We start from the raw sequence: 115,343 nt of genomic DNA on the forward strand, positions 1-115,343 counted from the left end.
GACATTATCATGGTGATTTTGTTAAAATCAAAGACACATGGTTTATAAAAAAACTCATACAAACCAGATTAAAATTAGATTTCACATATTAAAAAAAGAAAAATGAATACAGACTTAAAACCTTTCGAAATTAATGTATCCGGGGAAATCCTTAACGACCTGGAAACCAGATTAAAAACAACACGTTGGTCAGAGGATTTAAATAATGAAGATTCTTATTATGGCATCAGTACTGCATACCTCAAAGATATTGTTCATCATTGGATTAATAGTTATGACTGGGAAGCAGCACAAAAGGAACTAAATTCTTTTAACCAGCATAAAATAGAAATTGATGGCCAGGCTATCCATTTTATTTACGAAAAAGGTAAAGGACCAAATCCTACACCGATTATCCTATCTCATGGCTGGCCTTGGACTTATTGGCATTGGAGTAAAGTCATTCGCCAGCTTACCGATCCGGCTTCCTACGGTAGAGATCCTGAACAGTCATTTGATGTGATTGTCCCATCGCTTCCTGGGTTTGGTTTTTCTACGCCTGTAAAAGATGGAGAAATGAATTTTTCGAAGATGGCAGAACTTTGGCATAAACTGATGACAGAAACTTTGGGTTATAAAAAATATGCTGCTTCAGGAAGTGATTATGGAATGCTGGTAACCGCTCAATTGGGACATAAATATGCAGAAGAGCTTATCGGTATCCATTTGGGACAGGAAATGCCATTAACAATTTTCCAAAGCGAAAGACCATGGGACTTAACAGAAGGACAGATGATACCTAAGGAAGCCTCTCCCGAGCTACGTGAAGGCATCATCAAGTTCCAGCGTACCTATGCTTCCCATGTTGCAGTCCATATGCTTGATGCTCAGACCATCACACATGGATTAAATGACTCTCCTGTTGGAATGTTGGCATGGATACTACAACGTTGGAAAAAATGGAGCGACATCCTTGGAAATTTTGAAGATGTTTTTTCGAAAGATGATATCATTACATTTGCCATGATCTACTGGGTAAATCAGGCTATTGGTTCTTCTATACGTGTTTATTCGAATGCTAACAGATATCCCTGGAAGCCATCACATAATAGAACTCCAATAGTAGAAGCTCCAGCGGGATTTACTTTCCTTACAGGAGACGCTTACCCGCCTCTGGGTACTGAGGAAAACCGTGTTGGTATTTTCGAAAACGGTCCTATGGCATCACAATTTAACACAATCTATGCTAAAGCATTTAAAAAGGGTGGACACTTTGGTCCATGGGAAAATCCAGAGGCCTTTATTGAAGGTATAACAGATACTTTTAGATTACTTAAAAATTAAACGTACACGCAAGGCCTACTTATTCCAAATCCTTGTAAATACCCAAAATTCTTAACCCCAATATGTGTTGGAATCAATTCATAAGGGGTTATTTTTTATTATCATGACTAAACGCCATGAAAGATGCCTGTAATTCTTCTTCTGTTTCAGGTAACTGAACTTTTAAACCCCATTTAATGCGAGACTGAATGCTTTCCGCAAAAGGTTTGAAGGTTTCATTGTATTTTTTGAAAGCAGTTTTATAATCATCATTTGCATCAAGCTCCTTTGCTAACAAAGTTGCGCCTTGCAATGCGAGGCTTGTCCCCATTCCCGTAAAAAAACTTGGCGCGTGCGCAGCATCACCAACCAGGGCTACACGTCCTTTAATCCAGGTCGGCATATGGATCTGATTCGCTTCATCAAAATATAAATCGTCGGAATGAAGCATGGAATCTAAAATTTCAGGAATTTTCCAATTCGTATTGTTCCCAAAATATTCTTTCAGAATTTGTTTTTGTTGTTCTGTATTTCTGTAATTCCAATCCAGTTCCGGAGCTCTGAACATCAGTATTGCATTAGCTCCATCTTTGAAATGGTATATTACTGCCTGCTTGCCCAGCTCCCGATATACGATTCCCGTATTTCCTGACCTGCCTGTTTGTATATGATCTGCTTTGGTAAAAGCAAAGTAAACACCGAAAAATTTTTTGAAATTTTCTTCAGCACCAAATACCAGTTTTCTTACTATTGAGTGGGTGCCATCTGCCCCAAATACAAAATCAAAACTTCTGTTATCCCCTTTTTCAAAGGATACCTCAACACGATCTTCATGTTGGACTAATGTCTTTATGCTGTTTCCGAAAATAAATTCTACCTCATTCTTAGGGACAATATCAAAAATAAGTTCTACCAGGTCACTGCGGTGGATTTCAATATCACCAAGATATTCTTCCATTGCATTTATTGAAAAACGACTCAATGTGTCGCCTTTAGCATCCACGATTTCATCGGTATGGATAAACTCACGGTCCTTAATTTTTTGTAATATTCCCATTTCTTGTACCACATCCAGTGCTTTACCCCGGACATCGATGGGTGAACCTCCTTTCCGAAGACCTTTACCTATTTCTACGACAGTTACCTCATAACCATATTTATTTAACCAATAAGCCAAAGTTAATCCGGCGAAACTTGCACCTGATATCAAAACTTGTTTTTTCATAACTTAAGAATTTAATTGTTCTATAACATTTGTTATATCAAAATTACCGGTAACTTTACGATTAAAATACCTCAATAACAACTAAAAATAGTCGTAAAAATATGAAAGACGAAGATCATAAAGCTATAGACAGCAGAATTCTTGAGTATGCAAGCAAGGTAGGACTGACGACAAAAGATGAGCTACAGCATTTCGAGGTCAAACTTTTTAAAGCTTTTATTTTTTTACCCGATATGGCGCTGCACTTTGGTTCAATGATCGCTAAAAAGAATTTTACACGACAAACTGCAACATCCGTGATTAAAGACAGTATTGGTTTTTTATTTTACAACATCTTTGAAGATCATAATCAAAATACGTCCGGTACAATCAAACCGCCTTCAGATGCCACATTTGTACGTATATTTCCATTTACGATACCACAAAAAATTCAGTTCATAGAAAATACACAGGCTACCTATGTTTCAATTAGCATCAGTGCCGAGTATTTGAAGAGTTTTTTAAAAGAGGAATCCGAATATTTTCAGTTTCTTTTCGATAATACCAACAGCTTTCTGATTGAAGAATTGATGACCGATGATATTTTGCGCACCGTAAATGATATTGTAAAAAAAGAAACTCCGGCAACAATGAGAAGCTATTACTATAAAATCAAGGCTATGGAGTTGCTTTTTTATTTATTTGAGAGTTTACGAAAGCGGGAAAATTCTACCCATCAAAAACTAAGTCGGAAGGAAATACAATCTATTTATCAGGTACGCGACAAAATTGTTTCCTCATTAAGCCAGCCAACCAGTATTGCAGAACTGAAACAAATGGCCGGAATGAACGAACTTAAGCTCCGCCGGATATTCAAGCAGGTCTTTGGTATGGGAATTTACGATTACTATCAGCACCTACGTATGAAAGAAGCTGCACGGCTTTTGCGGGATGAAAAACTGTCGGTATCAGAAACAGGCTATCAAATGGGGTTTGAAAACCTAAGTCACTTTTCAAGGGTATTTGAAAAGCATCTGGGTAAAAAACCGAAAAAATATAGTCATGATATGAAATAGAGGAAGATGTTAGTAGTTTGAGATTGTGACCAATATATATATGTGTGTAAATAAAAAATATTAATCAAACAAACTAATTGTTTATACACATTTCGAGAAAAGTAGTATCATGATTAGTGAATGATTTTGTTATATTTTAGCAAATAAGAGATTTCCAAGTGATCACAAAAAAACAGGAAGGAAAAATTCCCTCCTGATTATAAATAATGTAAAGTTCAAAATTAAAGGCAGAGCATTTATTGTAATATTCTGTAATTAGCCACTTGTTAAATTACATCTTAAATATCAAATTTTTATTTACTTTTTTTTGTCATAGAATATCTCCTTACAAGAGAATTAATCATATTTTCTTAAACTATAATAACCAACATAATCATTTAAAGTTATTATGAATTCATCTTCAAACATTCTGTACAATATTGTATATCTCTCAGATGAATTTAAATTTGTTAAAAACAATAAAAACTGTCCATTTTTCGCTTTTAAATACTCTTTTTGGATATCCTCAATGTTTTTCAAATTAATATTATTATCAATTTCACTAAAATTGATTAGATAATCTGCTCCTTTATATTTAGTTAAATTATTAACTTTTATAACCTCATTATGGAGAAAAAGAGCTTTTAAAAAATCTTTCAAACTTGAATACTTATTCGAATACTCATCTTTATAAAGCTCAAACAATAAATCAATATTAGTTTCTAAAATTTTATTATTATCAATTGCAAAATATAGCCTATAATTAAAATATGGGGACGGTAATCCATTTTCAATAGAAGATAATTTATCAACTAAAATTTCTTTTTTAAATTCACTCTTACATGAAGAAAACACTAGTAAAAGTAATAGCAGTAAATTTTTTAGAAATATTTTCATAATTATCTGCGTTTTTTATCTTGATTAGCAGGTATTATATAATTTTGAGGATTTGGATTAATCTGCACTTCTCCATAGGTAGTTCCTCCGTGGCTCGAGCGTCACGCTCGTTGCCATTCACATCACAAATTTAAATCTATTTCCAGAATTTTCTGATCATCATTACAGTAGTTTATTACACTACCATATTTCCATTTGTATATTTCTGCTACAAAGCTACTTTCAGGTCCATTAATCTTAAATACTAAAAATAAAAATCCAAGAAAGTGTACCTTCTCGGATTTATATATAGATTGTTAATCTTTATTCGGGCACGAGCGTGACACTCGCTCGAGCAGTTGGCTCTAATATTACAGTAAACTTTTATGGTTATTACCGAACAACCATAAATTAACTATCGGGTTGTTATTTTTTTCAATTCAATAAAAGTTATTTCCCAATACAAAACTTAGAAAAAATATTCCCCAGCACTTCATCATTCGTAACCTCTCCGGAGATCTCTCCTAAATGTTCCAATGCATTACGAAGTTCATACGCCAATAGCTCTGTGGAAATCCGGAAAGTGATTGCTTCATTTACTTTGTGTACTGCACTCAAAGATTTGTGTAACGATTCGAAGTGACGCTGGTTGGTGATCACCACATTATTTTCGAGGGATTTCAATTGTTCAACATAGGATGACAATTCATTTTTCAGGTCCTGGATATTCTGATTCTCTACTGCTGAGATTTTGATGAAATCAAATTCGTGGTCGATTTCCTTTCTGAAAACATTTTCCACATTCTCATATTTTGTAGGTATAACCTCATCAATTTTAGTGGCACAAATAATCAGCTTTAGATCTTCTCTTATCAAAGACCGGATCATTTCAATATCTTCTGTGAAATCTTCTGTAGCGGCGTCTGCCAGATAAACGAGAATATTGGCATTTTCAACTTTCTCTTTGGCTTTTTTAACGCCTATTGCTTCAATTTCGTCCGCTGTTTCACGCAATCCTGCGGTATCGATCAGGCGGAATGCATGTCCTTTAATATGTAAAACCTCCTCGATCGTATCTCTGGTGGTTCCTGCAATACTGCTGACAATCGCTCTTTCTTCTTTCAGGAGGGCATTCAATAATGTGGATTTACCTGCATTCGGCTTACCAATGATAGCAACAGCAGTCCCGTTTTTAATTGCATTACCGTATTGAAAGCTTTCAATAAGTGAATTTAATTTTAATTCAATTTTGCTTAAGAGCTGATTGAGGGCTGACCGGTCTGCAAATTCCACATCTTCTTCTGCGAAATCCAATTCCAGCTCGATCAATGAAACGAAATTCAGCAAATCAGTTCTAAGAATTGATATCTCGTTGGTAATTCCTCCCTTTAGCTGGTTGATGGCTACTTTCCGGGATGCTTCATTCTCAGAAGCGATGACATCTGCAATAGCTTCTGCCTGGGAAAGATCGATTCTTCCGTTGATAAAAGCACGAAGTGTAAATTCTCCCGCCTTTGCCATTCTTGCTCCGTTTTTGGTAAGGGTTTCAAGAATACGTTTTCCAATATGCGGAGATCCGTGGAATGCTATTTCCACAGAGTTTTCAGTTGTAAAACTTTTGGGTGCCAGGAAAATAGATAACATCACCTCATCAATAGCCTCTTCCCCATCCATAAAATACCCGTAATGAATGGTATGCGATTTTTGCTTCCCAAGATTTTTCCCGGGAAAAGACTTCTGTACCACAGATAAAGCATCGTTACCCGAAACTCTGATAATGCCTAAAGCTCCTACTCCATTGGCCGTAGCCAACGCACAAATGGTATCGTTATTCATGCTGCAAATTTACGTTTTTTAATGGAAATCTTTATGCTAAATGCTTATACGGATTGTCTATAATAACGATTTGAAACCACGGCCATAAACAGTAAAGATTTTATTTGTTTTTGGATTTAAAAATATGATCCAGATGTTTAACATAGGAAAGCTGCATGGTAATGGCAGTAAGACTTAGCTCTTCTTTTTTTACGGGATAGACGGTTTTATTGTTAATGAGGATCGCAAAAGAAATACCCCAGTTATTTTTATGATAATTTCCGGCAATCCGGGCAAATGCAGTAGGATATACTTCAACCCTGCCTTTTTTCAATGATTTCAGAGCATTCCCAAAATTAGCCCCTGCCTGAATAGTTCCTGTCATCATCCAACGCTCACTCATGACCCAGGAATAAGCATATCCTCCATTAATTCCCAATTGAAAATTTTCTAATCCGTACGTTCCTTCAGAGCCGCTTCTTTCCATTCCCTTCAACTGATAATAATAACCACCGCCTCCTACCAGCCAGCTTCCGGCAGAATGCCGCTGTATTTCGTCCAGATCAAAAGCAGCCTTGGATGAGAAGCGTTTCCCATTAAAAAGGTAGGTCGCTTCCATACCGATCTGCTTCACCGACATTTGCTGATAGATATCCGGATTCTGGTCTTTATCTTTCTCCACATAAAATCCCCTGTAGTCCTGGAAGAATATATCGAATATCATCTTCCTGCCATAGTGATGGATCTGGAAATCACGCGTTTTCGTTTTTCCGTATTTCTTTTTATCCGTTAAAGGAATAAAACCATATCCCAGCTGAATTCCCACGATCGTATTTTTAATCGCGAATCCAACACCTGTATTCAAAGGGTAATTGGGAGTATAATGCCTATCCGTATCGTCTACCTCTAAAGAACTGGTAGAAAGATATCCGGATATCCTGTATTTCTGTGGATAGGACTTGATGTACGATGAATCGATCTCCTGGGCATGGATATATGAAACGGAAAAAATAGCTGTTAATCCGGTTAAAAACTTCTTAAGACGCATACATTAAATGATTCCATTATATTCTACTGTTTTTGCTATCATTTTTCTTTAATGGACAGCAATTTAAGTATAATTTTCAGTTTTTAACCTATCAGAATCATTTAAGCTTTATTATGAATATTTAATATACATCCTACTTTTGCCTTTGTCCTGCCTTTTGTATTTTTTTCAGCCATTGGACACGCTGCTTTTCATCAGAGGTCTTGATGATTCCGACATAGCTCACTTTGTGTGCCGTCTTTCCTTTCAAAAGTTGATCCCACCACAGCGAATTTTCTCTGTATTTAAAAGCCATACCCGGAAGAAAAAGCCGATCAATGAACCCTTTTGTAATAGCTGGCAGACCTCCCCACCAGACAGGATGAATCCAAACCAGATGATCCGCCCATTGTATCGCCTCCCATGCTTTCAACAGATCCGGTTCCAGTTCCATTCTTTTCTGATAACCGAATGTAAGATTAGGATTAAACTCCAGATCTGAAATAACAATTTCTTTAATTGCTGCTCCGGAATTAACAGCTCCTTTTTTATAAGCACTTGAAAGTGCAAAACAAAATGAACTCTTGTGAGGATGCCCGTTGATAATTACTATTTTTTTCATCCGATTGTTTGTATATGGATACTTTCGTAAGCATTTAATGAGCTCATTAAATCATGGGGTTCATGCAGCTGGTGACTAAAGTAAATCCTGTTATCATGTTTTTCACTTCCAAGCAATTTTTCAGCATGGAGAACAGCAGATAATGCCGTTAATTCTGCCTGGCCGTTTGTACTTTTCAGGCTGATTGTTTTATTATCCGTATGGCCTGAGATTACGATATCGAAAACAGATTGATCTCCCTTTCCGCTTGATCCAAAGATCATCCTGCGTTCTTTCAACGATAAAATACTGAAGATCCTCATAGATTGAAAAGCGCCCAGCAGCCAGGTAACAAATTTTGAGTTATAGGTCATTTTAACCGTTACATCCGGTATTTTCTCAATTTTATTTAAAATATATAAATCCGGCACGTCAAAATTGTAGGCAGTTCTTTTCCCTATTCCAAAGGAATACTCAAACAATTCGGAGTTTAAGAAATGTTTGACAGAAAAAGGTTGATTATTTTTATACATAAAGAAAGGTTTAGCCACATTTTCAGCCATAAAATGGGCTGAACTCTCTCCGGCAAGATCTTTTATAGAGTAATAAACGAAAAGCTGCACCTTGTTTATCTGGCCCGGCAATGTATTGGTTAATCCACTGACTATACCTCCCATCCAGCCTGAACTAAAAACAATCCTGCTGTTGATCTTTTGTTTTTTCGCCAGTTCATAGGCATTCATAAGGTCCGGTGTAGGTTTGGTAATATCCAGGTAATCAATTTTATTTTCTATGGCAAACCGGAGAATATAATCCTCCTTGTCATTCACGGAAAGAATGATCAAATGGATCTGATGATCCAGAATCGTTTGAAAAGTATCGGGTTTGGTAACATCCACCAATAAATCATTTGCGGATTTTCCTGTTCTTCGGCCTCCTATAAAAACTTGATGGTGAGGATTTCTCGATTTGAAAATACGGGCAATGGTTTTCCCTACTGTTCCATTCCCGCCGATAATTAAAATATTTGACTGCATCTCTGATTTTTTTGACAAAACTAGAGAGCTGGAGGATCATTTAACAGGACAAATGTCTAAAAAGAAATTTCTTTTCGGATACGGCTTAAATGTCTTTGTGTAATTCCAAGATAAGAAGATAAATATTGAAGAGGAATATCCTGGATATAATTAGGATAGTTCTTCAGCAGAGAAAGATACCTTTGTTTAGCATTATCCCTTTGCAGTTCAAAAAAACGTTTTTCCAGCTCCAGGTACTCCTGTTCAGCAATCATTTTTAGGAATAAGACCCATTTCGGATTCCCGTTAACTAATTTTTCTATCTTCTCTTTTTTCAAAACTAAAAGATGAGCTTCTGAAATAGCCTGCATACTTTCAACGCCCGGATTTCCCGAAATAAATGAAGAATAAGAAGCGATCCACACATTAGGAAACCTGAAGCAGTATGTATTATCTTTTCCCTCACTTGAAGTATAATAAGACCTGAAAATACCGGATTCTATAAAAGCTATTTCCTTGCATTGATCTCCCTCATGAACAAAATAATCATTTTTATTGAGTCTTCTCACTTCAAAAAGCTGCAAAATGCCTTCAATTTCAAGCTCGGTAAATAAATTAAAGCTTCGAAAATATTCCTGTATCATTTTTGATTATCTGGTCATTACAATTACAGCTCAAAGGTAATGAAAACCTGATTATTCCTATACTCAACAAAAAAAATCATCTCATGACTGAGATGATTTACCGTTTAAATTTATTAAATGTATATATGAAGATATGAAAATGGTGTCTCTTTTTGTTATTTCAAAGATAGTTTCCATCATTTCGAAAATCATCAGGGGAATCCCTAGAAATATATCCGTAAAAATACGGTGGTGTAATTCAGATATTATTTTATATTTCCGGAAAACCCTTGAAAAGCAAAATTGATACATGGGAAATATCCGGCCATTGACGGGTTATTTGGCTACGATTGCTGTTGGCGGAAGGATTTTTAAATCTCAACGGGCATAAAAAAATCATCTCAGGAACGAGATGATTCAACTGTTTGTGTTCTGAAAATATATAAAATGAAGTGGTGTCTGGTTTTAATTGATACAAAAATAGACGGGATGGCATTTCTAATTTTCAGGGTAATCCCTAGAAATGCACCCGTAAAAATACGGAGAAGCTTTTTGAGATTACTGACAGGATTTACAACGGGAGGTAATAAGACCGGGATAAATAATTATAAAAAAGCCCCGTAAATAATATTCACAGGGCTTTTCAGTTGATCTAACAATTTTTAAAGCGGGCTTACCAATTGTAAAAACCACTCTTTAACGTCACCTTCTAAATAAGGAGACAGTTTCTGTTCACATGTGCTGTGATATTGATTAAGCCATTCAATCTCTTTTTCAGAAAGAATTTCTTTTACGATCGTATCTTTGAAGAAAGGACAGAATGTAAGGGTTTCAAAATCATAGAAAGTTCCTGATCCCGTCTTTTCAGCTTCTTTTACTGCAATAAGGTTTTCGTGACGGATTCCGTACTCTCCTTCCAGATAATATCCCGGTTCATTAGAGCAAACCATCCCCGGAAGAAGTTCCTGCGGATTAAGGTCCTTTCTGATATTTTGCGGTCCTTCGTGTACATTCATAAAACTTCCAACCCCATGTCCGGTTCCATGATTAAAATCTTTTCCCTCCATCCATAGCGGAAGTCTTGCAATGGCATCCAGCTGTACGCCTTTAGTTCCCTTTGGAAACTTTACCATGGATAAACGGATCATTCCCTGTAGTACTAAAGTTGAATTTCTCTTAAATTCCTCAGAAACATTTCCTAAGGCAAAAGTTCTTGTAATATCAGTTGTTCCTTCAAGGTACTGACCTCCGGAATCAACCAGGATACTGGCATCATTCGTTACTTCTTTACTCCCTTCACTTTTTGCAGAATAGTGCATGATGGCTCCATTATCTTTGTACCCGACAATGCTTCCGAAACTTTCTCCAACAAAATTTTCTCCTTCTGCACGGAACCCTAGGAGTTTTTCACCGATAGAATATTCTGTCATTGCTTCTTTTCCTGCGTTATGAGTGAGCCAGTAAAGGAATTTCACCATTGCGACTCCATCTCTTACCATCACCTTTCTGAAACCTTCCAGTTCGGTTTCATTTTTCTGAGCCTTCATTAAATTACCCGGAACAGGAGCTTTTACAAACTGATTATCTGCTTTTAATGTTTCAAAAATAGACTGGTTGCTGTTTGGAGATACCAGGATTTTTTCGTTCTTAACTGTTGTAAGGTAGTTATAAAACTCTTCATAAGGCATCATTTTTACGAAAGAATCGTCCAGTTGTTTTCTCGCTTCTACCTCCAATTTTTCAAGATCGGTAAACAGGATCGCATCATTTTTTGTAATGATGATATAGCCTAAAAATACCGGATTGCTTTGTACATCACTTCCTCTCAGATTAAGCGTCCATGCTACGTCATCAAGGCTGGAAATGATATGATAGGTAACTTCCTGTTCTTCCATTTTCTGACGGATGGCGGAAAGCTTATCAGTCACGGATTTTCCGGATCTTTCTACCGGTTGAGTATAAATCGGATTTTTTGAAGGTGTTCCCCTGTCCTTCCATACTTCCTTCAGTAAAGGAGCGTCTGCAAGAACGATATTTTTATTTTTTAATTTTTGAGAAAGGAGTTCCCAATTGGCGTTGGATGTGGCTACTGCATTAACAGCTACTTTCCCGCCAGCAGGAATTTCGGAAATAATCCAGTCGATATAGTTAGGCGTCCCTTCAATTCCATCTTTAAAAAGATCAATCCCCGAGTCCTGAAGTTCTATTGCAGCCTGGGTAAAATACCGTCCGTCCGTCCAAAGTCCGGCTTTGTTTTGGGTAACCACCACAAAACCTGCTGACCCGAGAAATCCTGAGAGCCATGCTCTCTCCTGCCATTCTTCCGGTAAATATTCACTCATATGCGGATCTGCAGAATATACTATAAATGCATCAACATTATTTTTCTGCATTTCTTCACGAAGCGCAGCTACTTTTTCCCTTGAAGTCATTTTTTAATTTTTTAAAACCGAAAGTTACAAAAAATTTGAGCTTCCGGATTCAAATTATTAACCGTTTTTTCCCGAATTAAAGGTTATTTTTTATTTTTTCACTGATCATAAAACTGAGAGATTCTCATTCGTTTGACATAAAAGTTCAATGTCCCGTCTACATCTGAATGATTCACAGCTAAAAAAATTTATGTAAGAAAAAAAGAATTTAATGAATACATAAAAAATAAATCATTTAAGCCAAAAACAAATACTTTAAAGCATGAAAACAACAATTATTATTAAAAATATTCTATTTTGGAAAGATTCTTGCTACATCATATCCTATGGGAAAGCAGAATTATAAAAACCACAGAAAATTTTATCCTCCACATCACTTCATTTATCTTCCTCTGCTGTTTATATTGGAATGCGTAGGAATTTATAATATCTGGAATGATGGTGAGAACAAACTTACCTGGATCCTATTTTCTATAATCATTTTTCTGATTCTCTATTTAGCCATTATGCTGCGGCAGCACTATGCACTCGGCAATCAAAACCGTATTGTAAGATTTGAATTCAGACAACGGTACTTTGAAATTTTTAATAAAAGATCCGATGAGGCTTATGAAAAATTAAGTTTCGACCAGATCGCCGCTTTGAGGTTTGCTGATGACGATGAATTTAAAGAGCTTTTGTATAAGGCTCTGAATGAAAATATTTCCGGAGATCAGATCAAGAAGTCTATCAAAAACTGGAGACCTGATCACCATAGAATTTAAATCAAACACTAAAAAAATCAATATGAAAAAATTACCCTTATACAGTATTGCAATATTCAGTTTATTGTTACTAACAAGTTGTGAAGCCGTCGAGACTATCTTTAAGGCTGGAATGTGGTGGGGAATTTTGCTCGTTGTAGCGGTTGTCGTTATTCTATTATTAATTTTTTCGAAGGGTAAAAACTCTTAACCATGCTTTATTATGGATAATGACGACTTTGAATTGATCTCCCACCTTAAACCTTCTAAGATTGTTAAGATCATGAAAGATCCGGTGGCTTCTGCAAAGGCAGTAAATCTTATTTACACCTCCGATACAGAAACCGCCGGAATTATTCGTAAAAGAAGGGGAAAAAAGTATTCGTACTTTAAAGACGGTGAACGCATTAAAGACAAAGATGAGATCACCAGGATCAATAAACTGGTAATTCCTCCTGCATGGGAAAATGTTTGGATCTGTGCCTTGGACAATGGACATCTGCAGGCTACAGGATTTGATATTAAGAAACGAAAACAGTATAAATACCATTCTTTATGGAGTGCCTTAAGAAATCACACCAAATTTTACAGGATGCTTCAGTTTGGATATGCCCTACCTGAAATCCGCCTGCATGTGGAAAAAGATCTGGCACTGAGAAATTTTGAAAAAAGAAAAATCCTGGCTCTGATCGTAAGCCTTATGCAACGTACGAACATCAGGATTGGTAATAACGCGTATGAGAAACTATATGGCTCATTCGGTTTAACCACCTTAAAAGATAAACACGTAAAGATCAACGGACAGAAAATGACCTTTTCTTTCAAAGGAAAAAAAGGGGTGATGCACAATGTCGATCTGAAAAGTAAAAGGCTGGCAAGACTTGTTCAGAAATGTAAAGATATTCCGGGGAAAGAGCTTTTCCAGTATTATGATGATGAGGGCAACAGACATTCCATTGATTCCGGAATGGTGAATGATTATATTAAAGAGATCAGCGGCGAAGATTTTACGGCTAAGGACTTCAGAACCTGGTCGGGGACCGTCAGTGCTTTAATCGCATTCAAAGAAATCGGCTATGCGGAAAGCAATACGGAATACAAAAGAAAAGTAAAGGAGGCATTGGATATTGTAGCTTCACACCTGGGCAACACCAGCACGGTGTGCAGAAAATACTATGTTCATCCGCTGGTGATCAACCTTTACGAAAATAATACGATTAAAAAATACCTTGACGAGCTGGAAGACATTGAAGTAAATGATGGCAAGGCAGATTTAACACAAGAAGAAAAATTAGTGCTGAAAATTCTTGAGAACGAAAAAATGTAATCCGCTATTGAGAAACAGAAGTACTCGGCGGGTAATCATACTCTTTAATTTCAATAACGGACTCTTTTTCATCATATAGAACATCCAGATTACTTTCTAAGAAGGTGATCAGGCTTTCCATGCATTTCTGATTTGTTTGGGAATTTACTACAAACGGGCGATGACCAAAAGTGACTGCAATCTCTTCAGTTTTCCTGAGAATCTGATAAGTCCCTTTTACGATGCTTTTACAGTCTTTCTGATTGATATTCATTTGGAAATTCTTAGCATCAACAAAGTATAAAACATCAGGCTTCATCTTATCTTTATCCAACAGGATGTGAGAATTATCAAGATCCTTTAAATCAAAATTCCATTTTGACTTTTTAAGAACATTATTCAGAAGTTCGTCTGTTGAAGATGAACTGCCAGACTGTTTTACATTTTTCTTGGTATGCTGAGCAAAAACGACCTGGGAAAAGCATAAAACGATAAAGAATATTATTTTCATAAGTTACTGTTTTAAAACACATTAAATATACTTATTCTTTCTAGTATACAGGTTTATCTTTTTGTAAAAACTGAATTCGATCATAGGATTCTGCATTATTTCAAACTGGTATAAGCTGTGTCCGGGCAATATTAATTAATATTCAAATGAGATACAGATCCTTCACTCATTATAAAATCGAAACAAAAACACCACAAAACGATTTATTTTCGCTGGTAAAATACCGTATTTATTATAGAGTATATGAATGTAAAGGATAATTTATAAAAACTATGGTTTATTTTTTCTTTGTCTGAATTATCGTAAATTTGTAGTACAGACTTAATTAAAACAATTAAAATATATGTCAAAAGCAATTTCGCAAGTTCCACTTGCAGTAAATGAGCCTGTAAACTCTTATGTACCAGGTTCAGCTGAAGTAAAAAGCCTTATTGCCACATACAAAAAAATGTGGGCTGAAAAGATAGAAATCCCAATGGTCATCAATGGAAAGGAAGTAAAAACCGACGAGAAGGTTCAGCTTCAGTCTCCACAGGATCATGCTCACGATTTTGGATTTTACTACAAAGGAACAATGCAACATGTGGATGATGCGATCAATGCTGCATTAGCTGCAAAAAAAGAATGGAACGAGCTTGGATGGGAGCAGCGTGCTGCAATCTTCTTAAAGGCTGCTGATCTGTTGGCAGGACCATACAGAGACGTGATCAATGCAGCAACCATGATCGGACAATCTAAAAATGTACACCAGGCTGAAATTGACTCAGCTTGTGAATTCATAGATTTCTTAAGATTCAATGTTGAATTTATGACGGAAATGTATTCTGAGCAGCCTATCTCTGATAGTGGGATCTGGAACCGTGTAGAGTACAGACCATTAGAAGGATTCTGCTTTGCAGTAACTCCGTTCAACTTTACTGCAATCTCAGGAAACCTTCCTACCTGTATGGCTATGCTTGGAAACGTAGTGGTTTGGAAACCTTCAGATAAGCAGGTGTATTCTGCAAAAGTAATCATGGATGTATTAACGGAGGCAGGTCTTCCTGCAGGGGTAATCAACATGATCTTTACAGACGGTAAAGAAACTGCTGAGAAAGTATTGGCACACCGTGATTTTGCAGGACTTCATTTTACAGGTTCTACAAAAGTTTTCCAGGGAATGTGGAAAATGATCGGAGATAATATCCATAACTACAGAACCTATCCAAGAATCGTTGGAGAAACTGGAGGTAAAGACTTTGTTATCGCTCACCCATCTGCTAACGTTGAAGCAGTAGCTACAGCTTTAGTAAGAGGAGCTTTCGAATACCAGGGACAGAAATGTTCTGCGGCTTCAAGAGCATATATTCCAAAATCTCTTTGGGCAGATGTAAAAAAAGTAATGGAAGCTCAGATGAGCACAATTAAGATCGGTTCTCCGGAAGATCCTTCAAACTTTGTCAATGCTGTTATCGATAAAAATTCTTTCGAAAAATGTAAAGGATACATCGAGAGAGCTCAAAACTCTAATGAAGCCAATGTAGTGATCGGAGGAAAATGTGATGATTCAAAAGGATGGTTTGTAAATCCAACCGTTATTGAAACTACAAATCCTCAATACGAAAGTATGGTTGAAGAAATCTTTGGCCCTATCTTAAGTATCTATGTTTACGAAGATAAAGACTGGAAAGAAACTTTACAGCTGGTGGATTCTTCATCTCCATATTCATTAACAGGTTCTGTTTTTGCTCAAGACCGTTATGCGGTAAATGAAGCTTTCAAAGCTTTAGAAAATGCTTCAGGTAACTTCTACATCAATGATAAACCAACAGGAGCTGTAGTAGGACAACAGCCTTTCGGAGGAGGTAGAGCTTCAGGAACCAATGATAAAGCAGGTTCTAAAATGAATCTTCTGAGATGGACTTCCGTAAGAAGTATCAAAGAAACTTTTGTTTCTCCTAAAGATTACAAATATCCATATTTAGGATAAAAAAATGAGTAATCATTAATATATAAAAAATGCCCGAAAGTTTTACTTCCGGGCATTTTTTGTATGATATATTTTAAAACTTCATCACATCTTTTACCACTCCGTTCTTTTGGGTATGTGGCAATAGTTCAGATTCAATAAAGGTCTTGATCTTTTCTTCAGCACCATTATTCGGAAATAACAGATGAACATTTGCTCCCGCGTCCAAAGTAAAAAATAAAGGTAACCCCGTCTCCTTTCTGAAATCCCATATTTTATTGATGACTTCCAGAGTTCCTGTTTTCATCAAGATAAATGCAGGATCGCTCATCATCATCATTGCATGAAGGGTAAGGGCCTCATGTTCAACCAATGTAATAAACCTTTCCATATCCCCGTTTTTAAGAATCTCTTTCATCGGAATAAAGTTTTCTCTTGCTTCCTGAAATCTTCTTTCTGCATAAGGATTTGTATTCATCAAACCATGACCTACTGTAGAAGAAACACTTTTCTGTCCTTCATGGATCAGCAGGACCCAGTCATTAAAATCTTTGAAAATAGCATGAATATCTTCATCCGGGTATCGGACTGCAAACAAATCGGAACTTCCCTCAACCACATCAGAACTTCCCCATACGACCAATCCGTTATATAGACTTCTGCATGCACTTCCACTTCCCAGTCTGGCCAGAAATGACGCTTTCCCTAAAGATTCTTCTTCCGATCCTTTCCCTGAAAAAAGTTCATCGAGCGCCATAAGACATTTTGCAATGGCTCCAAAACCCGAAGCCGAGCTTGCAATCCCTGAACTGTGCGGAAAAGTATTTTCTGTTTTAATAATATACCTTCCTCTTAAAATCCAAGGTAAGTACTGTTCTATATTTTTAAAATATTTTTCTATTTTTTCTTCGAATTTTACCTCTTCATTTCCTGACAGAAAAGTTTGAACTGAAAAGGGCTGATCCGCTAAGAACTCTAATATTGTATTTGTTTTACAATGGTTAAGGGTATAGCTGATACTTGGGTTGGCTGGAATCTGATCTGCATATTTCCCCCAATATTTAATCAAAGCAATATTTGACGGACAGCTTTCCGAAACCGTTTGTGAAGTAACTGTATAATTTTCTTTTCCTAGAAATTCCTGTGTTGTCATAATTTAATTCAAAATGATGAAGCCTGATTTATTCCCTACGAAAAAGTTCTAAGATCAATTTGAGTATTAAAACTTCATAGGATCAAATTTCATCTAGTACATTTTTTCAATAATATCCTCGTATTTCTTTAAAACCACATTCCTTTTAATTTTCAATGTCGGAGTAATTTCACCGGTATTGATATCGAATTCAGACGGCATTAAAGTAAACTTTTTCACTTTCTCAAAGTCCGCAAGCGGCTCCTGTAATTCTTTAATTTTATCTTTATAGAGACTGATAATTTCTTCTCTTTTTACAATGTCCTCCCAGCTGGTAAAAGGAATATTGTTTTTCTTGATATAATCTTCCAAAAATTCGAAGTTTGGAACAATTAAAGCGGAGACAAACTGTCTTCCCTCAGCAATTAATATAATCTGCTGGATATAATTGTTATTGGTCAGAAGATTTTCAATTTGCTGCGGGGCAATATATTTTCCGTTTGAGGTTTTCATCAGATCCTTGATTCTGTCGGTAATGATCAGATTTCCTTTATCATCAATCTTTCCGGCATCTCCTGTTTTGAACCATCCATCTGATGTAAATACAGCTCTGGTTTCATCCGGTTTATTGTAATACCCTTTCATAATTCCGTTTCCTGTTGCCTGGATCTCATCATTTTCCCCAATGCGGATCTGAACACCTGGTAAAGGTCTTCCGCTTGTTGCGTGCTCAAAATGCGTTAAAGGAAACAGCGTCAGAGTAGCAGTCGTTTCAGTAAGCCCGTAACCAACCGTTACATGAATTCCTACAGACTCAAAAAAGCGTGTTACTTCCGGAGAAAGCGAGGCTCCTCCACAAGGTAAAAACCATAGTCTGCCACCCATCTTCTCTTTGATTTTACTAAAAACAAGCATATTGGCAATAGATTCTTTTATTTTAAGTCCTAATGGTGCAGGCTGATCATTTCTCCTTAATTCGGCAGTCTGCTTACCGGTTTCCAAAGCCCAGTTAAAGATCTTTTTCTTTAGTGAAGAGCTTTCTGTCACCATATCATTCACTCCCGCATAGATCTTCTGAAAAAACCTTGGGACCGCACACATCATAGTCGGCTTTACTTCAATCAAGGCTTTTGCTATATTTTTCGGATCCTCCAGAAAATATACTCTGGCGCCGCCATATAATGAGAGTAAGCTCCAGCTTCTTTCAAAAACATGACTCAACGGCAAAAAGGCTAATGACAATTCCTCTTCAAAGTTTTTAAACCTGAAAAACTCAAAATGGGCATCAAAAGCTTTTATAAAATTCCCGTGGGTAAGCATAACTCCTTTGGGCGTTCCCGTTGTTCCCGAAGTGTAGATCAGTGTGGCAACATCTTCATATTCTTTTTTACAGAACTCCGGCTTTGCAGTAGCTTTCGCAATAAAATCTTCCAGATAAGAGGCATCTTCTTTTTTAATCCACACCGACTTTTTAGAAACCACAATACCCTGAAGGCTACTGCTCTCTTTTTTTAGAAGTTCAAAACATGCATCATATTGAGCCTGATTCCCTACTAAAACAATTTTAGACTGAGAATCATTGATGATGTATTCTGCCTGCTCAGCATTATTGGTAGAATAAATAGGAACTGTAACAGCTCCGATTGACAGGGAGGCAAGATCAAAGACCATCCATTCTGCAGAATTATCGGAATAAATAGCGACCCTGTCACCCTCCTGAATTCCCACCTCTTTGAGTGCATTTGCTGTTTTAAAGATCATCTCACTGAATTTCTTCCAGCTCAACTCTTTCCAAACCTCTTTCGTTTTAAAACCAATCGCTGACTTTAACGGGTGTTTTTCTATATTTTTACTGATAATAGCCTCTGCAAGATTCATTTATTTATTCCCCTTTTTGTCGTTAATATAATTATTGAGATGAAAATCAATACTTTCCTCAATAGGAATGAACTGATAATTCAGCTTTTGCTTAATTTTTTCGTTGGAAATGGTATTAAAGGATGTGATGGATTCAATATTAGATTTTGTAACCAGCTTTAATTGTGGAATCAGCCACCCAAAAAGGATATTGGCTATTCTTCCCGCATTAAGTTCTGCTTTAGACAATATTCTGGCATTTTTCAATCCCAGTTTTTTACGAATATAATTCCCTGTTTCGGCATATCGTTTATTCTCCGAGACCAGAATAAAGCGTTCTCCAAAAATATTATTTTCCATCAGCTCTACAGAAATCCGGGCAACATCCCGGACATCCACGTAAGACGATCCCCCGGAAAAGGTAAAATTATTTTTTTCAAAAGTCGAAAAAAGTTCACCACTGCTTTGGTTCCAGTTTCCACTTCCTATGATAATTGCAGGATTGATGATGATGGTTTTCAGGCCCTCGGCTGAAGCTCTCCATACTTCCATTTCAGATAAATGTTTTGAAATGGCATAGGCAGGATGGTCAACCTTCGGATTAAAATCAGATTCTTCGTCAAGTTCCCCTTTTTCATTATAACCGTCCAAAACAGCCACAGAACTCACATGAAGAAATTTAGTAACAGACGAACCTTCACAAGCAAATAAAAGATTTTCTGTACCCTTGATATTCGTATGGTACATTTCTTTCTCATCTTGTGGATGAAAGCTTACTTTTGCAGCACAATGATACACTTCTTCTACGCCTTTCAGGGCATCTTCTAAAGAGTTCATATCATCAAAATCTACATCTACCCATTCAATTTTATTAAAAAAATCATCAGAGTTTTCTGTATAAAACTGATATGAATGCTTTACTTCGTTTAAATTACTTGTTCTCCTTTTGGCAGCGCGTACTTTTTTTCCTCTTTTTAAAAGTTCCAAAATAATTACACGACCCAAAATTCCGGTTGCTCCCGTTACAAAAACCATCAATTATATTCCTACTTGGTTGTTGACTAAATTATAATAATATTTTTGATTCAGCAATTCTTCAATGTATTGAAAAATCATGTAAAATCATATATGCAAATTTGCGATTTTTAAAGGACAATTTTACTTTAGTTTGTTATTTAATTACACTCAAACATAATAAGATCATTGAAAAATACTCTTTTTCAGGTTTTGGTTAAAGCCAAGTGTTTGATTAAAATGATAAAAACGGGCTAAAGCCCGTTTTTTATATAATGAATTAACATGTGATGACAAATTAATAAATAGTGGTTACATATAATAATCATATTCTAAGCTAAGACCATATTATTTCTTCGTGGTGCTTTATCACATAAAAGATCAGCAATGCTCTTCGAAATAAGATTTTCTTCCGTAAGATTATCCAGCCAGAAAAATTCTCCGGCACCATTAATTTCAATAAAATAATATTCATCTTCAGGAGAAACAATGATATCCATTGCTCCATAATCAACATTATATACATCCAGAAGCTCTAAAACTTTAGCTTCAATATCTTTGGGAAGATCTGTTCTTACCCATTTATCGATCAGGTTTACACCATCCTTTCTCCAGTCTACTTTTGCATCTTCAAACTGTTGCGAATCAATTTCGAACGCATATACATCCTGCCCTACTGCGGTTACTCTTAGCTCTCTTTTCTTTTCAATTTTCTTTTGGAATTGCATAGGGCAATACAACAGCGAATCCAGATCATCCAGCTTGTCCTCTTTAATCACGTTGGTAAATACAACACTTTCCACCCCATCTTCATAAATAGCAAAACCCGACTGCATCTTTCCGATAACATTCTGATGTTTCAGGATAAAATTTCTGGCTTCTTCAGGATTATTGGTAATACAGGTTTCCGGAATTTTAAATCCTATCTTATCCGCAATTTTTAACTGCTCCTCTTTACTGTCTAATCTTCTGTAAACACTTGGCTTACCCAGAGCATACACATCTATGGATTCTAAAAATCCAAAAAGGGTTGTTCGTATTTCACCCATCGCAGCACCATAGAATTTGGCATCTAACTCTTCCTTTAGCCCATCGCCCATATTGTAAGCTCTTCTGTACCACACCGCAGCAATATCATCTAAACGATGTTTAGCATCCGGAGTTTCGAGAATACTGATCCATTTTCCATCTTGGAAAGTAGTCGACAGTTTATTTTGTAAGGGATATAAATCGACATCAAAGCGGATGACCTCAAAGTTATTTTTAATAATATACTCCGTTACTTTTTGTATTGAAAAATTGTCCCCGGTATGGGTGATGATTAAAATTTTGTTATTCATTGGTTTTCATTCTTTTGATAAGGTTATCGGCAATTCTTTCCGCAATGGGAAAGTTAAGTTCTTTTTGTAACATTCCCCACTCTCCTTGTGGATTAACTTCAAGAAAATAGTAATTTTCATCTCTTCCTTTGATCATATCGATCGCTCCCATGTAGAGCCCCATTTCTTTCATCATTGAGGTAAGAGAAGACTTAATATCTTCCGGCAATTCGTAAGCTGACCAAATATAATTCCCTTGATTAACACGCCAATCGGCATGTTCACTATTATTAATTTTACCCGTAAAAAACTCACCATCAACATACATGATCCTTAGTTCATATTCTTTTTCTATATACGGCTGAAAAATCATAGGACAATACGCAATATCTGCCAGTGATTCTAAATTATCTTCTCTTATAATCGTTGTGGATAGCATATTTTCACCTCCCATAGATTTGGCAATAACTCCATGCAGCTTTGCCACAGCTTTCCCATTACAATATGTATGAAAGAAGGCTGTAATCTCTTCTTCATCGTTTGAGAAAAGTGTTTTCGGTATCGTTAATTTATTTTTTTTAGCAATTTTCAGTTGATATAATTTGTTTCCATCCGTTTTCTTTTCAGCTTCAAAAGGATTGATCCAGGGAACATCTTCAAGAGCCGTGTAGAGATTATAACGAAGATTTCCATATTCATTGATGAAAATTTTCACATAGTCATCATCAAGCTCTTCAGGAATACTGATACGCCATCCTTTTCTATGCCACACTGCCTTGATATCGCTGGAACGGAACGTATTTCCAAACTCGTCAGTCAATTCAAACGAATGGTAAGTAATACTAATTTTCTGAAGGTAATTCAGGTGGTCTGAATTTAACCTGAAGTAGGGAATATTTTTAGAAGTAAGATATTCAAAGAAAATATCTATAGTATAAAAGTCATTGGAGTGCGTGATACAAAGAATCATTTTTTGCTTTTTATTAAAAAAGGAAACTTAGAGTGTAAGTTTCCTTTCTTATGATTGTTATGTTTTATTTTTCTTTAAAACAATTCACTATAATGGCACTGTTGGTGAATCATCATCTCCATCTGATGGATATTTCAATGTATGAGCCATATCCAAAGTTGGCTTAGTAACAACATCTCTTTCAGGAATTGTGATATCTGGTCCACCTCCTGTTACAGATTGAGGATCTTTCAGTTGTTTTTCAAGGAATGCTGCGAAAAATGGTTTTTTCTTTGAACTCTTGTTTTTCATAATGTTTTAATTTGGTTTAACTTAGTATTTTGTTGAAATTATTAAAAAATGATCGATTGATACAAATGGATCTGATCTATAATTCTATATGATCTAAAGGTCCACCCTCATCACTATCAGAAGGATATTTCAAGGTTACATTATCATTTCTTACCGTGGTAACATTGTCAACCAAAACGGAAGTGATATTATCCTTGGAAGGAATCGTAATATTGTCTGAATTAGGTGAAGTAATAATTTCCCCACCTCCGGTTACTTTCTCAGGCTCTTGAATTTGCTTCTCCAAAAAAGAAGCAAAGAATGGTTTTTTTAGTTTTTTTGGTTTCATAAGTAAATATTTTTAACTTTTTTGATAAATCTAAAGTACAAAATTTCCATTATGCAAAAAAATATATCACTCTTTTAAGAAAATTTTAACAATACAACAAACAGAGAATCAAATCAATCCAAACCCAAAAAATTCTTTACTACATGACTAAACTCTGTAGGGTTGTCAGCCTGTACCCAATGAGCTGCATTTTTAACAACGACAATTTTAGCCTTAGGAAACTGTTGTTTAATGGCAAATTCATCCTGTGGGAGAATATAATTGGATTTTTCCCCGGAAATAAATAAAGTTTCACCCTCAAACACTCCAAATTTTATTGCATTGGATACAAACTCATTATATTTTTCGGATAAAGTCTTAAGGTTAAACCTCCAGTTTAGTTTTTTGTTATCGTCCCAATATAAGTTCTTTGTTAAAAACTGAATGGTCGATTTCTCAGGAATATACTGACTAAGAACTGCTTCCACCTCATTTCTCGAGCCTACATTATTGAAATCCACCGTTTCCAATGCTTTAATAATTCCCTGATGGTGCGGAGGATATGCTTTTGGAGAAATGTCAACTACAATAAGCTTTTCTACCTTTTCCGGATACCTTATCGCAAATTGCATTACTGCTTTTCCGCCTAAAGAATGTCCCAGAACATGAGCTTTCTCTATTCCGTAATGATCCATATAATGCGCAATATCATCAGCCAGATCATCATGTGACATACTCTCCGAATGAAAACTTCTTCCATGATTTCTGAGGTCCAGTAAATGAACAGGAAGATATTCCCCTAAATCTTTTCCAAAGCTTCCCCAGTTGTCAAGCATTCCGAACAATCCGTGAAAGACCAATAAAGGAGTAGACGATTTATCCTCGCCAAATATTTTTGAATGTAAAATTTCCATAATTTTTATATTAGATATTAGGTGGTAATTGCAATGTGAAATGATGAATATTCTATTAATTCCCAAAACACAGGAAATCTTACCACTTAGCCAATCTCTTCAAATAAGCCTGAATCGTATTTTCCATACCCATATACAAAGCTTCCGAAACTAATGCATGTCCTATGGAAACTTCCAGCAAATTTGGTATCGTATCCGCAAAGTATTTTAAATTATCAAGACTAAGATCATGCCCCGCGTTAACTCCCAGGCCGAATTCGCCGGCAGCTAAAGCCGTTTCAAGATATGGCTTTATTGCCTGTTCTTTATTCGCGACATAATCCTTTGCATAAGCTTCCGTATACAATTCTATCCTGTCAGTTCCGGTTTTTGCAGCGTATTCTACTAATCCAGGATTAGGATCAAGAAAGATTGAAGTACGGATTCCTGCATTTTTAAATTCGGCAATAACATCAGTAAGAAAATCTAAGTGTTTTTTTGTATCCCAGCCGGCATTAGAAGTAATGGCATCATCTGCATCAGGAACCAATGTTACCTGCTCGGGTTTCACTTCAAGGACCATATCGATGAAGGCACGGTGTGGATTCCCTTCAATATTGAACTCCGTAGTTACCAAAGGTTTCAGATCATAAACATCTTTTCTGGTAATGTGTCTTTCATCAGGTCGAGGATGGATGGTAATCCCCTGTCCTCCGAATTCCTGAATTTTAATTGCAGCTTCTGTTACACTTGGCAATTCGCCTCCTCTTGCATTTCTTAAAGTTGCAATTTTATTAATGTTTACACTTAGTTTTGTCATTTTTATAAGTAGATATTAGAGCTTAGATCCTATATGTCAGATAAAATCCATTGAATATCCAACATGTAAGGTCTAATCTCTTATTTATTAAACTTTCACTGCAACCTGCATTACCTGCAGGTCAAATTCTTTTGAAGCAACCAACAGATGGTCAAAAATATCTGCCTGGATTTGCTCAAAACGCTCCCATTTGGAGTCGTTGGCAAAGCAGTATATTTCCAAGGGCAGCCCATGCGGAGTAATATCCAGCTGACGAACCATCACCACTCCTTTTTGATCAATATCCGGGTCATTTTCTATATATTTCTGGGCGTAATACCTGAAGACTCCAATATTGGTCAGTTGTCGTCCGTTCACAATTTTATCATTATGAGCCAATGATTCTTTTTCCTTTCTGATTTCTATACTTTTTCCTTCCAGGTATTCGGAGATGAGATTGATATCCTTTAGACGAGTGATTTCTTCATCGTTTAAAAACTTAAAAGAATTGATATTAAAATAAATTGATTTTTTTATCCTTCTGGTATTCGATTCGGACATGATCTGAAGATTTTTGATCTCGGTAGTTAACAGATCGTAAGTAGGAATCGTAGAAACCGTTTTATCAAAATTGGTGATTTTGGTCGTTAACAGACTGATATCTGCTATATTACCTTCGATATTGTATTTGGGAATACCAATCCAGTCTCCCACTTTCATGTTTTTAGAAGTGGCAACATGAAGCCCTGTTACAAATCCTAAAATAGTATCTCTGAAAACAAGTACAAGTACAGCAGTGATAGCCCCCAAACTTCCCAAAATTGTTCCTCCTTTGATTCCGAAAATCACACAAATACCAACTACAGTAAGAATAAAAATTCCAAATATCTTGACCGATTCTGAAATAGCATTTAAAGCCATTATCTTATAAAAATCCTGTTTGATAACAAAATAATTCCTCAATGCTGTTAATGCCCTGAATAACATCCCGGCAATAACAAAAATGATCGCTACACTAACAATTAACCCCAATAATTCAAAACTTTTCGGATGTCTCCAAAAGACTGATTTAAGAGCATATTCAGCAAAATTCAATGCACCTAGATGAACTATTGAGTTTGTAATTCTTGACTGATAGATTGATTTTAGAACAGGATATTTTTCTTTATCAAAAAAGAATTTGAATATTGTATTGACAAGAATTTTAAAAATAAAATCTATTACATAGACAAATCCTGCCAAAAATAAAAATTTAAGGATAATCTGACAGGTAAGTACCAAGTCATTGGGCACATTTGCGCTTACAAAATAATGGATCTGATCACTTATATCCTGTAAAAAGTCTTTGGTGTCTTGTAACTCGTCTTTCATTATCGCAAATTTATGAAATTTAAGGATCATTTTAATTAAAACCTATCCATCAATTTTTATCCCAAAATGGATTTCATTTCCATTTTTAATAAAATTTTAAAATCATTATTTTAAAATTTTATTAATTTACTTAAAACATCAATAAATAGGTAAAAAATTAATTAAAAAACATTATTTAAAATAAATAATACTCAAAATTTATCATATTATATTATTTTATATTTAATTATTTATTAAATTTGGTTCAAACTAACCCCATAAAAATCAATCAGATATGAGAAAACACTACTTATTTATTTTATTGTGTGTATTCACACTGTTTATCAACTGCTCCGGAGGAGATGATTCTGCAACACCTTCCGAAAACGTTGGACCAACTGCTATAAAGACAGGAAAACTTACCGGTAAAGTGATGTCACAAAATGGCACTAAACCTATTGGAGGTGCTTCAGTTTTTACATTTGACGACCAGTATAAAATTTATTATACCACTTCAGATGCCAACGGTAACTTTACATTGGATGCTCCGGCTGGAAATCGGACTATCCATATTCAGACGGGTAATGGTAGTAATTTCCGTACGGAAATTTCAGCAACTGTAAAAGATCATGAAACCTTAAATCTCGATGTCAGCCAAACCAAGCTCAATCAGGTTGCAAAAATAGCTTATGTAAAGGGAACGTATGATAAAATTGAGGATATCATTCAGACTTTAGGCTATAATGCCACCGAAATTACTAATGCCGATCTTGCCAACTTAACTGCTATTGCACAATATGACATTATATTTCTCAACTGTGGTTCAAGAAATAATTACTCTTCAAATCCGGGACTTTATACTGTAATTGATGCTAATCTAGCCACTTTTGTTGCTAATGGCGGGAGTATCTATGCTTCGGATTGGGATGTTTCCTATCTGGTAGGTGGGACAAGCAATACGAGTAACTGTTCAATGACCGGAGGGTTTGTTCCTGATACCAAGTTATGTTCTAAAAACATCGGAAGCACAGGTACCCTGGATGCTACGGTAAACAATGCGGGACTTACAACGGCTTTAGGATTTAATACACTTAATATCAACTATGATTTAGGGGCATGGCAAAAAATAATTAATTACGACCCTACTTACTGGGAAGTGTTGGTTAAAGAAACCTCATCAAATGATGCCCTGATGATCAGAACCAATCATTTCACTGCAACAGGCATTCCTACCACTCCAATAGGAAACGCTCCCAATTCAACATTTGTAACGGTTTGTATTACTTTACCAGGCAACATTCAGATCAGTATTTCAGTTCCTCAGGTACTGGTTCCTTATTTGGTAGCGTTAGGGGCCACAGTAGGGCCTTGCTCGGGATCTTCAACCAGTGGGTATATTTATTATACCACTTTCCATAATCATGCTTCAGGAAACATTGGCAACGCAGGTGTAATTCTGCAATATGTAATCTTAAACTTATAGAAAATTCTCAACTTATATGAAAAGGTGGCTTTTTTAAGGCCACTTTTTTTATATTGCATTATATTTTTAAAGAATGGATACTACATTAATTAATACTCTTTGTCTTATTTTACTTGTCCTGGGTATACTGGGCACCTTTCTCCCGGTTCTGCCTGGACTGCTACTCAGCCTTTGCGGATTGTTGATTTACAAATTCGGTACAGATGCGGATCTACCGATGTTGTATATCTGGGTTTTCGGGATTCTTACCGCAGCTTCTGCTGTTCTAAATTATGTGATCCCGGCCAGAACCAATAAAAAATATGGCGGCACAAAATGGGGAAGCATCGGTTCAGTAGTCGGAACTATTGCAGGTATGTTTATTCCCATCCCTTTAGGATTTCTGATCGGTATGTTTGCAGGAGTATTTATTGGAGAACTTCTTCACGACAGTAAGGACATGGATAAAGCCCTGAAATCCACAAAAGGAGCCTTTATTGGATTCATATACGGTACGGGATTCGGTTTTGTGGTAGGTGTGGCAATGTTTTTGGTAGTAATATTGAATATGCTTGATTATATTTAAAAAAGAAATACCATGATATACAAAACCATTGTACTCAGTTTAGGAATGCTTGTGCTTACCAATTGTAATGCACAAAAGGGGTCTAAGCCATCCGCAGCAACTAACACAAAAGAAAAAACAATGAATAAGGAAGGAGACATTATTTACTTCAATGAGGGAGAAAACAGATTCCTCAAAGAATATCAGATGAATGTTACTTTTACCAATATTTCCGAAGACAGCCGTTGTCCGGAAGGCGTTAATTGCATTTGGGCAGGTGTCGCGGTGGCCAATGTACTGGTTATGGGGACTACAACGAGACCTGTAACGTTAACATTAGCCACAATGGATAATCCGGGAAGAAACTATGTACAATCTGCAGAATTTAATGGATATACCATCTCATTAAAAGATGTTACCCCCTATCCGACTGCACAAGAAGGAACAAAAGGACTTCCGGGAAAATACAAAATTGGAATTACCATCAAAAAAACAGGCGAAAAAACTACCACGAAATAGGTTTCTTCCCTTTTGAGATAAGATATTCATTAATTTTTGAGAAAGGCTTGCTTCCAAAAAACCCCCTGTATACGGAAAAAGGTGAAGGATGCGCCGATTTCAAAATAAAGTGCTTGGCCGGATCAATAAGTTCGGCTTTTTTTTGTGCAAAAGCTCCCCAAAGCACAAAGACTACATTTTCTTTTTTATCTGAAATCTCCTTAATGATAAAGTCTGTAAATTTTTCCCATCCCAAATCTTTATGGGAATTGGGAGAATGAGCACGTACTGTTAATGTTGCATTTAGCAACAGTACTCCCTGTTTTCCCCAATCATCCAGCTCTTTAGAAGTCCTTACTACTCCAAGGTCATCTTTCAATTCAATAAAAATGTTCTTTAGAGAAGGTGGAGCCGCCACCTGCTCTGAAACAGAAAAGCACAATCCGTTAGCCTGGTAATCATTATGATAAGGGTCCTGGCCAATAATCACCACTTCAATATCATCAAAAGGTGTAATTTCCAGTGCCCTGAAAATTTGATTTTTCGGGGGAAATACTTTGGTGGTTGCATATTCTTGTTTTACCTTCTCCCAAAGGTTTTTAAAATATTCAGTACTTTTTATAGGTGCTAAAACTTCTGTCCAGGTCATTGTTTCAATTCAATAATTTGAAAATGGGTTAATTTATTGATTAAATGCCTATTGGCTAATTACTCCGCTACAGGTCAATTATTTCTTTAAGCTAAAAATAATTCCCTCAGGAAAATCTTCATCTTTTTTATCCTGTTCTAAAACAAAATTATATTTTAAAAGCAGGGTTTTTGAACTATTATTATCTTGATGGGTAGTAGCTATAATCTCCTGCAAATTTAATTCATTAAAACCAAAATGTAAAACAGCATCCAATGCTTCAGACATAATTCCCTGTCTGTGATAGTCCGGCAAGAGCTCATAGCCTACTTCTGCTATCTTTCTGTCTTCAGAAAAATTCCACAAACATATCGTTCCGATAAGGTTGGGTTGATCTTTATATGAAATACCCAGATATACAGTTTCGTTATTTTGGGTATTTCTTTTTATCGTTAAAATAAAATCCAGTGCATCATAATTCGTTTTTGGTGAATTACGCAAGATGTATCTGTTGATTTCTTCATTGCTACGGATCCTAAGAATGTCTTCAACATCGGTTTCTTCAATATTTCTTAAAATCAAACGATTGGTTTCTATTCTCATATTTCAAATGTACTAAAACATTCATTTAAAAAAGATCAGGACCATAAAATTTTCAAAATATCTCATTTTCAAATTATCATCTCATCAAATTCACAATTTCTCACTAAATTTGCATTGTGTATATAAATAAAGAAGATTTAGACGAATTAGAATTTCCGCAATTGCTCGCGGAAATTTCTCCTTTTGCGTATTCTCCGAAAACGAGAGAAAAAATTCTTCAACTTCGTCCTATGGAAATCGACGAAGCAGAGCTTTCTTTGAAAAAAACTTCGGAATATCTTTCAAGTTTTGAAAGTTCAAATGCTATCCCATTTGATGAATATGAAGATATTGAAGCGGAACTGAAATTAATGCTGATTGAGAACTATCGACTGGAAAACAGCGCATTCATCAAGATAAAAACACTCACGGAACAAATCGGAAAGCTACAAAAGTTCTTTCCCACCATGCCGGATACTTTTCCCAATCTTCTGGAAAATGTTTCAGTTCTTGAATTTAAAAAAGAGATCATTGATAAGGTTGATAAAGTCTTCAACCGTTTTGGAGAGGTAAAAAGCGAAGCTTCACCCGTTCTAAAAACATTACGGACAGAAATTCAGCATGCCAAAAAAGCAATTCAGGAAAATTTCAACCGGGCCTTGTTCAATTATGGGCAAAGTGATTTTCTGGATGACATCCGTGAGAGTATTATAGAGGACCAAAGAGTTTTAGCAGTAAAATCTGCGTATAAAAAAAGGGTTTCCGGAAGAGTCTTGGGACTTTCAAAAACCGGATCCATTACCTATATACAGCCGGACAGCGTAGTCAGCCACTATTTTAAATTGAAGGAAGCTGAAGAGGAGGAAAAGAAAGAAATTGATAAGATCCTGAGGAAACTTACAGCTGAATTAGCCGAATTTCAACCTCAGCTCTGGAGGTATCAAAAATACATTTTTGATCTTGATTTAACGAGGGCAAAAGCCAAATTTGCAGAATTAATCCATGGAGTACTGCCTAAAATCAACCGCCATAAAACCCTGAGATTAAGAGAAGCTTTTCATCCATTGTTATGGCTAAGGAATAAAGCAGAGAACAAAACGATCCACCCACAAACATTGAGTCTGACGGAACATAACAGGATCATCTGTATCTCCGGTCCCAATGCAGGGGGAAAATCAATAACCTTAAAAACGGTAGGATTACTACAGCTGATGATCCAAAGTGGAATCCTCGTTCCCACTCACCCGAAATCCGAAATGTTTTTCTTTGACAAAATCATGACTGATATTGGAGACAATCAGTCTATAGAAAACCATCTTTCGACATATTCTTCGAGATTAAAGAAAATGTCCGGAATCATCAGGGAATCAGACGCCAATACGCTCCTGTTAATTGATGAGTTTGGAACAGGTTCCGATCCGGAACTGGGAGGTGCCCTGGCAGAAAGTTTCCTTGAATTTTTCTACGACAAAAAAAGTTTCGCGATTATCACCACACACTATACCAATATCAAACTGGTGATAGAACAACTCCCTAATGCTGAAAATGCGGCGATGCTATTCAATGAAGAAACTCTGGAACCGATGTACAAACTGGAGGTAGGCCAGGCAGGAAGTTCCTTTACTTTTGAAGTTGCCGAAAAGAATAAAATTCCCAGATTCATTATCCATTCTGCAAAGAAAAAGGTAGAACACGATATTGTAAACCTTGATAAAACCATTGTTAAGCTACAGCAGGAAAAATTTGAAGTTGAAAAGCTTAAAACAGATCTGGCTGAAAGAAAGGAATCGGTAGAAGATAAACGGGATAACCTTCAAAAGCTGAATGAACAACTTCAGCAAAAATTATTCAATTTTCAAAAGCTGTATGAAGAAGAACATCGGAAGCTTCAGTTCGGGAACAAAATCGAATCTTTTATCGAAAGCTACGTTAAGGGAAAATCCAGGAAGGATGTGGTAAAAGATTTCGTGAAGATTTTAGAACAGGAAAAATTCAGAAAAATAGGTGCTGATAAAGATGAAACCAAACGTCTTCAGATTGTAAAAAGAAAGATCACCCAGCAGCTGAAAAAAGAAGAGGTTATTGAAAAAATCGCAGAAACCAACGAAAAAATAGAGGAAAAACGCAAAACCGATCGTGAGATCTGGATGAAAGTGGGACAACGGGTGCGTATTACAGGAAGTACCAGTGTCGGCACGATTGAAAAAATTTCAAGAAATAAAGTGATTGTCAATTATGGAACCTTTAAAACAACCATTGATGCCGATGAGCTTGAAAGAATTTAAAAATTGATTTAATAATAAATGAGAGTGCTTTTAGCACTCTCTTATTCTTTACTCTTTACTCTTTACTCTTCCTTCTTCCCAAAAAATTTCGCCTTACCGAATTTCTATCCTCCTCCAACCTAACAGAATAAATTCCTTTTGTAAAACTTTCTTTAGCAAATAAAGAAGATTTAGGAAGCTATAATTATGTTCCGAAATGCTTTTAATTTATATATTTGAAGTATCAAAAATTTTTCATGATGATTTCCGTAAACAAAGCATTCTATTTATCTGCCTTCAGTTTATTTTCATTAGCCTTCCTAAAAGGGCAGCAAAAAATTCCTTTTGGAGTTGTAAAAGCAGAAGAAGGCTATGCCAATGTACGGGTGGCAAAGGATAATTACAGAAAAATTGTAGACAAAATCAGAATGCGTAAAGGGGATGTTTTTCTTTATGTAAAACCGGCTCCCGGAGAAACAGAATGGCTATGGATCAAATATCCCGATAAGCAGGATACTGAAAAGCCTTTTGTGAGATATGAAAATCTTGATAAGGAAGGTATGGTGAATAAAGACCGTGTAGCCTTTATTGATCAGTTGCCTCAATACACACCTTCCAAATCCAAAAACGGAAGATCCCTCATTTTCACAGATAATAACAACCCCAAAATACCTACCGCTCAAAGGAGTAAAGTAATCATCGATATTTATCCTTCTAATGCCAGCTACCGTAAACAGGAAAAAGATACGGATGGAACGATATTAACCATTGATAAAGTTAAACCCTGGGGAATAAGCAAAGAACTTCCGGAAGGGATGACCGAAATCAAATCGATCCGGGTACAGCAGGTGGGGCGTGGCTCTGTCTTTGTGAGAGAAGCCATCAAAAATATGTTCCAGCCTACTATGGATTTCAATAACATCAGTGTAGCTGCTATTGATAATGATAATATTTTCCTTTATATGGTGAACGGATCAGGTGAAAACAGGTATACCACACTCTGGACAATCAAACAGGGCCGGGTGGCTCATCAGATTATTTTTAAAAATCCGGAATAATTCACCTTACTTCTCTGTATTATCCTTATTTTTGCACCTGAAAAAGTCTTACCACTTATTCATCACAGGAATGGGTTCTGCCTAACGCAGATTAAAAGGGAATCGTGTGAAAATCACGAGCTGTCGCGCAACTGTAAGTAACAAAATGTAGGATCCACTGTGCCATGCATGGGAAGGGATTAAAGATGTTACAAGTCAGGAGACCTGCCTTTTCTTTGAACAAGAAACTTTCGCGGCCTGAAGTTTATTGATCTGATGGATGTTTTCAGGAATATACTAATTCCTAGATTATTCTGTTTATTTCAATAATTTCATCCCGCTTTAATTTAATAATGAAATATGACTACAGAAGAAAGAATTCAAGCATCTGAAACCAGAATCTTTAAAGCGGTTTTCCCCAACACAACCAATCATTACGATACCCTTTTTGGTGGTACAGCGATGCAATTGATGGATGAAGTGGCATTTATTACCGCTACCCGCTTTGCAAGAAAACGAGTGGTAACTGTAAGCAGCGACAAAATTGATTTTAAAAAGCCTATTCCTGCAGGAACTATTGTAGAATTGATAGGAACAGTTTCCCATGTCGGGACTACCAGTATGAAGGTAAACGTAGAAATTTATACAGAACAGATGTATTCGTATGAAAGAGAAAGAGCTATTGTTGGAGATTTCACTTTCGTAGCTATAGACGAATTTAAAAAGCCTGTACAGATACTATAATCAGAAAAAAACGCAAGCCTTCGGCTTGCGTTTTATTTATCTTAAAACTTTTTCTGTTTCTAAACTTTTACTAAGTAAAAACTGGAATGCTTCTCCCATTTCATCAGAAGCCCGGCTGATGGCATTTTCCAGCATATTCCTGATCTGGCTTTCTGTTACCTTAGCTTCTGTCCAGCTTTTTCCTGAAGTATGCGAATTCAGGATAAACGGCATGATCCTGTCTATTGCACAGGCAAAAATAGCATCAGGGGTCTGTTCTTCTTCAAATTCCAGCCACAAATTAAAGAATTCCGAACGCAAAGGTTCATCAAGAATCCCGAAAATTTTCTGGGCAGACAATTTTTCTCTTTCAAATTTGCCCACCATGGCTTTTTCGTCAAATAAAAATGTATCTCCAGCTTCTATTTCTACCAGATCGTGGATAGAAAGAATCCGTATCACCCTTAACAGATCGATATCAGCCCTGTTTTTAGCATAGGGGAAAAGTACCTGTGCTAAAATAATGATCTGCCATGAGTGTTCAGCAGTATTTTCTCTTCTTGAATCATCGGCATTATAATTCCTTCTCTGTACATTTTTTAATGCATCTACAGCAAGAATAAAATCAATTTCCTTTTGTATTTTCATGTTTCCTATTCTTTATAATATTCTTTGATTGGATATCTCTTTGTTTTTATGATCCATTTATTTTTAATCTTTTCGCGTCGGGTTACTTTTACAGATTCATCATTCATGGCATCTTCTTCCAGTTCAAAGACCTTATCAAGTCCTTTTCCGGGCAGCACTCTGTATTCTGTGGTTAAATGCCAGCAACAACCGGATTTAGAAAATGTTATGAGTCTTTTCCTTTTTGGATCTGTCTGAAACATTCCCAGATTTTCGCGGGCAAGATCAGTTAATTCCTCACTGATCACGAATTGCTTTCTTGTCGTATTATAGACATATACGTCATAGGAAGGACCACCATAGCTGCTTTCATTACCATTTCGGATAGCAATATCTTCAAAACCGTCAAAGTTAAAATCTTTAAATATCAGCGGGCTCTGTTCATCATAAAGCTGAATAACATTAACACTAGGTTGTTGATCCTTACCAAGGTAAAAATAAAGATCATCAGAAGTGAACTCCTGTAAAGTCCGCGAGGTCCTTTTATCTTTCAGTATAATTGTACCATTTCCACTACATTTATCAGCATCACAATCCTGAACAGTGATCTCCGCATTATACAATAAGGATCCATCTTTAATTTCAAAATGCTGCTGACCGGAGCAAAAAGATCCTAAAATAATAAAGATGATCAAGATTACAGAACTATTCAAAATTAACTTTTTTGCTCAGTATACAGATGACTGAAAATTTCCATAACAAAAATAAGAATAGCGTTAAGAATGACCATCATTTATCTTCTATTTTAATTGATTTTAGTTTTCTTAAAAAAATAGATAAAATTTATTTAATTGAAAATCAGTTAATTAAATAAAAGTAAATAAAAATTTCACTACTTTGTATTGCATAATACCATTTTAATTACATATCTTTGTAATGTAAAATAAGAATAGGTTCAACTAGCTAGGAACCGGATTCTAAATATAACTAATTAAAACCTTATTAAGATGAATACTGAAAATACCAAAGCGCAAATGCGAAAAGGGATTCTGGAATTCTGTATTTTAAGTCTTATCAATCATCGTGAAATGTATGTTTCCGACCTTATAGATGAACTAAAAAAAGGAAAACTGGATGTAGTAGAAGGCACACTCTACCCTCTTTTAACAAGATTAAAAAATGGTGAGTTTCTCTCTTACAGATGGGAAGAATCAACAGGAGGCCCACCGAGAAAATACTACCAGATTACAGAAAAAGGAAAGTTGTTTTTAGGTGAACTTCTCAATACCTGGAACGAATTAACAGATTCAGTAAACCAAATCACTCAAAAAAATTAAAAAACAAAGCTATGAACAAGACACTCTCAATAGGACTCGCAGGTTTTTCTTTTACAATAGAGGAACACGCATACATAAAGCTAAGCGATTACCTTAATGCACTAAGAAGCTCTCTGGATGCTTCAGAAGCAGATGAGGTAATGCATGACATAGAAATAAGAATGGTTGAAATCTTCAGAGATTCATTAGGAAAAAGAGAAGTTATCAACGATACTGATGTAGAAGGAGTAATTGCACAAATCGGAACACCGGAAAAAATCGAAGAACAGGAAGAAGCATATTATTCAGAGAAAAACTCTAAAAGAACAAGCCACTCAGGCGCAGAATATTCAGACAAAAGACAATTATTCCGTGATCCTGAAAGACAAAAGATCGCCGGTGTGTGTGCAGGTCTGGCCCATTATGTAGGAATGGATATTACTGCCATGAGAGCAATCTGGCTTGGAGTATTTATCCTGGGAATATTTACAGCTGCTATATCCTCTTCACTTATTGCATTACTTTATATTATTCTGTGGATCGTACTTCCCAAAGCAGAAACTGCTGCAGATTTTTTGAAAATGAAGGGAAAGCCTATGAACTTCGACAATCTTAAAAATGAATCGAATAAGCTGGTACAATTTGCCAACGAATCTACTCAGAGAGTCGGAGAAATATACATCGAAAACAAACCTTACATTAATAATGCAGGAAGCGGGATATGGAACGTAGTGAGATATGTTCTTGGAGGAATCTTCGCACTGATCTCTTTTTCTTGTCTGATCGGAGTATTTGTAGTCTTCGGATTTATGGGAACTAATGATTTCCCTCCTATTAACGAAATGAATTTCTATTTCGACAATGACGGAATGAAGTATACCATTATGGCCATGATCATTTTAGGAAGTTTAATTCCTGCCCTGTTATTTGCCTTATTAAGTATCAAATTAATTTCGCCTAAAACAAAATTAAGAAATACGGGTTGGGTTTTGGGAGCATTATTCCTTGGATTGATCGCATTATCTACTTATTTTGGAGTGAGTATGGCAAGAAAAGACATGTTTCTAAAAGGCCACAAAGAAGACACCGAAGAGGTATCTATCAATACAACATCAGATAGTGTTTATGTAGACCTTAAACAAATTGTTATTCCACAAAACTTCCTTGGATATGACGATGACCTTTACTCAGATAAAGTAAACGTTTTCAAAAAGAACTGGATCCATGTTGACGTAACAAGAAAAGCCGATATAAAAACCCCTTACTTAATCATTAAAAAAGAAGCAAGAGGATATAATATCCCGTTAAACGTAAGTGTTCCTGTAGAAGTTGTAAATAACAAGGTGATACTTCCTAATTACATCAAATATCCATATGAACATCGTTTCAGAGATTACAGTATAGAATATGAGCTTGTAGTTCCACAGAATGTAGTGGTACTTCCAATCAAAAAAGACGGAATTAATTTCGACGGGGACCTGAACGGTGACGGAATAGATGACGATGATGAAAATTCTGATGATGATCAGGCAAATATCAGAATCGAGAAAAATAAGATCTCCGTTAATGGTTCTACTATAGAGTACAACTCCAATGATAAGGATAGCATCATTATCAACGGAAAAAAAGTTCCAAACTCTAAAGCAGAAAAGATAATGGATTCCGTAAAGTCTGACATCAAGAAAAAAGGTAAAGTAGACATCCAGATCAAGGATGGAAAAGACGAAATTTCCATAAAAACCAAATAATAAACTGCAGAGAGTGGCAGAAGGTGTGAATGGAAGACAACAGTTTGAAATTCACACTCTTCTTCTCTCAAAAGTGACAAAAAATATTATTTATTAGTTCTTTATGTTAAAAAATTGTCATACCTTCGTATAGTTATTTAATTCATAACCAAATCAATTAAAAAAACCTCAACCATGGTACAAGTAGCATTAGAAATTATAATGAAAATCGTAGATTTAATCAGCGGTTTATTTTAAGAGCGATAATATTTCAATATATTTGTAAAGTATAACCTTTTGGTTATACTTTTTCTGTTTTAATACGAAATCTATGAAAAAACTAATCGGCAAAATAATGTTGAAACTGATGGGTTGGAAAGTCGTGCTTCAGGGCGACGTCAACAGCCTTAACAGGTGTATTCTTGTAGTAGCACCTCATACCCATAACATGGAATACATTTTAGGGAATTTTGCTTATTGGTCTTTGGAAAAGCCATTGAAGATAATCATTAAAGATGCTCATACCAAAGGATGGTATGGCGGAATCGTGAAAGGTCTGGGAGGAATTGGTATCGACAGAAGTCAGAAAAATGATCTTGTTAATTTTGTTGCCAAGCAATTTGCAAAGGAAGATTTCAGTTTGGTTATTACTCCCGAGGGAACCAGAAGTTGGGTTCCGAAATGGAGAAAAGGTTTTTACCATATGGCTTTAGCTGCAAAAGTTCCTATTGTTCTGGCTGCCGGGGATTTTAAAAGGAAGATTATTTATCTCGGATATACGATCCCTTATGAAAGAATTGCTTCGGCTCCTTTTTCAGAAATTATGGATGAGATCCAGAATTATTATATAAAAAATGATATTGTCCCGAAAGTTCCTGCCAACTGGAATCCCAATATCATGGGAACAGAAAATGGAGCACAATCATAAAATAATTACCGCTATATGAAAGATATGACCAAAGAGGAGTTATTGAACTTTCTTAACAACTGGGGTGAAGAAACCTTAGCAAAAGCACTTGAAATAAAATTTATCGATATTGATCAGGAAAACGAAGTCCTTACGGCAACAATGCCGGTTTTACCCAGAGTACATCAGCCATTTGGAATTCTCCACGGCGGAGCAAGTTGTGTATTAGCGGAAACGTTGGGTTCAAGCCTGTCCAATATTTTTATCGATGGTGAGAAATACTATGGTGTCGGTACCAACATCAACTCCAACCACTTAAGAAGCAAAAAAGATGGAATTATTACCGGCACGGCACGTTTCATAAGAAAAGGAAAAACAATGCATGTTTCTGAAATTGAGATCCGTGACGAAAAAGGACAACTCATCAACCACACCACAATGACCAATAACATCATCAACCGGTAATTTCATTACTAATAAAAATACAAAGGCTCAAGTATATTTGAGTCTTTTTTATGATATAGCGCAAGAATTTCAAAAAACAATCCAATTGATTTTGACGTTTCTAAGACTAACAATACCTTTGCATAACGGAAAAGCAGCTTAACATTTTTATTTTTCCTAGGCATTTTTCTAAAAGCAGCAGACTCATGATTTACTTCAAATTTCCTTTCAACGAAAAGCTATATACCACCAATAAAGAATCTTTAAAGAATTCAGTAACCGTTTATCCATTTCATAACTCAGGCCATCTCCGTTTCAAAGGTGATATCATCGAAGTCAAAGCAGAAGATTTTCATAATCGTACAATCACAGAATTTTCTTTACCCCGCGATCCCGATGGTTATACCGGCGAAACTAAAGATGAGTATCTGGATAAACTGGACAAAGTCATTAAAGTAATCAGAGAAAACAATCTCCCAAAAATTGTTCTTTCGAGAAGAAAAATTATTAAAAACTTTTCTGAAATCAATGTAAAAGAAAGTTTTAAAAATCTATGCAATGCTTATCCCAATGCTTTCAGATATGTTTTTGTGAATGGAGATAATTCCTGGATGGGAGCTTTTTCAGAGGTATTAGGAAAGTTTGATAAAACTACCCATACTTTTGAAACGATGAGTCTGGCAGGCACACTACCGGTGTCTGAAACCTGGTCCGAAAAAGAAATTGAGGAACAAAAACCGGTTTCAAACTATATTCAGGATATTTTTGAGAAGTATGCCATATTGGGTCATATAGAAAGATCTGCAACATATGATCATATTTCAGGAAATATTAAACATCTCAGAACGGATTTTAAAGCAAAGATCAAACCTGAAGATGTAGACCATATCATTAAAGAGCTGCATCCTACTCCTGCCGTTTGTGGAATCCCTAAAGACTTCTGCAGGGAAAAGATCGAAGAATATGAAAAATTCCCCCGTGAATTTTATGCCGGGTATATCAAAATCGAGACTGAAGAAACCATACAGTATTTTGTGAATTTAAGATGTGCAAAACTTTATAGTAACTCAGTACATTTATTTGTAGGGGGTGGAATTACGGCACAAAGCAATCCTGAAAAAGAATGGCAGGAAACAGAATTAAAATCTGAAGCTGTTTTAAAAAATCTGATGATTTCTTAAATCCGAACCTTCACACAAATAAGAATATGGCGCTCTTTGTTGTTGCTTATAACAAGAACAACAGTTCGTATAAAACCAAGACGAAAGCCACCCTATCCTGAAGGCTACTACCAGATACTTTTCTTTAGGACCTACCCATAAATCCTATGTTGATCAAGGGTTAAAAACGAATACATTAAGTAATCGCTTACTAAGAGATCAAAAGTTTTTGAAAATTAAATAAATTATTGTGTAATTGCTAGGTTAAATTAAAAACTAATATTCAATTATATGATTTATTGGAAATTTTCCTAATAAAACATCTACAAACAACAATATAAACATTTGATAATCAACAAATAAAATACGATTCATTTATTTTTTTGTAATTTTGCATAAAACAAATGAATGAAAAAATCTATCTATTATCATAGGAGGAAGATCCCTGATGCTCTTATTTCATTAATATCCTTCCTCACTTTCGCAAATTTTACTGAAATTCAAAAAATGTAGTTCAAACTATATCCATAACTGATTGAACTAACATATGTACTTAAGATAAGGCTTTGCTATTATCCTGAGATCTGATGTGACTAATAAAACAAAAAAACAAAATGATGTTAAAAAGAAGTAATAAAATTACAAAAGCTATTGTATTTCTAATGATCGTATTATTAGCTGGTTATGCAATACAGTATTCACCTTTAATTTTAAAGCCCATATTTACTTTAGTAAATCAGGAAAAATAGGCTTCAGCACAATCCATAAAATATAGGAAATAAAAAACCACTTTCGAATTTTATTGAAAGTGGTTTTTATATTTATTTAAAAAAGATTATTTCTTTACTCCTATCTTACTCCAGGTATTCAATACGAAAAGTAAAATGAGACCGATCACCGCGGAAGCAATTGAAAAAACAAACTTTAGGTTATCTTCAGATAAAACTTCTGACTGCCAGTCCAACGCGTAAAGATTAATTGCGATGAAAACGATAAATAGTATTAAAAATACTTTATAAAACTTCTGCATAATTCTTAAAAATTAAAATAGTTTTGCACCAATTGGGCAAAGTTAGCGGTAAATAATTTAATTGAAATAGCTAAAAGGATAATACCGAAAACTTTCTGTAGAACAGCTAATGTAGCTTCTCCCATTTTCTTCTCCAGCCACTTAGCTGATTTCAGCACCAAATATACGAAAATTGTATTGAGAATTATTCCACAGATAATATTAATATCATGAAATTCAGCTCTCAAGGATAAAGTCGTCGTTAATGTTCCTGCTCCTGCAACAAGAGGAAAAGCGATAGGAACAATAGATGCTGACTTGGCCTCCGTTGTTTTATTGATTTCAATTCCCAAGATCATTTCTATAGCAATAATGAAAATGACAAATGCCCCGGCAATGGCAAAGGAATTAACATCCACTCCAATGAATTTGAGGATTTTATTTCCTACAAATAAAAAAACCATCATGATAATCCCTGCTGTAATTGATGCCCTTCCCGCTTCAATCTGTCCGAATTTCTGTTGAAGACTTACAACAATAGGAACCGACCCGATAATATCAATAACAGCAAAAAGAACCATAAAACAGGTTAGAACTTCTTTCAAAGAAAACTGATCAAAAATTTCCATCTTTCGTATTTAATAATTTCGCAAAAATATGAAAAATAAATAACTATTTGCTAATCTTTGAATACAAATTAACAATAGCGATCAACAGCTCATCCATTCCTTCTGATGATTTCACAGGAGAGAACTTTTCTATCTGGATCTTTTGTGATAAAGTTCTGTATTCTTCAGCAACAGCCACCCCTTTATAGCTTTCAAGGAAACTCACAAAATCTTTTGAAGAGCCCTGGAAATACTCTTTCCTTACTTCTGCATCCAGTTCATCAACCGTCTGAAAGAATTTCTGGTAATCCTCACTGTCTTTAAGATTTTCCAGATAACTGAAATAATCATTAACATCAGTTTTAAGCCTTTGTCGTATCTCCTTTTCTGTTTCCGCTACAGATCCCAGAGGTTTTACAGCTACAGTTTCTTTAATCAATTTACGCTTTTTTTGCCAAGTCTTGAATAACAGATATAGAACAAACAAAGTAAGAAGAATAGCAATGTTCGTTAAAAGAATATTCCAGTGAAACTTATTCTTTTCTTTAACTTTAAACGTTGTCGTCTTAAGAACTGGTGTATTTACCGTTTCTAAAAGACTGTTTGTGTACTCATTTACTCTTTCAACCGTAGATCGGGCTTCCATGATCTGGTCATGGGAGAAAGCGTTTACCGATAATGTTTCCTGTCCCAGGTCTACATATTCTTTACTTGTCGGATTAAAGAATGCAAACTGTTCCGTTTTAATTGAGATGGGTCCTGCTTTCTTAGGAATAACAACATAATTTGCCAGAATTTCACCTTTAATCCCTGCTAATCCGGGAACTACCTTAGTTGTAATCTTAGGCTTAAAAACTTCATAGTCCGGAGATTCCGCAATCGTAGGTAAACTCATATCCGTTAAATTCCCTTCTCCTGAAACCTTTATGGTCACATTCAACGGTTTTTTAACTTCAACTTTTTCTTTAGTCGCATTAAAAACACTCACGTTAAAGTTTCCTACTGCATTTTTAAAGCATTCCGGTGAGCCTTCAGGCAATCTTTTTACATTAAGTTTTACTTTATTGGAAAGTATTTTATTTTTATTGGCATAGCTGCTTAATGAGGCTGAAACAGAAGGAACTTCCACATATCCTGCTTCATTAGGGAATATCATAAACATGGCTAAAACCTGTGAAGCCATATTTCCATAGTCAGAAGGATCAATTTCAGATCTGTTGAAATTAATTGCGTGAACATTGATGTTTCCCTGGTTGGGAAGACGAATATTTTTTACCCTTCTGAAATTATCAATATTTCTGGAATAAACCTTTAATACAGCAATGGTGGGCTGATCCTGATATACTTCCCTGTCTTCAATTTCCATATTAAGATATACATCATTTGAAGCGCTGGCTACGGACTTTTTCTCCACATCCCTTACAAAAATATCGAACGGTTCGGTTTTATAGATTTTATTGTTGATGGTAACCAGTACGGAACCGATTTTTACTTTCCCTTTTTGTTTAGGCTCCAAAGCTACCCGGGTCACGTATTGTGTAATAACCGTATTGGTTTCGGGATCCATATAGCCACTGCTAACAGATCCGCTCCCAACCATATTGAATTTGGATAAGTCGGGTAAACGCAGTGGAGTCTGCTGGTTATATTCACTCCCGTTCAATTCAAGAACGATGGTGAGATTTACAATATCCTTGCTGCTATAATCCGTTTTATCAGGAGTTACGGAAATATTAACCTGTCCGTAAGAAATTACGGAAGTCAATAGAAGTATTATGTAAATCAGTTTATGTTGCATCACCAATCTTTCTCGTTGCTTTCGGGCATCGAATAAGAATCTTTATTTAAAATTCTTCTGGCGGTTTCTTTTTCTTTTTCGCTTACTTTATTTAATATTGCGTTTTCAAGATTTTTGGGCATTTTGCCTTCATTATTCTTCTTCTGGTCAGGGTTATTTCCCTGCTGGCTTTCTCCCTGATTTTGCTGGCCTTTACCTTGGTCTTGCTTTTGATCTTTTGGATTACCTTTCTGATCATCATTTTGTTGTTGGTCTTTGCCGCCACCGCCTTTTCCAGATTTATTCTGTTGATTCTTCTTTTCCTGGCTTTCTTTTTCCTTCAACTTCGCAATTTCATAATTTTTTCGAGTAGCTTCGTTATAGGGGTCCTGTTTTAAGGATTGCTTATACAATTCTGCTGCCTTATCCGGCTGGTTTGTCTGCATATAAGTGTTCCCTAAATTATAAAGAGCCGCTGCTTTATCCGGCAGGGTTTGAGAGAGCTTTTGTGCTTTTTCAAATTCAACCCTTGCCTCTTCATATTTTTTACTTTTATACAACGCATTGCCTAAATTATAATGGGCCGTAAAATCTTTATCATTGGATTTTATAGCCTCCATGTATTTAGAAGATGCTCCATCATAATTTTTACCGTTGAATTTCTGATTGCCCTCATACACCAATGTTCTGTAATTTTCCTGAGCAAACAGGGAATTTGATGTGAGAAAAGCAATTATAAACGATAAAAAAATGATTTTAGTATTCATCATATGCAAAATTATTCCTTTATATGTTAATAAACAGGCTTTTATTTGTTAAAATTCGGTTAAAGTATCTTTTAAAAATACTGGAAAAAATGGAGAAAATTAAACATTAAAATCTCTCTTTGGATTAAAAATGTAAATTAAGAAAAAAAACAATATAGATACCCCTAAAAAGTACTGATAGTAGTGATTGGCGTTTTGCGATTTCACAAGGGTTTCTGATGATGACATTTTTTTATTCAGCGCATCAATAATCCTGTCCGGAGCTTCATTAACGTTATTTCCGTCAATATATGATCCACCGGTAGATTCAGCCATTTTTTTCAAAGCGCCGGTCTGTCTTTTTGAAATAACAGTTTCTCCGGTCCTGTCGGATTTATATCCCATCAATTGTCCGAAAACATATTCCGGAACAGGAGCGCCTTCGTCGGATCCGATCCCCACGGATGTTACCATAATCCCTTCCTTATTGGCAAGCTTTATCGCAGCGTTATCATTTCCTTCGTTGTCTTCACCGTCACTTAGTAAAACAATCTTACGGGCTCCCTTACTTACATTTTTAAACTTATTCACGGCTGCCTGCATGGCTTTCAGGAAATCCGTTCCCTGGATTTGCATAGAACTCGTTTCAATAGCGTTAATATAGGTTTCAGCAGAAGTATAATCTGTGGTTAGAGGCATAATGGAAGTAGCTTCGCCTGCAAAAATTACAATCCCCACTTTATCGCTTCTCATTTTTTGCATGGTATTGATCATGAGGTTCTTTGCTTCAGTCAAGCGGTTAGGATTAATGTCTTCCGCATTCATCGAATTGGAAACATCCAAAACAAAAATGACATTATTCAATTTCTGATTGGTCTTGATTTCCTCAGAACCATTTAATAAATCGATGATCGCAAAGATTAAAAATAATGTTCCTAATAGATACAGCGTCGGGAAAATCTTTGTAAAGCCTGATTTTTTTTCGAAAAGCTCCTCATGAAACTTATGATCTGCAAAGATGATTTTCCTTTTATTCTTCCATTTAAGATAGCGAACCAATAAAAATCCGAGCAGCGGCAAAAGCAACAGCAACAACAAAAACCAATAATTTCCTAAATACCAATCCATCAGCTCAAAAATTTATAAAACATCCATCTTAACAATGCATCCATAACAAGCATTCCCAAAGCGATCCAAAGAAATATTTTAAAATACTCCTGGTAATTATACAGCTTGGAAACCTTTACATCAGATTTTTCCAATTGGTTGATTTCATCATACACTTCTTCAAGACTGCTGTTTGATGTAGCCCTGAAATATTTTCCTCCCGTAGTCTGAGCAATTTCCCTTAAAACAGGTTCATCTATCTTCACCTCAGTTTCGGTAAATACAAGATCTCCGAAAATATCGGTTTGGGTAGGCATCAGTGCATATCCATTCGTTCCAATTCCTATACAATAGACTTTGATGTTATTATTCTTAGCCAGTTCAGCACCAACTTGTGTAGGCATAGCATTTTCGATCGTATTCACACCATCTGTCATAAGAATAATAATCTTACTCTTTGCCTTACTGTTTTTTAAGTGATTCACCGCTACGGAAAGCCCTTCACCGATAGCAGTTCCGGGTTGAAGCTCCAATGGATTGAGATTTTTCAATTCATCGATGACCACCTGATGATCAGAAGTTACAGGAACCTTAGTAAATGCCTCTCCCGAATAGGTAACCAGCCCTAATCTGTCATTAGGCCTTTTTTCAACAAATTTTACAGCAATATCTTTAAGTGCCGTTAGACGGTCGGGAGTCAAATCTTTAGCAAGCATACTTAAAGACACATCTACGGACATCATAATATCAATTCCCTTTGTATCATCTCTATCCTGTGAAATCGTAAAGGTCCTTGGCCTTGCCATCGCAATAATAAGTGCCGAAAGTATGATATATTTTGAAATCTTAAGTAAAAAAAGCACAGCAAGAATACCACCGCTGTTATCCATATTTTTTACAGTAGGTACTTTTATACCTTTTTTCTTCTGTTTGCTCACATCCCTGAATAAAAGGGGAATAAACAACAGGAAAAGCAGCAAAAACCACGGACTATAAAACTCGAAATTAAACATCCTTTCTTAAGTTTTCAAATTCAAGATCTTTGGAAGATCTTTTTACAAATTCTCTGATATCTGCAAGATCCCTTTCCATGGTCTTCTGATCGGGGAATGTTTTAGCAAATTTCACCAGATCTCCTCTGAAAAATACCTCTTCCACTATCTTTTCATTTTCCAGAGATATGGTATTATTCTGTTTCATAAGATTCACCAGATCATCCGTAAGTAATACATCAGCTGGTAAATGATATTGTTTGGTAATAAACTTCCTGGAAATATCAATAAGTTCTACATAAAAAGAACGGTAATTGCCTTCTTCTATATATTTTTTCTTTTTAAGTGAATCCAGCTCTTTCAACGTTTGGTTTGTTGCTACAACCGGCTCACTTTTTGACTTCCTGCCCCATTTAAGGTACATAATAATCGCAATAATCAATGCAATTAATGCCAAAGCAGCCAGTATATACCATTTATAGAGCTCCCAGTAATCCCTGGTTTCCAGTTTTACTTCCTTATTCTTCATGATATCATTAATCTGATCTCCTTTTTGAGCCGTATTAATAACATCTATTTCATAGGGAATGGTCTTTAGGATTTTATCTCCCACTTTAAATTCCAATACCGGAATAGTAAATTTTCCCTCTTCAAAAACCGCAAATTCTATCTTTCTTTCATAAGTATTTGCATTCGTTCCGATGCTGTCCTTCACCTCTTCAAAATGAAAAGGCAGGAGCTCATTTTTAGGAGCTGCACCCACCGGCTGATTATTGAGATTATCAATTTTGATCACAAAGTGATTAACCTCTCCCAAAGCCAGTGTCTGTTTTTCGAGGTGCGAAGAAAGTATCTGTGAAAAAGCATTAACACAGATGAGAGAACATAATATAAAAAGTATTTTTTTCAATTTCAATTCAATTTTGGCTGTAAGCCCCTTTAATTCAATTATTTCTTCTGAAAATAATTATACAATAGTTTTGAATAATCCTCACCTGCAGCTACATTCATAAAACTGGCAGAACTATTGGCAAAATCCTCTTCTATGGCCCTTACTTTCTGTTTCTGGGCTTCAGCAAAAGTATATCTCCATCTTGCATTTGAAGTATTGGCCCAAACCTGCTTCCCTGTTTCAGAATCATAAAATAATGCATAGCCTACATCCGGAATCTCGTTATCTTTTTCATCATAAATCCTCATTCCTAACAACTGGTGTTTTTTAGAGGTCACCCTAAGCATTTTAGAATCATAAGCATCTTCAAAATCAGAAAAAAGAAACACTAAGGATTTCCTCTTGAAAATGCCCATCATATATTCCAGAGCTTTATCTATTTTCGAAACAGCAGGAACATAATCTGCGGTTAAAATATTACTGATAATAGAAAGGATATGCTTTCTTCCTTTTTGCGGCGGAATGACTTTGTATACTTTATCAGCAAACAGGATTAGGCCAACTTTATCATTATTTCCAGCCGCTGAGAAACCCAGACTGGCAGCGATTTCCGCCACATATTCTCTCTTTAACTGGGTTTTTGTCCCATAATCCATGGAAGCTGAAATATCGACCAAAATCATCATAGTAAGTTCCCGCTCCTCTTCCATCACTTTTACAAAAGGCTCACGGAAACGGGCTGTTTTATTCCAGTCAATTCTTCTGATCTCATCTCCAAACTGATAAGGCCGGACTTCTGAAAAGGTCATCCCCTGCCCTTTAAAAGCACTGTGATATTGTCCCATCAAAGTAGCTTCCGTCTTCTTTCGGGTACGGATCTCTATTTGTTTTACTTTTTTTACAATATCTTTTATCTGCATACAATACTAGAAAATTTAACGTTCATGGCCTGGAAGAAAATGTAAAATTTCAAGCATTTAATTTTCAACTTCCTGTTCCTTATTCCAGCTTCCGTCTTTGAAATCAATCGAGACATTCAGCCACTCATTATCAAATTTAGGATGGTATTTTTTATAGAAATTAATTGCAGGCTCATTCCAATACAATACCTGAAACATCATTCCACTGTAATTATTGGATTTTCCAAATTCCACGGTTGCATCAAATAATTTTTTACCGATCTGTTTACCTCTCATCCTTTCTGTAACCACAAGATCTTCCAGATACAACCTTCTTCCCTTCCATGTTGAATATCTGTTATAGTATAAGGATATTCCGACAATTTCAGCATTTACCTCTGCTACAAAAGCTCCCCAAACAGGTGCATCTCCAAATCCGGCATCAATAAATTCTTCCAGAGTTACCGTAACTTCATGCAAAGCCTTTTCATATTCGGCAAGTTCCCTGATCAGCTCCAACATAGGAACACAATCTTCAAGGACAGCTTTTCTAATCACAACATCATTCATAAATATTAAGGTGCCTGGATTTTTGCTAAGATCCTGTGAACAATTTCTTCCGATGATATCTCTTCTGCTTCTGCTTCGAATGTTAAACCAATTCTATGTCTTAAAACATCTTTGGCCAATTCTTTTACATCTTCAGGAATCACAAAAGCCCTTCCTTTAAGAAAAGCATATGCTCTGGAAGCAATTGCTAAGTTAATGGAAGCCCTTGGAGAGGCTCCGAAGCTAATATAGTTTTTAAGATCCGCAAGACCGTAATTTTCAGGATAACGGGTGGCAAAAACCATATCAAGAATATATTTTTCGATTTTTTCATCCAGATAAATCTGGTTGATCAGTTCTTTAGCATCTACAATATCCTGCAGTGAAATGACAGGCTGAACAGATGGTTGATGAGAGGTGGAAACCATTCTCATCACCTTTCTTTCATCTTCAAATTCAGGATAATCAATTTTACATTTCAGCATAAAACGGTCGCTCTGTGCTTCAGGTAATAAATAAGTTCCCTCCTGGTCAATAGGGTTCTGGGTAGCCAATACCAAAAACGGCTTCGGAAGCTTCATCGTTTCATCTCCTATCGTCACCTGCTTCTCCTGCATTACCTCCAAAAGAGCTGACTGCACCTTGGCCGGAGCTCGATTGATCTCATCCGCAAGCACAAAGTTGGCGAATACCGGACCTTTTTTTATAGAAAAGTCATTGTCTTTGATATTAAAAATCATGGTTCCTACCACATCCGCAGGAAGCAGATCCGGAGTAAACTGAATCCTTGAAAAATCACCGTGAACGGCATCAGCCAAAGTTTTTATCGCTAAAGTTTTAGCCAATCCAGGAACACCTTCCAACAAGACATGCCCATTTCCTAAAAGACCCACCAAAAGCCGGTCTATCATATATCCCTGTCCAATAATAACTTTATTGATTTCCTGTCTCAGAAGCGTAAACAAATAATTCTTTTCCTTTACTTTCTCCGTGAGCTGGCGAATATCTTCTGCCTGGTATGTATCTGACATAGCTTAATTTAAAATAGTTGGTAAATTTCTAATAAATACTTGCATTAATCAACATAATGAATGCCATTTTTGAGTTAAAGTTTGTTAAATATTTTCGGGATTTAACAGAATATCTAGAAAATCTATCTCAGTCTAATTTTTAAATCAATTAAGCAGATAATAAAAAAATAAAGTATTTTATATTGATATTTTAATATTAATTAGTATTAAAAACACTCATAATGATCCACCCAGGTTTTAGAATCTTTAATATTATTTTCTTTATCAAAAACAAGAAGGTATTTATGAACACTTCCACAATATTTTAATCCATTAGGTGAGTTAGAAATAACGTCTATTCTTAAAGAATCATTTATTGATTTTGTGAACACTGCAATATGAGAGGGACCTTTGAATTTTTCTTGTTTGAAAGCTTCTGGATTTTTATAATAATCCGATGATTGCCAAGATTTTTGCCAGTATAGTTTACTTATTTTCGACAAACATTTATCTTTCTTTAGAACTTTGTCACTACTTTTATCAATGTTTAACCACTTTCTATAATCTTGAGTTGTATTAATAGGATATAATCTACTGTAGACCGTTATTCCATAAGCTTTAGCAAGGAGTATTTCATTATAAGACTTTTCGACTCCCTTATCTTTAAAGTCTTGTTTTATAAATTCATACCCCTTCTTATATTGATCACAATTACATTGCCCCAACAAAATATTAAAACACAATGTTAATAATACAATTATATATTTCATTTTCTTAATTTCTTGGAGTTAATATGTATAAATTTTTCTTACGATCAATCTTTTTAAAATCTCCGTCCATAATTCCGGATTCAAAGGGACTAAAATTATATTTCTTACTATTTAGAAGAATACTTGCAGGACTATAAGATTTTCTTTGACCAAATGGTAGTTTAAAAATTTTTGTTGCATCTAATTCTGTCCTAATAGTATTTATAACTTTTTCATTTGCCCCAGGCAAACCATAAATTACATTTTGATCCTCAAGACCATTATACATATGACTTACTTCATGTAAAGTTGTCATTCCATATCCCATTGTTAAGGGATTTAAAGCTGAACTTGCACCACTAATAAAATTATCAACTTGATTTGTATTGATGTTCAGGTCGAAAACTTGTGTATATCCTGCTTTTCCATCAATAGTTTCACCTCTTCCCTGTATTTCTTGTATTGAGGAACCTCTCGTATTATCTGAATTAATTTGGTAATCTGTCCTATGATTATCAATAGCTCCTTTTAACATATCACGAGCTGTTTTACTTCCTTCTGCATCAGCAGACTCTTTATAACTTAGCTTTCCGTCCTCACTAACTGATAATTTTAATCCTGTTTGTTGTTCTAGATCACTTACAATTTTATTTCTTGTTTCTTCTGAAATATTTTTACCAAATGTAATATCCTTATTTTGCATACCATCCGGATCAATAAATCTAATCGGGTTATTGTAAGCATAAACATATGTTGACCATCTTCTTGAAGTTTCCGCCAGCGGATCTACTACACCCCATCTACCTAAATCAGGCATATACATCCTTGCTCCATAGTCATACATTCCTGTTTCAGTCTGTAACTCTTTACCGTTGTACTTATATTGATACGCTGGATTTCCGGCTAAGCCATTATATCCTTCATGTTTCAATCCAAACGGATAATAATTATTTTCTTCAATAATCTCTATTCCTGATATCCCTTTCTTATAGCCCAATCTAACATTTCCTAAGTGATCTGTATAATTGTAAATATAAGAATTATTTGTAAAATCATAATAACCTTCAGCAGTAGGAACAAACTTCAAATCTAATGTTGGCTTTGGACACTTTGGACAGTTTACTCCCGGAATAGATTCCATAGAATATTGAAATCCATCGAAGTATTCTATTGAAGATTCGGAAACATCAAAACCACCAGTTGGATTTTTTTGTTGATAATTGTACTGTTTTCTTAATTTACTTCCATCTGCCCTATACAAATATGTACTTGTACTGGTAAATATTCCTGATCCTTTATCTATTTTTATATTAGTGGGTAAATTTAGAAAGTTATAGGTTATATTTTGAATACCTTTATCCTTATGACTTGTCATATTTCCATTATTATCATAAGTAATTTCATTTGGAGTTGCAAAATAAGGATATCCTGATGAATTCTGAGAAGCTTCTGCGACTTTTGATAATCTGTTTCCAGTGTATGAATACGTAAGATTATCTATCTGCATGGCAAGGCCATTGGTTGTATTTTTTGTATTTCTGTATAATCTTGTAATATTTCCATTTAAATCATATTCCGAAGATTCCCCGAAATGATTTTCCTGTGGTACTGTACTATTAGGTTCAGAATAATGTCCGTAATTAAGTCTGTTTAAAGTATCATAGGAATAAGAATATCTTCTTAATACGCTATCTACAGAAGTTTTCCAGTCTACTTCTGCAATATTCCCATTGTATCTTGAAATAGCAAATAACGTATTAACTGGATTATTATACCTAACCTCGTACCCAAAAAGTTTTCCATTGAGATTTGAAGGATCGTTAATTTTAGTCATCCAACCTCTAATGTTGTATTTATAATCCACTTGCTGCAATGGAGTTGTAGTACTTACTCCTCCTACTTTTTTAGATTCTAACTGGGAAATTTCATTGTATTTGTTTTGAGCCAGATATTCAATAACACCACCATTAACCTGATGGGTGTGGGTTAATAACCTATTTTGCGGGTCATAAGTGAAATTCTCGACAATAACCTTTTCAGTATCTGCGGCTAATCTTTTATGCCTTGTTATAAGCTGTTTAACTGTGCCGGCAAAGTCCAGTTCAGTTTCTGTTTTAGTGTATCCTCCCAGGTGATTAACGGAGTGAGTTCCTACCACTCTTCCTTTGCTATCATAATAGGTATAATTACTGGTCCAGTTATCATCTTCTATATTTTTAACCACACTCATCACAGGAAGACTTTTGGTACTCACTGGATTTGATGTGGAACTATCTGTTATGACAGGTGTCCCTAAAATATTGGTTGGAAAGGTTGGATTAAAGCTGTATACAGGATAGGTATCATAATAGTTGATACTTAAAAGAGTGGTAATGGTATTAGGATAACTTGAAGCATTATTCGTGTAATAAGCTCCCCGGCCTCCCACAATAAATCCTACGGAAGTAGTTCTTGTTACGTTGTTACTTCCCACAGCATCGGCCTTTACTTGCTCAGCAGCCCTCCCTATTGTTCCGGAGGTTTCTGTGGAGGTGTAGATTCCTGTATAAGCAACTCTTCCAAACTGATCATACTTGGTAAAAAGCCACTGTTTATTAGCTCCCATTACAGCATCCTGGGTCATGATCAGCCGATCCTGCTTATCATACACCATAAACTCATAATCCTTACCCGGAAGTTTCTTAAGAATAAGCCTGTTTCTTCCATCATACCGGTAAATATAACACAAACTTCCCAGCACCGTATTAACGTCAGCAACCACAGCCGCTTTAGGAGGAATGATAAAGGCTAACTGATCAAATTCGTTATAAACATAATAAGTATCTGCATTTTCAGTAGGGCTAATAACTTTTCTAACCAGAATAGTCTGACCTTTTCCATTCTTAAACTCTATGGTCTTATTGCCATCTTCATCTGTGATTGTATTTTTATACAATTGACTCGCGCCATAGTTTACTGATTGGCTGATGGCAGAAGACGTGGTTCCACTGGCCCAACTTGTTACTGTTACGTATTTTTTAACTTCTGTTGCGGTGTTGGTTCCATATTCAAACCTTACAGGTTTATCATTCCACGCTGTTCCTACTTGTTTTTGTTCTAGTAGCCTATCCAAAGGAGAATTTTCCAATGTCTTTTCAGCATAGATCTTCTCCTGTCCGTAAGGAGTATTTATGACATTGGCTAAAGGGTTTGAAACAATACCTCCGTTTAAGGTCTGTCCCTGAGGAATAGGTAAATAATCTTTTATCTGCCTTCCAAAGCCATCATATTCAATAGGGGTAACCACATCTTTTCCCTGGGGAGATGCTTTTATATTCACAACCTGCTTAGGTCTACCAAGACCATCAAAATACTGAACGGTTTCTGAAGTTTTAATCGGCTGATTATTGGCATCATAATCAAGAATGGTCTTTGAATATACATAGTTTTCCGTTGGAGAAAGCTGGGCTTGAAGCATTCCTGTCACAAGCACTCCAATAGGAATTATTATTTTTTTCATCGTGTGTTAGTTTTTGTAATTGTACTTGAATTCTTTAATCAGGTTTCCTGTTTTAGAATCCTGTCTTATTTCCTTTAATCTATTGGCCGTATCATAGATATATACTTCCCGGATCCCTGATGGAGGAGTAATACTGGTTACTCCGATTAAAGGATCATAAGTATACGTGGAAATCTGATATGCAGACAAACCAGAATTCTTTCTGAAATTATCCAAGGCTGTAATTAGTGCCGGTTCATTAGCTGGATTAGCTGCATCCTGATCTGAAGCATCTACTATCGCTGTAATCAAACCTAAACTTACCAATTGAGCATAAGTGGCACCTTGTACTTTGGCAATAGGTTGTGTATTATTATATCCCCAAACGACAGATGTCGGAATTCCGTCTTTGGTGGTGTACTGTTGGATATTTCCTTTAGAATCGTATTTATTATAAGTAACTTCTGTAGATGGGGTATTGTTTTGGATGTCATACGATAAGCTAGATAGGGGAAGTATTAAACTTCCTGTTGCTACAGTGGGTAGTGATAGAGGATACAATACTTCTATTTTAGAAATTGTTTTATCATTCAGCTTATTGTCTATGCTAATAGGAATGCCTACCATATAAGCATTCATCATTGCTTGATTACTAATATCAAATGCGTATTTATAATTAGTCTTATAAACATTTCCATCACTCTGTGTTGTCCAGGTTAATGTAGGAACATTATAAATATAATTATAAAAATTTTGCTCGGTTGTTTCTACATTTTCAAAAATTGTTTTTTTTTGATTTAGGAAACTGGTATTAAAATTCACATAATGTGCGTCTAAAAGAGAACCATATGTAATACCATCTAAAAGGACAAACGGAGGATTACTAAATTGTTGACCAAATTGTTTATAACTAAAGGTATATGATTTTATATAATCAATATGCTTTAAATAAGAGTATGTCGTTTCAGAGATTTTCTTAGTAGATGAATATAAAATTTCTCTACTAGGCTTTCCTCTCATGAGGGAGAATGAAGTATAAGGTAATTGTTTGTACATACCTATATTATTCCATCCAAAATAAGCTATTCCTGCAGTATCATTAAAATCCGAATTATCAAAATTAGTAAAATAGGTTTCTTTTTTTCCACCATTATCGTCTATCTCAGTCACTTTACTATAACCTATAGAATTGTCTTCGTCTTTTAGCCTCTGATAGGAATGAGAAGACCATTCCCAAAAAGACAAATTAGGTGATACTTCACTACCTTCAATAATATAAAGAGGTTTGTATGGTAATATACCGCTCGATCTTCCGTCGTCATTAAGATATGAGTAATTTTTTTGAAAACAATTATTGTTTTCATTACAGGATTTAATTTTTTGAATTCTAAGTCCCCCTGCAAATTCATCATTAGCAGTTGAACTTATTTTGAGAGGACTTTGTGTTATTTCTTTTTCTCCATATTTTGAATAAGTGTTCAGCTCATAAGTAAAATATGTACTCCCACCAGTAGGATAAATTACCTGTTCTAAAGTACTTGCTCTAGAAAATGATAAACTCGGCGCTTTAGATTGAGGATAATTATTTTTAAGAAAATCCCTTAATTGTTCAGGGGATAAATTAGATGTGTTAGATGATAAAAGTGTATTTCCATTGTAGTATCCCCATTCATCTGTAGAAGTACTTAGATAATCAGGAAGTTTTTGTGCATTGTACAAAAATTTATATTTCTCTATTCCATTTATTATCAATTCATTTAAGAGTAAACGATCGCTTGGAATATTATTATAATTAAACAGAATACTTTTAACTACATGCCCCATCTTGTCTTCTATGCTTATATTATCTAATTTATACCAATGTTTAAAATTACGATAGCTGCTCATATGATGAGTATAAAATCCACCCCAAGTCCCAATGGCATAATCAAAATCTCCATATTCTTTTTGATTGGAAAGACTTTTATTAAATCGGATTATAAAATCTTCACCCTCAATTTTATCTAAATAGGTGTTATGAAGCCTATTCGTTCCAATCTGATTAAGGTTTCCACCTGATGAAGAATTGTTTGTCCAAGGACCAGCATCTTTTTTATTGTAGAATACGTATCCCCCTTTATTATTTAAAAACACAGCTCTTTCATCTCTGACATATGAAAATAATATTTTTTTATTATCAGTAAATTTTATTTCTTTTAAATACCAATTACTTACAAATACTTGAGGATTAAATGTATCAATATTTTCATCAGTTGATGTAAATTCTAAAGCATTATCATCATTTCCAAATACAGCTTCAGTCCCATCATCAAAAATGATAGTAAAACCATATAAAATTCTTTTTATTGTAGTTGTTTTGGGAGCAATATAATCTCCTCCTAATATAGCTTTCTCATTGAGTTTAAAATCATATTTATAACCATATGTAATTTTAAATGTTCTACCGTCTCGTGTTCTACCAATCCATTGACCTTTTTCATTTAAATAAAAGCTACCCGTAATTCCACAAAAATTTAAAATAAATTCATCTGGACCTGGAACTACTCCCCACTCATTACTTGCAATATATTGAAGATTGTTTTGACTATAAGTTTGTAAAGCCTGCTGACTAGCCCAAGAAGGATTGTCTAAGGTTGAATAATTATCTAAATAAGAAAATTTGTTATAAGGTGGAATATTATTTTGATAAACTTCGTCCACTCCGCCGTTCACAATTCTTGAAATAGTCCCTCCAACTTCTAGATTCCATCCTAACCCTGTCCAAGTAGGTATTATTTCTGGCTTTACAGATTTAACATTATAATTTAGTGATATTTCAAAAGGTTTTCCACCTATTGAATTACTAAATAATGGAATACTAAGCGACGGTGTCCCCTTATACATGTTTACGGGGATCTTACCATTTATTGCGAAAGCAGTGGAATTAGGACTCTGAGGAAAAAAATTTGTTATTTGTGAAACTTGTGAATAAACTAATATAAGGTTTGATAATATTAGAAATACAATAATAAAATATTTTCTCATGGTTACTTTTTAATAATTTTATAATTAACTTTTTTACCTGTATCTGCCTTAATCACCACCAGGTAAGCACCTTGTATCAACGGCTGTGTGTTAATCTTGGTAACCTTATTCTTGGTTTTTAGATTCTGAAGCTGTCTTCCGCCCATATCATACAAAGTAATATCAGCTTCCCTGAAATCAAAGCCTATTTCTACATAAGCATATTCTGATACCGGATTCGGATAGATTTTGATATCCTGTTTTTCAATTAATTGATCCAGTTGTTTATCTCCCAGCTTCACAATCTTCCAGTTCTCCTTCCCTAATTCTTCTGCACTGGTTCCTGCTAAAACGATGGAACCATCTCTGTTGAGCTTAATATCTGATAACCTTTCCTCTCTCTTTCTGGATTCTCCTCTTACATGCTTTCTCCACTGTTCATTTCCATTATGGTCCAGATACAGCATCCAGAATGTTTCATCGTCTCTATCTATTTTTCCTTCTGCCTGAGTATATCCACCCAATAAAATTCCTTTAGTAGCCTCTTGATTCCTGGCTCTTGATTCCTGGCTCTGTATCACACTCATACCCATCAAAACATCCCTGTTTTTGAAGTTGTAGGATTTCTGCCACTGTTCATCTCCTCTTTCATTTAAAGAAACCAACCATAAATCTGTTCCTTCTTCTATTCCTACTGTTTTGTTTCCGGATCTCTCACTTCTGGATTCTCCTCCGATGATATACCCGTTTGAGGTTAAAGCCAGTGTTCTTAGATGATCATCTCCTTTTCCTCCCAGGTTCTTTTCCCACTCTACTTTTCCTTCTTTGTTTAATTTTACGATCCAGTAATCTCCTTCACCAAAGTTTTCAGTTGTTTTTGCGTAACGGGACATGGAATTTGAGGTTCCTGTAGCTGAGTTTTGATTTCCGGAATCGGAAACACGAAACTCTGAACTTCTTGAATAGATTCCCAGAAGTGCTCCTCCGTCTCTTGTGGGGATCATCTTTTCCACTTCGTCTAATCCTCTTCCCCCTAAAATAAGTTGTGAGAGTTCTTTTCCGTTTTTATCGAGTCTGATAATGAGGATATCTTTTGAACCGTAACCTTTGGATGCATTCTGAACATTTCCGGCTACAACAAATCCTAAATCCGTGGTTTGGATAACCGATCTGGCTTCTTCATCAGCACTTGTTCCTAAAGTTTTCTGCCACAATTCATCGCCAAATTCATTAATCCTGATGAGCCAGATATCAGATCCTCCTTTCGAATCATCTTTTTTATCTGATCCCTTTCCTGAATATGAGGTTCCTGAAATTAAAAAGCCTCCTTCCTGGGTAGCTACGGTAGAAGACAAATAATCATGATTGTTTCCTGAGAAATATTTTTCCCAAACCTGGTCTCCCTGTTGGTTCAGCTTTACCAGATGAAAGTCGTAACCATTATTTTGCTGGGTATTGTTGCCTGCATCTTTCTTCTGGTTTCCTGCCTGTATAACACTTCCTGTTATCAAATACTGCTGATCGATTGTTGTGGTTACCTGGCTCAGGAAATCCTGGGTAGAAGATTTGATATCTTTTTGCCAAACCACTTCCTGGGCTGATAGCCCGGAAATAATGCACATAGAAAGTACACTGAAGTAGAGTTTTTTCATGCCTTGTGTTTAATTGTTAATTGATTTTTATAATTGCCATAAAAGTAATCTTTTTTATCTCACAACGAAAAGACTTATCTATAATATTTAGTATTAATTATTTATTATAAATACAAACCTAATGCTTCAAAGCGCCAGAACTTGTCGTCTTATAATAACATTAATAACAAGTTATAGGTTGGAAAAAATTTATGACCATGTATTAATAAAAAGGTTGCTTGTCTGAATTTAATAACTTTTATCTTAATCCTCCGACCAAAAAATTGTCATTTCCAGTTTATTAAACTATTTTTGGAGATTAAAATTTTTGTAAAATGAATTATCATTTTCAGGCTCACAGACAGGTAAGGAGAAACCTTTTGGATATACTGCAAAACACCTCTCATGAAGATCTTTTGCTGATTCCGGACGGTTTCAACAATAATATGTATTGGAATATTGCACATACCGTTGCTACCCAGCAGCTTTTGCATTATTATCTGAGTGGCAACCCTTTCAGGATTGATAAATACTGGATTGAAACATATAAAAAAGGAACGCTGCCTAACCTGAACGTTCAAAAGTCGGAAGTTGAAGATTTAGAGTTTCTATTAACTGAAACTTCAAAGATTTTAATGAAGGATTATGACAGTGATTTCTTTTCGGATTATACACCTTATACCACAAGTTTTGGAATGGATCTGAAGAGCATTCAGGATGCAATTATTTTTAATAATATGCATGAAAGCCTGCATTATGGTTACCTTTTGGCACAAAAAAGAGCAATTTTAGGAGAAAAATATTAAAATGACAGATAAGAAAGACGATTTTATTTTCGGACTGCGTCCGGTAATTGAAGCTATTGAAGCGGGAAAAACTATTGACAAAATCTTTTTGCAGAATGCATTGCAAGGTCCTATTTATGCTGAACTGAAAACAATTTTAGCTCAAAATAAAATACGTCCCAATTACGTTCCGATTGAAAAGCTTAACCGCTTTACAAGAAAAAACCACCAGGGTGTTGTCGCTTTTATTTCAGATGTTCCGTTCCATAAAGTAGAAGACATAGTACCCCAATTATTTGAAGAGGGAAAAACTCCTTTTCTATTAATCCTGGATCGATTAACTGATGTAAGAAATTTTGGTGCTATATGCAGAACAGCAGAATGCGTAGGAATTGACGCTGTGATCATTCCGGAAAAAGGTGCATCCCCTATTAATTCTGATGCCATTAAAACTTCAGCAGGTGCTATTTATAATGTGAAGATTTGTAAAGAGGCCAATCTTGCTCATACTGTAGACTTTCTTCAGCAAAGCGGAATTGCTGTATATTCAGCAACAGAAAAGGCACAAAAGCTTATCTATGATGTAAGCTTTACAGAGCCTTGTGCTATTGTAATGGGTAACGAGGAAACTGGAATTTCCAAGGAAGTTTTACACCATTCCGATGAAAAAATAAAATTACCTATCGAAGGAAAAACCCAATCTTTAAATGTTTCTGTTGCCTGTGGTGCGATTTTATATGAAGCGGTAAGACAGAAAATGGCTGTCTCTCCAAATCTTTAATCCATGAAAACAATTCCGGAAACAGCGTACAGATAATCTAATGCGAGGGAAACAATTTGTCGGCAATATTCCTGAAAAGATTTACCGTAAAAACTATGAAAATCTTTTTTCAAAATATATTACCGGTCCGTTAAATATAAAGCAAATGATAGTTGGCACGAACTCTGCTGACTTATTAACCGGCTATAACGAAAAATGGATGATAATATCTATACCAGGAGTAACTGTAAGGATATTGCAGACAAAATAAATAAAAACAGTAGTAAAAAATTAAAATAAATTAAATGAAAAACATAGCAGCAATAGCGCTAATATCCATAGCATTGGTTTCGTGTAAAAAGGAAACAACAAAAATTACAAAAGTAGATCCCAAAACAGGAAAGACCGTTACAGTGGAAGTTCCGGCTGATTCACTTGCAAAAGTTGCAGAAAATGCTGCAATTAAAGATTCTGCAGGAATTTATACCCAGACTTTTAAACTTGAAAAAGGAAAAACCTATCCTTTAACAACATATCAGAGGGATGTAAAAACAATGACAGATCCTCAGGGGAAAACATTGAACGGAACAAGTGAATCCACAGATGAGATGAGTTTTACTGTAAATGACGTTAAAAACAATATTTACGACATTACACTTAATCTTATTTCCAAAAGAAATTCTCAGACTGCAGAAGGAAAAACTATTGTAGTAGATACTAAACAGCCTATTCCTAAAGAAGATGACCTTAAAATGATCTGGAACATCAACAGGGCATTGACAAGCAATAAACTGAACATGAAAATGGATACAAAAGGAAATGTAATTTCCATTACCGGTTTTGAACCAGTTTATACAAAAGTTTCCAATGCAGTAGGTACTATCGTAAAGGATGCCAATCAGAAAGCTAGTGTTGTAGCAAGTCTGAAGGAAAGTTTTAACGAAAAAGTATTGAAAGACCAGTTCAGCAAAAACCTTACAATTATACCTAAAAAAGGTGTTAAAATAGGTGAAAAATGGACCAATACCGAAAATGCTGATCCTAACGGTAAGATTAAAGTGACTTCAAATTATGTATTAAAAAGTGTTGGAAATGGGATTGCTGAGATTGGCGTAACAGGTGGAATTCCTAAAAAGACCGATAAACAGGCCCAGGGAGCAATGACTCACAGCATCAGCAGTGAGCTGGTACAGAACGGTACTATAAAGTTTGATGAAAATACAGGATGGATCAACAACCAGAATATTACAGTAAAAACAACTCAGATAGAAACCATTTCGGATGGGAAACAATCTCAATCCATGAAAAGCGTTTCCAATTCTTCTGTAATGGTAAATCCATCTGCTAAATAATTGAGGCTTATAAAATAAAAAAATATGAAGTGGATTCTTGAGCTAGTACTTACAGCTATTATTCTTTTCTTTGTCTGGAATATCCTTAGAAGGCTTTTTTTTAAGACTTTTTACAGTTACCGTTTCAACAATAACAATGATAAACAGCAGCAGGATATACAAAACTCAAAAAAGAATGCAAAGATCAATTGGGACGCAGAAACTGTGGACTACGAGGAAGTAAAAGAAACGAAGGATAAAAGGTAAAAATTCCAAGAAAATAAAAGATAATAACCAGCATGGCGAAAAATAAAAACTTAATTTATATTGCAATTTCATTAGTTGTATTTATAGTTTTAGCATTTTTATATTCCACTCCTGTTTTTACGGGAAAGCAACTTTTCCAGCATGACATTGTTCAGTACCGGGGAGGAGCAAAAGAACTTCTTGATTACAGAGCTAATAATGATAAAGAAACTTACTGGAGTGATTCCATGTTTGGGGGAATGCCTACCTACCAGATGGGTAGCCAGTTTAAGGGGGATATCATAAAAAAAATAGACAGTAATCTGAATTTCCTGCCAAGACCTGTTAATTATCTTTTTTTACTTTTTGCAGGATTTTTCCTTTTGGGAATGGTGGTGGTGAGAAACTGGAAGTACGCTCTGCTGGGGGCTACCTTCTTTGGTCTCTCAACTTATTTTTATATTATCATTGCAGCAGGACATAATGGTAAAGTAAATACGATTGAGTATTTTGCGCCTCTTTTAGCAGGTATATTACTGGTGTACATCAGAAAAAAATATATTACCGGATTTATCGTAACCACCCTGTTTATGGGACTTCAGATTGCTGCCAACCATCCACAGATGACCTACTATCTGTTCCTTGCATTAGGATTCCTCTTTATATCTGAATTGGTACGGGTTATCAAAAAGAAAACCCCGATGAAGCACTTTATTGTTTCTTCGGCTATTATAGCAGTATCATGTATCATCGGTGTCGGAATGAATTCGCAAAGGATCATGGCCAATTCCGAGTATATTAAAGAAACTGTACGCGGTAAACAAATCTTAAATACAGAAAGTCATACTGCCGGAAAATCCGGAATGGATAAAGAGAGTATGCTAATGTGGAGTTACGGAAGACTGGAAACACTAAACCTTTTTATTCCAAGATTAATGGGTGGAGGAAGCCAGGAACCTGAAGCCAAAGAGGTAATGAACCACATTCAGGAGATGATTCAGGAAAATGTTTCTTCTCAGGCAGAAATGGACAGGATTTCCAAAGGATTTGCAAGTGTTACCTACTGGGGTGACCAGCCGGGAACTTCGGGACCTGCCTATCAGGGAGCTATTGTTTGTTTTTTAGCTATTTTAGGATTCTTTTTTGCCGGAAAAAAATACCGCTACTGGATTTTAGGGGCTTCTATACTGACTATTCTGCTGGCATGGGGAAGCAACTTTATGCCATTGTCGGACTTCTTTATAGACTACGTTCCGTTTTACAATAAATTCAGAGCACCCTCTTCCATTCTTGTTATTGTTGAGCTCTTATTCCCGTTAATTGCAATTATTGGTTTGTATAAATTCTTTACAGATGAAAAATTGACAGAAGAATATAAAAAGAAAATTCTTTTTTATGTGAGTGGCGGGACACTAGGTTTGCTATTAATTCTTTTAATTTTTGGAAAGAGCATTCTTGGCTTTGCTACGGACAATGAAAAATTGTATTTCCCTCCTTTCCTATTAGACTATCTGGTAGATGAAAGATTCAAATTATTTAAAGTTGACGCATTAAAAGCATTTATCTATGTAGCAATAGCTGCTGTGGCTTTATTCCTCACGATGAAGAAAAAGCTAAATCAGAATATCGCATTGGTCATTATAGGTGTTGTAAGCTTATTTGATCTATGGACTGTAAACAAACGCTATCTGAATGACGACAATTATGTAGATAAAGTATTTGCAGAAAATCCTTTTCAGACGGAAAGCTCGGATCTTCTTGCTGAAAAAGTACAGGCAAATCCAAATCTTGGTTCTATTCTGGCCAATGTGAATGTCAACAAAACATTGGAAACCATTGCTGAAAAAGACAAAACACACTACAGGATTTTCAATAATATTCTTGGAACTTTCAGTGAAACGAATACTTCTTATTTCAAATCTTCAATTGGTGGTTATCATGCGGTAAAACTAAGAAGATATGATGATGTGATCAATGAATATTTCCAGATTATGGATTCTGTAAAAGTTCCTAATATGCTCAACCTTTTAAATGCAAAATACTGGGTTGTAGGGGGACCGGAAAAACCTCAGGTCATTCCTAATACAAAAGCTAATGGAAATGCATGGTTCGTATCAGAAGTTAAAGTGGCCAATACTCCGAACGAAGAACTAAAGCTGATCGGAGAGGTTGACACCAAAAAAATTGCAATTGTAGGAAAAGAAGACGGTAAACCTTTTTTAGAAAGAGATAAATTTATCCTACCCGATTCTACAGCATTCATTAATCTAACCAAATATCAGCCTAACGAATTAGAGTTTAAATCTAAATCTAAAACACCACAATTGGCGGTATTCTCAGAAATTTACTATCCTCACGGATGGAAAATGTTTATCGACGAAAAAGAAGTCCCTTATATCAAGGCAGATTATCTTCTTCGTGCGGTTCAGATTCCTGCAGGGGAACATCATATCAGAATGGTCTTTGAACCTGAAGTGATCGAAAAAGGAAAATGGATTTCTTTATTTTGCTTCGGATTATTTATCGCATTAAGTGCCTTTGGGATTTTCTGGATGAATAAAAAGAAGAAGGAAGCCTTAACCGAGGAAAAAGTTTAAATTATTTTTATACCCGATCATCTTAATTGCTGGTTAAAAAACATATTAAGATGACCGGCATTTATCTCTGCAATATTTCCATCCATGGAAGAGAAGAAAGTCCTTATTATTACTTATTACTGGCCTCCCGCAGGAGGTCCTGGTGTTCAGAGGTGGTTGAAGTTCGCAAAATATTTACCTGATTTTGGGTGGAAACCTATTATTTACACTCCGGAAAATCCGAGTTACCCGTTATTGGATGAAAGCTTGCTGAAAGAAGTTCCAAGAGACCTGAAAATTGTAAAAACAACAATCTGGGAACCTTACCAGCTTGCTGAAAAACTAAATAAAAGTAATAAGAAGTTTAAGGCCGGCCAATTTGATGTAGGCAAAAACCAAAGCTTGAAATCTAAGCTTTCCATTTGGGTAAGGGGAAACTTTTTCATTCCTGATGCAAGAGTTTTTTGGGTAAAACCATCGGTTAAATTCCTGGAACATTATATAAAAGAAAACAAAATTGATTTCATTGTAACTTCAGGTCCTCCCCACTCTTTACATCTTATAGGCTTACAACTTAAAAAGAAGTTTTCCACACTAAAATGGATTGCAGATTTCAGGGATCCGTGGACAGAAATCTCCTATTATAAGCATCTCAAACTTACCAAAAGATCTGATCAGAAACACAGAAAACTGGAAAGTGAAGTTTTCAGAAATGCAGACATTACCCTTGCAACCAGTTATACAGATGCTGAAAATTTCCGAAAAAAGGGTGCTAATGCAGTTTGCATTACAAATGGATTCGATGAAAGTGATGCTGTATCTATTGAACAAAATCTCGAAATTCCACAATTACAGAATACTAAGACCGAGGATAATCAAACACATTTCACCTTGAGCTACATTGGTGTTCTGGAACAGCTTCGTAACCCTGAAAATTTATGGACGGTCCTGGATCATCTTATAGAAACAGATTCATCATTTGCCCAACATTTTATATTAAAATTCGCAGGAAGAATCGATGACAGGATTCTTGAAACCTTAAACAATTCCAGTTTAAAAAAACACATTCATGATTTGGGATACCTTTCTCATGAAAAAGCCATTGAAGAAATGAAATCTTCAGACATGCTTTTAATCACGAATTTTCCTAACGAATCTTCTAAAGGAATTATTCCCGGAAAAATATTTGAATACCTGGCTACCGGCAAACAGATCATTTCGTTTGGTCCTGCCGATGCTGATGTATCAAAAATATTGGATGATACAAATGCAGGAAAGCACTTCAGTTATCAGGATTCGGATAACATAAAAGACTTTATACTTGAAAAATACACGTTGTGGAAAAAAGGAAATCTTCTCGAAAACACTCAAAATATTGAAAAGTTCTCAAGAAGAAATCTTGCTAAAAATTTATCTGAAATATTGGATCAGACAGTCCACTGATCATTAATTACAGCTATTATATAATATTTTCCTTCAAACTCTTCATATACAAAACGAAGAGTCTTCCAGTCCATTTCCCCGTATTTTTCTGTTCCTTTAATATAATTCTCTGTGAAATCATGGCCGGGGTAAATTTCTTTTAAATTATTAAGAGAATTTCCTCCTCCCTGAAATTCATTAAAAGAATAAGTGGAACGTGTAAAATCTTTTGAGAAAACCCATTTTTCAAGATAATCCTTTATAGTCTCTTTATACAGTTCTCCTGATCCATCATGAGATCCCCAGGTAAACTGCGTTTTCGTTTGAACATACTTTTCAAAGTCTGCTTTGGAAAAATGTTTATCATCTTTGAGATCTACAAAAGCATACATAGAAAAACGAATACCTTTCTGGGGATGGATGAACTCTGAAAATTTCTGATAATCCTTGTTTTTTAAGGCTTGCAGAATTTCATCATTTGTTTTCTTTATGATATCTTTCTTTTCTGCCTCACTCATTTTCGGAACAGCAACAGTGTCAGTTTTCACGTGGCCAGCAGAGTCTGTTGTATTTATGGTAGGATTTGCTGTATTCTTTTTACAAGCTACAAGGCTTATGATCAATAATAGTGGAATGAATAACTTCTTCATCTTTTTTAATGTTAATTACAGAAAATCACCAAAACTAATGCCAGAAAAATAAGTAAATTTGTTATATGGAAGTTTTAGATATCCTCATTATCGGAGGAGGACCTATCGGATTGAATTGTGCCTTAGAGGCGCAAAAAAACAATCTCTCTTACATCATTATCGAAAAAGGAACAATTGTCAACTCCCTGTACAATTATCCTTTGTATATGCGTTTTTTTTCTACAGCTGAAAAACTGGAAATTGCCGAAATTCCGTTTATATCAGCGGCCCCTAAACCAGGCAGGCAGGAAGCTCTGGAATATTACCAGGGAATCACGAGACAGAAGAACCTCAACATTCGTCTTTATGAAAAAGTAATCAGAGTTTCTAAAAAAAATGAGATTTTTGAGATTGAATCTTCCAAATCCATATACTATGCAAAGAATGTGATCATTTCAACCGGATTTTACGACATCCCTAACCTGATGAATATTCCCGGGGAAGACTTACAGAAAGTCAGACATTACTATTCCGAACCTTATCCGTATGCCAAGCAAAAGATTGTTGTTGTAGGTTCAAGCAATTCAGCTGTAGATGCCGCGCTGGAAACATACCGCAAGGGCGCGGAGGTTACCATGATCGTACGCCAATCCGAAATATCGAAAAGTGTAAAATATTGGGTAAAACCCGATATTGAAAACAGGATTGCAGAAGGAAGTATTACCGCTCATTTTAATTCTGAATTGATAGAAATCAAAGAACATAGCGTTGTATTTAAAGATAAAAACGGAGAGATCAATGAAATTCAAAATGATTTTGTTCTCGCTATGACCGGATATCTGCCGGACTTTGGTTTCCTGATCAATGCAGGAATTGAGCTACAGGGAGAATGTCTCAATCCTGTATACGACCCTGAAACCATGGAAACAAATATTCAAAACCTCTATCTTGCAGGCGTGGTTTGTGGTGGAAAAGACACGCATTTATGGTTTATTGAAAACTCAAGGATCCACGCTGATATGATTATAAAGAATATCCTAAAAACAAGGGAAAATTAATAGCTTAAATTTTCGGCAATATTTCAAAAGTCAGCCTTTACACCCAAAATAAAATTCCGTCGGGCAGCAGGATTATAAAAACGATTTCCAAAAGCATTGGTATCAAATCCTAAAACATAATCTGTATTGTAAAGATTTTGAATCTGAAGGTATACGTTCAGCTTAGTCTTTTCAAAATAGACGGGAATTCCCAGTTGTATATTTCCAACGATACTAGATTCAGACCAGACAGAATTGGGGTCATTTAAAGGAATCTTCGAAGTATAGAAATGAGAGTAATCTACAGAAACTTTCCTTAACACAATAAAATTAAATAAACTGCTTATCGTAGTTGACGGAACACCCGTTACATCATTTCCGGAAAAATTCTGATTTCCCTGCGCATAATTTTCAAACCTGAACCGGTAAAAACTACCTGAAAATCTGAACTTAAACCTGTTAAAAGTAGTATTATTTACATTAAAGCCTTTTGATTCTATCAAGACTTCTACCCCTCTTTGCTTGATATTTCCCTGATTAATAAAAAACTCCTCGCCTTTCTCATTCTGTCTCCTTACAATAGCATCCATCATCCGAAAATCGAAATAGTTTCCTTCCAGAAATAAAAAATTACCGAACTGCTTACGGATCCCAATTTCCTTATTCCATCCATATTCAGGAACAAGGTCCAGATTAAATTCCTGATTAGAAGAACGGATTTCTTCATTAGTAGGTGCTGAATTTCCTTTCCCGATCTTAGCTCTTACTGAAAGTCCTTTTCCCAAAACATAAGTAAGCCCGATATTGGGAAGCCATTGTTTTCTGAAATGTACTTTTCCACTGCTTGTTCCTGGATAAAGCCTTTCCCATTCATAAGAATTGGCGTTCAGGCTAACAGATATATCCGTATATAATCTCTCATTAAAATTTAGTTTCTGGGACAGAAAATAAAATCCGGAAGTACTCTTAAGGTTATCAAAATTTTGAAAGTCTTTTTTTATTCCCTTAATATTGTCATAGTTTCTGACCATTATCGAATTGCTACCTCCTTCAAATCCTAAGCGCCATTCTGCTGTAATCTTGTTCCAGTGTTCTTCATAATTGAGGTGTGTCCTTATGGCAAAGTTTTTTTCAAACCTCCTTTCATAATTGGTAATAAAAGGATTTGAAAAATCTACATAAGAGCCCTGCACCATTATAAAATGGGAAAATTTAGGACTCAAGCTGAATTGATTTGAAACACCTGCCAGTAACATTTTATTCCGTATGCCCGCGTCTTGTTCCACGGCACCGGGAAGTGTGGATGTTGCCGGCCTTGCCTGTTTCCTATCTCTTTGCATCTGCTCTAAAGTAAGTCCTCCGGGAGTTTGGTAGTCCAGATCTGAAAACAGAACCATCGCATTCATAGTCGCTTTCTCACTATATTGAAAACGGTCTTTTAAAAAAAATTGTTTTCTTTCGATAGCTGATTGCTCACGGTAAGAATCACTCCGATAATAATTTTGAAAAACTTCGAGAAAATGTTTTCCAAGCTGTTTTGAAAAATTAAAGCTTTGATTCAATGTTCCGTAACTGCCTATTGAAATATTTGCTGATGTATTTTCCGAAGACCTCGTTTTAAGAAGAAGGGTTCCTCCTGTAGCTGCACCATAATCTCCACCCTCCGGTCCTTTGTAGATCTCCATCCTATTAATAAGTTCAGGAGAAATAATATTAAAATAAGTATTTCCCGATGCGTCAGAAAGGATAAAATCATCAAGATATACTTTAATATTACGTACCCCAAATGGAGACCTCAGCGTACTGCCACGAACAGAAATCCTGTAACTTCCCGGGGAACGCTCTTCCATTCTTGCTCCGGCAATTTGATTAACCGATTCCAGAAGCCGTTCCGGTGTATTCTGGCTCAAAAGATCTTGAGTAATGACAGCAACAGATTTTGTCGAACGTAAGTATGAAGATGGTTTTTTATAGGCATCAATTTTGATTTCCGAAATCAATTCAGCAGAATCTCTTATTTGGGAAGAGAAAAATGAACTGCAAATGATAAAGAATAAAAAACTGATCCTCACCATTCTACAAATCTAATAAATGATTTCTTAATCAGCCTCTTCTTTCGATTTTTTTTCAGATAACATCCATGGAACAATAAAATAAAAAGCAACTGCAATAAGAGCAGCGAGGGTTCCTGTTCCCAACCATAAAACCTTAAATCCCAATTTCTCTGCAATCAAAGTTCCTACATAGGGAGTAACAATAAAAGCTATAGAAAATGATATCCCGTTCAATCCCATATAAGCACCTTTATTATTAGAACCTGACCTTAAAGCTGTAATCGTAGACATAAAAGGTAAGGTCCAAATTTCACCGACGCATAGCATTGTCATGGAAATAAGCAACGTTAGCATTGTGTAATCAAAAGCAAGCATCGCGTATGAAAATCCACAGAGCAAAGTTCCTACCAGCATGGTGATTCCCAAGGTAAAATATTTCTCAGCAATCTGAACAAAAGCCATTTCAAGCAATACAATCAAGAAACCGCTATATCCTAAAAGATATCCTATATGTTCCTGGCTAAGGTGAGCTGTATCCTTATAAAATATCGTAAGTGTGCTGAAAAGCTGGAAAAAACATATCGCAAACAACATACAGAAGAAACAATACAGCAGAAACTTTCCGTCCCGGTAAGGAGATCCTTCTTTAACATGAACGGTGCTTTTTTTCATGTTTTGGGCTTTCCTCAGGGCTAATGTATTTCTCTTTTTAAAGAACACAATATAAGTGATACCAGCTATTAATGCAGCCAAGGCATTACTGTAAAAAAGAAATTCATAAGAAATGGCCGATAAAATACCTCCTAAAGCCGGTCCTATAGAAAACCCCAGATTCACGGCCATTCTGTTTAAGGAAAATGCCCGGGTAATATTTTCAGGTCTTGCATATTTGGTGATTGCTACCGAATTGGCAGGACGAAACGTTTCACTTACAATACTTTGTGCAAGGATAATCCCCGCTAATCCAACCTCGGTCGTAAAAAGAGGAATCATACAAAACAAAGGTACGCTAAGGAGCAAACTTAGACTTTGAACTCTATACTCTCCGATCTTATCCGTGATCATTCCTCCCAGCCATGAACCCAATACCGACCCAATTCCAAAAAAACTCAAAACAACACCTGAGTTCTCTATGCTGAAATGTAAATGCGCAGTCATATACACTCCTAAAAATGGGAGTACCATTGATCCGGCACGATTGATGAGCATTACCAACGCCAGCATCCAGCTTTCCTGAGACAGTCCTTTAAAAGAACTTGTATAGATCTTAATTAATTTCACGGGAATAAATTCTTGGGAACGGTTTTCGAAGACACAAAATTAGGCAAATTAAGTCAGAGCATGGTCCTTAAATTTATTTTCTCTGAAAAATAATTGAATCCCCGATTGCAGGAACCATTCAATATAAAAATAATTCAATTGATAATCCAACGGGTTCCTTTACAAATTTTGTAAATTGCAGATAAACCTTGTTGAACAAATACAAATGTAAATCAACAATTTTTCACTATCCAAATTAATTCCATTATTAATGACCACCAAAACAAAATTGTATGAATTTTAAAAATGTAACTGTTGCGGGCAGTGGTGTATTGGGATACCAAATCGCTTTCCAGGCAGCTTTCCATGGTTTTAATGTAACCGTTTATGATATCAGTGACGAAATTTTAGAAAAGGCAAAGGAAAAATTCAATATACTCAGTGAAGCTTTTACAAAAGACTTAAAAGCAACAAAAAACCAGCTGGACGCAGCATTCACAAATCTTACTTATACATCTGACCTGGCAGCATCTGTACAAAATGCAGACCTTTTGATAGAAGCCGTACCCGAAAACCCGAAAATTAAAATCGATTTTTACAGGAGTGTAGCAAAATTAGCTCCTGAAAAAACCATCTTCGCAACGAATTCGTCATCATTACTACCCAGTCAGTTTGCTAAAAAAACAGGAAGACCGGAAAAGTTTATTGCACTACATTTTGCCAATGAAATCTGGAAACATAACACAGCAGAAGTTATGGGACATCCGGGGACCTCTTCTAAAGTGTTTGATGATATCATGGAATTTGCAAAAGCCATTGGAATGGTCGCATTACCTATTTATAAAGAACAACCCGGCTATATTGTCAACTCATTGTTGATGCCGTTACTAAGCTCTGCATTGGAATTATGGGTAAATAAAGTATCAGATATCAAAACTATTGATAAAACATGGATGGTGGCCACCGGAGCACCAATGGGTCCTTTTGGGATATTGGATGTTGTAGGCATTACTACTGTTTATAATATTAATAAAATTGCAGCAGATTCTTCCAGATCACCTGTAATGCTTAAAATATCAAAAAAATTAAAAAAGGAATATATTGATAAAGGAAAATTAGGTGCCATAAGCGGTAAAGGCTTTTATAACTATCCCAATCCTGCGTACGGGAAAAAAAATTTCCTGAAGTAGTTTCTCTCGTTCTTATACGGGTAAAACAATAATAAAAAACAGGATCTATTTTGTAGATCCTGTTTTTTTTATATGATAAGAAACTTATTCTGGTTTATAAGAATCTTTCAGTGTCACGGTACGGTTAAATACCAGGTTCCCTTCAGTCGAATCCTGATCTTTCGTAAAATATCCAATTCTCTGGAATTGAAGCGGCTCTCCTACTGCAACATCTTTAAGGCCCGGCTCCGCAAAACCTTGAATAACAGAAACAGATTCAGGGTTCACAAAGTTAAGGAAGTCCACATCTTTTTCTGCATCAGGTTGCTCAACGGTAAATAGCTGATCATAAATTCTTACCTCCACCGGAATTGCATGGTTTGCTGATACCCAATGTAAGGTTCCTTTTACTTTTCTCAAGCTTTCTTCTGTTCCGCTTCCTGACTTGCTCTTTTCATCATACGTTGCATAGATGGTCGTAATCTCTCCGTTTTCATCTTTCTCTACTCTTTCAGCTTTGATGATATATGCAGATTTCAAACGAACTTCACCTCCTAATTTTAACCTGAAGAATTTATTATTTGCTTCTTCTTTAAAGTCTTCACGTTCAATATATAGTTCTCGTGAGAAAGGAATTTCTCTCGTTCCGGCATTTTCCTGCTCCGGATTGTTTTCAGTCTCCAACCACTCTTCTTTACCTTCCGGATAGTTTTCAATCACTAATTTTACAGGATCAACTACGGCCATAACACGTTTAGCTACTTTATTCAGGTCCTCACGAACGCAGAAATCCAATAGCTGAATCTCAATAAGGTTTTCTCTTTTGGCTACTCCTACTTTTTCAATAAAATTCCTAATGGATGTAGGGGTAAATCCTTTTCTTCGCATTCCTGAAATTGTAGGCATTCTTGGGTCATCCCATCCTGTTACTACTTTTTCAGCAACTAATCTCTGTAGCTTTCTTTTGGATGTAATCATATAGGATACATTCATCCTTGCAAATTCTCTCTGCTTCGGAGCTACTTTAGGCTCTTCATATACCTGATCCAGATACCAGTTATACAATGGTCTGTGATTTTCAAACTCCAAAGAACATAAAGAATGTGACACTTGTTCCAAATAATCTGACTCTCCATGAGCCCAGTCATACATCGGATAGATTTTCCAGTCGGTTCCTGTTCTGTGGTGAGGTCTTTTCAGAATTCTGTACATTACAGGATCACGCATATTCATATTAGGAGAAACCATATCAATTTTTGCACGAAGGGACATCGTACCTTCTTCAAACTCTCCGTTTTTCATTCTCTCGAATAAATCCAAAGATTCTTCAACAGGACGGTTTCTGAAAGGGCTTTCCACTCCGGGTTCAGTTGGATTTTTTCTTTGTTCTGTAATCACTTCAGACGGTTGCTCGTCCACATATGCTTTTCCTTCTTTGATTAATCTTACGGCCCAGTCATAGAGCTGCTGGAAGTAGTCAGATGCGTACAATTCTTTATCCCATTTGAAACCTAGCCATTCTACATCTTTTTTAATAGAATCTACAAATTCCTGTTCTTCTTTTTCAGGATTTGTATCGTCGAAACGAAGGTTTACAGGAGCGTTGTATTTTTCTCCCAGTCCAAAGTTGATGCAGATGGCTTTGGTGTGCCCTACATGTAAATAACCATTTGGTTCTGGGGGAAAACGGAAACGGATTTGATCTCTGTTCAAACCATTTGCCAAATCATCTTCTATAATTTGTTCAATAAAATTGAGCGATTTTTTTTCTTCTTCCATTATTTAATTAAAAGTTAAAAGTTATATTTAAATATAACCCATTCGCAAATTTAGCGAAAATTTAGGGTTTATGAAAGGGCTGATTTAAAAGCATATTGACTAAAAATCCAATATTTTTTCCGAAATTTATACCACCAAAACCTATCACAAAATCATTATGGCTGTTTATATCTTAAGTAACAGGAAGATCGTCCGTCATAAAAACGAAACCGTTGATTCATTTTCCAATGATGAATATTCTATTCCTAATTTCAGAATCGCAAAATGTGATTTTACCAATTATACGGAACCAACTGCCCAGGAAAAGAGAAAAAAAAATTACACCAACAGGAATATATTAAATTATCAGCTTTTTTCAGAACCTGAAAAACAAGGATACCAGGAAGTCCTTGATGTTTTATTAAGCGAAAAAAATATCAAAAAATCAAAAGTTACAGCCGATAACCTGGGGGGAACCCAAAGGATGTTTTATGAATTGTATAAAAACATGTCTTCTACCAAATCCAGAAGTGACGTTTTAATATTTATCCATGGTTATGCCTACGATTTCGACGATGAACTGGAAGCTATTATTGATCTGAAAAAACTGTTTATCGATAGTCCGGAATCTCCAGTTGAGCATATCCTGTTTGTGAGCTGGCCGGCTTCAAGCAGTATTGTTCCGCTTACCTACTTTGACGATAAAGCATCCAGCATTAATTCCGGAACCTCATTAATGAGGCTGTTCTATTTTTACACTCAGTTCCTAAAGGATATTTTTTCCAACCGGGATTTAGCTCCGTGTAACCAGAGAATTCATCTGATGGCTCATTCCTTGGGAAACAGGGTGCTTCAAAGTATGCTGTACAGTCTTAAAAGCGAAAATATTCTGAGAGTAATTGATCAGGTTCTTTTATTGAATGCTGATGTAACTTATAAAGTATTTGAAGACTCTGAAGACTCCTTTAACAAACTTCCTTTACTTGCCAATCGCGTTTCAATTTATTTAAACCGAAAAGATGCCGTTCTAGGAATTTCCCAGTTTACCAAAAATATTCTCACTCCGAGACTGGGAAAAAACGGCCCCAGTGATATTGAAAAATTTAAAGATATTGTGTCTATTGTAGACTGTACCTTTATTGAGAACAACCTCAAAGATGGTTTAAAATTTGAGCTAGGAAACCACTGGGGATATCTCTCTAGTTCACAGGTACAAAATGACATTTTTCAGACCCTGAACGGAGTTGATAGAAACCTCATTACCAATAGAATAAGCAATTATGAAAATATTTTCACAATTGTATCAAAATAGTGACTTATACAAAATTAACAATAAAATAACAGAACAATAATTGCGAAAAATTCAATTTGGCACGAAGATTGCTTATATCTAAAGATAGAGAATTAATTAAAATTTCCGGTCATGAAAAAGTTTAAAGAAAAGGTTTCTATTTTAATAGAAAACATCAAAAAAACGATTTTCATAAATGATGAAGTTTAATCAATGTACACCAACAGAAAATAACACAATTTCATGTTGAAATCATGCTTTAAAAAGCAAGCGTTCCCCAATTAGTTCCAAATGATTGTCAAAATTATTAGTAAATAAGCCTCCGGTTCCTAAACCTTGAGGCATTTTACTATTTTTAGTATAGGTATACTGGGCTATTGCATTTAATCCTATATTACTTTCCAGCGCCGAAGTTATCCACCATCCTATATTATTTTGTTCTGCAAGAGAAATCCATTCGTCAGATCCCGAAAAACCTCCAATCAAAGACGGTTTAAGAATAATATATTGCGGTTTAATTGCTTCCAGTAGTTTATTCTTTTCGCCGGTATCAACAATTCCGATCAATTCCTCGTCCAGAGCAATTGGTGTTGGTGTATCGCTGCACAACATGGCCATATCATTCCAATTTCCAGCCTTAATAGGTTGTTCTATAGAATGAATATGTAAATCCGATAGCTGTTTTAAAACAGTCTTTGCTTCTCGTGTATTGAATCCTCCGTTCGCATCAACCCGCAATTCCAAACTGCTTTCCGGAAATTTCTTTCTCAATTTTTTCAGCACTTCATGTTCGGATTCCCAATCAACCCCTATTTTCAATTTAATGCAATGGAAACCTTTTTCAAGTTTTTCCCGGATCTGTTCTTCCATAAACCCGACACCTCCCATCCAGATTAGCCCATTGATCGTAATGGGAATCTGCCCCTGTGTAAATTGACTGGGAAAATAAAGATGTCCTCCATTCTTTAAATTAAGGATAGCCTGCTCGTATCCAATCCAGATGGATGGAAATTCTATTAACTCTTCTCTTAAGAATTCAGTAGTCTGCCCGATATTCTCACAAAGCCATTTGAGTTTTTCTTCATAATCTGGTCTGTCGTCAAAGCTTAGCCCTCTGAAAACGGCACACTCTCCCACTCCCTTTCTATCATTTTCCGAAATTTCAAGAATAAAAGTTTCTTTTTCATGCAAAACGCCACGAGATGTTCCACTCGGGCGTTTGAATTTTAATAAATATCTGAAGTATTTTGCGATCATTTATTTCACATTATCTATTCGCATAAATTCCTCTGCTTTTTCTACCATAGCAACACTTCCACAGAAAAATGGAATTCTCTGATGAAGCTCTGTAGGCTCAACTTCCAGAATTCTTCTGAATCCATCCGTTGCTTTTCCCCCAGCCTGCTCAGCAAGGAATGCCATAGGATTACATTCATAAAGCAGCCTTAGTTTACCATTAGGAGCTTGTGAATAAGAAGGATAAATATAAATCCCTCCTTTTAGCATATTTCTATGGAAATCAGCAACAAGAGAACCAATATATCTTGATGTGTAAGGGCGGTCACCTTCTTCCATCTGACAATATTTCAGATAGTTTTTAACTCCCTGAGGGAATTTAATATAGTTTCCTTCGTTGATAGAATAAATTTTCCCCGTTGCCGGAAATTTCATATTGGGATGAGAAAGATAATAAGTACCCAGAGAAGGATCCAAAGTAAATCCGTTCACTCCGTTTCCTGTGGTATATACAATCATTGTAGAAGATCCATAAATTACATAACCTGCTGCAATCTGGTTCACTCCTTTCTGAAGGAAATCTTCTAACTGAACAGGTGTGCCCGGCTCAGAAACTCTTCTGTAAATAGAAAAAATAGTTCCCACAGAAACATTCACATCAATATTTGAAGAACCATCAAGAGGATCAATCAAAACTACATACTTGCTAAGATGCCCATTTCCTACACATTTAATATCAATAAAGTCATCATTTTCTTCGGAAGCAATTCCACAAACTACCTCTCTTTGCGATAATGCCGTAATGAATATCTCATTAGCAAGGACATCCAGCTTCTGCTGCTCTTCCCCCTGAACATTCTCATTACCTGCTTTTCCAATGATATCTGCAATTCCTGCTTTATTTACTTCTCTGTTTACAACTTTTGAAGCCAATCTTATAGCACTTAGAAGTCGGGAAAGTTCCCCTGTAGAATACTGAAAATCTTCTTGTTTATCTATAATAAATTCTCCTAAAGTCTGCAACGATTGATCTGACATATTTTACTTTTTACGATTTGCCCAAATTTCGTAAAATTTATCACAATCTAAAAAAAATTCTTTCAAAAGCCATTACAATCTGTATATCAAATACATACAACATAACAAACATAACATATTGTCTTTAACCTTTGTATAATTGATTCCCGTTTTCGCTCCCAGCTAAATTTCATCAATTCACACTATTATTAACAATATAGCATCATTACGTCGAGATAATATTAATAAATCTGGAATAATATTGCATAAAATCCATTCATCTTATCATTTATCATAAAAATCTTTATCTCATCCTACCCTTCGGGTATTTCATATCTCATTGTAAATTTATAATTTTGACCTCCGTAAAAAACTCAACTATTTTTTATCTAACAATTTTATTTTTAATATTTTAATGAAAATTTTCAAGTTTGGTGGAGCATCTGTAAAAGATGCTGAAAGCGTAAAGAATGTGTCAATGGTTTTAAAAAGCCAGGGATTTGCCAAATGTTTGCTGGTAATTTCAGCAATGGGCAAAACGACGAATGAATTGGAAAAGGTTGTGGAGCTTTATTTCAAGAAGGAAAACTATCAAACTGAAATTAAGATTATTAAACAGAAACATATTGAAATTGCTGAAGGGCTTTTTCAGGAAAATCATCCTGTATTTGCAGAAATCAATTTATTTTTTGACGACCTTGATTCTTTTTTAAGAAGAAATAAGTCGCCTAATTACAATTTCGTTTACGATCAGGTGGTAAGCTGTGGAGAAATGATTTCTACAAAGATAGTAAGTGAATATCTGAATGAAATACAGTTTATCAATCAGTGGCTGGATGCCAGAGATTATATTAAAACAGATAATTCTTACAGGGATGGTAATGTAGATTGGAAAAAAACAGAGGAATTTATTTCTACCCTGAATTCTGAAATTTGTTATGTAACGCAAGGATTTATTGGATCCGATGAAAATAACTTCACGGTAACATTAGGAAGAGAGGGTTCAGATTATTCTGCTGCTATTTTTGCTTATTGTATGAATGCAGAGGCAATGACCATATGGAAAGATGTACCAGGCGTAATGACAGGGGACCCGAGAAAATTTAAGGATGTTACCCTTCTTTCCAATATTTCATATGAAGAAGCAATCGAAATGGCTTATTACGGAGCGAGTGTAATTCACCCGAAAACCCTTCAACCACTACAGCAAAAAAGCATTCCTTTCTACGTAAAATCTTTTGTAGATCCTACAAAAGAAGGAACAAAAGTAGGAGCTTCAGAAAAAAACCAGCACGAAGAAACATATATTTTAAAAGAAAATCAGAATCTTTTAAAAATATCTACAAGGGATTTTTCATTTATTGCAGAAGATCACATGAGTCAAATCTTCAGTCTTTTGTCAAGACATAAAATTAAAGTTTCCTTGATGCAGAATTCTGCAATTTCACTAGCTTTATGTTTGGAAGATAAATTCAATGCAATTGATGAGCTGAATGAAGAACTACAGAAAGATTTCAGAACTGATGTAGTTAAAAATGTGTCCTTATTCACTGTAAGAAATGCGAAGATGGATAACATTGATAAATTTTACCAGGAAAAAAGTGTATTATTGGAACAGATTTCAAAGAATACGCTTCAGATGGTAACACAATAAATATAATTGCGACTAAACACATATGAGCTTAATTTCGAAAAACGATTTAATCCAGGCTTCCGGCTTAAGTAAAATAGGGTTCCTAAAGAATCCTGTGGCATCTGCTATCATGAGCGTTGCTAAAATAAATGAAGTCAATAAACTATATGATAAACTAAAAGACAAGGAAGGTAAAGACTTTTTCGATTCATTTGTGAGGGAAAGAAACTTAAGCTATATTGCTTTTGAAGAAGATTTGGCTAAAATTCCCAAAACAGGTCCATTTATTTTGGTATCCAATCATCCTCTTGGAGCAATTGATGGGATATTGATGTGTAAAATATTAACAGAAGTGCGTCCGGATTTCAAAGTAATGGGTAATTTTCTACTGGAGAAAATAAAACCAATGGAACCGTATGTAATTTCTGTAAATCCATTTGAAAACAGAAAAGGTGCTTACAGCAGCTCTTCCGGAATGCGTGAAACTTTAAAACATCTTGAAAACGGAGGATGTGTAGGTATTTTTCCAGCTGGTGAGGTTTCCAATAAAAACAATCCTTATAGTGAGATTTTGGATAAGGAATGGGAAAAGCCCGCTCTAAAACTGATCAAAATGGCAAAAGTACCGGTTGTGCCCATGTATTTTCATGCAAAAAACAGTACTTTATTTTATCAGGTTGCAAAGATCCATGCTAATTTACAAACCCTGATGTTACCATCAGAAATGATGAATGACAGGGAAAAACCTATCCGTATCAGGATCGGTAAACCGATTGCGGTAAAGGCTATGGATGAAATGGAGACCATCGAAGAGTTGGGTGAGTTTTTAAAGCGTAAGGTTTATATGATGAAATCTTACTACGAAAAGAGAAAATCATTAGCGCAGGTTATCAACCTGCAAAACCTATCATTAAAATTCCCTTTACTTAAAGAAGAAAATATTGTACAGAATATTATTGATGAAACTCCCAAAGAAAATATTCTTTCTGACATCAATAAGCTGAGAGGTACGGATAAAATGCTTTTCAGTAATGGCAATTACGAAATCTATTTTACAACCTATGAAGAAATTCCTTCCGTAATGAGGGAAATAGGCAGACAAAGGGAACTTACATTCCGTGCTGTAGGAGAAGGCAGCAATCTCCCTTTTGATCTTGATGAATACGATAAACATTATCACCATCTTTTTCTTTGGGACAATACGGCAGAGACACTTGTCGGAGCTTACAGGATGGCTTTGGGTAAAGATGTCATGAAAAAATATGGCATCAAAGGATTCTATACCAGTTCACTTTTTGAATTTGAACAGGATATCCATCCGTTCTTCAAAAAGGTTATTGAAATGGGGAGAGCCTATATCTGCCAGGAATATCAACAGAAACCTCTTCCACTTTTTTTATTGTGGCGGGGAATTGTTCATGTATGCCTGAGAAATTCTGATCATAAGTTCCTGATGGGTGGCGTGAGTATTTCCAATAAATTCTCCGAATTTTCAAAGTCTTTAATGATTGAGTTCATGCGCTCAAATTATTATGACGGAGCCGTTGCCCAATACATTACTCCGAGAAACGAATACAAGGTAAAGCTTAGAGACCGTGACAAAAATATCTTTTTCGAGGAGATGGAATCCGATCTTAATAAGCTTGACAAAATCATTGATGATCTTGAACCGGAATTAAGATTGCCTGTTCTGATCAAAAAATACATAAAGCAAAACGCAAAAGTAATCGCATTCAATGTGGATCCAAACTTCAATGATGCTATTGATGGACTTATGTATATTCGAATCAGTGATCTTCCGGAAAGCACGATTAAGCCGGTATTGGAAGAAATGAGTGAACAAATCAGAAAAGAGCAGGAAAATAATCCGGCTGAGAATCAGTAGGTTTTTGTTATTGACAGAAAAAAAACGTCTTAATACTTGCGTCATATACTAAAACTTACTACTTTTGCATCACTTTAAAACAACGAAGTAAGACAAACAAAAATATAATGGTTTCTTAGCTCAGTTGGTAGAGCAATGGATTGAAAATCCATGTGTCCCTGGTTCGATTCCTGGAGAAACCACAAACCACCTTTTATAAGGTGGTTTTTGTTTTTATCTAATGCTCAGTTTTTAGTATTCTGAAGTATATCGTTTTCCCCTATAATAAATCCTTCCAGAAACAAAGGGGAAATTTTACTGATTTCATATCTTGAGCAAAATATGCATTAAGATTAAGCTTGTAAAGTTTGAATAGAAGGTTTTGAAGTGTTGCTCTTGAAACCAGTAAGCTTCCCAAAAAATCCATCAACCCATTTTGAATATAAATCTAATTATTTGGTGTCAATAATTGAGAATTTGTAAATAGTTGAATGTTTATATACACTTCTAGGAGTTAGTACTGGTGATGGAAAATGAGATTGATTAATTGCGTCGGGAAAGTTTTGCGTTTCCAAACAAAACGACTCTCTTTCCTGATATATGTGATCCTCTTTTCCTTTTTCGTTTTTTATCCAATTGGCAGTATATAATTGTAAGCCCGTCATAGTGGTAAATACCTCCATTTTTCTACCCGACCCTGGCTCTATAGCGGTAGCTACTAAATCTAAACTATATATACCGTGTTTTAAAACAAAATTATGATCATATCCACTAGCAATAGCAAGTTGATCGTGATCACTATTAATTCTGTCTCCAATACATGTCAGGGAGGTAAAATCAAACGGGGTATTTTTTACAGTTAAGATCTCACCCGTTGGTTCATGATTTTTTGTAAGAGGAGTGTAAAAATCAGCCTCGATCTGCAATTGGTGGTTATTTATTGTTCCACTACCTTCTCCTGCCAAATTAAAATAAGAGTGATTCACAAGGCTGAGTATAGTTTCCTGATCTGTTGTTCCTGTATAATCTAATCGTAATTCATTATTTTCATTAATAGAATAGGTTACTGTTACAGTTACTGTACCCGGATAACCCTCTTCCCCGTCAGGAGAAGTATATTGAAAGGTCACTTTTGAGACAGAAGTCTTTTTAACATCCCATATTTTCTTATCAAAACCAATCAAACCACCGTGCAAATGATTACTCCCATCGTTAACTGTTAATGAGTATTTTTTTCTGTTTAATGTAAATTTTCCTTTTTTGATACGATTAGCATATCGACCACAAATAGCTCCTTGATAAAGTTTATTATTATCAATATATTCTTGTGCCGTATCATATCCTTGTACCACATCTGTCAATTTCCCCTCTTTATCTTTAACATTAATACTAACTATGATTGCACCATAATTAGTTATCTGTACAATCATCCCATTCTTATTTTTCAAAGTGAATAATTGTACTTTCTGATTATTGTGAACTGTATTAAAAGCCACTTCACTGATGATACCCATTATTTCAAAAATCTAATTTGACGGCTCCTTTTTGCCTAATAAATAAAGGATGGCAAGAACCAGCACCAAATAAATGATTTAAAGTTGTAATGTATCTTTCAAGCAAATATTCAGGAACAAAAGCTTGTATGGTTCCTGCGAATCCTCCTCCATGCACACGCCAAGCTCCAGTACCTTTTAATACTACTTCGCTATATGCCAATCCCAATGAAACTGCTTGTTCTTTTATGTTACTTGATACATAAACATTTTGATTGTACATATATGAACTATGCCCAGAATCTATTACCAATTGTAAAAATTTTTTAAAATCATTCTTCTCTAATGCCATTACTTCATCTACTACCCGGTCATTTTCGCATTCAAAATGAATTGCTCTTAAAATAGCCCGATCTCCCACTTTCTGACGGATCGAAGGTGCAATATCCATTACTTTTTCCAAAGTAGTTTCTCTCAGCACACCGCATCCTAAATGGGTTGCAACGTCTTTCATCTCTTTAGGTAAAACAGCATATTCATTATTCAAATTGGTATGATCCCCTCGGGAATCTGTAATTACTAAAGAAAAGCCGGTAGATTCAAAATCAAAATCTACTTTTTTAACAATAGGATTTGCTATATCAGCAAAATCAATGGATACCAATCCTCCTACCGAACAAGCTACCTGATCCATTAATCCACAAGGTTTTCCAAAGAAAACATTTTCTGCATATTGTCCTACACGAGCATTTAAGATGGGATCTAATTTACCTTCGTTAAATAAATGACTAACAATTACCCCGATTAATACTTCAAATGATGCAGACGAACTTAATCCGGAACCTTTAGGAACACATCCATCAATTACGGCATCGAATCCTCCTATTCCATATCCCAATTCCTTTAATCGAGCATTAATTCCGCGAACAAGAGCATCTGGAGTTAAAAATTCATTTTCGTTGGGAGCAAGATGATTTAAATCTACTTCAAATGATTGATAGCCTGAAGATTCAATCCGGATTATATTTGAATTATTTTTAGCTGCAATGGCAATATTATCTAAGTTTACCGCACCCGCTAATACGCGACCATGATTATGGTCTGTATGATTACCTCCAATTTCGGTTCTTCCCGGTGCGCTGAAAACAGAAATCTCTTTATCCCCAAAAACTTCTTTGAAACGGGACAATGTTTTGGTATACCGGACTGCTTGCTGATGTAATAATTCTGAATTCCGCCCATATAATTCTCTAAAAAGGGGGATATTACCATCTTTAATTATAGAATAAATATATTTAATATTTGACATTTTATTTGTATCCAATTTATAAAACAGTCTATTTTTATTAAGAGCTATTTTATTTAATTTTATAATGAATTGTTGAACTTTTTTTAAGAATGTCTGCGCTTTGTTCCGGAGTAATATCTCTTTGTGCTTCTGCCAGCATTTCATATCCTACCATAAATTTCTTCACACTAGCTGAGCGAAGTAAAGGGGGATAAAAATGCATATGAAAATGCCATTCCTCATGTGATTCTAGATCTGTAGGTGCCTGATGTATTCCGGCAGAATAAGGGAAGGAAGTAGAGAAAATATTATCGTATTTCACAGTTAAATCTTTCAATATTTGAGCAAATAAAACTTGATCTTCATGTGAAAAAGCCAGTAGGCTATTTAAAGGCATTTTACTAATAATCATTGTTTCAAATGGCCACGTTGCCCAAAATGGAACCAAGGCCACAAAAGCTTCATTTTCTAATATAATTCGCTCATTAATTCCTATTTCCCTTTGAAGATAATCAGACAGAAGGGTTGTTCCATGTTTATCATAATAGTTTTTCAAATTTTGTTGTGTTCTAGCTACCTGGGAAGGAATAGATAACTGTGCCCAAATCTGCCCATGAGGATGAGGATTACTACAGCCCATAATTGCCCCTTTATTTTCAAAAATCTGAACATGATTAATGTAATCTAGCCTTCCCAGATTCTGATATTCTTCTTTCCAGACAGACACAACGTTTGTAATTGCTTCTACAGACATTTCAGGAAGAGTCAATGAATGGTCATGTGAAAAGCAAATTACACGATTAATTCCTCTTTCAGGTTCAGTTTTAAATAATTCATCCTCGGTTTTATCAAAGGTTACTCCTTCGCTCAATAAAGCTCCAAAATCATTATCAAATACATACACACCCTCATACTGGGGATTTTGGACTCCGTTAACTCTTGAATTTCCCGGGCATAAATAACATTCGGGGTCATATTGATTTTGAACGTTTGGCAATGGTTCTTCCTGTTGTCCTTGCCATGGCCGCTTTGCTCTTTGTGGTGATACTAAAACCCATTCATCCAATAAAGGATTATATCTTCTATGTGGATGATCTTTGCTGTTAAATGAACTACTCATATTGAGTTTCTTTATATCAGTTTAGCCCTTTTTCAGGGTTTAACTTGTCCAAAATAGGTTCGGTTAATGTATTTAATTCTTTATTAATTTTATTATTTTTCTGCTCAAAAATAATAATCTCATTATCACCATTTCTTAGATAACATCCTGGTAAATATAATGTCTGTTGTGGTCCTACTGACCAATACCTTCCTAAATTAATTCCATTAACAAATACAATTCCTTTTCCAAAAGGCCGCATATCCAAGAAAGTATCTCCCACTTTTGATACATTAAAATTTCCTTTGTAGATAGCTGGTCTATTCTCTTTTAGATCTGATTTTTGTTTTGCATCAATTACCGGAGCCTTTTCAAAAGGAAGTCCATACATCTCCCAATCTCCGGTGATTTTTCGGTCATTAATAAATGCAGGAGAAATAATTCCTTTTGTATTTTTATTAATAGCAGCTCCGTAGTTAATTCTTCCCATGTTTTCTACCAAAATGTCTAATTTTCCATTGAAGGGTATATTAACTTCACATTCATATTTTTTATAATAACGATTAAGCTCTCCAACTTTTTCTCCATTCACATAAACAATCGCATAATCTCTTAATCCATCAAGTTTTAAAGTTCCTTTAATTGGTTGATTAAAGTTTTTGCTGTACCAGACATAGCCATACCCCTGATTTAATTGCTCAAAAGTCAAAGGATCATCATTAATTACTGGCTTTACATTATTTTTTAAATTTTCTAAATCTATTGCCTGAGACAATTTAATACCCTGAATCTGAATGACTGGAATTTTTGCAGGAATAGGAGGCGTAGAAGAATTTTTTAATAATTCTCTTAATTTCAAATACTTTTCAGTCTCCCAACCTGCCTCAGTAATGGGAGCATCATAATCATAACTGGTCATACTCGGTTGTATGTCATGATCTTTATCGTAATTAGCTCCAGAGGTAAACCCAAAGTTAGTTCCTCCATGAACCATGTAAATATTAAAAGAAATATCGTTATTCATGAATTTTTCAATATGGCTTTTTACTCTTTCCGCGGCTTTACGAGGGAAAGGTTCTGCCCAATGATCTAACCACCCGGGATAGTATTCCGCTACCATAAAAGGACCTTCTCCGTTATGAAATTTCTTTACCTCTTTCTTAATATTTTCTGGATCTTCGTCTCCATTTGCAGTTGGCAAAGCGCCAGGTAAAGCACCTCCTTCAAATAGCCAGTCTCCATCTGAAGTAAAAAACTCCATTCCTTTGAAGCCAACTTCTTTTAATTGATCAAATACAGATGAACTATATTTTTTATGATCTTCCATTTTAATATCTTCCCGTTGACTAACGAAAGATCCAAATTCATTTTCTCCCTGCACCATTACAATAGGACCACCATTAACAATCAGATAAGGTTTTACCACCTTATAAAGTTCTGTGAAATATGCTTTTGTTGAATGTAAAAAAGGTGTATTGTATTCTCTAATTTTCATATCCTTGTCATTTTGCAAAAACCAAGGATAACCTCCGAATTCCCATTCTGCACACACATAAGGTCCCGGGCGAAGAATTACCATTAAGCCTTCTTCTTTTGCTATTTTTAAGAATTCAGGTAAGTTTCGATTCCCGGTTTGAAAATCCCATTTTCCAGGAGCTATTTCATGATAATTCCAAAATACGTATGTAGCTATTGTATTTAGTCCCATCGCTTTAACCATTTTTAAGCGGTGTCTCCAATAATCATGAGGAATTCTGGCATAATGAATTTCACCTGAATGCAATTTAACTGCCTGTCCGTTAAATTTAAATTCTCCATTCTCGATTTTGAAAGATTCATATTTAATAGGTTTCTGCTGTGCGCTGATCAAACTTGCCCCTACTAAGCACAAGGCTAAAATTATATTTTTAATAAGCTTCATCGTAATGTATTATAAATCTAGTTTAGTTAATAAAATAAATTTATAAATTTACCAGACACTACCATACTAGTTCCTACCGGTTTTTGTAGCTTTACTACCAGTTAAAATTTGGAAATATTTCGAAATAATTTGGGATTCAGTTCTACCCAAATACCAACAGATTATAAATTCCATTGAGCAAGGCTAAAGGATGAAAAACTATTTTCTATAAAAGTGTCTATGTGATAAATTATAGCAAAAAACCAACATTTCTCATTTTCCTCAAATACAAAACTCAAAATTTCTATTACCAAAAACGAACATATATAGCAGTTAGAAGTAATAAAATAATGACAATCAGAAATAATGTTCTATTGTCCACACTGAACATATTTTTGTCTGTGACAAAAGCCTTTGGATTTACTTTTGGTTCAAAAAAACTTAAGAGAATCATTACAACTGCAGTAATGAAAAATGACCAGCCCATATTGATAAGGAAAGGAATCTCTGTAATGGTTTTCACCACACCGTTTTCCAATTTTTCATAAGTGAATGCTGTATAAATCCATGTTTCTTTTCCAAACAGGCCAACTGCAAAGCTGTTAAAGAAAATAGATAATAAAAAACCAAGAATAACTCCAACTATAGCAGCGGTTCCGGTAGTTCTTTTCCAAAATATTCCTAAAATAAACATAGCAAATACACCCGGACTAATAAAGCCAGTATATTTTTGTATAAATGTGAAACCGCCTTCTCCACCGATTCCCAAAATATCTGTCCATGTAAATACCAAAGCAATAAGCATAGCCACTATAATTGCCCAACGTCCTGTTCTTACCATTTGCATTTCAGAGGTGTTGGTGTTTAAATATTTTTTATAAATATCTAAAGTGAAAATTGTAGATATACTATTTACTTTTCCAGCAAGTGATGCGACTATTGCAGCTGTTAAAGCAGCAACCGCAAGACCTTTAAGCCCAGATGGAAGCAACCCCAATATTGCAGAATAAGCACTATCTTTTACCCCATTAAAAATTGACAAATGACCTTTTGTATAGAGTACATAAGCTGCAATCCCAGGAAGTACAACAATTACAGGCATAAAAATTTTTAAAAACCCTGCAAATAAGATTCCTGTTCTTGCTGTTTTCAAATCTGCTCCTAATGCTCTTTGGGTAATGTATTGGTTACATCCCCAATAATTAAGTTGTACAATCCATTGTCCAGCAAAATACATCGCTAAGCCTGGCAAAACCACATATTTCTGCACCGCTAAATTTTCCGGCATTGATAAAGAAGTTGTTGTTATTTGTGGTTTATTTAGAATGAGTTTGAAATGTCCCGGAGCTTCTTTCAAAAGGGTATCTAAACCCGTTAAGGCATTTCCAATAGCAGCACCATTAATTCTTTGATCCACCACCTGTAATGCCATATAAACTGTAGCAAAACCACCAATAACAAGAACTGCTACTTGAATAACATCCGTGTAGCCAATGACTTTCATTCCCCCCAATCCAATAAACAAAGCCATTAGTAAAAGTGCAATCATGATGATATGCAGGTGGCCTCCACCAAGCAATGAATCAATAGCTACAGCTCCTAAATAAAGAATGGAAGTAAGATTAACAATTACATACAAAAATAGCCAAAAAACAGCCATAATAAGGGAAACAGACTTATTATATCGTGTTTCCAAAAACTGGGGCATCGTATAAATCTTATTTTTGAGATAAATCGGAATAAACCATACTGCAATAATGATTAGGGCAATTGCAGCCAGCCATTCGTAGACGGCAACAGCTACTCCTATGAAGAAGCCTTCTCCACTCATCCCAATAAATTGTTCTGCCGAAATATTAGATGCAATCAGGCTCGCTCCAATTGCCCACCACGTAAGTGAGCCTTCTGCAAGGAAATAATCTTTACTTCCTGTCGTTTTTGATTTCTTTCGCTTGTATATCCATAAGCCATATGCTGTTACAACCGAAAAATATATTAGAAATATAACAAAATCAAGAGTCGAAAGTTTTCCCACGCTTAAAAATTTTTATAGTAAGTTTATCATAGATTTGTACACTTTTTAGCACTTTTATATACTCTAAAGTATTTAATAATTTAGCGTCCCTAATAGATCATTTAAAATAAAATTGAATCTTTTTCAGAAAAATCACATAAAAGGAAACATTATCTTACCAAATATATAAATTTGGAAAACGCATCCATACTTGTTCCTACCAGTTTTTGTATATTCACCACTAGTTTTAAAAAATTGGAAATATTATGAAACTTATTAAAATAACTCCCGATTCGGTTATCCCTAAATACCAACAGATTATAAATTCCATTGAACAGGCTCTTGCTCAACAACTGCTAAAAAAAAATGACAAGCTACCTTCCATAAATAAAGTATGCATGGAATTTGGCATTTCTAGAGACACCGTTCTATATGCCTACGAAACATTGAAAAAGAGAGGAATAGTAAATGCCATTTTAGGTAAAGGGTACTACATAAAAAGTACTGATTGGGATTTTGAAGAGCGAATTTTTCTATTATTTGATGAGCTTAATGCTTTCAAGGAAACACTATATAATTCATTTTTGGAAGAGTTACAACAAAGATCTAATATCCATGTTTTTTTCCACTACTTCAATATAGATGTCTTCAAGAAATTAATCGAAGAAAATAATGGAAACTACACAAAGTACATAATTATGCCGGGCAATATGAATAATACGGCGCCCATTATTAAGATGCTTCCAAAGAAGGATGTTTATATATTAGATCAAACCAATTTACATTTAAGAGAATATTCATCAGTCTATCAGAATTTCGCAAAAGACATGTATAATGGTCTATCAAAAGCGAAAGCTTTGCTTAAAGCACACCAAAGACTGATTCTTATTTTTCCAGGAGAAAAAGAACCTATAGGTATGGTAGAAGGATTTACCAGTTTTTGTGAGCAGCATAAAAAGAAACATATCATTATCAATAATTTTACCGACGAGGAAATACTGGATGGAGATGTATTCATAATTCCTGATGATAAACACTTGGTAAATGTTATTAAACAATCTAAAAAGCAGAAGCTAAAGATTAAAAAGGATTTCGGAATTATCTCCTACAACGAAACGCCTCTTAAAGGTATTGTAGAAAGTGGTATTACTACAATTTCCACGGATTTTTGGCAAATGGGAAAGATCTTAGCAGAAATGATTCTTAATTCCAAACAAGAAAGGATCGAAAATGCGTCTGATCTAATTATCAGGAATTCCTTATAAATGATTTGAATTAATATTTTTTACCTGAAATTATTTAAAAAAAATACAAACAAAAGCTAAATAGGGCATCATTCTGAACGAATTTATGCTTGTTTTTGAAAAAAGGCTCAGATTCTAAAATCCAAGCCTTGACTTTTTAACTTACTCATATTGTGAGATGTTGTCAAAAAATGTAAATTCTTTCTTTTGCTTTTAAATAATTTCGTAATTAAAAGTTAATAGAGTTCAGTGTTTTATCAACAAGTAATCCTTTACTCGCTTTTATATTAAATGATCCGTTTCTTTTTGCTTTAAATTTAATAATGAATAAATCCGTTGTGCCTTCTAAAGGAAGTTTTTGTCCTACATTGACCAGCGTAGGATATAATACCTTTTCTTTGTTGGTATGCAGTCTGTCATAAGTCAGGTTTTCCATTTGTCCGATATTTAATGGGGTAATTCCTATATATTCCAAGTCTTCCTGTTTATATGGAATAGCGAAACTCAATGCATTTACAGATTGCAGATTACTACCTTTTACTACTACTTCAATGATATCATTCTTAGCATATTGTTGCTTTGAGGCAGAGGCTGTAATGCTACCTTGCAGTGGTTTCAATTCTTCATCATTTACTCCTCCATCTATTTTCGTAGCGACGTTAGAAATATCAAAGGCATCAATGAAACCATTTTTATTTATATCTCCGTTGCTAATATATCCTTCAAAATCAGAATCTCCTTTTCTCAAACCTGTATAATTAATATATGAAGTAAAATCATTCATATCAATTTTCTGATCATTGTTGATATCGCCGGGAAGCAAGCTTGAAGACCCTGGAACTTTGAATACATATAATTCGTTTCCACTTCCAAAGTTTTTGAAAGCATTGCTTACTACAATCTTCATAAATCGTGTAGTTGGATGTGTGGCGAAATCTAAAGATTTACTTTTGTTATTTCTATCCCATGTAAAAGAGCCAAGTTCTATCCAATCTTTTTTATTATCACTATACGAAATTTTACCATTCATCCATATTCCGTTGTAACCACTGTTTCTAGGAATATATTCTAATTTGCTTATGGTATTAATAGAACCTAAATCTAAAATTATCTCAAAAGGGACTTTGCTTTTTTCATAATCCGAGTGCCAGCCTGTGCTCATATCCTGATCAAAAAGATTCTCTAGCCCTTCTCCTTCCTGACTTGGAATTGTGGCTGTGGCTTTTATGCCTTTAATTACAAATTCATAAGGGTTTTTATTGGTTTGTGATGAAAAAGGAACCCAATCAGAAGTATTTGTTTTATTTACGGCTCTTAATTTGAAATCATATTTCATTTCAGGATCTAATCCTTCAAATAAGAAAGAGGTATCTTTTATATTACTGTATACCATATTATTATATAGTATTTCGTAATAATCAGCATTAGGAATTGTATTCCACGATGGTAATATAGAATATGCGGTGTTTGTATTTTCTGAAGTGATTGGTTTCAAAGCTTCTGCAAATGCTCCGGAATTCTTTTTTAGTTGATTAGAATTGATAAATTGGTAGTCTTTAATGACAAGCTCTACTTTGTTTTTGCTAACATCTGTGATTCCTGATTTTACCCACAATTGTGGATTTCGAGAAATCGAAACTTTTGAAAATTCAGAATCTTTTGTAGAAAAATTATTGAATTCAGGTTTACTATTGTAAAAATATACGTTTGTAGCATTATTGAATTCATCTAAAGTATTTACTATATTCAGTTTTATATTTTTACCTCCAATAGAAAGCTTTACACCGGATGGTTTCTTAGTAACATTGATTCTAAATTCTGTCATTTTTTCTTTTTCAAAGCCATTAAAGTTACCTTGAGTAGAAGAGATGCTTATTGTTGCAGTATTTTTTACAACATTACTTTCTATAAGGGTGCTTACAGATTCTTTTTTCATGTAATTTTCGGTTACGCCATCGTCATCATATTCTATAAAACTGGATTTGCCTGAAGGATATACCTCATAAATTCTTAATTTTTTATTGATTTGATGAATGTTGTTATTGGCATTTACCATCGGAATAATAGCACCTGGTTTCACAAATAGAGGGAGTTTCCAAATTGGGGCATCGAAATGATTTAAAACAATCCCTCCTTCATAAGTTTGCCCTGTAAAGTAATCAATCCAATTTCCTTTAGGAAGGTAAATATTATTTCTAATATCATTTCCTTCTTTATCCATTTTTGTAGCCTGATATACTGGAGCTACTAAGAAATAAGGTCCATACTGATACTGGTATTGAGTAGATTTTCCTAGGGTATATTCATTAGCTTCATCTAAAAACATTGCTCTGATCATTGGCAATCCTTCTACGGCTTCCTTCGCTATACTATAGCTATAAGGAAGCAGGCTGGATTTCATTTTTAAATAGTTCCTGTTAATAGAAGCAGCAGACTCACCCAAAGCATGGGGATACTTTTCGTTTGTTCCCCAGCCGTCCATGTTTAACTGCATAGGAGTAAAGGTCTTCCATTGGAAATCCCTTGTATTAACGATTGGGTTTTTCCCTCCAAAAATACCATCCATATCCGAAGTAATGTTAGGCTGGCCAGACAAACCAGAACCTATATAGGTAGGAATGTGGAATCTGATGTATTCCCACTCCCCTCCGGTTTGGTCTCCTGTCCAAATACCTGCATATCGTTGTGAACCAGCCCAGCCGTCTAACGAAATGATGAAAGGACGACTTCCGTTTCCATAGCGCGGCATTATTTGGGCTACATCTGAAATACCATTCAGTCCGAATGAATAGCCAGGACCTACCCAGGCAACATCCGTTTTTAGTACTCTTACACCTGCATCACCTACTTCCTTTATGATATCTCTCTGTAAAAGAGCATTTATACCATCTTTAGGGTGCAAATCTGATTGGGTCCATAACCCTATTTCTACGCCGTTTTTTCTGGCATAATTTCCGAGAGATTTTAAGTTAGCTATATTGCCATCCAAGGTTTCTGTCTGCCCGTATCCAGCACTGTAACCATCATTTGGCAATATCCACCCCAAAGGCATATCTGTATTTTTATAACGATCTATCACTGCTCTGGCAGAAAACTGATAGTTATTTTTTTCTCCATTTAAAGATTCTTTAACCCCTCCATTGTCTTTTTGGCTCTCTTTATATCTTTTTCCGTCTTCAAATAGGATTCCTTTATCATCTTCTTTCCAATAATCTCTATTGTAGGCATTAAGATGTCCTTCATAAAAACCAAATTTGGGTAAAAGTACAGGGTTTCCTGTGAGCTGGTAAAAATCATTCAACAAAGATTTAGGTTGATCATTTACCATAAAGAAAACATCCAGGTAATTAATCTCATGAGCCAGTTTCACTTCATTTTTATTTTGTTTACCGAAATCATAATATCCTTTTTTGAAAGTATGCCACATAAAACCATACCCATTTGTAGACCAATAATAAGGATTTGGAGATGCAACACCACCATCAGTCCAGTTATTTTGATTCACAATAAAGATGGTATTTCCTTTATGAGAAAATCGACCGTTTTGTACTCCGCCTCCATAGAAATATTCATCCTTTCCTTGAGATAAAGTAAGCACTGCTTCTTTAGAATTAAATTCAATGGGAGCAACAAAAGAAAATATCTCTTTATTAAGGCTCAAGTTGAATACTTTAAATAAAGAAGTTGCTTTTTCAATTTCTATTTTAATTTTACTGGTGGAAATAGAAACAGTGTGCGGTAAATTGTTGACAGCAATTGCTTTTACTTTTCTTCTGGGCTGATCTACCAAAATCTGAGCAGGAGGTATCGCTTCAGGATTTCTTACTTCTCCTCCTTTGGGATCGAAAAATAATCGAAAAATATTTTCTCCATAAAAATCTATTGTCATTTTTTTGTTATCAGAGAGCAAAACTTCTACTGAAGTTTCTCCTTTCTTAGAAACATTTTCAATTTTTTGAGCCTGAATTTTTCCAATGAAGAAAAAAAGAAAAGAGCTCAGTAGTAAAATCTTTTGAATTTTTGAATTTAAAACGGCATCCATTTACCTTGATTTATTTATTAATTACATTTTACACTACTCTAAGAAATAAGATCGATATAAGATAAAATTAACTGTAGCTTTCTGTGATATTAAGAGTTTCAAAAATAGTTTTTTATCAAGTAATAACTATAGTCATTTATATAAAATTAATATCCTTTTGCTGCTTGAGCTTCTTTTAGTTTCGGATTTAAATCCACAGCTTTTTGGGGATAAGGAAATCTGTAAAATCTATTATCCCAAACTCTTGTTGCAACCTGCGTATTAGTAATATCATAAACGGTTTTCATTACATTTGGGGCAATCTTCCATCTCCTGATATCATAAAATCTGTGGCCTTCATTTGCCAGTTCTATCCTTCTTTCATTTCTGATAATTTCTCTTAAGGTTTCTTTTGTCTGTGTGTTGCTAACCCCTACCATACCTGCTCTGCCTCTAATCTGATTTAATGCATCATAGATTGAAGGATCTGGACCAAAAAATTCATTTCTTGCTTCGGCATATATGAGTAATATCTCTGCATAACGGATAAGCATAAAATTGTTGCTCATATTTAAATTCTCGTCCAATGAGCCATAATCCGCCATTTTTTTATAATTATAGCCTATCTTGGACGTATTGTTTGCACCTTCATTCCATTTGAACAATGTACTTGTCCCAAAACCTTTTAAGTAAGACCAGGGTCCGTTTGGATGCATTATACTTGCATATAAACGGGTATCTCTGTTTTTAAATTCATCCAGATAGGCATTATTTGGGTTACCATGATTATAATTTGAAGCTCTTGTAGCATTAGAAGGAGGTGTAAATGCCGTTCCATCTTTGTTCCAATAGGCATTTACTAAATCAATTGTTGGTGTTACAGAACTCCATCCACTCTCTTCATTTGGCAATAAGAAAAGGGCCATGCTATTACTAAATACTCCTTTAGAGTCCGGTACAAATTGAGCTTCTAAAATTGATTCTTTGTTGCCATTATTTTTAGCCCAGAACAATGCTTGATAATTGCTCAATCCTCTATAAAAATTATCTTTATCTGTTGCAGAGGTAAAGGTAACAAAGCTATCATAATTTGTACTTGTGTCTACTAAAGTTGTAGTGAAAAGATTATAAGTACCGGAATTAATTACTGATTGAGCAGCTTCATAAGCTTCTTTATATTTTCCTGTGTATAAATATATCCTTGCCTTAAATGCTAATACTGCTCCTTTTGTTATTCTGCCTTTATCTTGGCCGGAAGGGTAGGCAGTTGGTAAATCATTTTCTATAGCATTTAATTCACTGATTACAAAATTATCAATTTGAGTTTCAGAAATAGGAGTTAGAGTGGATCCATCCAATTCACCTGATTTTTGTACGAGTGGAAGAGCTCCAAAACGTTGTGATAAATCAAAATAATTAAAAGCTCTTATAAATCTGGCTTCTGCTTTATATCTACCAGCTAAATTTTTGTCCATTGGGATCCCATCAATTTTTTCCAAAAAAGTATTTACTCTTCTAATTGTAGTAAAATCATATCCGAAATCTATAGAAGGAAGTATGTTTCCCGCAGAAGCATCTACTGCAGTTGTTTCCCAGGGATATTGAGCAAATGAATTATCGGTAAAACTATCGTTATATAAATTGCTGTAAGCGGCATCAGAAAAATATTTGTAAATACCATTTAATGCCATGGTTGCGTCTTTTTCCGTCTTCCAAAATGTTTCTTCCGATACTTTATCTTCTGGAAACCTATCTAAATTACAAGAACTAGTCACTATAGCCAGGGAAGCTGATAGTAATATAATTTTTATCTTTTTCATTTTCAGATGTTTAATTTTAAATTAAAAAGTTGCATTGATACCAAACGATATGGTTTTTAAATATGGATATGTTGAACGACTACTTGGCATTTCAGGATCAAAATCTTTCATTCGTTTATCTCCCCTCAATGTAAAGTAATTCTCTAAGTTGGCATATATTCTGAATTTTGTCAGTCCTATGCGGCTAATTGTTTCCTTAGGAATAGAATATCCCAAAGTAATAGACTTAATTCTAAAGTAACTTGCATCAAAAAGCCAATAATCTGAAATAACACCTATATTTTGAGTTCCTCCTCCTGATGGCAGTATTCTAGGATACAGGGCATTAGGATTCGGGTTTTCCGGAGTCCATCTGTTATCTGAAACATATTGTTTTGCACCGGCACCATTAAAAAATGCCTGAGAAGATTCTTTATCCAGATATACCTTAACATTAGCCACCCCCTGACCCACTACGCTAAGATCAAAATTTTTGTATCTACCCCCTATACTTAGACCATAGGTAAGACTTGGAACATCATTTCCTATTACTGTTCTATCTTTTTCATCAACAACTCCATCTCCATTAATATCTACATATTTTATATCACCAACTTGAGAGCTACTATATAATTTAGGATAATTATTGTTGATATCTTCTTGGGTTAGGAGACCTGCAGTCTTATATCCGTAGAAATCACCAATTGAGCCTCCTACTTGTGTTATCCAATAATCATTATATAAGGTCTTACTATTGATGAGTGAAAGAATATTATTTCGGTTTTTAGCAAAATTTGCATTGATGTAAAAGTCCCCATTTTCAAAATTTTTATTATATCCCAAAGTAATTTCTATCCCTTTATTTTCCACATTACCCGCATTAATGGGCGGTGCTTGGTTTTCTGCTACACCAGTTTCATATTCTAATTGGTTGCTCATTAATGCTCCTTTTGTAAGACGGTTATATAAATCTACCGAGAAAGTGAAAGCGTTATTGAATAAAGATCCGTCCAGACCTATATTTTTGGTAACAATTGTTTCCCAGCCTATGCCCAAAAATCCAAGCTTACCCGGTACCACTCCCCCTACTATAGTATTCCCCAGAACTGTAGAAGTATTATCCATATAGGTCTGATTGTCATAATAACCAATGGTATTGATAGATCCGGTGCTGCCATAAGAACCTCTTAATTTTAGTGTATTGATAAAACTCAGGTTTTTTATGAAATTCTCCTTATCTAATCTCCAGGAAGCCATAATTGCAGGAAAATATCCCCATCTATTTTCTTTAGCAAAACGTGAGGATGCATCTGCCCTTATGATACCTTCTAAAAAATATTTTTCCTGATAATTATAATTGATACGAGCGAAAACAGACTGGAAAGCATATTGCTGAGTATTAGAATTTAATTCATCCAAGGTTCCGTCAAGGGTACTAAGAGCACTTAAAGAATGTAATCCATCTTTTGGTATATTGGATTTTTTACCAGATATGGATCTGGTTGTATAATCTTCATACGAAGTACCTCCCAACAATTTAAAATAATGTGATGATATGTTTTTTTCATAACTTATCAGGACTTGAGTATTAAGTAATTCATCAGAATTCCAGGACTCAGAATAGTTATTAATTGCTCTCGCAGTTGAACTAATAGGAACATTAGTTAAAAAATTGTATACGGGGTTTAGTGTATTTACAAAAGTCCCTAAACGATAGTTCCAATTTGAATAGTTAATTTGAGCATTTACATTTAATCCTTTTACAGGAGTGTAATTGGCAGATAATGCCCCCATAAATTTTTGATCATTTGACTTAGAATCTCCTCCCTCTACATTGTTTCTTACAGGATTGGTATTTGCAAATGTATTATCTACTTTACCCGCATTAACAGATCCCCACCATCCATTGGATTGTCTTAATACCATAGTAGGAGTTATTCTTGCTAATTCTCCAGTATTAATAACACCGCCCTGATCATTGATCATTTGTTTGATAAATGATATATTAGAATTTACTGTAAGTTTATCACTCAATTTAGAAGATGTATTTGTCCTAAAAGAATATCTATCCATACCCTTTGTAGGTGATAGAGACTCCTGTTTCAAATACCCTAAACTTGCGAAATAACGAGTTTTATCTCCACCTGATATATTTATCTCATTATTAAGCACATTTGCCATTCTTCGATAAGTTGCTTTATACCAGTCTGTGTTTGGGTATCTGTCGGTGTCTGTACCGGCAGCTGTAAGATTTATTTGATCTTGCGTATATTGAGAAAAATGACCAACATTATTATTAGCGTTATAATATGCTTCATTTTTCAGTTTCATATATTCAACAGCATCTACATACTTAGGCAAATAGGTGGGCGTCTGATAACCATTATACATATTATAACCTATACTCATCTTACCTCCACCGCCTTTTTTAGTCTCAACAAGAACAACCCCATAGCCAGCTCTTGCACCATAGATAGATGCTGAAGCATCTTTTAAAATGCTTATATTTTCAATATCAGCTGGGCTTAATCTGGAAAAATCTGCAGCACTAGAGGGAATACCATCTATAATATAGAGTGGAGAATTACCCGCAACACTCCTTCCCCTTACATTCAAGGTAGGAACAGAACCTACATCTCCCAAAGAAGACTTAATTGTAACTCCTGGTAAAGCACCTTGCAGACTTGCTGTTAAGCTTGTTGTTGGGCGATCCTGTAGTATCTTTTTATCAACAGAAGCTATAGATCCGGAAACAGTTCCTTTTTTCTGTTTTCCGAATCCTACTAAAACAATTTCTTCCAGATCTTTTACTTTTTTAGAGGTAGAGTCCGAAGGTTTGTTTTTAGTTTTTTGTGCATCCACTAATGTGATAGATGACATTAAAATTGCACTCAAAATACAAATTGTAGTTTTCTTCATATTTTATTGACTTTTATAACAATATTATCCAGATGATGTTGAATTCTAAAACCGTATCACTTACCATTTTTTCCAGGCAAAAACAAAAAAATGGTGATCTTCCATATTTTACAGTATCCGGCACAAATGGAAAATATGTAAAGTGAAACCTCCCGATTATATCCAAATACACTATATACCCTCTTCTTATTTCCTTTTCTGAATGTGAACTAACTATTACTTTAATATTAACCCTGTGTAACCCAAATGTATAGTTTTACACCATACCTCCATACGGGTAGCCACCAGTTTTTATCCCTTTACCACCAGTTTGAAAATCATTTGAATACGGCCTTATTAAGAAGCTCTTAGAAATTGGTTATAAATTGGCAGCCATGCCTATTGCTTCTCTATTTTTCAAGAGAAAAAACCCATTTACATATTGATTTTTTCCATTACAAAAGTGTTTTCAATTTGTCATTCATGGATCACTATCAAATATTAAAACGAATTTTTTAAAGGTTAAAAATCTTTATAAGCATGTTTAGAATTAATTTTCAAAGCGTCTTAAATAAGTCAACTGGTAGTGAACATTCAAAAACAGGTAGGTACTAGTTTGTGCAATTACTTTAATTGTTAATTTTGGAAAGGAGGTTTTTAGTTCAGATATATCGCAAACTTAACAGGAGTGTAATAGAAGTATTTATCTGTAAAAAGTCTTTTTAGGATAAAGTTTTGAGCTATCAACTCACAAATAGTGGATAATTAATATCTGGGAAGATTGCTTAATACAATTACTATTCAAAAACAAATCAAAGCTGGATTTGTCTAACAGCTATAGATTATTACTTTGTTATTTTTTTAATCAAAAATCTACACCAAATGAAAAACAATTATTTTATTCTCTCATTTCTACTCGTTTTACAGACAGCTTTCGCACAGCAGTATAAGATGTCTGTAGCATATGTAAATTCGTTACAGCCCGCACAATCAGGACAGGAGGCTGGACAGAGTATTGATAATAATGTGAATACTCTTTATCATTCTCAATACAATTTGAGTACAGCACTTCCGGACCAGTTAAATTTCAAATTTTCCAACCGGGTAAAAAGTATAAAAAGGTTAGTCTACAAACCTAGAACAACGGGCCCAAACGGAATCTGGACAAGTGTGAAAGTTTCTTATTCTACCCAATCCGATCCTACAGTTTTTATAACAGCAACCGGGGTTATTTCCTGGGCAGCTGATAATACGGCAAAAACTATAGATTTGCCGACAGCAATAGTTCATCCTGCTGTTATTAGGATTGATGTCCTCAGTGCCCAAAATAATTTTTCAAGTTGTGCTGAGATGGAATTTTATTCTACAGAACAGATGGATCCTGTACAAACAGAATGTACACTGGCAACCAATGAGTTTTCAGCTTATGCAGATATCCCAGTATTGCCTCAGGTGGCAGGATCTTCGGCCTCAAGTTTCCAATCGGGAGAAAATATAGAGAAATCCTTTGATGGTGATGTAAGTACACTTTATCATTGTAGTTGGAATGCAACAGCAGCTACTTTTCCTATTTCTCTGATTTACAAGTTTAATGGACAAACAGCTATAAATTATTTAAGGTACACACCCAGACAGGATGGCGGACCAAACGGACTTTTTGGAAATGTAAAAATAAGTTATAATACAATTTCTAATCCAGCATACATTACTATTTCTACTCAAAATTTTGGGCAGACATCTGCAATAAAAACGGTAAATTTTCCTTCCGCCATTACTCCTTTAACTATAAAAATTGAAGTTCTTGATGGTAAAAATAACTTTGCAAGCTGTGCCGAAATGGAATTTTTTCAGGCGAGTTCTAATAGTTTTGATCCTTCAGCTTATTCAAATATTTTTAATGATTCTATTTTCAGTGCTTTAAAAACAAATGTAACCCAGCAGGATATTGATGCCATTTCCTCACCTTTCATAAAAGGATTAGCTCAGTGTTTATTTAATAATACCTACAATAAAAAATATAGGGTACAGACTTTTACGGCATATAAGACAATTGAATCAATAAATACCCAATATAAAATTGGAAATTATAACGGATATGAAAACCCTACAGGGATAGCATTCCAGCCTAATACCACTGCTATTGTTTTTGCGAAAGATATTACCTCTGAAAACAAAGTTTACTTAAAAATAAGAGATTTTGCTACTGAAGGGGCGTCCCCTGAAAAAACATACGAACTAAAAAATGGAATAAATATTCTCGCTATTGCTAATACAGGTTTGGGATATATTTCATATTACACTGATAATGTAAATGCCGCCCCGGTAACTGTAAATATCACAGCAGGTATTGTAAATGGTATTTATAAAAAAGGTACAACCCCTACAGAATGGGCAGAAATGCTGACTAATGATGTCTATCCAAAAATTGATATAGAAGGTTATTATACAAAACTGGTTACCAATAAGTCTGCGGTAAGCAATTTCCATTTCACAACCGCCCAGCCTTTGATAGATAAGTATGATGCAATTGCCAAGTCTGAAAGAGAAATGATGGGCTTCTATAAATTCAATAAAAACTTTAAAAACAGGCAGCTTGTTTATATGGAATCTACAGGAGGATGGTTTGCTGGAGGTTTAGGAGTTCATTTAGATCTTACTTGGGGATTATCCAATTCAACCTCAGCATCAGGACTTGATATTTGGGGTGTGGGACATGAATTAGGTCATATCAACCAGGTAAGGCCTGGATTAAAATGGGTTGGTACAACAGAAATCACTAACAATTTATACTCATTGTGGGCCTATTATAATATGTACTTACCTACAGGGAGTAACAGATTTACAAGGCTGGAAGGTGAAATTGCCGATAAAACAGCCTTTCCTAAAGTAGCTGGAAACAGATTTGGAGAAATTATTATTCAGACACAAATTAACGGGAAAAGTATTATGGATCAATTCAGAACAGATTATGTGAATCCCGCTGATGCGAATTTCAGAAGCCTTATTCCATTTTGGCAATTAGAATTGTATTATCAATTGGCAGGCGCTTCAAAAGGTGCTGCAACCCTTGCATTTGATTCAGATATGTCTGATGAAGATACCCCTACAGTTACCCCTACAGGTCCGGGAGTAGATTATGCACATTGGTTTGCTACAGTAGCTGAGAAAGTAAGAAATACAAACGAAAGCCAGTTTACCCAAGGGCAATTGGTAATGAATTTTGTAAAAAATGCCTGTGACGCCGTACAAGAGGACCTTACGGATTTCTTCACTAGCACCGGTTTTTTAAAGCCAATAAACGGTACAATATCAGATTACACCAATGCTCAAATGACAATTACCCAAAGCATGATTGATGATGTGAAAAGCTATGTCCTGGCAAAGGGATATGCCAAACCTGTATCTCCGGTCATCAATTATCTTTCAGCGAATAGTGTAAATGCATTCAAGAATATGCAGCCTGTTTCAGGGATTACGGGTGTTGGTGCACAGATCACAACCAATACACAAGGACAGTTCTTATTGGTAGATAATTCTAAATGGAGTAATGCTGTTGCCTTTGAAACCTATAATTCAAGTAGCCAGCTAATCAGTGTTTCTATTGTAGGAACAGGAGATACTACATTGACAAATACTTATGTAGATTATCCTTCGAACGCAATGAAGGTCTATGCCGTGGGATACAATGGACAAAAAATACTGGTTTATCCGGCAATTACATTAGTTGTTGATGATATTAAGAAAAATAATAATGAATTTACTGTTTATCCGAATCCTTTAAAAAATGGCCAAAAATTAGTTATTGATTTTAAAAATTCAAAAGAAAATCTGAAAGCAGGATTGTATGATTTGACTGGGAAGCCACTTATTTTAGCAAAAGGCTCTTTAAGAGAGATAAATAAGGAAATTAACGATAAAATTCAAGATTTGAAAACTGGAATTTATGTTGTTTCAATAAATGATGGAACTAATACCTATCAATCTAAGATTATTAAAGAATAATATTCTTTATAAGCTTTACAATCCAGCAAATTGTTACAGTTTATAATATTTAAAAATAATGAATGCTTGAAGCGATTGCCGAAGATTGTTGATTAGTAAAAAGTTATTTTTTATACTGCCGAGCATATTATTGTCAGCAAATAAGTAAATACCAATTTTTATTTAATATCACTTTATAGTTAGTATTACAAAATTGGTGTAAATAAACTTATAGCATTTTGTATTAATTTAATCAAAATGATAGCCATCAGTAAGTAAACTGGATAAATTAACACATTAAAATGGTTGAAATAAATATCTGATTATGTTGTAAATCCCTTTGTTTTGTACAAAACAAAGGGATTTAACCATGGTTAAAAAATACATAAATTACTACTGTAATTATTTCTTCTGGAAAACAACCTATGATAAGCCCTCTATTTAAAGAAAAATTTACAAAATCGGTGGTTTATGGGGATATCTAATGAGTTTTTAATGCCTCCTCTAAACTTCTTTAATACATGTCTGATTCCTGAAAAGACAAAGTATAAAATCTTTAAAATTATACAACTGCACTAACAACTTTTTAATATTATAAATTTAGATTTTTATTTAATCTACAATATGTGAAATAAACTTTTATTATATCCATAAAAAAATTAAATTAGTAGACGTAAATCAAATTACAAACATATTATGAGGACAAAAAAATTAACAAATACCTTTTTAGGTGTTGCCTTACTTATTTTTCAGTCGTGTGCAGAAGCCACTGTAGTAGCGGAGGACACTGTTACTACACAAAAAAGCGCTTCAGCTTTAAAAACCACGTCTTCCTTCAATGTTCCGGTCGCAGGAAATTCTTTTATAACAGTAAAGCCTTCGGGTGCATCCGAAGTTATTACTTCTACAAAATTGGGTAACTGGACTAATTCCAACACTGTGATCAGTACTTATTTCAAGGTGGGCAATACTGGAGCCTTACATATCGGATTAAAAGCTTCTGTACCTTCCGGTACCAGCACAGTAAAAATAACAATCGGTAACACATCCAAAAATGTTACTTTAACTGGATCAGCTTATACAGATTATTCTGTTGGAGATTTTACTATTTCCTCTCCGGGTTATGTAAAAGTTGATCTTCAGGGCGTCACCAAAACAGGCGGATACTTTGCAGATGTTACGGATATTACTTTTAGTGGAGCAGCTTCTACCGGAACCAATATTTACAGTAATGATCCTTCCTACTATTATTGGGCACGCAGAGGGCCGTCATGCCATCTGAACTATACAATTCCAACAACCAGTAATGTGAGCTATTACTACAATGAAGTAACTGTTCCGGCCGGAGAAGACAAGATAGGCTCTTATTTTATGGCAAACGGGTTTAGTGCCGGCTATTTTGGAATGCAGGTAAACTCTGCTACAGAAAGAAGAATCCTTTTCTCCGTATGGAGTCCGTTTGACACAGATGATCCGAATAATGTTCCTCCTGATCATAAAATCATTTTAAACAGAGCCGGAACCGGAGTAACAGTTGGAGAATTCGGCAATGAAGGTTCGGGAGGCCAAAGCTATTATAAATACAACTGGACAGCAGGACAAACCTATAAATTCCTGTTAAAAGGAGAGCCGGATGGTAGTGGAAAAACTGATTTTACAGCCTGGTTCTTATCGCCTGATACCACAACATGGAAACTTATTGCCAGCTGGAAGAGACCTCAAACCAGCACTTATCTTAAGAGCTTCTACAGTTTTGTTGAAAATTTTAATCCGGAGAATGGATATCAGGGACGAAAAGCAGAATTCAAAAATCAATGGGCAAGAACTTCGGATGGCAACTGGATCGCTATTTCAGGAGCAAAATTCAGTGTAGACAATACCTACAATGCACAACAAAGAATAGATGCAATGGGAGGAACGAGTGGCAATGCTTTCTTTTTACAAAATGGAGGATTCTTTAATACTGTTGTTGCACCCGGTTCTCAATTTTCTGTTACTGCACCTACCCAGGCTCCGAATATTAATTTTTCGACACTTCCTTAAAATTACAACATAAAAATAACCAGCCAGTTAGTTTTAAACAAAACGAAAACTGGCTTTTTTATTTTATTTATTTTCAGTTTTTATTGCATGGTAAGCTAAAAATTACTATTTTTGCACCCACTTTAAACAACGAAGTAACACAAAACTATCATATTGGTTTCTTAGCTCAGTTGGTAGAGCAATGGATTGAAAATCCATGTGTCCCTGGTTCGATTCCTGGAGAAACCACAAAACCACCTTTTTTAAGGTGGTTTTTTTATGATTTGTATTTCAAGATTACTCTGAAATAATACCATTATCATTTCAAAACCTAAAACAACAAAAGGCACTTTCCTTTTCTTTAATCTTTCATATAGGAAAACAACTCCTAACTTCCCCGGATGATTTTTACTATAAAAAGTTTACATTTAATCGTTTGACAAAGATCGTCTTTTCCCTGATATCTTCATTAGCCGCAATACAGCATTGATATTTTTTGTCAAGATAAATCTCTTTCAAATAAAAAATTTCATTTTCAATAATAGCCTGACCATGATTAACTTCAAAAGAATCTAAAGGAATAAACATTCCTTTTCCATGTGCTTTAATAACAGCCTCTTTTTCCGTCCAGTACGTAAAAAAAGACTGTACTTTATCCTCTGAAAAATGTATTTTTTCCAACTCACCAGAAGTCATTTGAAATTTGAATTCTTCATAATCGGCTTCCTGATTGATATATTCAACATCAATTCCTACGGGTGATTCATTAATACAGCAAATAACCAGATTACCAGCATGAGATATATTAAAATGCAGGTTGTGGTTTTTTATATAGGGTTTGTAATCCGGGAGTGCGTCCAATTTCAAAATCCTTGCTATCAAAATAATGATCTAATCCATATTTTGGAAGAACTCTTCCCAACAAAGACAATTGTGCATCCTGCCATCTTCTGAATTTTAATAGTCTTGTAACAAACTCATCAGAATTCATTATCAGATATTTATCCATCAGATACTGATGTTTCGCTTCTTCGATAAATGTATATAAAACCCGCATTAAATTAAAGCTAATATCGGCAGAATTTTTCAATTATTTTCTATGTCTAAATTAATTAATAGCGATAAGAAACACATGCATATAAAATTATCGAGTTTAACTCTTGTTTTACTTCAAAATTATCAAAAACCATTTTATTGTCATCACTAAAATTTCGAAAAATTTGTACTATTGCCGATGTAGCTTATGGGATTATTAAGCTAAACTGAAACAGAATTTAAGAAGTACTATCTGGGAGCATAATTAGCTACAAACAATAGTAAAATGCCGGTAAAATCCGGCATTAACACTTAAAAAGGCAAGTTGTAATTATATCCAACCTGCAAAAGATATGGCAGTTGTGGTTTCGTTTTCAAATCCTGAGAAACAATCCCTCCTATTTTCAGATATATTTCCTGGTTGCTGAATGTATATCCTCCTTGTATGGCAGCATAAAAGTTTCCTCCGGTCGCCGGTTCATACCAGCCATCTTTTACTGCCGGATAAATTTCTTTATAGTGATCGGAATGTTTGAAATGAGTAACAATGGCTTTATCAAAGCCAATTTCCAACGCTCCAAACCATCTCTGCCTGTAATACCCAATTGTTCCGGACATATCCACCCCAAAATTCAGAAGCTGAACATTCTCGTTTTCAAACTTCCGGAAAACTCCCTGAACTTTTGTTGAAAATTGGAAATCCCTAATTTTTATCCATCTCACATGAGCTCCTGCTTTTATTTTAAAGTCATCAAATAAATCTTCACCAGCCGGTGTGGAGACCTCAATATTTACAATTGTGGGAAATAACTTACCATGAAATTTATATCCGTATCCTAGCCCCAAAACAGCACCATATTCGGCACCAATGTTTGCATTAAGAATATGTCTTTCTCCATTTTCAAGCCCAGCCCAGTTAACCGTTTGTGATTTCACAACATTAAAGATCAGTATAAAAAAAGCTATTTTTATATATAGTTTATTATTTTTCATTTGTTAAAGATTGTTGATAAAATTGATAATTTTAGGTTTGGTCTGGGAATTCCATACATTCTGATTGGTAATAATACCATCATGTCCAACACCGGAAACCTTAACCTTTTCCACATGATTATAATCTGAAGTAATTTTCTGTGCCCAGGAATCAGGATAAGCTTTATTTCTTTCACTGTAAAAGAATAACACAGGAGCATTGTAATTCTGCAGCCCCTTAGAAAAATCGGAATTGTATTCCTCTCCTACATCAAATAATGCATCCATAATTACAGCCCCACTTCTCCAGCTCATGCCGGGATCAAAGTCTCCTTCACCAGTAATATCGTTTTTCGATGTCAGCATAGACATTTTATAATCCAGTATTTCGTGCTGATCCTCCTTTCCGGATATAAACTGATCAATATAGGCTGCATCATTCAAGATCTCACTCCAGAGTTTAAATGATCTGGACTCTTTTACATAGTCAGTAATATCATCCCATTTCAATCCGCCCGGTTCACATAAAACAATACCCTGAACAGCATTTGGATACTTTCCCACATATCCTGAAGCCAGTATGGCTCCCCAGGAATGCCCTAATAAGATTACTTTTTGATTAGAGCTTTTACGGTAATAAGCTATTACTGAGGATAATTCGTCATACATAAGATCAATAGCTCCTGCTCCTAATGATTTATATGAATTCTTAGGAAAACGCTGGGAAAGACCAGAACCTCTCTGATCATAAAAAACGACTCTGTATCCTTTATTAGCGAGATCTTTACAATTTAATAAATATCTGTAATCACCTCCCGGTCCTCCATGGATAGCAATAATTAGGGTCCCATTTTCAGGGCCGAATGCTTCGGAATGGAGCAGAGAGCCATTCACGCGTATTGATGGTAATGAAGAATCCTGATCAACTGTCTTAGGAACTAAGTTTCCGGGTTCATCAATTGTTCTTCCATCAGTACAGGAGAACAGTAATGCAAAAATTGTAAAAGAGGTCAGTAACCCTCTTTTTTTTCTCAATGTTGTCATAGTTTGGGTTTAAAATATTGATGCAAAGATTCATCAAACCCAAAAGCTATACGCCCCAACAGGAAAGCTGACCCAAGAAAAACAACCAATATAAAAACCTGATTACCAATATTATATGAAACATGAAACCATTCCCTGGAAGATGAAACTATAAAAAGATAAGAATTACAGCTTTTTTTGGTATTCAGTAGGGGTAATACCCGTATATTTTTTAAAATTCCGGTTGAAGGATGTTTTGGAATTAAAACCACATTCAAAGGCAATAGCCAGAAAAGTATATTGCCTGCTTTCCGGTTCCGAAATTTTGTGCAAAAACTCTTCTATCCTCTTTTCATTAATTAATTCGTAGAAGTTTTTATTTTCCTTAGAATTAATTACCTGGGAAAGATAGTTCGGATGGACTTTAAGCAACTGAGACAATTCATTTAAGGTGAGATTGGGATTTATGAACGGTTTTTCTTCGCTTAAAACCTCAAGTAATCTGCAATGGATATCATCAATATTTTCCTGTGTTAATCCTGATTTTTGATACTTTTTATCTTCACCAATTGCTATTGGAGATCTAAGTACTTCTGTCAGGCTTTCTTCAGCAGTAAAAAATGAATTAGAATGATTGAAAACCTGTACCTGCTTGATCCCGAAATATCCCAACCACATGATAAAAACAGCAACTGCACCATAAATAATATTTGCATTGTCATTCCAAAGAACCAATCCCCAGATCAGACCAATCCAGATAATAAGATACAACAACCACTTAAAGTTTATTTTTTCTGTATTTGAAAACTGCTGGACCATATTTTTGCGGAATCTATATAAAATAAATAAAGAAATGATCACATAAATGATTCCTGAAATGTATATACCATATAGCCTGAAAAGCAATTCAATCTCGAATTCCCTTCCCTCATGTTTAAAAATACTAACCCTTTCATCAAAGGGTGCCATATAAAATGAAAGAAAAGATAAATTACATATCACAAAAGGTAAAAAATGTAACAGCTGTACTGCTGAAAAAGGTTTAGGAGAAGTTTGTTTTCTTACATAGAGGTATAAAAACGGTCCATAAAGTAACGGTAGTGTAAAACCTAAAAGTATAAAAGAAGGATATTCTTTATACTGATGAGTAAGAAAGAGATAATGTGTTAATAAATTGACACCAATTGTAAATAACCATCCACATAAAATAAAATCAGCAGAGCTTTTATTCCGTTTTGTAAGCAAAAGAAATGTCAAAAAGAAAGCAATAAAAACCCCGGAAAGATAAAGCATAAACAGCTTCAGTTTTTTAGTTAATAGTCCAATAAATTATAATCATCTAATTCACAAAAATAAAGAATAACTTCTATTGAATGATATTAAATAAGACAGGATACAGAAAACAAGTTTTACAATTGATTAATTTAGTTCTTAAAATTAGTTAATGTCCTCTATCTGGCCTTCTCATTTTCAATCTATCTCTTGAAAATTAACTATCTTCGCCTACAAATTTTAATCGAATGAAGAAGATTATCTCCGGATTATTTGTTTTTTTCACTGTAATTCTTTTTGCGCAGGAATCCATCCAGTTTCAGGATATCCCTTTTAAAGACCTAATTGCCAAAGCTAAGAAAGAAAACAAAATAGTTTTCATTGATGCTTACGCTTCATGGTGTGGCCCTTGTAAACTGATGGAGAAAAATGTATTTACAAAGAAATCGGTGGGAGATTATTATAACGCCAATTTTGTAAATGCAAGATTTGATATGGAGAAAGGAGAAGGGAGAGAAATTGCTGCCAAATACGGAGTTCGTTCCTATCCGACTTACTTGTTTCTGAACGGTGATGGGGAGCTCATCTCTCAAAATCTCGGTTATATGGAAGAAAGTGTTTTCCTAACGATGGCACAGGACATCAATTCACCCAATAACAAAAAAGGGTCATTAAAAGATCGTTTTGCATCGGGTGAAAAAGACCCTGAATTTTTGATCAACGTAATGAAATTAAATTCTACTTCAGATTTTGATTTTGCAAAAAAAGCCTCTGAAAGATACTTTGAAAATAAAAAGAAAACTGAAGAACTGTCTAAAGATGACATTGGATTTCTTTTATTCTTTTTAAAATCCGTTGAGGATCCTAATTATAAAATTTTCGCTTCCAGAAAATCAGAAATTATCAAATATCTTCCTGAGGAAACCTATAAAGAATTTGATCATCAGCTTATTTTATCCAAGGTAGTAGCCGAATCGATTGACGACAAAAATAAGAGGGTAAATGATGACTATTTTCTGAAAACAGCAGAACCCTTGGTGGGGAAATATGAGGCTGAAATTAAGCTGAATCAGACTAAACTTAGTTATTATGAACAAAATAATAATTTTCCTGAATATGAAAAAGCAGCTTTAGCATATTACAAAAATTCTGATTCCTTTGAGCCTAATCAATTACTTAAAGCCGCGTGGATATTCTCCGAGCATGTAAAAACAACATCCTCATTAAAGAAAGCGGTTGAATGGGCAGAGAAATCTGTTATGAGAGGAGAGACTTCTGAAAACACCTTTATTCTGGCAAAGCTCTATTTCTTAACAGGAAATAAAGATATGGCAAAAACGTATGCTGAAATGTCGAAAAATATGGCTGTTCAATCCAATAAAGACGCAACTTTGGCCGATGGATTGCTTAAACAAATCAAATAAACTTCAGAATGAAATATAAATTGTTGGTAAGTTTTATAAGTCTGTTTTCACTAGGAAATTTGAATGCCCAGGAACAGGAACAGGCTACAGAAAAGGGGAAAAGTTTATACGTAAAAGGCAATGCCCTTTTTCTTCCAATAGGAGTTCTAAACGGAGGATTAGAATATCAGCTTAGTAAAAAATATACTTTACAGGGTGATGTGTTTGTTTCTCCATGGAAATCTTTCGCCGGACATGAATTTCAATATTATTCTGTTTCCTTAGAGGGTAGATATTATTTTGATGAAGCTTTCAAACACTGGTATGTGGGTGCCAACCTTGCAGCATCTTCTTTTGTATTGCAAAAATGGAATTACTGGGGTTCTGGTACATACACTAATGACAGAGGCGAACAATTTAAAAAATCAAATCTGTATCAAAAAGGACTTTCTGTAATAATTGGTGTTACCGCAGGATATCAGTTTCAACTTTCTGAAAACTGGAATCTGGATGTATATGGAACATTGGGCACATCTCAAGATTTTTATAAAGGTTATGACCGTGCAACAGGAAAACGTTATGATGAAGCTAAAAAGTTCAACAAAAGTGGTGAGTTTTTACCATATAGAGGTGGAATAATGATTTCTTACAAAATAAAATAACACGATGAAACTATTTGGAAAAAATCACATTATTATATTGGTTATCACCTTTGTTATCCTTTTTTTAATGAATTACATTGGAAATGATGCCCCAGACAAATTACAAAGGGCAATAATGACCGCTTCAGCAGGAGTGATCGGATTAACAGTGGGGCTTTTTATCCTTAATAAAGGTAAAAATGACAAAAACCCACCACAAGATTTCGATTAGTTTTCGTACACCACGTATTTAGATCTGATTTTCTCAAACTTTTCTAAATCTGACTTCCACGAAGCCTTTATTTCTTGTATTGATTTACCGGCAATGATTTGTTTTCTTAATTCATCAGTTCCGGATAAAGTATCGAACCATAAGTTTTTAAGAAAGAAATCCTGTTGAGGATTCTTGTAATTTTTATAAGCTTTGATCACCCATTCCAGACTAAGTTCCCTCAAATCATTCGGATACTCAGATAAATTTTCTCCATAACATAGTTGCCCGTTCAGGAACGGATCTTTTGCCCCGAAATTAGGCTTTGGAGTAAACTGATAAGGAAGACTTTTTGTCCAGGGAGAACCATATACCTGAAAGGGATTATCTGTACCTCTTCCTACAGAAACCTGTGTTCCTTCAAAAAAACATAAACTCGGATATAAATTTATTGCTTTATCATTAGGTAAGTTGGGAGATGGCTTATCAGAAATAGCATATCGCAGCTTTTTATGATAATTCTTCATAGGAACCAAAATATATGTTGCCTGCATTCCATTCTTCAGCCATTTTTCACCGTTGACCATTTTTCCATACTCACCAATGGTTAAACCATAGACAACCGGAACTTCATGCATTCCTACAAAACTAGCCCATTTCTTTTTTAAAACAGGTCCATCAATATATCCATCGTGAGGATTAGGCCTGTCCAATACCATTATCTCAATATTATTTTCAGCTCCGGCCTCCATAAGGTAGCTTAACGTTGAAATATAGGTATAGAATCTGACGCCGACATCCTGAATATCAAACACTACAATATCAATTCCTTTTAACTGTTCAGGTTTCGGCTTCTTATTACTTCCATATAAAGAAACAATAGGCACACCTGTTTTTGAGTCTACTCCATTTTTAACAGTTTCACCAGCATCAGCATTTCCCCTAAAGCCATGCTCAGGGGCAAAAATAGCTTTTATCTTAATCCCGTTTTTTACTAAAAAATCGACCAGGTGAGTACGATCTTTCATCAAACCCGTTTGGTTGGTAACAATACCAATTGTTTTTCCCTTTAGCAGCGGTAAATAAACTTCCGGCTGGTCGGCACCGGTCTTAAAACCATCTTTTGTTTGATTCTGAGAATAATATTGATTGAATACTCCTAAAAAAATTAGGCAAATAAGAAGTAAATTTTTAATTTTGAAATCTAAATTCATAAGCTTGAACTTTCCTTTATATTTCTCTAGAAAAATAGCGTTTTCCAAAGATAACAAAAATAATCTTTCAAGGGTTATCATCTTCATAGGCAGGCTTTCTGTAGCTTTAGGAATCATTGTATCATTGATTACCGTATCTACAGGATTTGGCTCAAAAAAAGCTATTAAAGAAAGACTGGCAGATTTCAGCGGACATATTACCGTAAAGTCCACACGATCCAATTCTTCATACAATACTTCTGTGCTTGATAAGCAGGGATTAAATATTCAGAAAATAAAAGCACTTCCGGATGTTGAAAGTGTTCAGAAATATGCTATGGTTACAGGAATTATGCGGAATGAGCATAATTTTGCAGGCATTATTTTCAAAGGTGTAGGCAAGGACTTTGACAGTGCCCGTTTTAAAAAATTTCTCGTTGCCGGCACAACACCCAAAGTAACGGAGGTCGGCTATAACCATGGGGTAACTATTTCACAAAAGATCGCGAATGACCTTCATTTAAAAGTGAAAGACAGTATTGTTACCATATTTTCAAAGGCGGATCAGAAACCTATTTATCGAAAATTTGAAGTTGTGGGAATTTACCGAACGGACATTAAAATGATTGATGAACAATTTGTGATCGGTGGAATCAACCATGTGAGAAAAATTCAGGATATGAAACCGGATGACATTGGTGGTCTGGATATCTTCTTTAAAAATGTAAATGATATCGATAGTGATTTCCCGGAAATTGAAAAGCTTATCGGCTATAAAAATTACGCGGAAAAAGCAACAGAAAAATTCCCACAGATTACAGACTGGATCAGTATTTTTGACACCAATATTGCATTGATCATTATTATCATGCTTATTGTGGTAATCATTAATATCATCATGGTTCTTTTGATCCTTATTATTGAAAGGACGAATTCAATCGGTCTCTTAAAAACTTTAGGAGCTAGCAATTCCCAGATCAGGGCTACATTTATTAATTATACCTTAATAATAATGGTTCCGGGGCTTTTATACGGAAATATTATAGGCCTTGGTCTCTTACTTTTACAGAAGTTTTTTGGAATTATAAAGCTGAATCCTGAAAATTATTATGTAAGTACAGTTCCCGTAGACCTTAATCCTATTGCTATTATTTCAATCTCTGTAGGAATTTTAATTATATCGGCACTGGCATTGATCGTTCCAAGTTATCTGATCAGCAAGATTTCACCGGTTAAAGCGATCAAATACAATTAATTTCAGATTGTTTATTCTTCCCAATTGAGGTAATATACTTTATCTGTTAATAGTTCATTTTACATGTGGCCAAACTTCATAAATAATTTTAAAGCTGTATCTTTGCAAGGCTTATAAATTATGTATGAAATACGCAAAAAATATTCTTGAAACTATCGGAAATACTCCATTAGTAAAACTTAACAAAGTTTTGGGCGAGGATTTCCCTGCATTAGTTTTAGCCAAAGTAGAAACTTTCAACCCGGGAAATTCTGTAAAAGACAGAATGGCCGTTAAAATGATCGAAGATGCCGAAAAAGACGGCAGATTAAAACCGGGCGGAACAATCATTGAAGGAACTTCCGGAAATACAGGAATGGGATTAGCTCTTGCCGCTATCATCAAGGGGTACAAATGTATTTTTGTAACCAATTCCAAACAATCTAAAGAAAAATGTGATATTTTACGTGCTGTAGGAGCAGAAGTTATTGTTTGTCCTACAGATGTGAAGCCTACGGACCCTCGTTCTTATTATTCGGTTTCAAAAAGATTAGCCAAAGAAACTGAAAACGGATGGTATGTGAATCAATATGATAATTTATCCAACCGAGCAGCACATTATGAATCTACTGCTCCTGAAATATGGGAACAAACAGAAGGAAAACTTACTCATTTTGTAGTCGGAGCCGGAACAGGAGGCACCATTACAGGATGTGGAACGTTCTTCAAAGAAAAAAATGAAAATATAAAAGTAATTGGTGTTGATACTTATGGTTCTATTTTAAAAGAATTCCATGAGACCGGTGAACTTCACTATGATCACGCATATACTTACATTACTGAAGGAATCGGAGAAGATATTATTCCTGAAAACTATGATATGTCGGTTATCGATCATTTTGAAAAAGTAACGGATAAAGATGGTGCCATTTATGCAAGAAAGCTTGCAAAAGAAGAAGGAATTTTCTGTGGATATTCAGCAGGAAGTGCTATATCAGCATTGGTACAAATGAAAGATCAGTTTACCAAAGATGACGTGATTGTTGTTTTACTCCATGACCATGGTTCAAGATATGTAGGTAAAATCTACAATGATGAATGGATGAAGGAAATGGGCTGGCTAGACTAAAAAGCAAATAAAAAAATCAGAGCGATCTGCTCTGATTTTTTATTTAATATTTTTCTTTATTACCTGTTTCAATACGCTGTAATCCTGTTTACTCATTGACTTTTCAGGAAACATATAGTTGTATTTACCTTCCATCGAAATATAGTCTTCATGGGTTTCTGCAGTTACAAATTCACTCCACCTGCTGAGTTCATGCTGCTCATTAAGATTAACATTGAAAGTTTCATTATTGAATCTTATCTCATAAATACCGGCATTCTCAAGTGATTTAAGATATCTTTTGACCTGTTTTTTCCATCTGGACACCTTATTGATGCTTACCGAAAGATATACAGCACAAAGAAGAAAAACAAAACTTATAAAATATAGAATTCCAAAGCTTTCTTTACTTAAATTTTCTTTTAAGGAAAATGTAATCAGAAAAATCAGAGCGACAACAATAGTGATAATGGTTTTACTTCTGGTCTCCGATGAGAAAAACAAACTTCCCTGGTTTCCTTTAAAGTAGATCTCTTCAAAATCTTTTCTGTTTACATGTAGTCTGATCACTTTCTCGTCACCCATTGTATAAAAAATTTAATTTGTTTACAGATTGCAAAACTAAATTAAATATCCTCATATC

General features: G+C 35.0%; 96 protein-coding genes, 2 tRNA genes and 1 riboswitch (2 of these 99 running past the window's edge). Of the genes, 39 read left to right on the top strand and 59 right to left on the bottom strand.

The genetic code is table 11. The annotated features are described in order from the left end of the window. Positions 1–92, top strand: partial view of a nuclear transport factor 2 family protein gene (locus tag ACNFU2_RS08070; RefSeq protein ID WP_172279450.1) — the 3' portion only. 385 nt of this gene lie to the left of the window's left edge; 92 of the gene's 477 nt are visible here — the last part of the coding sequence; the start codon falls outside the window, past its left edge; it ends in the stop codon at positions 90–92. 10 nt (positions 93–102) lie between these two features. Next, complete coding sequence (locus ACNFU2_RS08075; RefSeq protein ID WP_418124607.1) at positions 103–1,323, top strand: epoxide hydrolase family protein; 1,221 nt, start codon at positions 103–105, stop codon at positions 1,321–1,323. Positions 1,324–1,411: 88 nt separating this feature from the next. On the opposite strand, the gene ACNFU2_RS08080 is transcribed toward ACNFU2_RS08075, so the two are convergent. Further along, a complete protein-coding gene (locus tag ACNFU2_RS08080; protein WP_306614826.1) occupies positions 1,412–2,527 on the bottom strand; it encodes an FAD-dependent monooxygenase in 1,116 nt (371 codons plus the stop codon). Between the two features lie 101 nt (positions 2,528–2,628). On the opposite strand from ACNFU2_RS08080, the gene ACNFU2_RS08085 reads away from it, so the two are divergent. Next, positions 2,629–3,582: an AraC family transcriptional regulator gene (locus ACNFU2_RS08085; protein WP_306614828.1), complete on the top strand. Its 954-nt coding sequence runs from the start codon at positions 2,629–2,631 to the stop codon at positions 3,580–3,582. Positions 3,583–3,918: 336 nt separating this feature from the next. Here the strand turns inward: ACNFU2_RS08085 and ACNFU2_RS08090 are convergent, their stop codons facing one another. From ACNFU2_RS08090 to ACNFU2_RS08115, 6 genes are all read right to left on the bottom strand, one after another. After that, the gene (locus ACNFU2_RS08090; protein ID WP_306614830.1) at positions 3,919–4,458 is read right to left on the bottom strand and encodes a hypothetical protein; all 540 of its coding nucleotides are present in this window, start codon (positions 4,456–4,458) and stop codon (positions 3,919–3,921) included. Between the two features lie 429 nt (positions 4,459–4,887). Continuing rightward, the gene (gene mnmE / locus ACNFU2_RS08095; protein ID WP_172279482.1) at positions 4,888–6,273 is read right to left on the bottom strand and encodes a tRNA uridine-5-carboxymethylaminomethyl(34) synthesis GTPase MnmE; all 1,386 of its coding nucleotides are present in this window, start codon (positions 6,271–6,273) and stop codon (positions 4,888–4,890) included. A gap of 100 nt (positions 6,274–6,373) precedes the next feature. Beyond that, positions 6,374–7,300 (bottom strand): DUF4421 family protein, encoded by a 927-nt coding sequence (locus tag ACNFU2_RS08100; RefSeq protein ID WP_306613754.1) that lies wholly within the window; start codon positions 7,298–7,300, stop codon positions 6,374–6,376. Between the two features lie 133 nt (positions 7,301–7,433). Continuing rightward, a complete protein-coding gene (locus tag ACNFU2_RS08105) occupies positions 7,434–7,901 on the bottom strand; it encodes an NAD(P)H-dependent oxidoreductase (RefSeq protein WP_306613756.1) in 468 nt (155 codons plus the stop codon). Next, positions 7,898–8,917, bottom strand: coding sequence for a saccharopine dehydrogenase (locus tag ACNFU2_RS08110; RefSeq protein ID WP_306613758.1), 1,020 nt, complete (start codon positions 8,915–8,917; stop codon positions 7,898–7,900). The genes ACNFU2_RS08105 and ACNFU2_RS08110 overlap by 4 nt, the downstream gene beginning before the upstream one ends. 56 nt (positions 8,918–8,973) lie before the next feature. Beyond that, positions 8,974–9,540 (bottom strand): Crp/Fnr family transcriptional regulator, encoded by a 567-nt coding sequence (locus tag ACNFU2_RS08115; protein WP_306613760.1) that lies wholly within the window; start codon positions 9,538–9,540, stop codon positions 8,974–8,976. 426 nt (positions 9,541–9,966) lie between these two features. Here ACNFU2_RS08115 and ACNFU2_RS08120 point away from each other — a divergent pair, with 426 nt between their 5' ends. After that, positions 9,967–10,143 carry a hypothetical protein gene (locus tag ACNFU2_RS08120; RefSeq protein ID WP_306613761.1) on the top strand — a complete coding sequence of 59 codons (177 nt, stop codon included), beginning with the start codon at positions 9,967–9,969 and terminating at the stop codon, positions 10,141–10,143. Positions 10,144–10,181: 38 nt separating this feature from the next. Here ACNFU2_RS08120 and ACNFU2_RS08125 read toward each other — a convergent pair whose 3' ends face one another. Continuing rightward, complete coding sequence (locus ACNFU2_RS08125) at positions 10,182–11,951, bottom strand: aminopeptidase P family protein (RefSeq protein WP_172279494.1); 1,770 nt, start codon at positions 11,949–11,951, stop codon at positions 10,182–10,184. A gap of 326 nt (positions 11,952–12,277) precedes the next feature. On the opposite strand from ACNFU2_RS08125, the gene ACNFU2_RS08130 reads away from it, so the two are divergent. Together ACNFU2_RS08130 and ACNFU2_RS08135 are read left to right on the top strand one after the other, a co-directional pair. After that, positions 12,278–12,715, top strand: coding sequence for a DUF6526 family protein (locus ACNFU2_RS08130; RefSeq protein ID WP_273648622.1), 438 nt, complete (start codon positions 12,278–12,280; stop codon positions 12,713–12,715). A 202-nt stretch (positions 12,716–12,917) separates the two neighbouring features. Continuing rightward, positions 12,918–14,021, top strand: a complete 1,104-nt coding sequence (locus ACNFU2_RS08135; RefSeq protein ID WP_172279495.1) for a DNA topoisomerase IB — start codon at positions 12,918–12,920, stop codon at positions 14,019–14,021. A gap of 4 nt (positions 14,022–14,025) precedes the next feature. On the opposite strand, the gene ACNFU2_RS08140 is transcribed toward ACNFU2_RS08135, so the two are convergent. Further along, a complete protein-coding gene (locus ACNFU2_RS08140; RefSeq protein WP_273648624.1) occupies positions 14,026–14,511 on the bottom strand; it encodes a hypothetical protein in 486 nt (161 codons plus the stop codon). A 343-nt stretch (positions 14,512–14,854) separates the two neighbouring features. Between ACNFU2_RS08140 and pruA the strand changes: the two genes are divergently transcribed. Further along, a complete protein-coding gene (pruA, locus tag ACNFU2_RS08145; protein WP_172279497.1) occupies positions 14,855–16,480 on the top strand; it encodes an L-glutamate gamma-semialdehyde dehydrogenase in 1,626 nt (541 codons plus the stop codon). 73 nt (positions 16,481–16,553) lie between these two features. Here pruA and ACNFU2_RS08150 read toward each other — a convergent pair whose 3' ends face one another. From ACNFU2_RS08150 to ACNFU2_RS08195, 10 genes are all read right to left on the bottom strand, one after another. Then, positions 16,554–17,612 (bottom strand): diphosphomevalonate/mevalonate 3,5-bisphosphate decarboxylase family protein, encoded by a 1,059-nt coding sequence (locus ACNFU2_RS08150; protein ID WP_418124613.1) that lies wholly within the window; start codon positions 17,610–17,612, stop codon positions 16,554–16,556. 93 nt (positions 17,613–17,705) lie between these two features. Then, positions 17,706–19,469 (bottom strand): AMP-dependent synthetase/ligase, encoded by a 1,764-nt coding sequence (locus ACNFU2_RS08155; protein ID WP_273648626.1) that lies wholly within the window; start codon positions 19,467–19,469, stop codon positions 17,706–17,708. Next, positions 19,470–20,483: an NAD-dependent epimerase/dehydratase family protein gene (locus ACNFU2_RS08160; protein ID WP_273648627.1), complete on the bottom strand. Its 1,014-nt coding sequence runs from the start codon at positions 20,481–20,483 to the stop codon at positions 19,470–19,472. Between the two features lie 311 nt (positions 20,484–20,794). Then, the gene (locus tag ACNFU2_RS08165; protein ID WP_273648628.1) at positions 20,795–21,802 is read right to left on the bottom strand and encodes an MvdC/MvdD family ATP grasp protein; all 1,008 of its coding nucleotides are present in this window, start codon (positions 21,800–21,802) and stop codon (positions 20,795–20,797) included. Further along, positions 21,795–22,751 carry an MvdC/MvdD family ATP grasp protein gene (locus tag ACNFU2_RS08170; protein WP_273648629.1) on the bottom strand — a complete coding sequence of 319 codons (957 nt, stop codon included), beginning with the start codon at positions 22,749–22,751 and terminating at the stop codon, positions 21,795–21,797. Before ACNFU2_RS08170 ends, ACNFU2_RS08165 begins: the two co-directional genes overlap by 8 nt. 87 nt (positions 22,752–22,838) lie before the next feature. After that, a complete protein-coding gene (locus tag ACNFU2_RS08175) occupies positions 22,839–23,042 on the bottom strand; it encodes a microviridin/marinostatin family tricyclic proteinase inhibitor (RefSeq protein WP_273648630.1) in 204 nt (67 codons plus the stop codon). 76 nt (positions 23,043–23,118) lie between these two features. Continuing rightward, positions 23,119–23,370: a microviridin/marinostatin family tricyclic proteinase inhibitor gene (locus ACNFU2_RS08180; RefSeq protein WP_306613767.1), complete on the bottom strand. Its 252-nt coding sequence runs from the start codon at positions 23,368–23,370 to the stop codon at positions 23,119–23,121. A gap of 113 nt (positions 23,371–23,483) precedes the next feature. Further along, on the bottom strand, positions 23,484–24,263 hold the full coding sequence (locus ACNFU2_RS08185; protein WP_273648631.1) for an alpha/beta fold hydrolase: 780 nt from the start codon (positions 24,261–24,263) through the stop codon (positions 23,484–23,486). 79 nt (positions 24,264–24,342) lie between these two features. Further along, positions 24,343–25,062 (bottom strand): pyridoxine 5'-phosphate synthase, encoded by a 720-nt coding sequence (locus ACNFU2_RS08190; protein ID WP_172279506.1) that lies wholly within the window; start codon positions 25,060–25,062, stop codon positions 24,343–24,345. A gap of 87 nt (positions 25,063–25,149) precedes the next feature. Next, entirely contained in the window at positions 25,150–26,412 is a 1,263-nt protein-coding gene (locus ACNFU2_RS08195) for a mechanosensitive ion channel family protein (protein WP_273648632.1), read from the bottom strand. Positions 26,413–26,686: 274 nt separating this feature from the next. Between ACNFU2_RS08195 and ACNFU2_RS08200 the strand changes: the two genes are divergently transcribed. The 3 genes from ACNFU2_RS08200 (at position 26,687) to ACNFU2_RS08210 (ending at position 28,937) form a co-directional block, all read left to right on the top strand. Then, entirely contained in the window at positions 26,687–27,874 is a 1,188-nt protein-coding gene (locus ACNFU2_RS08200) for a carboxypeptidase-like regulatory domain-containing protein (RefSeq protein ID WP_273648633.1), read from the top strand. A gap of 73 nt (positions 27,875–27,947) precedes the next feature. Continuing rightward, the gene (locus tag ACNFU2_RS08205) at positions 27,948–28,439 is read left to right on the top strand and encodes a DUF456 domain-containing protein (RefSeq protein ID WP_273648634.1); all 492 of its coding nucleotides are present in this window, start codon (positions 27,948–27,950) and stop codon (positions 28,437–28,439) included. Between the two features lie 12 nt (positions 28,440–28,451). Beyond that, on the top strand, positions 28,452–28,937 hold the full coding sequence (locus ACNFU2_RS08210) for a hypothetical protein (RefSeq protein ID WP_172279511.1): 486 nt from the start codon (positions 28,452–28,454) through the stop codon (positions 28,935–28,937). On the opposite strand, the gene ACNFU2_RS08215 is transcribed toward ACNFU2_RS08210, so the two are convergent. Then, positions 28,924–29,565: a uracil-DNA glycosylase gene (locus ACNFU2_RS08215; protein ID WP_172279513.1), complete on the bottom strand. Its 642-nt coding sequence runs from the start codon at positions 29,563–29,565 to the stop codon at positions 28,924–28,926. The genes ACNFU2_RS08210 and ACNFU2_RS08215 overlap by 14 nt on opposite strands. Before the next feature lie 78 nt (positions 29,566–29,643). Continuing rightward, a complete protein-coding gene (locus ACNFU2_RS08220) occupies positions 29,644–30,147 on the bottom strand; it encodes a GNAT family N-acetyltransferase (RefSeq protein WP_273648635.1) in 504 nt (167 codons plus the stop codon). Positions 30,148–30,263: 116 nt separating this feature from the next. Between ACNFU2_RS08220 and ACNFU2_RS08225 the strand changes: the two genes are divergently transcribed. From ACNFU2_RS08225 to ACNFU2_RS08235, 3 genes are all read left to right on the top strand, one after another. Then, complete coding sequence (locus ACNFU2_RS08225) at positions 30,264–32,411, top strand: endonuclease MutS2 (protein ID WP_273648637.1); 2,148 nt, start codon at positions 30,264–30,266, stop codon at positions 32,409–32,411. A 236-nt stretch (positions 32,412–32,647) separates the two neighbouring features. After that, positions 32,648–33,448 carry a hypothetical protein gene (locus ACNFU2_RS08230; protein WP_273648638.1) on the top strand — a complete coding sequence of 267 codons (801 nt, stop codon included), beginning with the start codon at positions 32,648–32,650 and terminating at the stop codon, positions 33,446–33,448. 55 nt (positions 33,449–33,503) lie between these two features. After that, a riboswitch (cobalamin riboswitch) is annotated at positions 33,504–33,675 on the top strand. 112 nt (positions 33,676–33,787) lie between these two features. After that, positions 33,788–34,171 (top strand): acyl-CoA thioesterase, encoded by a 384-nt coding sequence (locus tag ACNFU2_RS08235; protein WP_089027276.1) that lies wholly within the window; start codon positions 33,788–33,790, stop codon positions 34,169–34,171. A 36-nt stretch (positions 34,172–34,207) separates the two neighbouring features. Here ACNFU2_RS08235 and ACNFU2_RS08240 read toward each other — a convergent pair whose 3' ends face one another. Both ACNFU2_RS08240 and ACNFU2_RS08245 read right to left on the bottom strand, forming a co-directional pair. Continuing rightward, the gene (locus ACNFU2_RS08240; protein ID WP_418124620.1) at positions 34,208–34,798 is read right to left on the bottom strand and encodes an HD domain-containing protein; all 591 of its coding nucleotides are present in this window, start codon (positions 34,796–34,798) and stop codon (positions 34,208–34,210) included. Between the two features lie 5 nt (positions 34,799–34,803). Then, positions 34,804–35,490: an FG-GAP repeat protein gene (locus ACNFU2_RS08245; RefSeq protein WP_273648642.1), complete on the bottom strand. Its 687-nt coding sequence runs from the start codon at positions 35,488–35,490 to the stop codon at positions 34,804–34,806. A 294-nt stretch (positions 35,491–35,784) separates the two neighbouring features. Here ACNFU2_RS08245 and ACNFU2_RS08250 point away from each other — a divergent pair, with 294 nt between their 5' ends. The 5 genes from ACNFU2_RS08250 (at position 35,785) to ACNFU2_RS08270 (ending at position 40,352) form a co-directional block, all read left to right on the top strand. Next, positions 35,785–36,114, top strand: a complete 330-nt coding sequence (locus ACNFU2_RS08250; protein ID WP_089027279.1) for a PadR family transcriptional regulator — start codon at positions 35,785–35,787, stop codon at positions 36,112–36,114. Positions 36,115–36,125: 11 nt separating this feature from the next. Continuing rightward, positions 36,126–37,841 carry a PspC domain-containing protein gene (locus ACNFU2_RS08255; RefSeq protein WP_273648644.1) on the top strand — a complete coding sequence of 572 codons (1,716 nt, stop codon included), beginning with the start codon at positions 36,126–36,128 and terminating at the stop codon, positions 37,839–37,841. A 310-nt stretch (positions 37,842–38,151) separates the two neighbouring features. Continuing rightward, positions 38,152–38,748: a 1-acyl-sn-glycerol-3-phosphate acyltransferase gene (locus tag ACNFU2_RS08260; protein WP_306613777.1), complete on the top strand. Its 597-nt coding sequence runs from the start codon at positions 38,152–38,154 to the stop codon at positions 38,746–38,748. A 15-nt stretch (positions 38,749–38,763) separates the two neighbouring features. Beyond that, a complete protein-coding gene (locus ACNFU2_RS08265; protein ID WP_172279531.1) occupies positions 38,764–39,192 on the top strand; it encodes a PaaI family thioesterase in 429 nt (142 codons plus the stop codon). 185 nt (positions 39,193–39,377) lie between these two features. After that, the gene (locus tag ACNFU2_RS08270) at positions 39,378–40,352 is read left to right on the top strand and encodes a chorismate-binding protein (RefSeq protein ID WP_306613779.1); all 975 of its coding nucleotides are present in this window, start codon (positions 39,378–39,380) and stop codon (positions 40,350–40,352) included. An 814-nt stretch (positions 40,353–41,166) separates the two neighbouring features. Here ACNFU2_RS08270 and ACNFU2_RS08275 read toward each other — a convergent pair. The 14 genes from ACNFU2_RS08275 to ACNFU2_RS08340 form a co-directional block, all read right to left on the bottom strand. Continuing rightward, a complete protein-coding gene (locus tag ACNFU2_RS08275; RefSeq protein WP_172279535.1) occupies positions 41,167–41,361 on the bottom strand; it encodes a hypothetical protein in 195 nt (64 codons plus the stop codon). A 5-nt stretch (positions 41,362–41,366) separates the two neighbouring features. Beyond that, a complete protein-coding gene (locus ACNFU2_RS08280; protein ID WP_172279537.1) occupies positions 41,367–41,969 on the bottom strand; it encodes a MarC family protein in 603 nt (200 codons plus the stop codon). A gap of 43 nt (positions 41,970–42,012) precedes the next feature. Next, positions 42,013–43,713, bottom strand: a complete 1,701-nt coding sequence (locus ACNFU2_RS08285) for a BatD family protein (protein WP_418124624.1) — start codon at positions 43,711–43,713, stop codon at positions 42,013–42,015. Positions 43,714–43,745: 32 nt separating this feature from the next. Continuing rightward, positions 43,746–44,495 (bottom strand): tetratricopeptide repeat protein, encoded by a 750-nt coding sequence (locus ACNFU2_RS08290; RefSeq protein WP_228456973.1) that lies wholly within the window; start codon positions 44,493–44,495, stop codon positions 43,746–43,748. A gap of 96 nt (positions 44,496–44,591) precedes the next feature. Next, positions 44,592–45,599, bottom strand: coding sequence for a vWA domain-containing protein (locus ACNFU2_RS08295; RefSeq protein WP_172279541.1), 1,008 nt, complete (start codon positions 45,597–45,599; stop codon positions 44,592–44,594). Beyond that, complete coding sequence (locus tag ACNFU2_RS08300) at positions 45,599–46,591, bottom strand: VWA domain-containing protein (protein WP_273648648.1); 993 nt, start codon at positions 46,589–46,591, stop codon at positions 45,599–45,601. Before ACNFU2_RS08300 ends, ACNFU2_RS08295 begins: the two co-directional genes overlap by 1 nt. After that, on the bottom strand, positions 46,584–47,480 hold the full coding sequence (locus ACNFU2_RS08305) for a hypothetical protein (protein ID WP_373428024.1): 897 nt from the start codon (positions 47,478–47,480) through the stop codon (positions 46,584–46,586). Before ACNFU2_RS08305 ends, ACNFU2_RS08300 begins: the two co-directional genes overlap by 8 nt. Positions 47,481–47,518: 38 nt before the next feature. Continuing rightward, positions 47,519–48,382, bottom strand: coding sequence for a DUF58 domain-containing protein (locus tag ACNFU2_RS08310; RefSeq protein WP_273648649.1), 864 nt, complete (start codon positions 48,380–48,382; stop codon positions 47,519–47,521). A gap of 57 nt (positions 48,383–48,439) precedes the next feature. Beyond that, positions 48,440–48,931: a GNAT family N-acetyltransferase gene (locus ACNFU2_RS08315; protein ID WP_273648650.1), complete on the bottom strand. Its 492-nt coding sequence runs from the start codon at positions 48,929–48,931 to the stop codon at positions 48,440–48,442. A 5-nt stretch (positions 48,932–48,936) separates the two neighbouring features. Beyond that, on the bottom strand, positions 48,937–49,941 hold the full coding sequence (locus ACNFU2_RS08320) for an AAA family ATPase (protein ID WP_306613789.1): 1,005 nt from the start codon (positions 49,939–49,941) through the stop codon (positions 48,937–48,939). A 206-nt stretch (positions 49,942–50,147) separates the two neighbouring features. Further along, complete coding sequence (locus ACNFU2_RS08325; RefSeq protein WP_273648653.1) at positions 50,148–50,690, bottom strand: hypothetical protein; 543 nt, start codon at positions 50,688–50,690, stop codon at positions 50,148–50,150. 4 nt (positions 50,691–50,694) lie between these two features. After that, on the bottom strand, positions 50,695–54,168 hold the full coding sequence (locus ACNFU2_RS08330; RefSeq protein WP_273648655.1) for a DUF6443 domain-containing protein: 3,474 nt from the start codon (positions 54,166–54,168) through the stop codon (positions 50,695–50,697). 6 nt (positions 54,169–54,174) lie between these two features. Then, on the bottom strand, positions 54,175–57,171 hold the full coding sequence (locus ACNFU2_RS08335; protein ID WP_273648657.1) for a hypothetical protein: 2,997 nt from the start codon (positions 57,169–57,171) through the stop codon (positions 54,175–54,177). Positions 57,172–57,173: 2 nt separating this feature from the next. Beyond that, a complete protein-coding gene (locus tag ACNFU2_RS08340) occupies positions 57,174–58,802 on the bottom strand; it encodes a T9SS type A sorting domain-containing protein (protein ID WP_418124630.1) in 1,629 nt (542 codons plus the stop codon). Positions 58,803–59,116: 314 nt separating this feature from the next. Between ACNFU2_RS08340 and ACNFU2_RS08345 the strand changes: the two genes are divergently transcribed. The 6 genes from ACNFU2_RS08345 to ACNFU2_RS08370 all read left to right on the top strand — a co-directional run bounded on the left by ACNFU2_RS08345 (position 59,117) and on the right by ACNFU2_RS08370 (position 65,922). Then, positions 59,117–59,587 carry a DinB family protein gene (locus ACNFU2_RS08345; RefSeq protein ID WP_172279557.1) on the top strand — a complete coding sequence of 157 codons (471 nt, stop codon included), beginning with the start codon at positions 59,117–59,119 and terminating at the stop codon, positions 59,585–59,587. A gap of 1 nt (position 59,588) precedes the next feature. Beyond that, the gene (gene rlmB, locus ACNFU2_RS08350) at positions 59,589–60,347 is read left to right on the top strand and encodes a 23S rRNA (guanosine(2251)-2'-O)-methyltransferase RlmB (RefSeq protein ID WP_172279559.1); all 759 of its coding nucleotides are present in this window, start codon (positions 59,589–59,591) and stop codon (positions 60,345–60,347) included. Between the two features lie 284 nt (positions 60,348–60,631). Further along, on the top strand, positions 60,632–61,678 hold the full coding sequence (locus ACNFU2_RS08355) for a DUF6263 family protein (protein ID WP_273648662.1): 1,047 nt from the start codon (positions 60,632–60,634) through the stop codon (positions 61,676–61,678). 24 nt (positions 61,679–61,702) lie between these two features. Beyond that, on the top strand, positions 61,703–61,924 hold the full coding sequence (locus ACNFU2_RS08360; protein WP_273648664.1) for a hypothetical protein: 222 nt from the start codon (positions 61,703–61,705) through the stop codon (positions 61,922–61,924). 32 nt (positions 61,925–61,956) lie between these two features. Next, a complete protein-coding gene (locus tag ACNFU2_RS08365; RefSeq protein WP_273648666.1) occupies positions 61,957–64,500 on the top strand; it encodes a YfhO family protein in 2,544 nt (847 codons plus the stop codon). A gap of 84 nt (positions 64,501–64,584) precedes the next feature. After that, the gene (locus ACNFU2_RS08370) at positions 64,585–65,922 is read left to right on the top strand and encodes a glycosyl transferase family 1 (protein ID WP_273648667.1); all 1,338 of its coding nucleotides are present in this window, start codon (positions 64,585–64,587) and stop codon (positions 65,920–65,922) included. On the opposite strand, the gene ACNFU2_RS08375 is transcribed toward ACNFU2_RS08370, so the two are convergent. Next, positions 65,907–66,551 carry a hypothetical protein gene (locus tag ACNFU2_RS08375; RefSeq protein ID WP_273648669.1) on the bottom strand — a complete coding sequence of 215 codons (645 nt, stop codon included), beginning with the start codon at positions 66,549–66,551 and terminating at the stop codon, positions 65,907–65,909. The two genes, ACNFU2_RS08370 and ACNFU2_RS08375, sit on opposite strands and share 16 nt — an antisense overlap. 65 nt (positions 66,552–66,616) lie before the next feature. On the opposite strand from ACNFU2_RS08375, the gene ACNFU2_RS08380 reads away from it, so the two are divergent. Further along, the gene (locus ACNFU2_RS08380; protein WP_273648671.1) at positions 66,617–67,588 is read left to right on the top strand and encodes a YpdA family putative bacillithiol disulfide reductase; all 972 of its coding nucleotides are present in this window, start codon (positions 66,617–66,619) and stop codon (positions 67,586–67,588) included. A 23-nt stretch (positions 67,589–67,611) separates the two neighbouring features. Here ACNFU2_RS08380 and ACNFU2_RS08385 read toward each other — a convergent pair whose 3' ends face one another. Then, the gene (locus ACNFU2_RS08385) at positions 67,612–69,642 is read right to left on the bottom strand and encodes a TonB-dependent receptor (protein WP_273648672.1); all 2,031 of its coding nucleotides are present in this window, start codon (positions 69,640–69,642) and stop codon (positions 67,612–67,614) included. A 24-nt stretch (positions 69,643–69,666) separates the two neighbouring features. Then, complete coding sequence (locus ACNFU2_RS08390; protein ID WP_172279731.1) at positions 69,667–70,845, bottom strand: MFS transporter; 1,179 nt, start codon at positions 70,843–70,845, stop codon at positions 69,667–69,669. 329 nt (positions 70,846–71,174) lie between these two features. Between ACNFU2_RS08390 and ACNFU2_RS08395 the strand changes: the two genes are divergently transcribed. Further along, a complete protein-coding gene (locus tag ACNFU2_RS08395) occupies positions 71,175–72,071 on the top strand; it encodes a 3-hydroxyacyl-CoA dehydrogenase (protein WP_273648675.1) in 897 nt (298 codons plus the stop codon). Positions 72,072–72,155: 84 nt separating this feature from the next. Here the strand turns inward: ACNFU2_RS08395 and ACNFU2_RS08400 are convergent, their stop codons facing one another. Then, positions 72,156–73,829: a glutamine--tRNA ligase/YqeY domain fusion protein gene (locus ACNFU2_RS08400; protein ID WP_273648677.1), complete on the bottom strand. Its 1,674-nt coding sequence runs from the start codon at positions 73,827–73,829 to the stop codon at positions 72,156–72,158. Between the two features lie 157 nt (positions 73,830–73,986). On the opposite strand from ACNFU2_RS08400, the gene ACNFU2_RS08405 reads away from it, so the two are divergent. Beyond that, positions 73,987–75,120 (top strand): alpha/beta hydrolase, encoded by a 1,134-nt coding sequence (locus ACNFU2_RS08405; RefSeq protein ID WP_273648679.1) that lies wholly within the window; start codon positions 73,987–73,989, stop codon positions 75,118–75,120. A gap of 231 nt (positions 75,121–75,351) precedes the next feature. Here the strand turns inward: ACNFU2_RS08405 and ACNFU2_RS08410 are convergent, their stop codons facing one another. Both ACNFU2_RS08410 and fbp read right to left on the bottom strand, forming a co-directional pair. After that, positions 75,352–76,356: an o-succinylbenzoate synthase gene (locus ACNFU2_RS08410; protein WP_273648681.1), complete on the bottom strand. Its 1,005-nt coding sequence runs from the start codon at positions 76,354–76,356 to the stop codon at positions 75,352–75,354. Next, positions 76,357–77,373 carry a class 1 fructose-bisphosphatase gene (fbp, locus tag ACNFU2_RS08415; protein WP_273648683.1) on the bottom strand — a complete coding sequence of 339 codons (1,017 nt, stop codon included), beginning with the start codon at positions 77,371–77,373 and terminating at the stop codon, positions 76,357–76,359. A gap of 394 nt (positions 77,374–77,767) precedes the next feature. Between fbp and ACNFU2_RS08420 the strand changes: the two genes are divergently transcribed. From ACNFU2_RS08420 to ACNFU2_RS08430, 3 genes are all read left to right on the top strand, one after another. Then, the gene (locus tag ACNFU2_RS08420) at positions 77,768–79,006 is read left to right on the top strand and encodes an aspartate kinase (protein WP_273648684.1); all 1,239 of its coding nucleotides are present in this window, start codon (positions 77,768–77,770) and stop codon (positions 79,004–79,006) included. A gap of 22 nt (positions 79,007–79,028) precedes the next feature. Continuing rightward, positions 79,029–80,870: a lysophospholipid acyltransferase family protein gene (locus ACNFU2_RS08425; RefSeq protein WP_172279588.1), complete on the top strand. Its 1,842-nt coding sequence runs from the start codon at positions 79,029–79,031 to the stop codon at positions 80,868–80,870. A 109-nt stretch (positions 80,871–80,979) separates the two neighbouring features. After that, positions 80,980–81,052, top strand: a tRNA-Phe gene (locus tag ACNFU2_RS08430). Positions 81,053–81,301: 249 nt separating this feature from the next. On the opposite strand, the gene ACNFU2_RS08435 is transcribed toward ACNFU2_RS08430, so the two are convergent. The 5 genes from ACNFU2_RS08435 to ACNFU2_RS08455 form a co-directional block, all read right to left on the bottom strand. Next, positions 81,302–82,363, bottom strand: coding sequence for an aldose epimerase family protein (locus ACNFU2_RS08435; protein ID WP_273648685.1), 1,062 nt, complete (start codon positions 82,361–82,363; stop codon positions 81,302–81,304). Positions 82,364–82,367: 4 nt separating this feature from the next. Beyond that, complete coding sequence (locus ACNFU2_RS08440) at positions 82,368–83,651, bottom strand: galactokinase (RefSeq protein WP_306613798.1); 1,284 nt, start codon at positions 83,649–83,651, stop codon at positions 82,368–82,370. A gap of 49 nt (positions 83,652–83,700) precedes the next feature. Continuing rightward, entirely contained in the window at positions 83,701–84,750 is a 1,050-nt protein-coding gene (locus ACNFU2_RS08445) for a UDP-glucose--hexose-1-phosphate uridylyltransferase (protein WP_306613800.1), read from the bottom strand. A 16-nt stretch (positions 84,751–84,766) separates the two neighbouring features. Continuing rightward, positions 84,767–86,650, bottom strand: a complete 1,884-nt coding sequence (locus tag ACNFU2_RS08450; RefSeq protein WP_273648691.1) for a beta-galactosidase — start codon at positions 86,648–86,650, stop codon at positions 84,767–84,769. Positions 86,651–86,936: 286 nt separating this feature from the next. After that, positions 86,937–88,664, bottom strand: a complete 1,728-nt coding sequence (locus ACNFU2_RS08455) for a sodium:solute symporter family transporter (RefSeq protein WP_418124638.1) — start codon at positions 88,662–88,664, stop codon at positions 86,937–86,939. Positions 88,665–88,909: 245 nt separating this feature from the next. Between ACNFU2_RS08455 and ACNFU2_RS08460 the strand changes: the two genes are divergently transcribed. Then, on the top strand, positions 88,910–89,908 hold the full coding sequence (locus ACNFU2_RS08460) for a GntR family transcriptional regulator (RefSeq protein WP_172279598.1): 999 nt from the start codon (positions 88,910–88,912) through the stop codon (positions 89,906–89,908). Between the two features lie 208 nt (positions 89,909–90,116). Here the strand turns inward: ACNFU2_RS08460 and ACNFU2_RS08465 are convergent, their stop codons facing one another. From ACNFU2_RS08465 to ACNFU2_RS08475, 3 genes are all read right to left on the bottom strand, one after another. Further along, entirely contained in the window at positions 90,117–93,929 is a 3,813-nt protein-coding gene (locus tag ACNFU2_RS08465) for a TIM-barrel domain-containing protein (protein ID WP_306613804.1), read from the bottom strand. A gap of 146 nt (positions 93,930–94,075) precedes the next feature. Continuing rightward, on the bottom strand, positions 94,076–95,728 hold the full coding sequence (locus tag ACNFU2_RS08470; RefSeq protein WP_306613806.1) for a RagB/SusD family nutrient uptake outer membrane protein: 1,653 nt from the start codon (positions 95,726–95,728) through the stop codon (positions 94,076–94,078). 21 nt (positions 95,729–95,749) lie between these two features. Continuing rightward, positions 95,750–98,626, bottom strand: coding sequence for a SusC/RagA family TonB-linked outer membrane protein (locus ACNFU2_RS08475; RefSeq protein ID WP_273648696.1), 2,877 nt, complete (start codon positions 98,624–98,626; stop codon positions 95,750–95,752). Between the two features lie 861 nt (positions 98,627–99,487). Here ACNFU2_RS08475 and ACNFU2_RS08480 point away from each other — a divergent pair. The 3 genes from ACNFU2_RS08480 (at position 99,488) to ACNFU2_RS08490 (ending at position 104,857) form a co-directional block, all read left to right on the top strand. Then, positions 99,488–102,607: a M60 family metallopeptidase gene (locus ACNFU2_RS08480; RefSeq protein WP_273648698.1), complete on the top strand. Its 3,120-nt coding sequence runs from the start codon at positions 99,488–99,490 to the stop codon at positions 102,605–102,607. Between the two features lie 675 nt (positions 102,608–103,282). After that, complete coding sequence (locus ACNFU2_RS08485; protein WP_273648700.1) at positions 103,283–104,629, top strand: DUF3472 domain-containing protein; 1,347 nt, start codon at positions 103,283–103,285, stop codon at positions 104,627–104,629. 155 nt (positions 104,630–104,784) lie between these two features. Further along, positions 104,785–104,857, top strand: a tRNA-Phe gene (locus tag ACNFU2_RS08490). Between the two features lie 162 nt (positions 104,858–105,019). On the opposite strand, the gene ACNFU2_RS08495 is transcribed toward ACNFU2_RS08490, so the two are convergent. From ACNFU2_RS08495 to ACNFU2_RS08515, 5 genes are all read right to left on the bottom strand, one after another. Then, positions 105,020–105,469, bottom strand: a complete 450-nt coding sequence (locus ACNFU2_RS08495; RefSeq protein WP_306613808.1) for a 4'-phosphopantetheinyl transferase family protein — start codon at positions 105,467–105,469, stop codon at positions 105,020–105,022. Then, a complete protein-coding gene (locus tag ACNFU2_RS08500) occupies positions 105,414–105,698 on the bottom strand; it encodes a hypothetical protein (RefSeq protein ID WP_306613810.1) in 285 nt (94 codons plus the stop codon). Before ACNFU2_RS08500 ends, ACNFU2_RS08495 begins: the two co-directional genes overlap by 56 nt. Positions 105,699–105,955: 257 nt before the next feature. Beyond that, complete coding sequence (locus tag ACNFU2_RS08505) at positions 105,956–106,636, bottom strand: hypothetical protein (RefSeq protein ID WP_273648704.1); 681 nt, start codon at positions 106,634–106,636, stop codon at positions 105,956–105,958. A 3-nt stretch (positions 106,637–106,639) separates the two neighbouring features. Next, positions 106,640–107,659, bottom strand: coding sequence for an alpha/beta hydrolase (locus ACNFU2_RS08510; RefSeq protein WP_273648705.1), 1,020 nt, complete (start codon positions 107,657–107,659; stop codon positions 106,640–106,642). A gap of 165 nt (positions 107,660–107,824) precedes the next feature. Next, positions 107,825–108,931, bottom strand: coding sequence for a helix-turn-helix domain-containing protein (locus ACNFU2_RS08515; RefSeq protein ID WP_172279622.1), 1,107 nt, complete (start codon positions 108,929–108,931; stop codon positions 107,825–107,827). Between the two features lie 227 nt (positions 108,932–109,158). Here ACNFU2_RS08515 and ACNFU2_RS08520 point away from each other — a divergent pair, with 227 nt between their 5' ends. The 3 genes from ACNFU2_RS08520 to ACNFU2_RS08530 are packed head-to-tail and all read left to right on the top strand — an operon-like array spanning position 109,159 to position 111,186. Further along, positions 109,159–110,334: a thioredoxin family protein gene (locus ACNFU2_RS08520; RefSeq protein ID WP_273648707.1), complete on the top strand. Its 1,176-nt coding sequence runs from the start codon at positions 109,159–109,161 to the stop codon at positions 110,332–110,334. 8 nt (positions 110,335–110,342) lie between these two features. Next, on the top strand, positions 110,343–110,975 hold the full coding sequence (locus ACNFU2_RS08525; RefSeq protein ID WP_273648709.1) for a DUF3575 domain-containing protein: 633 nt from the start codon (positions 110,343–110,345) through the stop codon (positions 110,973–110,975). A 4-nt stretch (positions 110,976–110,979) separates the two neighbouring features. Then, entirely contained in the window at positions 110,980–111,186 is a 207-nt protein-coding gene (locus ACNFU2_RS08530) for a hypothetical protein (RefSeq protein WP_273648711.1), read from the top strand. Here the strand turns inward: ACNFU2_RS08530 and ACNFU2_RS08535 are convergent. Beyond that, positions 111,183–112,379 (bottom strand): DUF1343 domain-containing protein, encoded by a 1,197-nt coding sequence (locus ACNFU2_RS08535; RefSeq protein WP_273648712.1) that lies wholly within the window; start codon positions 112,377–112,379, stop codon positions 111,183–111,185. The two genes, ACNFU2_RS08530 and ACNFU2_RS08535, sit on opposite strands and share 4 nt — an antisense overlap. Positions 112,380–112,383: 4 nt before the next feature. On the opposite strand from ACNFU2_RS08535, the gene ACNFU2_RS08540 reads away from it, so the two are divergent. Both ACNFU2_RS08540 and ACNFU2_RS08545 read left to right on the top strand, forming a co-directional pair. Next, a complete protein-coding gene (locus ACNFU2_RS08540) occupies positions 112,384–113,613 on the top strand; it encodes an ABC transporter permease (protein WP_172279632.1) in 1,230 nt (409 codons plus the stop codon). Between the two features lie 124 nt (positions 113,614–113,737). Then, positions 113,738–114,721 (top strand): PLP-dependent cysteine synthase family protein, encoded by a 984-nt coding sequence (locus ACNFU2_RS08545; RefSeq protein ID WP_172279634.1) that lies wholly within the window; start codon positions 113,738–113,740, stop codon positions 114,719–114,721. A 39-nt stretch (positions 114,722–114,760) separates the two neighbouring features. Here the strand turns inward: ACNFU2_RS08545 and ACNFU2_RS08550 are convergent, their stop codons facing one another. Together ACNFU2_RS08550 and ACNFU2_RS08555 are read right to left on the bottom strand one after the other, a co-directional pair. Further along, positions 114,761–115,285 (bottom strand): hypothetical protein, encoded by a 525-nt coding sequence (locus ACNFU2_RS08550; RefSeq protein WP_273648715.1) that lies wholly within the window; start codon positions 115,283–115,285, stop codon positions 114,761–114,763. Positions 115,286–115,326: 41 nt separating this feature from the next. Continuing rightward, positions 115,327–115,343: the end of a chaperone modulator CbpM gene (locus tag ACNFU2_RS08555; RefSeq protein ID WP_273648717.1), read on the bottom strand. 286 nt of this gene lie beyond the right edge of the window; 17 of the gene's 303 nt are visible here — the last part of the coding sequence; its start codon lies off the right edge, out of view; the stop codon is at positions 115,327–115,329.

Origin of the sequence: Chryseobacterium sp. PTM-20240506 (assembly GCF_048296755.1) — a bacterium.
GTDB lineage: Bacteria > Bacteroidota > Bacteroidia > Flavobacteriales > Weeksellaceae > Chryseobacterium > Chryseobacterium proteolyticum.

What these genes read in the sequence shown, in the direction of transcription:
- rlmB (WP_172279559.1), top strand. Translation starts at nt 59,589, where the DNA reads ATGACAGATAAGAAAGACGATTTTATTTTCGGACTGCGTCCGGTAATT.
- ACNFU2_RS08425 (WP_172279588.1), top strand. Translation starts at nt 79,029, where the DNA reads ATGAGCTTAATTTCGAAAAACGATTTAATCCAGGCTTCCGGCTTAAGT.
- ACNFU2_RS08255 (WP_273648644.1), top strand. Translation starts at nt 36,126, where the DNA reads ATGAACAAGACACTCTCAATAGGACTCGCAGGTTTTTCTTTTACAATA.
- ACNFU2_RS08270 (WP_306613779.1), top strand. Translation starts at nt 39,378, where the DNA reads ATGATTTACTTCAAATTTCCTTTCAACGAAAAGCTATATACCACCAAT.
- ACNFU2_RS08250 (WP_089027279.1), top strand. Translation starts at nt 35,785, where the DNA reads ATGAATACTGAAAATACCAAAGCGCAAATGCGAAAAGGGATTCTGGAA.
- ACNFU2_RS08310 (WP_273648649.1), bottom strand. Translation starts at nt 48,382, where the DNA reads ATGCAGATAAAAGATATTGTAAAAAAAGTAAAACAAATAGAGATCCGT.
- ACNFU2_RS08520 (WP_273648707.1), top strand. Translation starts at nt 109,159, where the DNA reads ATGAAGAAGATTATCTCCGGATTATTTGTTTTTTTCACTGTAATTCTT.
- ACNFU2_RS08295 (WP_172279541.1), bottom strand. Translation starts at nt 45,599, where the DNA reads ATGGATTGGTATTTAGGAAATTATTGGTTTTTGTTGTTGCTGTTGCTT.
- ACNFU2_RS08160 (WP_273648627.1), bottom strand. Translation starts at nt 20,483, where the DNA reads ATGGTTTTTGTAACGGGAGCAACCGGAATTTTGGGTCGTGTAATTATT.
- ACNFU2_RS08325 (WP_273648653.1), bottom strand. Translation starts at nt 50,690, where the DNA reads ATGAAATATATAATTGTATTATTAACATTGTGTTTTAATATTTTGTTG.
- ACNFU2_RS08525 (WP_273648709.1), top strand. Translation starts at nt 110,343, where the DNA reads ATGAAATATAAATTGTTGGTAAGTTTTATAAGTCTGTTTTCACTAGGA.
- ACNFU2_RS08380 (WP_273648671.1), top strand. Translation starts at nt 66,617, where the DNA reads ATGGAAGTTTTAGATATCCTCATTATCGGAGGAGGACCTATCGGATTG.
- ACNFU2_RS08400 (WP_273648677.1), bottom strand. Translation starts at nt 73,829, where the DNA reads ATGGAAGAAGAAAAAAAATCGCTCAATTTTATTGAACAAATTATAGAA.
- ACNFU2_RS08450 (WP_273648691.1), bottom strand. Translation starts at nt 86,650, where the DNA reads ATGAAGCTTATTAAAAATATAATTTTAGCCTTGTGCTTAGTAGGGGCA.
- ACNFU2_RS08260 (WP_306613777.1), top strand. Translation starts at nt 38,152, where the DNA reads ATGAAAAAACTAATCGGCAAAATAATGTTGAAACTGATGGGTTGGAAA.
- ACNFU2_RS08090 (WP_306614830.1), bottom strand. Translation starts at nt 4,458, where the DNA reads ATGAAAATATTTCTAAAAAATTTACTGCTATTACTTTTACTAGTGTTT.
- ACNFU2_RS08440 (WP_306613798.1), bottom strand. Translation starts at nt 83,651, where the DNA reads ATGTCAAATATTAAATATATTTATTCTATAATTAAAGATGGTAATATC.
- ACNFU2_RS08475 (WP_273648696.1), bottom strand. Translation starts at nt 98,626, where the DNA reads ATGAAGAAAACTACAATTTGTATTTTGAGTGCAATTTTAATGTCATCT.
- ACNFU2_RS08195 (WP_273648632.1), bottom strand. Translation starts at nt 26,412, where the DNA reads ATGAAAGACGAGTTACAAGACACCAAAGACTTTTTACAGGATATAAGT.
- pruA (WP_172279497.1), top strand. Translation starts at nt 14,855, where the DNA reads ATGTCAAAAGCAATTTCGCAAGTTCCACTTGCAGTAAATGAGCCTGTA.
- ACNFU2_RS08330 (WP_273648655.1), bottom strand. Translation starts at nt 54,168, where the DNA reads ATGAAAAAAATAATAATTCCTATTGGAGTGCTTGTGACAGGAATGCTT.
- ACNFU2_RS08505 (WP_273648704.1), bottom strand. Translation starts at nt 106,636, where the DNA reads ATGAAAAATAATAAACTATATATAAAAATAGCTTTTTTTATACTGATC.
- ACNFU2_RS08375 (WP_273648669.1), bottom strand. Translation starts at nt 66,551, where the DNA reads ATGAAGAAGTTATTCATTCCACTATTATTGATCATAAGCCTTGTAGCT.
- ACNFU2_RS08280 (WP_172279537.1), bottom strand. Translation starts at nt 41,969, where the DNA reads ATGGAAATTTTTGATCAGTTTTCTTTGAAAGAAGTTCTAACCTGTTTT.
- ACNFU2_RS08155 (WP_273648626.1), bottom strand. Translation starts at nt 19,469, where the DNA reads ATGAATCTTGCAGAGGCTATTATCAGTAAAAATATAGAAAAACACCCG.
- ACNFU2_RS08515 (WP_172279622.1), bottom strand. Translation starts at nt 108,931, where the DNA reads ATGCTTTATCTTTCCGGGGTTTTTATTGCTTTCTTTTTGACATTTCTT.
- ACNFU2_RS08510 (WP_273648705.1), bottom strand. Translation starts at nt 107,659, where the DNA reads ATGACAACATTGAGAAAAAAAAGAGGGTTACTGACCTCTTTTACAATT.
- ACNFU2_RS08140 (WP_273648624.1), bottom strand. Translation starts at nt 14,511, where the DNA reads ATGAAAATAATATTCTTTATCGTTTTATGCTTTTCCCAGGTCGTTTTT.
- ACNFU2_RS08115 (WP_306613760.1), bottom strand. Translation starts at nt 9,540, where the DNA reads ATGATACAGGAATATTTTCGAAGCTTTAATTTATTTACCGAGCTTGAA.
- ACNFU2_RS08120 (WP_306613761.1), top strand. Translation starts at nt 9,967, where the DNA reads ATGAAGTGGTGTCTGGTTTTAATTGATACAAAAATAGACGGGATGGCA.
- ACNFU2_RS08130 (WP_273648622.1), top strand. Translation starts at nt 12,278, where the DNA reads ATGGGAAAGCAGAATTATAAAAACCACAGAAAATTTTATCCTCCACAT.
- ACNFU2_RS08230 (WP_273648638.1), top strand. Translation starts at nt 32,648, where the DNA reads ATGATGATTTCCGTAAACAAAGCATTCTATTTATCTGCCTTCAGTTTA.
- ACNFU2_RS08545 (WP_172279634.1), top strand. Translation starts at nt 113,738, where the DNA reads ATGAAATACGCAAAAAATATTCTTGAAACTATCGGAAATACTCCATTA.
- ACNFU2_RS08170 (WP_273648629.1), bottom strand. Translation starts at nt 22,751, where the DNA reads ATGATTCTTTGTATCACGCACTCCAATGACTTTTATACTATAGATATT.
- ACNFU2_RS08180 (WP_306613767.1), bottom strand. Translation starts at nt 23,370, where the DNA reads ATGAAACCAAAAAAACTAAAAAAACCATTCTTTGCTTCTTTTTTGGAG.
- ACNFU2_RS08210 (WP_172279511.1), top strand. Translation starts at nt 28,452, where the DNA reads ATGATATACAAAACCATTGTACTCAGTTTAGGAATGCTTGTGCTTACC.
- ACNFU2_RS08215 (WP_172279513.1), bottom strand. Translation starts at nt 29,565, where the DNA reads ATGACCTGGACAGAAGTTTTAGCACCTATAAAAAGTACTGAATATTTT.
- ACNFU2_RS08085 (WP_306614828.1), top strand. Translation starts at nt 2,629, where the DNA reads ATGAAAGACGAAGATCATAAAGCTATAGACAGCAGAATTCTTGAGTAT.
- ACNFU2_RS08390 (WP_172279731.1), bottom strand. Translation starts at nt 70,845, where the DNA reads ATGCTGGCGTTGGTAATGCTCATCAATCGTGCCGGATCAATGGTACTC.
- mnmE (WP_172279482.1), bottom strand. Translation starts at nt 6,273, where the DNA reads ATGAATAACGATACCATTTGTGCGTTGGCTACGGCCAATGGAGTAGGA.
- ACNFU2_RS08435 (WP_273648685.1), bottom strand. Translation starts at nt 82,363, where the DNA reads ATGGGTATCATCAGTGAAGTGGCTTTTAATACAGTTCACAATAATCAG.
- ACNFU2_RS08100 (WP_306613754.1), bottom strand. Translation starts at nt 7,300, where the DNA reads ATGCGTCTTAAGAAGTTTTTAACCGGATTAACAGCTATTTTTTCCGTT.
- ACNFU2_RS08550 (WP_273648715.1), bottom strand. Translation starts at nt 115,285, where the DNA reads ATGGGTGACGAGAAAGTGATCAGACTACATGTAAACAGAAAAGATTTT.
- ACNFU2_RS08445 (WP_306613800.1), bottom strand. Translation starts at nt 84,750, where the DNA reads ATGAGTAGTTCATTTAACAGCAAAGATCATCCACATAGAAGATATAAT.
- ACNFU2_RS08105 (WP_306613756.1), bottom strand. Translation starts at nt 7,901, where the DNA reads ATGAAAAAAATAGTAATTATCAACGGGCATCCTCACAAGAGTTCATTT.
- ACNFU2_RS08420 (WP_273648684.1), top strand. Translation starts at nt 77,768, where the DNA reads ATGAAAATTTTCAAGTTTGGTGGAGCATCTGTAAAAGATGCTGAAAGC.
- ACNFU2_RS08460 (WP_172279598.1), top strand. Translation starts at nt 88,910, where the DNA reads ATGAAACTTATTAAAATAACTCCCGATTCGGTTATCCCTAAATACCAA.
- ACNFU2_RS08395 (WP_273648675.1), top strand. Translation starts at nt 71,175, where the DNA reads ATGAATTTTAAAAATGTAACTGTTGCGGGCAGTGGTGTATTGGGATAC.
- ACNFU2_RS08405 (WP_273648679.1), top strand. Translation starts at nt 73,987, where the DNA reads ATGGCTGTTTATATCTTAAGTAACAGGAAGATCGTCCGTCATAAAAAC.
- ACNFU2_RS08265 (WP_172279531.1), top strand. Translation starts at nt 38,764, where the DNA reads ATGAAAGATATGACCAAAGAGGAGTTATTGAACTTTCTTAACAACTGG.
- ACNFU2_RS08335 (WP_273648657.1), bottom strand. Translation starts at nt 57,171, where the DNA reads ATGAGAAAATATTTTATTATTGTATTTCTAATATTATCAAACCTTATA.
- ACNFU2_RS08410 (WP_273648681.1), bottom strand. Translation starts at nt 76,356, where the DNA reads ATGATCGCAAAATACTTCAGATATTTATTAAAATTCAAACGCCCGAGT.
- ACNFU2_RS08240 (WP_418124620.1), bottom strand. Translation starts at nt 34,798, where the DNA reads ATGAAAATACAAAAGGAAATTGATTTTATTCTTGCTGTAGATGCATTA.
- ACNFU2_RS08465 (WP_306613804.1), bottom strand. Translation starts at nt 93,929, where the DNA reads ATGGATGCCGTTTTAAATTCAAAAATTCAAAAGATTTTACTACTGAGC.
- ACNFU2_RS08360 (WP_273648664.1), top strand. Translation starts at nt 61,703, where the DNA reads ATGAAGTGGATTCTTGAGCTAGTACTTACAGCTATTATTCTTTTCTTT.
- ACNFU2_RS08470 (WP_306613806.1), bottom strand. Translation starts at nt 95,728, where the DNA reads ATGAAAAAGATAAAAATTATATTACTATCAGCTTCCCTGGCTATAGTG.
- ACNFU2_RS08385 (WP_273648672.1), bottom strand. Translation starts at nt 69,642, where the DNA reads ATGGTGAGGATCAGTTTTTTATTCTTTATCATTTGCAGTTCATTTTTC.
- ACNFU2_RS08300 (WP_273648648.1), bottom strand. Translation starts at nt 46,591, where the DNA reads ATGTTTAATTTCGAGTTTTATAGTCCGTGGTTTTTGCTGCTTTTCCTG.
- ACNFU2_RS08165 (WP_273648628.1), bottom strand. Translation starts at nt 21,802, where the DNA reads ATGAATAACAAAATTTTAATCATCACCCATACCGGGGACAATTTTTCA.
- ACNFU2_RS08200 (WP_273648633.1), top strand. Translation starts at nt 26,687, where the DNA reads ATGAGAAAACACTACTTATTTATTTTATTGTGTGTATTCACACTGTTT.
- ACNFU2_RS08365 (WP_273648666.1), top strand. Translation starts at nt 61,957, where the DNA reads ATGGCGAAAAATAAAAACTTAATTTATATTGCAATTTCATTAGTTGTA.
- ACNFU2_RS08290 (WP_228456973.1), bottom strand. Translation starts at nt 44,495, where the DNA reads ATGATGAATACTAAAATCATTTTTTTATCGTTTATAATTGCTTTTCTC.
- ACNFU2_RS08355 (WP_273648662.1), top strand. Translation starts at nt 60,632, where the DNA reads ATGAAAAACATAGCAGCAATAGCGCTAATATCCATAGCATTGGTTTCG.
- ACNFU2_RS08235 (WP_089027276.1), top strand. Translation starts at nt 33,788, where the DNA reads ATGACTACAGAAGAAAGAATTCAAGCATCTGAAACCAGAATCTTTAAA.
- ACNFU2_RS08345 (WP_172279557.1), top strand. Translation starts at nt 59,117, where the DNA reads ATGAATTATCATTTTCAGGCTCACAGACAGGTAAGGAGAAACCTTTTG.
- ACNFU2_RS08220 (WP_273648635.1), bottom strand. Translation starts at nt 30,147, where the DNA reads ATGAGAATAGAAACCAATCGTTTGATTTTAAGAAATATTGAAGAAACC.
- ACNFU2_RS08190 (WP_172279506.1), bottom strand. Translation starts at nt 25,062, where the DNA reads ATGACAAAACTAAGTGTAAACATTAATAAAATTGCAACTTTAAGAAAT.
- ACNFU2_RS08205 (WP_273648634.1), top strand. Translation starts at nt 27,948, where the DNA reads ATGGATACTACATTAATTAATACTCTTTGTCTTATTTTACTTGTCCTG.
- ACNFU2_RS08150 (WP_418124613.1), bottom strand. Translation starts at nt 17,612, where the DNA reads ATGACAACACAGGAATTTCTAGGAAAAGAAAATTATACAGTTACTTCA.
- ACNFU2_RS08075 (WP_418124607.1), top strand. Translation starts at nt 103, where the DNA reads ATGAATACAGACTTAAAACCTTTCGAAATTAATGTATCCGGGGAAATC.
- ACNFU2_RS08340 (WP_418124630.1), bottom strand. Translation starts at nt 58,802, where the DNA reads ATGAAAAAACTCTACTTCAGTGTACTTTCTATGTGCATTATTTCCGGG.
- ACNFU2_RS08185 (WP_273648631.1), bottom strand. Translation starts at nt 24,263, where the DNA reads ATGGAAATTTTACATTCAAAAATATTTGGCGAGGATAAATCGTCTACT.
- fbp (WP_273648683.1), bottom strand. Translation starts at nt 77,373, where the DNA reads ATGTCAGATCAATCGTTGCAGACTTTAGGAGAATTTATTATAGATAAA.
- ACNFU2_RS08175 (WP_273648630.1), bottom strand. Translation starts at nt 23,042, where the DNA reads ATGAAAAACAAGAGTTCAAAGAAAAAACCATTTTTCGCAGCATTCCTT.
- ACNFU2_RS08135 (WP_172279495.1), top strand. Translation starts at nt 12,918, where the DNA reads ATGGATAATGACGACTTTGAATTGATCTCCCACCTTAAACCTTCTAAG.
- ACNFU2_RS08315 (WP_273648650.1), bottom strand. Translation starts at nt 48,931, where the DNA reads ATGAATGATGTTGTGATTAGAAAAGCTGTCCTTGAAGATTGTGTTCCT.
- ACNFU2_RS08275 (WP_172279535.1), bottom strand. Translation starts at nt 41,361, where the DNA reads ATGCAGAAGTTTTATAAAGTATTTTTAATACTATTTATCGTTTTCATC.
- ACNFU2_RS08125 (WP_172279494.1), bottom strand. Translation starts at nt 11,951, where the DNA reads ATGACTTCAAGGGAAAAAGTAGCTGCGCTTCGTGAAGAAATGCAGAAA.
- ACNFU2_RS08110 (WP_306613758.1), bottom strand. Translation starts at nt 8,917, where the DNA reads ATGCAGTCAAATATTTTAATTATCGGCGGGAATGGAACAGTAGGGAAA.
- ACNFU2_RS08480 (WP_273648698.1), top strand. Translation starts at nt 99,488, where the DNA reads ATGAAAAACAATTATTTTATTCTCTCATTTCTACTCGTTTTACAGACA.
- ACNFU2_RS08485 (WP_273648700.1), top strand. Translation starts at nt 103,283, where the DNA reads ATGAGGACAAAAAAATTAACAAATACCTTTTTAGGTGTTGCCTTACTT.
- ACNFU2_RS08530 (WP_273648711.1), top strand. Translation starts at nt 110,980, where the DNA reads ATGAAACTATTTGGAAAAAATCACATTATTATATTGGTTATCACCTTT.
- ACNFU2_RS08320 (WP_306613789.1), bottom strand. Translation starts at nt 49,941, where the DNA reads ATGTCAGATACATACCAGGCAGAAGATATTCGCCAGCTCACGGAGAAA.
- ACNFU2_RS08080 (WP_306614826.1), bottom strand. Translation starts at nt 2,527, where the DNA reads ATGAAAAAACAAGTTTTGATATCAGGTGCAAGTTTCGCCGGATTAACT.
- ACNFU2_RS08535 (WP_273648712.1), bottom strand. Translation starts at nt 112,379, where the DNA reads ATGAATTTAGATTTCAAAATTAAAAATTTACTTCTTATTTGCCTAATT.
- ACNFU2_RS08370 (WP_273648667.1), top strand. Translation starts at nt 64,585, where the DNA reads ATGGAAGAGAAGAAAGTCCTTATTATTACTTATTACTGGCCTCCCGCA.